Source organism: Ruegeria sp. CF4 (genome assembly GCF_056537345.1).
Genome location: NZ_JBQFRJ010000004.1, coordinates 113,094 through 225,195 on the forward strand (window position 1 = coordinate 113,094; position 112,102 = coordinate 225,195).

Genomic DNA, 112,102 nt, shown 5'->3' on the forward strand with positions numbered 1-112,102 from the left:
ACCGGGCTGGCCTATGACATCGCGCAGCAATTCGGGCTGCAGGTGACCGAAACGCGGGCGGCGCTGGTGCCGTTCACCTTCTCGGACGGGCGTTTCAAGGACCTGTCCGGCGTCTCTCTGGCCGCGCGTCTGTCCAATGCGCGCACCAGCTTTGACGAAGCTCTGTTGTTCACCCATCGCGGGCTGAGCGGACCTTCGGTGCTGCAACTGTCTTCCTATTGGCACGAGGGGGAGGAGGTCAGGGTTAACCTGATCCCCGATCTGCCGCTGTTCGATCTGCTGCGCGATCAGCGGCAGGCCGGTGGGCGCAAAGCGCTGACCACCGAGTTGGCGCGCCACCTGCCCACGCGGCTGGTGGACCATCTCAAGCATCATATACCGATGAAGGGCAATCTTGCGGATCAGTCCGACGCGGCGCTGTCCGATCTGATCGCTGCGCTGTCCGACTGGCGGCTTACGCCGTCAGGCACCGAGGGCTATCGCACGGCCGAGGTGACTCTGGGCGGGATCGACACCGAGGGCCTGTCGTCGAAAACGATGGAGGCCAGGGATGTCCCCGGCCTCTATGCGATTGGTGAAGCGGTGGATGTCACCGGCTGGCTGGGTGGCTACAACTTCCAGTGGGCGTGGTCCTCGGGCCACGCCGCGGGAAGCGCCATCGCAGGTCGTTAGCCGACAACGTTGTAGCCACGTCCGCGCATGCAGTTGCGCACGATGACTTCCTTGTTCTGGTTCTTGTTGATCACATCGGCACCAGCCCCGACCAGAGCACCGGCAACGGCTGCGCGACCCAGATTGTCGCTGCTGTCCTGAACGATGCCGGTGACGGCAGCAGCACCTGCCGCGCCGATGGCCGCGTTCCCTGCGGTCGATCCGTCAACACCGGGCTGCGAGGCGGCCAGTTGCTGGCACTGCGCCAGATCAGAGTTGTAGTTCGGGCCCACCGGACCGTCGATCACCGGCTGATAGCTGGCGCCAGTGTTGGTGCAGGCCGCTACAGCCAGCAGAGCGGGAACGACCAGAAAAAGTTTACGATTTGGCATATTCATGACCTCGTGTTGAGTTTCCTGAAGGCAAAAACCAATGCGCATGGCGCGTCAAGCAGATAGGCCACAGCTTCGCCGAACCGGCAATCTATTGCAAATGCCCCGCTTTCAGAGGCGTTTTTTGACCTCAGCCACGAAATCATCGCCGCGCTGTTCAAAGTTGTCATACTGGTCAAAACTGGCCGCGGCCGGGGCCAGCAGGACCACTTCACCCGATTGCGCGTCAGCCATGGCCTGTTCGACGGCGGCGGCCATGGTGGTGCAAACCTGCGCCTCGGCGGTCAGTTGCATGGCAAAGCCTGCAGCCTCGCGCCCGATGACATAGGCCTTGATCACCTGATCCCCTGCCCCGTTCAGCGCCTCAAGCCCGCCTTCCTTCTCAAGCCCGCCGCAGATCCAACGTATCTTCTTGAACGCGCTCAGCGCTTTCAGCGCGCTGTCCACATTGGTGGCCTTGGAGTCGTTGACATAGGTCACGCCGTCCGCCTCGGCGATGATCTGACTGCGGTGCGGCAGACCCGGGAAGCTGTGCAACGCGTCCTCGATCACACGCGGGGCAAGGCCCAGCGAACGGCAGGCGGCATAGGCGGCGCAGGCGTTCTGGTGGTTATGCGCGCCGGGCAGACCCCGGATACCGCGCAGGTCGATCGAACCCGTCTGGCGGCCCTTGCGGTATTCCGACAGGAACCCCTTGCGGGCAAAGACCTGCCAGCCCGGCCCGGGCAGCTTGCGCGCGACCGAGATGCGGATCACCCGGTCATCCGACGGCCCCTCGGCCAGTTGCCCGGCCAGAAACGCGCCCTCTGCCTCATCGATGCCGATCACGGCGCGGTCCGGGCCGCCTTCGGCGAACAGGCGACGCTTGGCTGCAAAATAACCGCCCATGCCCCCGTGCCGATCCAGATGATCGGGTGAAAGATTGGTGAACACCGCCACATCCGGTGTCAGCGCGCGGGCCAGTTCGGTCTGATAGCTGGAAAGCTCCAGCACCACGACCGATCCATCGCCGCCCGGATCGATATCCAGCACGCCGCGCCCGATATTGCCCGCCAACTGCGAGTCGCGCCCGGCCTCTGTCAGGATATGGTGAATCAAAGCGGCAGTCGTCGATTTGCCGTTCGAGCCCGTCACCGCGATCACCCGAGGCGGGGTGTCATAGTTATGCCATTCCGGCCCCGCGAAAGAGCGGAAGAACAGGCCGATATCATTATCGACGGGCACACCGGCGTCCAAAGCAGCGGCCACGACCGGGTTAGGCGTGGGGTAAAGATGCGGAATGCCCGGCGAGACGATCAGCGAAGTTATGTCATCAAACGCCCCGTGACGGCGCAGATCGGCGCAGGCGAAGCCTTCACCCTCGGCGGCCTCACGCGCAGCGGGGTTATCATCCCAGCAGATCGGCGCGGCCCCGCCCGCGCGCAATGCCCGCGCCGTGGTCAGACCCGACCGGCCCAGTCCCAGAACTGCAACTTTCTGTCCTGAAAATCCTTTGACCGGGATCATGCCGCCCACCTTTGTAGATTAGAAATTTGCGCCACACTGCACCGAAGGATTTCCCAAAGGCAAGGGCGCGTTCAGGCTCGCGCCGTGGCGCGAGCCGGGCCCAACGGGTGGCAGGTGGGCAGCAGGCCCTCCGAACCCGGCGGGAGCGTTACCGGACTTTCAGCGTCGCCAGACCGATCATCGCCAGGATCAGCGAAATGATCCAGAAGCGGATCACGATGGTGGGTTCGGCCCAGCCTTTTTTCTCATAGTGGTGATGGATCGGAGCCATCAGGAACACGCGCTTGCCGGTGCGTTTGAAGTAAAGCACCTGGATGATCACGCTCAGCGCCTCGACCACGAACAGCCCGCCTACGATGGCCAGCACCAGCTCGTGCTTGGTGGCCACGGCAATCGCGCCCAGCGCGCCGCCCAGGGCCAAAGATCCGGTGTCGCCCATGAACACCGCTGCCGGAGGGGCGTTGTACCACAGGAACCCAAGCCCCGCGCCGAAAAGCGCTGAGGTGAAAATGAAGATTTCACCCGTACCGGGCACATAATGCACATCGAGATATTCGGTGAAGTCGACCCGGCCCACCGCATAGGCAATCACGCCGAGGGTCGAGGCGGCGATCATCGCGGGCATGATGGCCAAACCGTCCAGGCCGTCTGTCAGGTTCACCGCATTGGCGGCCCCGACGATCACGATCACCGCGAACGGGATGTACAACAGACCCAGATTGATCAGAGTATCCTTGAACACCGGCAGCGCCAGTTGGTTCTGCAAATCGGCGGGGTGATGCAGCGAGGCCCAGAGCGAGGCCAGCACAGCGATGATAATCCCCAGCGCCAGCCGCATTTTGCTGGAGACACCCTTGGTGTTCTGCTTCGACACCTTGGCATAGTCGTCGGCAAAGCCGATGGCCGCATAGGCCAACGTTACGAACAGCACCATCCAGACATATGGGTTGTCCCAGCGCGCCCAGATCAGGGTCGAGGTCACCAGCGCACCCACGATCAGAAGGCCGCCCATAGTGGGGGTTCCGGCCTTGGACAGATGCGCCTCGGGGCCGTCATCGCGGATCGGTTGGCCTTTGCCCTGCTTGCGGCGCAGCACGTTGATCAGGGGCTTGCCGAACAGGAAGCCAAAGATCAGCGCGGTCAGAAAGGCTCCGCCTGCCCGGAACGTGATATAGCGGAAGAGGTTCCAGAAATCCCCTCCGTCCGACAGGGCGGTCAACCAATAGAGCATTACAAAACCTTTCTCACAAAATGACGGCTCTCTGGCGCGCTGCCATGCCCCATTTGCCGCAGACCGTCAACGATCCGCGCCAATGCCATACTCAGCGACCCCTTGGCCATCACGACGTCGCCGCTTTGGATCAGTTCCGGCAGGTAGGCTGCCATCTCATCGCTGGTTGCCGTCCACAGCCCGCGCTTGCCCTCGGGCAGGGCCTGATGCAGCGCCTGCATCAGCGGGCCGATGCAGTGCACCTGATCGACATGCGCCATCGCAGGCACATCAGCCATGGCGGCGTGCATGGCGCGCTCTTCAGCGCCCAGCTCTTTCATGTCGCCCAGAAAGGCAATCCGGCGGTCGCCCTGAAGGGCTCCCAACACGTCCAGCGCGGCCTCCATCGAGGTGGGGTTGGCGTTGTAGCTTTCGTCCAGCAGTTTGATCGTGCCGCCGTATTGCAGCCTTATGAGTTCGCGCACACCGCGCCCTTTGACCGGCGACCACCCGCGCAGGCCCGCAATCGCCTGATCCAGATCGACGCCCAGTTCGACGCAAGCGGCCAGAGCGCCCAGCGCGTTCATGGCAAAGTGGGTTCCCGCGGATTGGACATCGAAGGTGATGTCGGCGCCGCCAACAAGTCCGTGCCCCTGCACTGAGTCGGGGCCCTGGAGCACGTTGGTCAGGACATAATCCCGCGCCTTGTGGCCGAATTCGACAATCTTCACACCTTGCGCAGCGGCGCAGTCGCGCAGAATGCCCGCGTGTTCGATATCGGCATTGACGATGGCGGTGCCGCCCTCGGTCAGCCCGTCGAAGATCGCGGCCTTCTCATGGGCGATGCCCGCAACCGAGTCGAAGGCTTCCAGATGGACGGCGGCCACGGTGGTCACCAGCCCCACATGCGGCTGCGCCTGCTGGGCCAGAGGGGCGATTTCGCCCGGATGGTTCATACCGATCTCGATAACGGCGAATTCGGTGTCGCGCGGCATCCGTGCCAGCGTCAGCGGCACACCCCAATGGTTGTTGTAGCTGGCGACGCTGGCATGGGTTTTTCCTTGCGTTTCCAGAATGCTGGCCAGCATTTCCTTGGTCGAGGTCTTGCCGACGCTGCCGGTCACCCCCACCACGCGCGCCTTGGTTCGGGCACGGGCCGCCTGCCCCAGCGCCTCAAGACCCGTCTGTACGTCATCGACGATCAACAGCGGCGCATCCTCGGGCACGCCTTCGGGGATATGCGAAACAAGCGCCGCGCCTGCGCCTTTTTCCAGCGCCTGTGCGACGAAATCATGGCCGTCACGGGCAGCTTTGAGCGCGACAAACAGGTCTCCGGGTTGCAGGGTGCGGGTGTCAATCGAGACGCCGTTCACCTGCCAATCGGTGGTGGCGCGGCCCTTGGTGGCTTCGGCGGCCTCGGCTGCGGTCCAGAGCGTCATGCGACCCTCCCGTCCAGAGCGGCTACCGAGATGCTTGCCTGCTCTGCGTCATCGAAGGGCAGGATCTGATCGCCGACAATCTGGCCAGTTTCATGGCCCTTGCCCGCGATCAGCAGCGCATCCCCGGGCTGCAGAGCGTCAACGCCGCGCAGAATGGCTTCGGCCCGGTCGCCCACTTCGGTGGCACCTTTCGCACCCAACAACACGTCGGCGCGTATGGCTGCAGGGTCTTCGCTGCGGGGATTGTCGTCTGTTACAATGACGGCGTCAGCAAATTTTGCGGCCTCGCGCCCCATCAATGCCCGTTTACCTTTGTCACGATCCCCTCCGGCGCCAACAATCGCAATTATCCTTCCCAAGACATGCCGGCGCAGCGCCTTCAAAGCGGTAGCAATGGCCTCTGGTGTATGCGCATAATCCACAAATACCGTGGCGCCATTTTCACGAGTCGCCACCAATTGCATCCGACCGCGCACCGATATCAGGTGCGGCAAAGTATCGAAAACGCGGTTGTGATCTTCGCCGCATGCAATCACGAGACCACAAGCCAGCATCACATTGTGCGCCTGAAAATCGCCAATCAGATTGATAGACCTAACATAAGTTCGTATCTCGGTTGGCGCTTTGTAGGAAAAGCGTAGTTTCTGCCCGGTGTCGCTAAATTGATCGAGATCTCGGATGCCAAAATCCGTATCGCCGTCACCGACGGTATAGACGGTATTGCCACGTTCTTCAGCCCTTTCAACCAATGTTGGCCCTAGAGGATCATCTGTGTTGATCACGGCTGCTGCATTCGCAGGGAGCAGTTCTGAAAAGAGGCGCGCCTTTGCTTCAAAATAGTCTTCGAACGTTTCGTGATAATCCAGATGGTCACGCGATAGGTTCGAGAAAGCCGCCGCCTTCATCCGCACCCCGTCCAACCGACGTTGGTCAAGCCCGTGAGACGAAGCTTCCATCGCCACATGAGTCACTCCATTTTCAGCCGCTTGGGCCAGGCACCGATGTAATGTGATCGGATCGGGTGTTGTGTGAGCCAATGGCGCTGTCCAGGCCCCTTCGACACCCGTGGTGCCGATGTTTATGGCTTTGTAGCCAAGCTCTGTCCAAATCTGCCGCACAAAAGTTGCGACAGAGGTTTTGCCATTGGTGCCGGTGACAGCAACAATGGTTTTCGGCTGCGCGCCGAACCACAGGGCGGCGGCCCCTGCCAATGCCTGACGGGGGTCTTCGGTCACGATCAGGGCAGCGTCGGATGCGGCCAGTTCTTCGGCGGCGATCTCCGCCCCTTCAGCATCCGTCAGAATGGCAGCAGCGCCCATGCGTAGGGCAAACTGGATGAATTCACCGCCATGGATGCGGGTGCCGGGAAGAGCTGCGAAGAGGAAACCGTCTTTGACCTCACGGCTGTCGACGGCCAGACCGGTGATGTCGGGATTGGCCCCGCCCCGTGCGGTCAGGGCCAGTTCGCTGAGTTTCTTTGACTGATTGCCCATGACCCACCTTTCGCCGGACAGCCTAATTTGAGGTCAGCGTTATAGCAGCGCGCGCCTCAGGCTCAAGCCGGGGTCTGAGGCCCAGCAAGGGTGCCACGCGTCCGATCAGTTCGGCGGCAACGGGGACGGCGGTCCAACCCGCCGTGCGACGCTTTTCACCGTAGGCGACGATGGACGGCTCATCGAGCGTAACAATCAGCACATATTTCGGATCGTAGGCCGGGAAAATGGTGGCGAAGGTGGCGATCACCTTGTCCTCATAGTAGCCACCACGCGGCTTCGGTTTGTCGGCGGTGCCGGTCTTGCCTGCCACGTCATAACCTTTGACATCACCAAAGCTGGCGGTACCGTCGGTCACGACTTTGCGCAACATATCCTGCGCCTGCTTGGCGGTGCTTTCGGACATCACGCGAGGCCCGTATTGTGGACCGTTGCGGCGCAGGATGGTGGGGCTGACATAATGCCCGCCATTGGCAATCGCTGCGTAACCGGCGGCCAGATGCATCGGGCTGGTTGAAAGGCCGTGACCATAGGAGATGGTCACAGTGCTCAGCTCACCCCATTTCTTGGGCTTGAGCGGTTGCCCGCCCTTGGCCTCGACAATCTCAAACGGGGTCGGGTCGAACATACCCAGAGCGTTCAGGAAATCCTGCTGCCGCTGCGCACCGATCTGCAATGCCAGCCGCCCGGTGCCCCGGTTCGAGCTGTGCACGATCACATCGGCGACGCTGATCTCGCCATAGTTCTTGCCGTTGAATTCCCCAATCGGGAAACGGCCGATTTTCATCGGGCCCGAGGTGTCGATGATCGTGTTGGAGTTCACCAGCCCCAACTGCACCGCCTGCGCGGCAGTGAAGATTTTGAACACCGAGCCCAGCTCATACACGCCCTGCACATAGCGGTTGAACAGCGGGCTGTCCGAGGGGTCAAAGCCCGAGGTCGGCGGGCGTGGGCGGTCGTTGGGGTCGAAGGATGGCAGCGACGCGGCCGAGACGACCTCGCCCGTATGGGCGTTCATCAGAACTGCCGAAGCGCCCTTGGCGTTCATGATCTTCATGCCGCCATAAAGCACCTGTTCAACAGCCGCCTGAACGGTCAGGTCCAGCGACAGTTGAAGGGGTTTGTTGCCGTTGGCCGGGTCACGCAGGTAGTCGTCGAACTGTTTCTCGACACCTGCCACGCCGATCACCTCGGCAGCACTTACGCCCTCGCGGCCAAAGCCCGAGCCGCCCAGAATATGTGCGCCCAGCTTGCCGTTCGGGTACAGGCGCATCTCACGCGGACCGAACAGGATGCCGGGATCACCGATGTCATGCACGGCCTGCTTCTGCTCGGGCGAGATACGTTTCTTGATCCACAGGAACTTGCGATTGCCGGTGAAGTCTTTGACCAGACGCTCTTTTTCCAGATCGGGAAAGATCGCAACCAGCTGATCAGCCGCTGCGATAGGATCGATCATCAGGGGCGGCTGCGCATAGACCGAATAGGTGTCCAGATTGGTCGCCAGAATGCGCCCCTCGCGGTCGACGATATTGGCGCGCTGCATGGCAATGGAGGCGCCCGGCGCGCTGGCCAGAGGTTCCTGTGCTTCGGACGTCGCCAGAACGCCCATGCGGAAGCCCACGACCGAGAAGGCGCAGAAGAAGAACAGGCCTAGCACCAGCAGGCGGCCTTCGGCGCGCGCGCGGGCGCGGTCTTTCATGTCTTCGTGGCGTTTGCGGATGTTCTCACGCTCAATCGCCTTGGGGTTTTCACCCTTGGCACGGGCGTCGAGAATACGGGCCAGAGGGCGGAGCGGTGTACGGGTCATGGGATCTGCACCTCGATCAACGCCTGAACATCGGTGATGTCCTCGAGTTCAAGCGGGTCGACAATGGGCAGGTCCGGGTCCTCGCCATAGCTGATCTGATCCGCACGGCCAAACTGTTCGGCCCGCAGAGGCAGCAGGCCGAGACGTTCGAAATTCAGGTCTGCCAGTTCGCGCAGGCGGTCAGGACGGTTGAGATAGGCCCATTCAGCGTTCAGCACGGCCAACCGCGCCTGCGCCATCCCGATCTGACGCTGCAGCGATTGCGTTTCTTTCACCACCTGCTGGGTGCGGTAGTTTTCCTGATAGGCCCAGAGCGCCAGCCCGAACACGGAAAGGGCCGTCAACACATACAGAATACTCTTCATCTTGCTCTTCCCCCCAGTTGCGGCATGCCGATGGCGCGGGCCTCAATTTCCCCCGCCGGGGCGTCCGTCCGGACCGCGACGCGCAGCTTGGCCGAACGCGCGCGCGGATTTTCCTGTAGTTCCTGCTCATCCGGCCCCACAGCCTTGCGGGTCTTGAGCGTGAATTGCGGCTGATCCTGCGCCATCTCGGGCGCGTAGCGGTTGGCGCGCCCGGTTTTTCCGGCGCGCGATTGGAAGAAGCGCTTCACCATCCGATCCTCGATGGAATGGAAGGTGACGACCGCCAGTTGCCCGCCGGGTTTCAGAGCGCGTTCGGCGGCCATGAGGCCCTGAAACAGCTCTTCATATTCCGCATTTACCGCGATGCGCAGGCCCTGAAAGCTGCGCGTCGCCGGGTGCGACTGGCCGGGTTTCGGGCGCGGCAGGCAGGATTCGATGATCTCGGCCAGACGCAGAGTCGTGGTGATCGGTTCCTCAGCCCGCGCCTTGACGATGGCCTTTGCGATGCGACGGCTGGCGCGTTCCTCGCCGAAATGGAACAGGATTTCGGCCAGTTGCGCCTCGGTCGCCGTGTTGACAAGATCGGCGGCGCTTTCGCCTTCCTGGCTCATGCGCATGTCCAGCGGGCCGTCTTTCATGAAGGAAAAGCCGCGTTCGGCCTGATCCAACTGCATGGAAGAAACCCCAAGGTCCAGCACCACACCGTCGAGACCCTGCGCATAATCATCCATGCGAGAGAACACGCCCTGCTGCATCACCAGCCGCCCCCCGTATTCCCCGGCCCAATCGGCAGCCATTTCAAAGGCCAGCGGATCACGATCCACGCCAATGACTTTCTCGGCCCCGGCCTCGAGCAGACCACGGGTATAACCGCCTGCGCCGAATGTGCCATCCAGCCAGACACCGGAGACCGGTGCCACGGCAGCCAGCAACGGGCGCAGCAGAACGGGGATGTGAGGTTTGTCCGATGAGGTCTGAGCGCCGGCCATGCCGTCACCCGTCCCCGATGCCGTCGAGATACTGCATCGGATCGAAATCATCCGGCAGATCGTCGAGCCATTCCTCGGTTGTGGCCAGTTCCTCGGCCTCATATGTCTCGGGCTTCCAGATCTGGAAGGTGTCACCGGCGGCGATAAAGAACGCCTCATTCTCAAGATCGATCTTGTTGCGCAGCTTGGCGGGCAAAACCAGCCGCCCGGTCTCGTCCACATTGGTCGGGAAAGACTGACCATGGAACATCCGCTGCAACATCCGGCGCTGCATTGAGCCACGCGGTAACGCATCAATCTTGGCGTCCACCTCGTCGATCGCTTCCATCGTATAGCATTCAAGGTATTTGCGGCGGTGATCGCCATAGACAATCACCAGTTCAGGATTGTCACCGGGCTGCCAGTTGGGATCGGAGGCTTCAAGCACACGGCGAAACGAGGCCGGGATCGAGACCCTGCCCTTCGTGTCCACCTTATGGTGGCTTTCACCTCTAAACCTGCGCGCCAAGACGACTGTCCCTTTCGCTTGCGCCCCACCTCAAAATTCACGTTCCCCCCGGATGAAGAACGGCGGGTTGATCTGCTGCCACTGATCAACCCGCCGCATTGACCCGCTGAGCGGGATGTCCAGCTGCGCGCGCCACCTGGGGGGATGTCTGCTCGCCCGCGCGCCGGATCTGTTAAGTGATGAAAGCGAGATGCCTGTATGAAACCTGTTTTTTGTATTTTTGGTTCGGGGTCGTTTGGTGCCCCTTAACTGTCCTCGCCCTCATCGGGTAAACAAGGGATGCCATGGGAAATCATGGAAATCAACAGGAATTTTGTAAGAAGAGAACCGATTCTGGCTTCAAAATAAGATTAAAGCAATCGAAATCCGGATTAAATACACCACAGATTGTGATTCTGGCACCCATCAACACCACATATGCGCAACTCGGCGTTGAAAAATTTCCTCCCATGATTTCCCAATAATTTTCCTGAATGGCGGTAAATCCGGTGCAAGCACCCATGAAACCCAGCCGACCAGGACGAATCGCGATCGCTTAGGGGGCCAGTCCCATAGGCGACCCATGCTTTCCCATGGCACTGTCACACCACGGGCTGGATCAGAGAAGAACAGCGCTGCCCCCTCTTGATCTGACACAACATGCCCAAACAAACGCCAATCCTGCTTAAGGGATAAGCACCTTTAATCACGGCACCTGAACTGGCAAAAAGCCAACCGCATACGAAAACCTATATTTTAAAGGCAATTATTGGGGCAGCCTGGATTATCCCGACAATCCATGCATTTGCTGCATAGCAGCATTGACGACGCGAGCTATTGTGCAATCGCAGCATTTGCCTATCTTCAGTCTCAAGCAAGCGCCGGACGATGCCGGCAGCAACAAGAATGAACGGATGATGAAGATGGCAGTCGCAAGCACACAAACAGGTCTGAAAGGCGCTCCGGTATTTGGAGTCGCAGCACTGGTTGAAACCGTAAAGACCCGCGTTGCGCGCTACCGCCTGTACCGCCAGACGGTAAACGAACTGTCGGCACTGTCGGACCGCGAGTTGGCCGATCTGGGCCTGCACCGTTCGATGATCCGCCGACTGGCCCAGCAGGCCACCGAAGAGCAAACCGCGCAGTAAGCGCGACACAGATCCTGAGATCAGGCCCATCCTCCTCCCTTTTGGGTCTGTAATCAGCGGCAACGTCTCTCCTCCTCCCTGACGTTGCCGCACCTTATACCGGCCCTGACCGCCGGAACCTGATACATCGGGGCTCTCCTCCTCCCTGCCTCGATGTTGAAAGCGCGCGGCGACGTCACCCTCCTCCCAGACGTCGCCGCGTCTTCCTCATACCGGGATCAGACCCGGGTTCGGATACTTCGGGGCTCTCCTCCTCCCTGCCTCGGAGTTGAAAAGAACGGCGGTTCCCCTTCCTCCTCCCTGGGAACCGCCGTTTTTCTTTCCGACAACAAAAAAGGGGCGCGAACGCCCCCCCCTACTTCACCTGGCTAAAAATATCCCAGAGCGCGAGGCAGAGCCTCGCAAATAGTCAGAACGGCACGTCGTCCTTGGCGGTCAGAAAGCGCGAGACCACTTTCTTCACCCCTGCCTTGTCGAAATCGACCTCGACCTTGTCACCCTCGATACCGATCACCGCGCCATACCCGAATTTCTGGTGAAACACCCGCTCGCCCAGCGTGAAACTGGCGACAGCGGTCGCATCAATCACCGTGTTCCGGCTTTCTTTCGGCTGAGACATCCCGTACTGCCCCTGCCGCGCCTGCAGACGTTTCCAGCCCGGAGAGTTATAGACATTCGCCTCGGCCGCGCGGCTTTCGATCCCAGCCGTTGTCTGACCGCCACCATAGAGCCCCGGCGGCGTCAGCACCTCGACATGATCCTCGGGCAGCTCATCGATGAAACGCGATGGCATCGAGTTCTGCCATTGCCCGAACACCCGCCGGTTGGCCGCGAAGGAAATCGTGCAGACCTCTTCGGCACGGGTGATGCCGACATAGGCCAGCCGCCGTTCCTCTTCGAGGCCCTTAAGGCCCGATTCGTCCATGGAGCGTTGCGAGGGGAACAAGCCATCCTCCCACCCCGGCAGGAACACGGCAGGAAACTCCAACCCTTTGGCCGCGTGCAGGGTCATGATCGAGACCTTAGCCCCGTCGTTATCCTGCTCGTTATCCATCACAAGGCTGACATGTTCCAGAAACCCCTGCAGGTTCTCGAAATTGTCCAGCTGATTGACCAGTTCCTTGAGGTTTTCCAACCGCCCCGGAGCCTCAGGCGTCTTCTCGTTCTGCCAATGCGCGGTATAGCCGGATTCGTCCAAGACGATCTGCGCCAGCTCGATATGCGTATGCTCAGGCGCGCCATAGCGGATCGGCGACACCCCATCATCGATCACCGAATCGTCGTCCATTTCGATCCGCGGGCCGCGCGTCATCGCATTCCACCGCGCCAGCCCGTCGATCAATTCACGCAACGCCTTGCCGCCCTTGCCCTTGATCAGACCATTATCGACCGCAATCCGCGCCCCATCGACCAGAGAGACCCCGTTTTCCCGCGCCACCACCTGAATGGTCTGCTGCGCCTTGTCGCCAAGGCCGCGTTTGGGCGTGTTGACGATGCGCTCGAACGCCAGATCGTCCTCGGGGCTGACCACCAGCCGGAAATAGGCCATGGCATCGCGGATCTCCATCCGCTCGTAGAATCGCGGCCCTCCAATCACCTTGTAAGGCAGGCCAATGGTCAGAAACCGGTCCTCAAAAGCGCGCATCTGGTGCGAGGCGCGCACGAGGATGGCGATTTCATCGAGATAGAATCTTGGGAAAGCCGCTTCCAAAGAACGCCCTTCTTGTTGCCTCATTGTTAATTCCCAAATGAGGCTTTTCCTACTGTCATCAGCCAAAAAGCTTTTGTGCTTTTTCAACTTGTCGAGCACATCCTCTCTTCGATTGAGTCCTTTCAAGGCACCCAATTCATCAAGACGCTCTACTTCCCTCATCATTTGATCGGATCGAGAGTTTTGCCTTCGTTTTGCAACAGGCGAACTACCACTAACATAGTCTTCGATCTGCTCTCCGACCCAACGAGCCTCTTCTTCGCCGTCCCAGTGACCGATTAGACGGACCTCTTCACCGTCTCGCGCTGCCGTCCACAGTTCTTTGCCCAGACGGTTCTCGTTACCACGAATAACATTCGACGCAGCCGCCAGAATATGCGGGGTCGAGCGGTAGTTCTGCTCCAGCCGCACCACGAAGGCTCCGGGGAAATCCTTCTCGAACCGCAGGATGTTGCCCACCTCGGCCCCGCGCCAGCCATAGATCGACTGATCATCGTCACCGACACAGCAGATGTTCTTGTGCCCCCCAGCCAACAGGCGCAGCCAGAGATATTGGGCAACGTTGGTATCCTGATACTCGTCCACGAGGATGTAGCGGAACCAGCGTTGATATTGCTCCAGCACATCCGGATGCGTCTGAAAGATCGTCACCATGTGCAGCAGCAGGTCGCCAAAATCCACTGCGTTCAGCTCGCGCAGGCGGGTCTGGTATTGGGCATAGAGTTCGATGCCCTTGTGGTTATAGGCACCGGCATCCGCAGCAGGCACCTTGTCGGGCGTCAGCGCTCGGTTCTTCCAGTCATCGATGATCCCGGCCAGCATCCGCGCGGGCCAGCGTTTGTCATCGATATTGGCCGCCTGCGTCAGCTGTTTCAGCAGCCGCTTCTGATCGTCCGTATCCAGAATGGTGAAGTTCGATTTCAGATCGACCAATTCCGCATGGCGGCGCAGCAGCTTGACGCAGATCGCATGGAAGGTGCCCAGCCACGGCATCCCCTCGGCGGGTCGGCCCAGCATGCGGCCAACGCGCTCTTTCATCTCACGCGCGGCCTTGTTGGTGAAGGTCACCGCCAGAATCTCATTCTCGCGCACCCGATGGGTTCTGAGCAGATGGGTGATCCGCGCCGTCAGTGCCTTGGTCTTGCCCGTCCCGGCTCCGGCCAGCATCAGCACCGGACCATCCAGCCGCTCAACCGCTTCGCGCTGCGCCGGATTTAGGTCGTTGAGGTACTCTGCCGAGGCCGCAGGCATCGCCCGCGCCGACAGCGATGCGCCTTCGAAGGCGTCCATTTCGTCAAAACTGCTCATGGCTCCAAACTACGCCGGATGGGCGCGAAGGGAAAGGGTTTGTTCACGGCTTGTTCACAGGGAATTTGCCAGCCGATCCGATCAATTCTAAACAAACATCCGGCGTCATTAACCCCTTGTCAAACCTTGCCAAACATCCTGATCCCATTGCTGTGGGAGCGTGGGTTATGAAACAGATGGATCAGACAGGCCGAACCTCGGGCCTGAAAATTGCGGGCATCTCGCTGATGCTGATGGCGCTGACTGCGCTGGCGGGCTGGGGGATTTACGCAATTCCGGCCCCGGTGGTGGACCGAATGCTGGAATCAGATCTGCGACACCGCGCGGCGCAATTGAACCAACAGGTCGCCTCGCACCTGTTCGATGTCGAGGCAACGTTCCAATACGGCGTTCTTGATGAACATGATGAGGAGTTTCTGGAGCTTTTGCCCGAAACCTCGGACATCTATCGCTTCAAGCTGTTCGACAGCGAAGGGCGCGTGTTCTGGTCAACCCGTCCAGGCGATGTCGGAACCGTGAATTCCGATTCCTACTTTCAGGAAATCGTTGCAGCGGGAGGATCCTATTACAAACACGAAGAAAAACCGATCTCTGAGGTCAATTCCCTTGACCATGAAGCGATGGCCGGGTCGGGCAAGAAAACCTGTCATGTGGCCGAAATCTATACGCCCGTGATCAAGGATGGCCAGTTTCTGGGCGCCATTGAGTTCTATTCCGATATCACGCCGCAGCGCGATCTGTTCATCACCCGCGTCCGGTGGTCGTTGGCCGTGCTCTGTAGCGTGGCCCTTCTGGCGCTGACGGCAGTGATTCTGGTGATCTATCGCACGAATCGCAGGCAGGTCCGCGATCTCCGGGTGCGCGCCGCTAAGGAGCGTGAATTGATGGATGACCAGCTGCGCCTGGCGCGCGAAGTGCGCCTGCTGGGCGAGCTGAATGAGTGGCTGCAATCCAGCCGTTCTCTGGACGAGCTTTTTGAAATGGTGTCACGCTTCATGACCCATATCCTGCCCGAGGCTGAAGGCAGCGTGTATGTCTATTCCAATTCACGCGACGTGCTGGATGGATGCGCCAGTTGGAATGGCGGCTCGCACAAGGCGCATATTCATCCCGAAGGCTGTTGGGGGCTGCGGCGTGGGCGAACATATGAATTCGGAGCCTCCGAGATCGATTTCGTCTGCGAACATGCCGAACCGCATGACGGGCGGCCTTATTTCTGCTTCCCCATTCTCGCCCATGGCGAGACGGTGGGTCTGCTGCATCTGCGCGCGCACGAGGGCAGCGGTGAGGAATTTCACGACAGCAAGAAGCTGGCGCAGCTCTGCGCGGAACAGATCAGCATGGCGATTGCCAATGTTCGGATGCGCGATCAGTTGCACGACCAGTCGGTGCGTGACCCTTTGACCGGGCTGTTCAATCGTCGCCATATGACTGAAACCCTGCGCAAGTCGATCAGCCGTAGCCAGCAGACGGGTGCTCCGCTCAGCATGATCGCGGTGGATGTCGATCATTTCAAAAAGTTCAACGACACCCATGGGCATGACGCTGGCGACATGGTGTTGCGCGCGGTTGGCGCGGCGCTCGAACAGGGATGCGACCGTGATGAGATCGCCTGCCGGATCGGGGGCGAGGAGTTCATGCTGATCCTGCCCGACAACACCCCGGATGACGCCATGACCCGCGCCGAACAGGTGCGGCAGGCGGTCGAGGCGGTCTCGGTTCGCTATGGAGAGAAATCGCTTCCCCGCATCACCATCTCGGTCGGAGTTGCGCATTATCCGATGCATGGCGTGATGCCGCAGGATCTGATGCGGGCCGCCGACGATGCGCTTTACGCGGCCAAAGACAAGGGTCGCAATCAAGTACAGGTCGCGCGATCCGGGGCTATCGCCGAGACCTCGGCTGTGGCGGGTGGTGCTACCGCGCGGCCCGCCAAAGGGGCATCCAAGCGTCCAGCAGCCTGATCCCGGCCGGGCAGGACGTATTGCGCAGTCAGCTCGACGTCATTGCGAGGCCCCGAGCTGGCCTTGAGCCCGAAGCTCGCCGATTCGTGTCTCTGCACTTGCGTAGCGCTTGATTCGGCCAGGCCGTATTCGCTCCTTCGGGCGGCTGGAAGGATGGTAGCGCTTAGCACCGCTGAAAACTGGTCATTTTCTTTGCCAATAAAACAATATTTGGTGCTGCGCCGCAGCATGTGTAAAAGAAAAGCGCCAAAAGGCGGCGTTTGCGAGCGATAACATGCCGGTTCTACCCAGAACTACAGATGTACGTGGCCGTATTGTCCGCCTAATCACAAGGCCACACCTATAATGACCGGGACCTGAAATGACAGACTTCAAGAAAATCCTGATCGCCAACCGCGGCGAGATTGCGATCCGCGTGATGCGGGCCGCGAACGAGATGGGCAAACGCACCGTCGCGGTCTTTGCCGAGGAAGACAAGCTGGGCCTGCACCGGTTCAAGGCGGATGAGGCCTATCGCATTGGTGAAGGATTGGGTCCGGTCGCGGCTTATCTGAGCATTGATGAGATCATCCGCGTTGCCAAGGAAAGCGGTGCAGATGCCATCCACCCCGGTTACGGCCTGCTGTCCGAGAACCCGGATTTCGTGGATGCCTGTGTGCAGAACGGCATTACCTTCATCGGCCCCAAGGCCGAGACCATGCGTGCGTTGGGAGACAAGGCCAGCGCCCGCAAAGTCGCCATCGCGGCAGACGTACCGGTCATCCCGGCGACCGAGGTTCTGGGCGACGATATGAAGGCCATCAAGGCCGAAGCGGCCGAGATTGGCTATCCGCTGATGCTGAAAGCCAGCTGGGGCGGCGGCGGGCGCGGGATGCGCCCGATCCTGTCCGAGGATGAGCTGGAAGAGAAAGTGCTGGAAGGCCGTCGCGAGGCCGAAGCAGCCTTCGGCAACGGCGAAGGCTACCTGGAAAAGATGATCACCCGCGCCCGCCATGTCGAGGTGCAGATCCTTGGCGACAAGCATGGTGAGATCTACCACCTGTATGAACGCGATTGCTCTGTCCAGCGGCGCAATCAGAAGGTCGTGGAGCGCGCGCCTGCCCCCTATCTGACCGAAGAGCAGCGCGCCGAGATTTGCGAGCTGGGCCGCCGCATCTGTGCCCATGTGAACTATGAATGCGCGGGCACGGTCGAATTCCTGATGGATATGAACACGGGCAAGTTCTACTTCATCGAGGTCAACCCGCGCGTGCAGGTGGAACACACCGTCACCGAGGAAGTCACCGGCATCGACATCGTGCAGGCTCAGATCCTGATTGCCGAGGGCAAGACTCTGGCCGAGGCCACCGGAAAAGCCAGCCAGGACGAGGTGCGCCTGAACGGCCACGCGCTGCAGACCCGAGTGACCACCGAAGACCCGCTGAACAACTTCATCCCGGACTATGGCCGCATCACCGCCTATCGCTCGGCCACCGGCATGGGCATTCGTCTGGATGGCGGCACCGCGTATGCGGGCGGGGTGATCACGCGGTTCTACGATTCACTGCTGACCAAGGTCACCGCCTGGGCACCGACGCCCGAGAAGGCGATTGCGCGGATGGATCGCGCGCTGAGGGAGTTCCGCGTGCGCGGTGTTTCCACCAACATCGCCTTTGTCGAGAATCTGCTGAAACACCCGACCTTCTTGTCGAATGAATACACCACCAAGTTCATTGACGAGACGCCGGACCTGTTCCTGTTCAAGAAGCGCCGCGACCGGGGCACCAAGGTTCTGAACTATATCGCGGACATCACCGTGAACGGCCATCCGGAAACCAAGGACCGCCCTGAGCCCCGTGCCGATCTGAAAGAAGCCAAAGCGCCCGCGCTGAAGGCTGAGCCGCAAATGGGAACGCGCAACCTGCTGGAGCAGAAAGGCCCGCAGGCGGTTGCCGACTGGATGAAGGCACAGCGTCAGCTGCTGATCACCGACACCACCATGCGCGATGGGCATCAGTCGCTGCTGGCAACCCGGATGCGTTCGATCGACATGATCAAGGTGGCGCCGACCTACGCGGCCAACCTGCCGCAGCTGTTCAGTGTCGAATGCTGGGGCGGTGCGACCTTTGATGTGGCCTATCGCTTCCTGCAGGAATGCCCGTGGCAGCGTCTGCGCGACCTGCGCGAGGCGATGCCGAACCTGATGACCCAGATGCTGCTACGCGGGGCAAACGGGGTTGGCTATACCAACTACCCCGACAACGTGGTGCAGGAATTCGTGCGTCAGGCGTCGACGAATATCGATGTGTTCCGTGTCTTCGACTCGCTGAACTGGGTTGAGAATATGCGGGTCGCCATGGATGCAGTCGTTGAGAATGGCAAGATCTGTGAGGGCACGGTTTGTTACACCGGTGACATTCTGGACCCGGATCGCGCCAAGTATGATCTGAAATACTATGTCGGCATGGCGAAAGAGCTGCGCGACGCAGGCGCGCATGTGCTGGGCTTGAAGGACATGGCGGGGCTGCTGAAACCGGCCTCGGCCCGCATCCTGATCCGCGCGCTCAAGGAAGAGGTCGGCTTGCCGATCCACTTCCACACCCATGACACGGCCGGCATCGCCAGCGCCACCATTCTGGCCGCGTCCGAGGCGGGCGTGGATGCGGTGGACTGCGCGATGGATGCGTTCTCGGGTAACACGTCTCAGGCGACGCTGGGCACTGTGGTCGAGGCGCTGCGCCATACCGAGCGCGACACCGGGCTGGATATCAAGGCGATCCGTGAGATCAGCGATTATTTTGAGGCTGTGCGTGGTCAGTACGCAGCCTTTGAGTCGGGCCTGCAGGCCCCGGCCTCCGAGGTTTATCTGCACGAGATGCCGGGTGGTCAGTTCACCAACCTCAAGGCACAGGCACGCAGCCTCGGTCTAGAGGAGCGCTGGCACGAGGTCGCCCAGATGTATGCGGATGTGAACCAGATGTTCGGCGATATCGTCAAGGTGACGCCGTCATCGAAGGTTGTCGGTGACATGGCGCTGATGATGGTCAGCCAGGGCCTGACCCGCGATGACGTGGAAAACCCCGGAACAGACGTGGCCTTCCCCGACTCGGTCATCGACATGATGCGCGGCAATCTGGGCCAGCCTCCGGGCGGGTTCCCGGATACGATCATCCAGAAGGTTCTTAAGGATGAAGCCCCCAACACCGAACGCCCTGGCAAACATGTCGAAGCGGTCGATCTGGAGGCCACCCGCGCCGATCTGTCCAAACAGCTGGACGGGAAAGAGATCGATGACGAGGACCTGAACGGATACCTGATGTATCCCAAGGTGTTCCTGGATTACATGGGCCGCCACCGCACCTATGGTCCGGTCCGCACACTGCCCACGCGCACGTTCTTCTACGGCATGGAGCCGGGTGAGGAGATCACCGCCGAGATCGATCCGGGCAAGACGCTGGAAATCCGCTGTCAGGCGATTGGCGAAACGGATGAGAATGGTGAGGTCAAAGTGTTCTTCGAACTCAACGGCCAGCCCCGCGTGATCCGGGTACCGAACCGCCTGGTCAAGGCCTCAACCACGCAGCGGCCCAAGGCCGAAGTCGGCAACCCCAGCCATATCGGTGCACCGATGCCGGGCGTCGTTGCCACTGTGGCTGCTATCGCGGGCCAGGAGGTCAAGGAAGGTGATCTGCTGCTGACCATCGAAGCAATGAAGATGGAAACTGGCATCCACGCCGAACGTGACGCGGTGGTCAAAGCCGTCCACGTCCAGCCCGGCGGTCAGATTGACGCAAAGGACCTGCTGGTGGAACTGGAATAACCGGTTTAGCGTTCTAAGCTGACAGGGGCCGTTCGGGGAACCGGGCGGCCCTTTCAACATCAGGAGGCCCCATGCTGACCATCACCCCGATCTACGCCGCGTTGATCGCATTTCTGTACGTCGCGCTCAGCGTGAACGTCATCCGGCAACGTCGGGTGGGCAAAATCTCGGTCGGGGATCATGGCGACAAGGCCATGATCAAGGCGATGCGCACCCATGCGAACTGCGCCGAATACGCCCCCTTTGCTTTGCTGCTCATCGCTATGGTCGAATTGCAGGGTGCTGGCGGCTGGTTTGTGAACCTGCTGGGGCTGTCATTGTTGGCGGGGCGGTTGCTGCACGCTTATGGCTTTGGCAAGACACCACAGATCATCATCTTGCGCCAGATCGGCATGGGTCTGACATTCACCGCAATTCTGATTGCCGCGATCGCGAATCTCGTCTTGGCTGTTTGAGCGCGCGATTTAGCCCGTCAAAACCTGCGTCTCGATCAAAGGAGCATGCGGGAGGTTAGGCTGCAGCTCTGCCAGTGTTTCATCGCTTTGACCGCAGATCAGGGTGGTCAGAACAATCAACGCGGCCAGCGCTGCCATTTTAATGTCTGCAATATCTGTCATTTCCTGTGCCCAACCCCTCGTTTCGTTCATTGCCATAGTTCTTAAACACGCCAGCCTCTGATTTCCGTCGAAAGATTTTTGCTGTATTTTGTGTTTTTCCGCTTGCAGCCTCGTGTGGGAATTTATACATCCCTCCTCACTCAACGGCGCGGGCGTAGCTCAGGGGTAGAGCATAACCTTGCCAAGGTTAGGGTCGGGCGTTCGAATCGCCTCGCCCGCTCCATTGAGAGGTCTTCGGACCACATATGTATCTGATGCGGGCGTAGCTCAGGGGTAGAGCATAACCTTGCCAAGGTTAGGGTCGGGCGTTCGAATCGCCTCGCCCGCTCCAGATACCAAACTCTCCGAACATGCTGGTTCTTTGGCAGGCAATGCGCCATTCTGGCCATGATTTCAATCATGCACGGAATTCGCCTATGTCGGACTATGTCATTCGCCCCCTTACCGCTGATGAAGTCGAACATGCTGTGGATTGGGCCGGTCGCGAGGGTTGGAACCCCGGCGTGCACGATGCGAAGTGCTTTCGCCCGACAGACCCCGACGGGTTTCTGGGCGGGTTTCTGGATGATGAGATGATCTCATCCGTTTCAGCCGTGAATTACGACGACCGGTTTTCCTTTTTGGGATTCTATATCGTGAAGCCCGAGTTCCGGCACCATGGCCATGGGCTTGAAATCGCGCAGCACGCGTTGGCCCATTGCACGGGGCGCAACATGGGGCTGGACGGCGTGGTCGAACAGCAGGACAATTATCGCAAGTCCGGCTTCACCTTTGCTTATAACAACTATCGTTTCGCCGGGACGAAACACCTGATACTGGCCAAGCTAGAAACCGGGCCGAACGATCATATTGTTGATCTGAACCGCGCGTCAGATGAATTGAAGGCATATGATCGCGCGCTGTTCCCCGCACCTCGCGACCTGTTTCTGGAAAGCTGGCTGAGCGCTTACAGCCACGTTTCAAAACTCTATACCGAGAATGGCAGGATCAGGGGCTATGCTACGCTGCGCCCCTGTCTGACGGGTTACAAGGTCGGCCCCCTGTTTGCGGACACGACAGAAATAGCGAGGGCGTTGCTGGCCGCTGTCCTTTCGACGATTCCCGAGGACCACAACGCGCATGAGGTATTCGTCGACATGCCTCAACCCAACCCCTCGGCCTTTGCGCTGGCCGACGAGCTTGGGCTGGACAAGGTCTTTGAAACCGCGCGGATGTACTCCGATCACGAACCGGATATTGATCTGAGCCGAATCTTCGGCGTGACGACGTTTGAGCTGGGTTAGAACGCCTTGAACGTCATCGTGGTCAGCGAGCGTTCGATATTGGGAATCACCAGCAGGTTTTCGTTGATGAAATGGCCTACATCCTCGGTTTCGGGGATGTAGAGCTTCAGCAGCAGGTCATATTCGCCGCTAGTGGAATATAGTTCGGAATGGATTTCACGCAGGGCGATCTCTTCGGCCACCTTGTAGGTGGAGCCGGGTTTACAGCGGATCTGGATGAAGACGCAGGTGGACATGGGCCGGGCCTTGTTGGTTCGTGTTGACCGCAGGCTGGCACGGGCCGCGCCCGGGTGCAATCCCCTGCAACAGTTTGCGATGAAGGCTCAAAGCGGTCTGGATAGGCCGCCCGTCCGCGTCTATAAGCGCCCCTGTAGCAAAAGGAATTCGCCCATGCGCAGCGCTAAGATCAACCGTCAGACCGCCGAGACCGAGATCTCGGTTCAGGTCAATCTGGACGGCACCGGCCAGTATGACAATCAGACCGGCGTTGGGTTTTTCGACCATATGCTGGACCAGTTGGCGCGCCATTCGCTGATCGACATGACGATCCGGGCCAAGGGCGATTATCACATCGATGATCACCACACAGTCGAGGATACCGGAATCGCGCTGGGTCAGGCGCTGACGCAGGCTCTGGGCGACAAGAAGGGCATCCGGCGCTATGGCGAATGCCATCTGCCCATGGATGACGCGCAGGTGCGCTGTGCGCTGGACCTGTCGGGCCGCCCGTTCCTGATCTGGAACGTAGATTTGCCGACGCAAAAGATCGGCACGTTCGACACCGAGCTGGTGCGCGAGTTCTTTCAGGCGCTGAGCACCCATGGCGGTATCACGCTGCATATCGACCAGTTGCACGGCTTCAACAGCCACCACATTGCCGAGGCTGCCTTCAAGGCCGTCGCTCGCGCATTGCGCGATGCGGTCGAGACTGATCCGCGTAAGGCGGATGCGATTCCGTCGACCAAGGGCGCGCTGTAGATGCTGACAGCCATCATTGACTACGAGAGCGGTAATCTGCACTCGGCAGAGAAGGCGTTCCAACGCATGGCGCGTGAGATGGATGCAGGCAACGTCGTCGTGACCTCGGACGCGGATGTTGTCGCGCGGGCGGATCGTCTGGTGTTGCCCGGTGATGGAGCTTTCCCGGCCTGCGCCACCGAACTGCGCGGCCATAAAGGCATCTATGACGCGATGGTTGAAGCCGTCGAGCAGAAGGGCCGCCCGTTTCTGGGCATCTGCGTCGGCATGCAGCTGATGGCGACCACGGGCCATGAGTATTCCGAGACCGACGGTCTGGGCTGGGTGGCCGGAGATGTTGTCAGGATTGAGCCCTCGGACAGCGCCCTGAAGGTGCCGCATATGGGTTGGAACGATCTGGTGCTGGAAAGCGACCACCCGGTCTTTGACGGGGTAAGCTCGGGCGATCACGCCTATTTCGTCCATTCCTACCACTTCCGGGTGACTGATCCGGCAGAGCGGCTGGCTTTCGTAGAGTATGGGCAAGAGGTCACGGCCGTTATTGGCCGCGACACGATGGTTGGGATGCAGTTCCATCCTGAGAAAAGCCAGGATGTCGGCCTGCGCATGATCGGCAACTTCCTGACCTGGGCGCCATAGGCGTTATTCGATGCGGGTCCAGACCTGCCCGCGACAGACCAGACCACCTGCAACGCATCCCTTGACTGTCAGCTTGTTCTGATCGTCCAGCGTCATCTTCGAACTGTAGGTCTTGTCGCGATCCGGAGCCCAGATCTTGCCGTCATCATAGCTGCCGTCCCCTTCGGGGATCATATCCCAGATGATCTGCTTGCCGAGATTCTCGTATTCCAGTTGCTGGTTACCATCCGCGTCGAAGGCGCTGTCGATGGTGCCGCAGATGGCGCTGCCGCATTCGGAAATCGACACATGCAGATAGCCACCCGTATCCCCCGGAGCAGTCTTCCAGAGGCCGTCCACCGGATCGGCGGCAAAGGCGCTTGTCGCCATCGCGGTGAATACTGCCGCAAGAGTATATGTCTTCATGGTTGTCTCCCTGTCTTTCCGGTCAGTCTGACCTGCCGTTCGGCACCGGGCAAGATTGACTTAGCGTCGCGTTGCGCCCCTGCCCTGCCTGTGCGATATCCCGCGCGTGTAACAGAGATATAGGGCCGCCCGACATGATCCTCTACCCCGCTATCGACCTGAAAGACGGCAATGCCGTGCGCCTGCTGCGTGGTGAAATGGATAAGGCAACGGTCTTTAACGAAGACCCTGCCGCGCAGGCCCGCGCCTTTGTCGAGGCGGGGTGTGAATGGCTGCATCTGGTGGACCTGAACGGTGCTTTTGCCGGGGAGCCCGTCAATGCGGCACCCGTTGAGGCCATTCTGAAAGCCTGTGACGTGCCCGCTCAGTTGGGTGGCGGGATCCGCGATATGGCCACGATCGAAACCTGGATCGAAAAAGGTCTGGCGCGGGTGATTCTGGGCACCGTTGCGGTCGAGAACCCCGATCTGGTGCGCGAAGCGGCCAAAGCCTTCCCCGGCAAGGTTGCCGTGGGCATCGACGCGCGCAACGGCATGGTCGCCACCAAGGGCTGGGCCGAAGAGACCGACGTGCAGGTCACTGATCTGGCGCGCAGCTTTGAGGACGCAGGCGTCGCCGCGATCATCTATACCGACATCAACCGCGACGGAGCGATGCAAGGCCCGAATATCGAGGCCACGGCAGCGCTCGCGCAGGCGGTTTCGATTCCGGTGATTGCTTCGGGTGGCGTCAGCTCTCTGGACGATCTGATCGCCCTGCGCGATTGCGGTGTCGAGTTGAACGGTGCGATCTCGGGCCGCGCGCTTTATGATGGCGCGATTGACCTGAAAGAGGCCATTCGCGCCCTGAGCTGAGTTACTGCGCGGCAGCGGCGGTCAGTTTCGCCAGCGCACCACGCATTTTCTCGACAACGGGTGAGTTTTCGACATCATCGAGCTCGTCCATCGTCTCTTTCGGGTCTTCATAGGCCAGCCAGACTTGCCCGTTCGCGTCCTCATAGGCCTGCACCTTCAGCGGCAGGAACAGCCCCGCGCGCGGGTCGATCTGCATGGCGGGGGTGCCTAAAGCTGGGTTGCCAAAGATCAGCACCTGATTGGGTGGGATCGGCGTGCCGACCTTTTCCGCCCCTGCGGCATGGTCCACTCGCGCAAACACAGTCGCGCCCGCGTTGCCAACGGCAGCTTCGAGCGCGTCCAGCGCTTCAGCCACGGATTTGTTGGTCTCTACTTTGATGATGTCTTCAGCCATGGCGGACAGTGCGCCTCCGAATGTGAGTATTGAAGCCAGAATAAGATGTCGCATCTCGATAATCCTTTTCATGAATTTCACCTCTAATTTCCATGGCTTCACGTCAGATCACAATCACAAGTCTGGCATCGGCAGGGCTTTGCCGGTAAGGGTGCCCGCAATAGAGGACACCCCATGCTGAAAACCCGCATCATTCCCTGTCTGGATGTCGCCGATGGCCGCGTGGTCAAAGGTGTGAATTTCGTTGGCCTGCGCGATGCGGGCGACCCGGTGGAATCGGCCAAGGCCTATGACGCTGCCGGAGCGGATGAGATCTGTTTTCTGGACATCCATGCGACGCATGAGAACCGCGGCACCATGTTCGATGTGGTGCAGCGCACGGCAGAGCAGTGCTTTGTGCCCCTGACCGTTGGTGGTGGCGTGCGCACCAAGGACGATGTGCGCGCCCTGCTGTTGGCGGGGGCCGATAAGGTCAGCTTCAACTCGGCCGCCGTGGCCAACCCGGATGTGATCGCCGAGGCGGCGGACCAGTTCGGCAGCCAGTGTATCGTCTGCGCCATCGACGCCAAGACTGTCAGCCTCGGCAAGTGGGAGATTTTCACCCATGGCGGTCGCAAACCCACCGGCATCGACGCGGTCGAGTTCGCCAAAACCGTGGTGGCCAAAGGCGCGGGGGAAATCCTGCTGACCTCGATGGATCGCGATGGCACCAAGGCCGGGTTCAACCTGCCCCTGACCCGCGCGATCAGTAACGCGGTGGATGTGCCGGTGATCGCCAGCGGAGGCGTCGGCAATCTGGATCACCTGGTCGAAGGCGTGACCAAAGGCGGGGCCAGCGCGGTTCTTGCCGCTTCGATCTTCCATTTCGGCGAATACACCATCCGCGAGGCCAAGGAGCACATGGCCGCCGCTGGCATTCCGATGAGGCTGACATGAGTATCCTTCACGATCTGGCCGCCACGATCGAGGCCCGCAAAGGGGCAGACCCTGACAGCAGCTGGACCGCCAAGCTGCTGGCCAAGGGTCCTGAGAAATGCGCCGAGAAGTTCGGCGAAGAAGCGATCGAGGCAATCATCGAAGCGGCCAAGGGGGACAGGGAGAAGCTAACCTCCGAAGCGGCAGATGTGCTCTATCACCTGCTGGTCATGCTGGCCGCGCGCGAAGTGGCGCTGGACGATGTGCTGACAGAACTGGCCCGTCGACAGGGCACCAGCGGCATTGCTGAAAAAGCGGCCCGCCCTCAGAGCTGATCATCCGGGTTCCGTGCGCAAGCTCAGCCCGTTATACTCTGACGTCGGAGTATAGCGAGGCGAAGGGCGCGTGAATGATCAGAATATTGGCGTTTGCAACTGTGCTTGCCACCCTCGCCGCCTGCGCCATGCCTCCGCCGTCGACAGGGGACGAGGTGCAGCGCCTGGCTGCGGAAATCCAAAGCCTCGGCCCCGATATTGACCCGGAAGAGGCCACCCGAGCCGCCCGTATCACCTATGCCTACACCGCTCAGCTGGTGCAGGAATACGAAATCACCGACCCGCCCTTGATCCACAACGCCAAAGTCAACAAGGGCCTGCGCCCGCGTGGCCTGTGCTGGCATTGGGCCGAGGATATTGAGCGCCGGTTGGACCAGGAACAGTTCCGCACGCTGGAAATGCACCGCGCCATCGCCAACGCGGACAACCCGTTCCGCATCGACCACAGCACCGCCATCATCAGCCGCAAGGGTGAGAGCATGTATGATGGCGTCGTACTGGATCCGTGGCGATATGGCGGCGTGTTGTATTGGGGGCCGTTGGTCGAAGACACGCGTTATGACTGGGTCCCGCGTGAAGTGGTGCTGGAGAAGCGGCGTCAGGAACAGGCGGCCCAACTGAGGCCAGCGAACTGAGCCATAGTCTAACGCCCGCGTTCGGAATACGCGTCCATGAGGGATTGCAGCTCGTCGCGGCTTGCAGGGGCCTGCGCATAGCTGTGAACGGCAGGAACCTGCGCCCACGGCATCTTTTCATCGGTCATGACCTCGACAAACGGCTCGAATAGCGCGGCCTGGTTCAGGATCGATGTGCGCAGGTTGATGCGTTCAGGGGCGTGGCCGAGCTGGGAATAGACGATGTTCAGGCAGGACTTGCAGAAATAATGCGCCCGCCCGTCAGAGCGGAGCCCGCCCCGAACCAACGCGCCGGTACAGGAAACCGCGTCGACCGGGAACATGGTGGTCAGGGTATATGCACTTGCGCTGAGTTTCTGGCAGTCGCGGCAATGACAGGCCACGGTCAGAAGGGGCAACGCAGCTACACGGACCTGCACGGACCCACACAGGCAGGCACCCTCGTAGGGAGGTTGGGGAAATGCCATAGATGATCACTCATTTTCTGTTTGTTTCTACGCTTGCGGGGAATTTGTTCGCGGATCGGACCGCGCACCGCGGTCAGGCCAAAGATGCGCAGACCGCCGGATGCCTACAGCTTAGACGAGATCACCCCGGTGGCAAACCCACCCATCCGCAATTCCCCAAACAGGCGCTGATATTCGATCTTGGGGCAGCGATTCATGACCACGTCAACCCCGCGCGCCTGCGCCTTGGCTGCGGCCTCGTCATGCTCAACACCAATCTGCATCCAGATGGTACGCAAGTCGGGAAACGCGGCCAGCGCTTCATCAACGATGGGCGGCACGGCCTCGGAGCGGCGGAAGATATCAACCATATCGACGGGCTCGGTTATCTCGGACAATGAGGCCCGCACCGTCTGGCCAAACAGCAGCTTGCCCGCATGACCCGGATTGACCGGAATCACCGTGTAGCCTTTGAGCGACAGATAACGGGCGACGTAATAGCTGGGCCGCACCGGGTTCATCGATACGCCAACCACGGCCACCACCTTGGTGCGCTTCAGAATATGGGTCAGGAACTCGTCGGAATAGTCAGCCATGACCGCACCATAAGCAGGAGCGCCGAAAGAAAAAAGCGCCCAGGTAAGAACCTGAGCGCCAGTTGTTGGAACGAGGGACAGTGAAATGACCCGCGGCAGTTCCATTCCGCGGTCACTGTGACATTTAAGCACGAGTTCGGTAAAAAAAAGAGGGTGCGCTCATTTTTGTGATGACAGATCACGAAATGCGGAAAACTGCCCGTCACTGGTAAAGCGCTGACGGCCAGTGGACCTCGGCCTTTCTGATATTCTGTGATACGTTTTGCTTCCAGATACGCTCAATCTCTACGGAATGCGTGAGGTAGAGCTTGCCCTGAACAATCTGCCACGCCTTCGGGTCCGTACTGCTGAGCCAGCCCTTGATCATCGCATAGGCACAGTAGCCACCAAACTGCGGTGCAAAGGCGCGCGGGTTTCGTTCAAACCGATCGCGATTGTCTTCGGAGGCGAACTGCCAGCGGGCACCTTTCCAGATCAAGGCTATATCCGGATCGCCCGGCACCGGAGATCCGACCTGAAAGTAAGAGACCGCGTCGTAACCCGAGACCGCCGCGCCTTTGTCGACGTAAAACATAGGATTGTCCTGCGCCAGAGCCATTGGCGCGGCTGCAAGGCAGGTCAAACTGGTTACAAAGGAACGACGGGACAACATCAGGTGATTCATGGGCTTGATCTTCGAAGATTCTAAAATGCATATTTCCTGGTTGCTTCGAAACCCCCATGACGCCGATGTGAACATTCGCTAGTCGAACACATCCTCGATCACATCCCAGGCTTCGTCCAGCACGCGCGAAAACAGGCTTTTCTTCTTCTTTTTCTTATACTTCTGGGGTTTTCGTGCGGGTTTGTATTTTCCATCAGGCCGATCAACCAGCTTGGACTTGGGCACCATCTTGAGGTTGTGTAGCGGCGCACCACAGCTTGAGCAACTCAGCTCATGCTGCTGCTTGCCCCTCAGAACCAGTGCAGCGCGGGTGCCGCAATAGCAGCAGGTGGCGATTTTATGCGAGGTGGAAATTGGGGCCTCCTGTCATCTGTGCTGTGACGCATATAGGGCAATCGCCGCGGCATTTGAGACGTTGAGTGACCCAAATCCACCCGCCGCGTCAATCTTGACCAGTTGATCCACCGTCTCTTTGGTCTTTTGCCGCAGACCCGGCCCCTCGGCCCCCAAAACCAGCGCGACCGGCTGCTTGCGTTTGTCGAGCAGAGCGGTCTCGATGGTTTCCTCCGCCTCGCCGTCGAGCCCGAGCACCAGAAAGCCCATATTCTGCAACTCCACGATTGCATCGGCCAGATTGCGCACCCTCAGATAGGGCTGGCGTTCCAGCGCGCCGCTGGCAGTTTTGGCCAGCGCGCCGGTCTCGGGCGCCGAATGGTGCCGCGTACCGATTACGGCGCTGGCGCCCAGCACCTCGGCCGAGCGCAGAATCGCCCCAACGTTATGCGGATCGGTGACGCGGTCCAGAAGCAGCACGCGCGGGTTTTCCCGCCCGATACAGTTTTCCGCAAGCCCGCCCCAATCCAGCGGTTTCACCTCAAGCGCCGCCCCTTGGTGGACCGAACCGGGATCAATCGGAGCTGTAAATTTGCGCGGATCGACCATTTCGGCCTCGATCCCAGCAAAATCAATGGCTTCCGCCAGTTTATCACGCGCGTTCCGGGTGACGATCAGGCGCAGTTTTTGCCGTTTCGGGTTCATCAATGCATCGCGAACTGCATGCAGGCCGAACAGCCAGACGGTCTCCGAGGCCGCTGCTTTGCGTGCCTGTTCCTTCTCAACGACCCACTTTGGTTTCTTCATGTCACGGGCCTCCGGGCCGGGAATTCGGTTTCCTGCGTCAAAGCGGTATTTTCCTGTTGACGCCCTTTAGACGCGCTAGTAATCACGCCTCCACGTCAGGTGCAACGCCTGACAGTGGGCGACAGGCCGCAAGGTGTGGCAGGGGACTGTAACTCCCTCGCGGAGACGCACGCCTGGTTCGATTCCAGGGTCGCCCACCATCTTCTTCCTCAATAAATTTGCGCACCTTCGGCCCATGGACCGGGTTATTCCGCGACCGGCGCGAAAGACAGCGACATGTCTTCACCATCGTCAAAACGATATGGGGCCGTCACCGTGACAACGCGCGCCGGATCGATATCTTCCGGAGCTTTCCTATCCGCCTCCCACACCCGCAGGACCGGGCCCGACGGCTGCATGCCGCGCTCGCTATAGATCGCTTGCCCGGGGTTTAGATAGGCGATGTTACCCGCCAGCCAATTCTGCGCGACAATGGACGCATCGGGCGGAGATTGCGCGAGTATCTGCGATGTCAGCTCAGCAAAGGGTGCTGCGCGTTTGGCGTCTCCGGCCAGGTTATAGTGCAGAATCGCGAGGCAGATCAGCCCTGCCAGACACGCGATCAACTGAGCGAATTTGCGGGTACCGGGTGCTCCGATCCGCGGCAGGAGCCATAGTGCGATGGCAGGGCCCGCAAAAATCAGAAACGGTTGCAGCCAGCGGTCCTTCACATTGGTACTGCCGCTGAACACCACAATCAGCGCCATGAGGGCCAGCGCCCAGACCAGAGTTCGCACCATCAAGCGCAACAGGTCATCCGCGGGAACCGCCGCACCCTGTTCGCGGTAGATCAGCCAAAGCGCGCCAAGGACGACCAGAAGAAGCGCCACAAAGCTCAGCGCGGCCAGCAGAAGCTCGGCCACGCCTTGCACCGCGATCAGGGCGACAGGCCCGGTGCTGGTCATGTCGAGCTTATGCGAACTTGCAAAAGCAAGCTCCGGGTTGTTGAGAATCCACAGCATCGGTGGTGTCAGCAGCAGACCCGCGATACCAAACGACAGCAGTATGCGGACCGACAGGAACGGTTTACGTGTCTCAGAATGGCTGAGCGCGGCCAGCAGCATGGCCAGCAGCGCGATGGCGTAATTGTATTTCGACAACCCACCCGCCGCGATCACCACGCCCAGCAGAACGTAGCCCTTGGTCGAAGGGTTGCGGATCAGGTGCCAAATCGCCGCAATGCTGAGTACCGAACAGAGATTGGCCAGAACGGTATGTGTCAGCGCGCGCTGCGATTCCCAACTGACCTGATAGAGCATCAGTAATGACAGCACAGCCAGCCCCGCGATCGGTGGCGTTTGCCGGGTGCGGATGGTCAGGTAGAGCGTGGCCACCGTGGCCAGCAATATTCCGTTTTTCAGCAGTGACAGACCAAGAAGGCCGGGGCCGGTGATCTGAAACACCGCCCATTGCAGCCAGGCATAAAGCGGCAGTTGCGGGCCGTAGCCCCAATCCAGCTGACGGGCGTCCAGCAGGATTTCGGCCTCGTCCAACCCAAGCGCACCGCCGGTGGCAAGCCGCAGGACAACGTGCAGAAGAAAGTAGCTGGTGAAAAGCCCGAGCCAGAAGCGATCTGTTGCCCATAATCGCGGCTTCAAACCACCATCGACAGATAGCGGATGATAAGAGCCCGACTGAAAATTGGTCATGGCGCGCCCCGACTTGCCCGGCGCGTCTGCAACTTGCAGGTCACCGGGTGCTTCGCTTGCCGAAGCTAGACCTGAAGCAAGGACACAAGTCCAGTTTTTTCACGCTTCCGTAACCGTGACAGTCAAGCGCAGCGCGGAATTGCACAATCGGTGCGTTCAGGCCGTCCGCTGCGCGCCGGTCTGGGTGATATTGTCGAGCCAGTCGGTCAGGCTGCCCAGATCGGGATCAAGCGCATCCGCCATGCCGCCTGCGAATTCCTGAAACCGTTCGATGTTGAGCTGATTGAGGCCCACCAGCACCGGAATCCCGCGTTCCAACGCGTCGGCAATAAGCGGGCGGAATCCGCGACCGTCCGCCTCGTGCTTGCCGAATTTGTTGATGATCAGAAGCTGCGGTGCGTTGTCCAGCGATTGCGTGACCAGACCGACTGCACGCTCAAGTTCGGCCGGGTCCAGACGGCAGCCGCGCGCGTTCTTGCCCAAGGACTGCGAGATGCGGATGATCTCGCCGGTGGGCAGTACCTTCAGGTCCATATCGCATTTGTAACCTTCGGCGCATTCGGTGTTGGTTTGCACCACTCCGGCCAGCGCAGTGCCCGTATCTGTCAAAGCCTCGGCAAAGGCGCTGAGCAGGCGGTCGGTGGCACCGCGATCGGTGGTTGTGACATAGGCCAGATGCATTTTGGGACCTCAAGACTTCGGATGGTGACAGATCAGATAGCACGCATAAGGTGGTTCGGCCACTCTAAGGCATCAGGGCAGCGGAGAAAGCCCGATCACAGCTTCGTGCAGATACAGGAGGGCCGCATAAGTCGCGAAGGCTGTCAGCCAGACCCAAAGACGTGGCCATGGCCGGGGCGCGCGCAGGGACAGGCGTGCAGTGTTGCGGGACAGGCGAGGCCAGTCTGGCCCCATGTTGCGGGCGGTGCGCCGGTCGATCAGCCCCATGCCCATCGCGGCAAATCCGGCGAACAGGCCAAACAGGATGACATGCGACAGGCTGCCATTGGCCAGCAAGTGCGCAACCGCCCAGAGCATCAGCGCCACAAGGATCGGGTGGCGCGTGGTCCGCAGGATACCGGGGTTTTCGGGATCGAACGGGCGATGCCCCAGCCCGCCGAACGAGAACGGGTTCTGGATCGACAGCCCTACAATGGCCAACCAGCAAACGATGGGCATGGCCAGCAGTGGTATCCAGCGGAGAAGCGGGAATGGCGGGATGACCTCGACATAAGGTGCGTTGGCGGCGGCGATGACCAGCCAGCCCAGAACAGCCAACGAGACCAGTGAATAGGTCGCGAAATACCCGGTACGGCCCAGCGTGCCTATCAGCCAGCCACGTACTGCCGGGCGCGCCGGGATCATGTGGCTGAGAAGAAAGGTGGCAAGCGCTGCGAGGAAAAAGCCCCAACCGGTCATGGTCATCTCCGAACGTGTCGCGCCCAGTTTAGGGGATGGATGCGCGCTGGTCTTTGTCCAAAATCAAGTGAGGCCTGGGGCGGTTGCCCGCCCCTGCCCTATTTTACAGGCCCAGCGCCTTGCGGCGCTCCTCGGCAAAGCCCTGCACCATGCGATCGGCGATCAGGGCCAGAATGGCCATCGCTGCCCCGGCGGAGATGCCGAGCCCCACATCCGCCTGTCCCAGCGCCAGATAGATCGACTGACCCAGACCGGTGGTACCGATCAGTGCCGCGATCACAAGCATCGCAAAGGCGTAAAGGATGGTCTGGTTCAGACCCAGCAGGATGGTCGGCGCAGCATAAGGCGCGCGGACATCACGCATGATCTGCCACTCGGTCGCGCCGCTGGAGATGGCGGCCTCCATCATTTCCTCAGGCGTGTTGACCAGCCCATGCCGCGTGTAGCGGATCATCGGGACGATGGCGTAGGCGCAGATGGCGAGGAAAGCCGAGAACTCTCCGATCTGAAACACCATCAGAACCGGGATCAGGAACACGAACAGCGGGATCGTCTGCAGCATGTCGCAGATCGGGCGCACGATGGTCCAGACCGGCGACCAGACCGCGCTGGCCAGACCGATCAGACCGCCAAGCACGGCACAGAAGAACACCGCAGCGCCGCTGAGGTAGAGCGACAGCAAGGCGCGTTCCCACAGGCCTGAGACAAGGATGGTGCAGAGCAGACCCACCGAAAGCGCCGCCAGACGCCAGCCGCCTGCGACCCAGCCCAGTGCGGCAGCCCCAGTCAGAACAAAGGGCCATGGCAGGTTGGCGATGCCGGTTTCCAGCATGCCGATCAGGATCAGAACCACCAGCCCTCCAGTCAGGTGCCCACGCCATGCCATCAGCAGTGCGATTGCGGCACCAACGGCAAAGAGGCCGTAGCTCATCGAGGGTGTCCATGCGAAGCCCCAGGTGAAGGGCAGCACTGCCTGGTCCAGCCCGATCCGCAGCGGCAGGAGCACATAGAACAGCGAGTTATTCTTGAGCGCATCCAGCCACGGCCCGTTGGCTTGCGTGAACGCGGTCAGGCCGCTGTCGATAGCCCCGGCCATTGGGTCCAGCACGGTAAGCTCGGACGGGTTCGGCAGCCACGCCCAGAAGGCAGCGGTGAACAGCACAGCAAAGCCCAGCATCGCCCAGACGACGCGGCTGTCATAGCGTTTGCGCTCGGTCGCCAGCGTGCCGCTCATCCGGTCGATAACAACAGCGAAGACGACGATAACGAGACCAGCCATCAGGGATTCGCCGAACTGCGCCTTGCGCATGGTCAGCAGAACTTCCCAGCCGATGTCGTTGAAACCGCCGATGACGGCGGCAATGATGACCATCGACAGGGCGGCCATCAGGCATTGGTTTACGCCGACCATGATCTGTGTTGTGGCGGCGGGTATTTCGACCTGAAACAGTTGTTGGATCCGAGTGCCGCCGGACATGATGGCGGCTTCCTTGATCTCGGATTCGACCCGTTCCAACCCTAGCATCACGTTACGCGCCATAGGCGGCGCCGCATAGATGGCCGAGGCGATCAGGCCGACCACCGGACCAAAGCCAAAGAGCAGCAGCAATGGCGTCAGGTAGGCAAAGGTCGGCACGGTTTGCATGATATCCAGTACCGCCTGCACGAACACCTTCACGCGCGGGACTTCGTTGGCGAGGATACCGATCGCGCCGCCCATGATCAGCGCCACGGGCACGGACACGGCGACGAGGGCGAGCGTATTCATGCTCTCGGCCCAATAACCCGAGGCCAGCACGAAGCTGAGACCGACAAAGCCCAGTGCCGCCATCGGCAAACCACCCAGATACCAGCCGAGGGCGGTCACGATACCGATCAGGATCGGCCAAGGGGTGTTGCCCAGCACATAATTGGCAGCATCCATCGGATAGGTCATCAGGTCCGAAAACAGCCGCATGGCCGGTTTGATGCCGTTCAGAAACCAGTCGAGAAACGCCCCAACCCATTGAGTTGCAGGCAGTTCCCACGCGGCGGGCCATTTGACCAGCCACGGGGCCACGCCCTCCAGCGCGAGACAAACCGCGCCAACGATCACGGTGATCAGTGCAGCCTGCGCCCCTGCGGTCAGGCGCGCTTGCTGCGCGGGGATGTCCGTCACGGCGGTCATGCTTCATCCACCTGCAACGCGGCGGCGAGGTCGGACGGATGAACCGTGCCGACAACATTGCCGTCTGCATCACGCACGGGCACGGGCTCATAAAGTTCCATGCAATGCGCAAGTGCCGCATCCAGCGTCATCGAAGTGGTCAGGCCGGGATCATCGGGGCCGCAGCCGGTCTCGTCCCGCATAACCGAGGCAACCTTGGCGTGCTGACCTTTGGCCACGTCCTTCGAGAATTCGCGCACATAGTCGTCCACCGGACGCAGTACGATATCCGTCGGCGTGCCGATCTGAACGATCTTGCCGTCGCGCATAATGGCGATGCGGTCGGCCAGCTTCAGCGCCTCTTGAATGTCGTGGGTGATGAAGACGATGGATTTCTTCAGCGTCGCCTGAATGCGCAGGAATTCATCCTGCAGTTGGCGGCGGATCAGCGGATCGAGGGCCGAGAACGGCTCGTCCAGGAACCAGATGTCCGGGTTCACCGCAAGGCTGCGCGCGATCCCCACGCGCTGGCGCTGGCCGCCTGAAAGCTGCCGGGGGAAGCTGTCTTCGCGGCCTTCCAGACCGACCAGAGAAATCACTTCCTGCGCGCGGGCCAGACGTTCCTTTTTACCTACGCCCTGCACCCGCAGCGGATAGGCCACGTTTTCAGCCACGGTCATATGCGGGAACAAGCCGAAATGCTGGAATACCATGCCCAGCTTCTTGCGCCGCAGATCGGTCAGCACCTTCTTGGACGCGCCGATGACGTTCTCGCCATCCACACGGATTTCACCACCCGTACCGGGCAGCAATTGCGAGATGCATCGGATCAGCGTCGATTTACCTGAACCCGACAGGCCCATGATGACGAAAAGCTCGCCCTCTTTGACTTCGAAATTGGCGTCCTGAACGGCGGGGATGAAACCCTGTTCACGCAGATCGGTGGCGGCTTTGTCGGCGTCATTCCCTGACCGAGACAGCGCGTCGGTCAAGGCTTTGTCAGCACCGGTGCCAAACACCTGCCAGAGGTTCTGGCAGGCGATGGCTGGCGTCGTAGCGTCAGTCACTTAGGCAAGCTCACTGCGTTGCCGCGTCAACGACCGGACGCCACTTGTCTTCGTTTTCGGCCATCCATGCCGCAACGACTTCTTCGACCGCGCCGCCGTCCACGTCAATTGCGCCCATCATCGGTTGCTGATCTTCGACCGACAGCTGATAGTTGGTCAGGATCTCATAGGCGGCGGGCCATTTGTCTGCCATGCCGCTCCAGCCCGCTTTGAAGATGCGCGAAGGCGAGAAGTCGCAATCGTTTACCGCGTTGGGGTTCGGGCCCCATGCGGGATCGTTAAAGCACGCCTCTTCGCCCGCAGGCAGTTCAACGAACTGCACGTCGTAGGCCGACATCGCCCAATGCGGCTGCCAGAAGGTGATGAGCAGCGGCGACTTACGCTCGGTCGACGCACGCAGTTCAGCGATCAGCGCGCCTTCGGAACCGGCAGGAACGGCTTTGAAGGGAAGCTCAAGACCGGTCATACGATCAGCACCCGGTGTACCCCAATCGGCGGGGTAGTCGACCAGACGGCCACCGGGCAGAGTTTCAGCCGTTGCAAAGACCTGAGCACACTCTTTCAGCGCTTCCCAGGCGGGCAGGCCCGGGCACAGTTCAGCCACGTGTGCGGGATAGGCAATACCTTCCTTGGCATTCAGGCCCAGATCACCGATTTCGACAACAGTGCCCTCGTCGATCTTCTTGGCATATTCGTCGGACACGTTGGAGGACCAGATTTCCAGCGTCGCGTCGATGTCACCATCCGCCAGCGCCTGGAACTGATTCATCATACCGGCGGTCACGTACTCCACGTTGTAGCCTGCGGCCTTCAGCATCTCACCCGCCACATGTGTGGTGACATGCTGACCGGTCCACTCGTTGATCGCCAGCTTGATCGGCTCGTCCACCGCGCCCATGTCGGCGGCCTGGGCCGACCCGGCAACGGCGAGGGCCAAAAGGCTTACGCTAAGCTTTTTCATGATTTTACTCCCTGTTTTATTCTACTTGCCCTTCATCGCACCAAAGTACGCTGGGGAATTCAATGGTAATAGCACCTGACGCAACATGCACAAATTCGACCGGAAAAGGAAAGGGAACAGTAAAACCCGCCGCAAGTTTCCGCGCCGGGCTCAAAGTCAGCCCACTTATCCAGTCCCGACCGCTTTCTCATGCATAAGCAAGGTACCGTTCATGTCGCTAGGTTAGGGATATTGATTGACTAGTCAATTATAAAAAGACTCTGCAGCTGCGACGCCACAATCACCCTTGTCACGCGAACTCAAATAAGACCAACTTCGAGCGAAGGGAGATCAGGCAATGCATCATTTTGACGATATCTTTGATATGGCGGCCAACCGTCATGGCGGGCCCGATGCATTGGAGGCCAAGCTGAGCAAACCGAAAACCCCTGCCGAGTTTGCAGCACTGCCTGAGGATCGGTGGCTGTCCATCATCACCAAGACCGTGTTTCAGGCCGGATTCAACTGGAAGGTCATCGAGTCGAAATGGGAGGGCTTTGAGACCGCCTTCGACGGATTCGATGTCGGGCGTTGCGCCTTTATGGATGACGAGAAATTCGACGCCTTGCTGCAGGACACGCGGATTGTGCGCAACGGAACCAAGATTGCCGCCGTGCGCGACAACGCGGCCTTTTTGCTGGAACTGAGAGAAGAAGGCGGTGCTGGGCAGGTGCTGGGCGGGTGGCCTTCAACGGATTTCATCGGCCTGTTGGCAATGCTGGGCAAACGCGGCTCTCGACTGGGCGGTACAACCGCTCAATTCGCGATGCGCTTTGCCGGACGGGACGGTTTCATGCTGTCCCGCGATGTGACTGCGCGGCTGATCGCCGAAGGGGTCATCGATAAACCTGCCACATCGAAAAAGGCCATGGCGGCAGTTCAGGAAGCATTCAACACCTGGATGGACCAATCCGGGCGCTCACTGACCGAAATCAGCCGGGTTCTGGCGATGAGCCTGTGAAAACGGCTTGCAGAGACGGGCGGGCGTATTAGGCTTTGTAATATGGCCCGCCCCCTGCTGATTTTGATCATGTTGCTATTTGCATCCTGCGGTCGCCCCCTGACCGAGCATGAACGCGCATTTGCCGCGAACATTCAGGGCGATACGCTGAACCTTGATCGGGTGCGTCTGGTCGAGGGCGCTCCGGTCGCGGCGATCTCATATAAACGCAAGGCCCGCCCCCGGTTGGCTTGTCGCGAGCGGATTCTGCCGCCGGTGAAAGAGGAAGTCGTCACCGGGAGGCCCGCAGCCGTTGCACTGTTCAATCGGGTGTATTTCACCCGCGACTGGTATCTGGACGATTACATGTCGCAATACCCCGAGCGGGTGAACTTGATCGCCGCGATGTTGCTGGCGCATGAGTTAACCCACGTATGGCAATGGCAGAACCGCGAGGTCACAGGCTATCACCCCTTGCGCGCCGCGGCTGAGCACGGGCGCAACGACGACCCCTACCTGTTCGATCTGGAGACCTCGCCCGACTTCCTGTCCTACGGCTTCGAACAGCAGGGTGCCATTGTCGAGGAATATGTCTGCTGCCGTGCGCTGGACCCGGATGCCCCGCGCACCAAACGGCTGCACGATATGCTGAGCGCGCATTTCGATGTTTCGACCTTGCCCGGCAACAGGCGCGAAAGCGCCGTGGAGTTGCCTTGGGCGGAGGCAGAGGTTGAGGGCATCTGCCGCTGAGGCTCAGCCCTCTTGCAGGGTTTTCAGAAAGGCGACCAGATCGGCGATGGGCTTGCTAGTCAGGATGGGCTGTCCGGCCGGGGTTTTGATCGCGGTGTCATTGCCTTCAAAAAAGGGGCCGTAGACAGGCATGGGGCTGCCGTGGCTGACCAAAGGATCGCGTCCGTCGATCCGCGCCACCACGCGGGCGGTTGGGAAGACACCATCCGCATCGGCCAGAACCTTCAGATTCGTTGGCTGGATTACCAGCACCCCGGCCATCGGCCCGTGTCCTGTTGCGTCCAACCCGTGACAGGTAGCGCAATAGTGCTGATAAAGCTCAGCCCCCGCTTCGACGTCCTGCGCCAATGCGGATTGCGGTATCGTGAAGAGCACAGCCAGCGAAGCTGCGCCAAGTGTCGACCGGATCATGCTTTTCTTCCTTCTGCCTTGCAAATCGAGACTTGCCCGACAGCCTTGCGGGCGCAATGATCCAGATCAACGAAACCGGAGCAGGGATCAAAGGCAATGACACAATACGCAGCCATCATGCTGGCCGCAGGGATCGGCGTTCCCATCCTTGCCGCCCTGAACGCTGCCTTGGGCAGGCTGATCGGATCACCCAATGCGGCGGCGGTGGTCCTGTTTGCCATCGCTTTTGTGGCCTCGGCCCTGGCGCTGCTGGTGCTCGGTGGCGGTGAAGCCTTCGCCAAGATCGCGCAAGCCCCGCGACATCTGCTGTTGGGCGGTGTTCTGATCGCGTTTTACGTGCTGTCGATCACCCATGTCGCTCCGCATTTCGGGGTGGGCAATGCGGTGTTTTTTGTGCTGCTGGGCCAGTTGATCAGCACGGCAGCGATTGACCATTTCGGCCTGTTCGGCGCTCAGGTCACACCGCTGACCCTGATGCGGGCGGGCGGCATTGCGGTCATGGCGATCGGTGTCGCAATCACGCAGCTGGCCTGAGCACGCCCCCCTCCAGCCGCAACACGCGGTCCATCCGCGCCGCCAGATCGAGGTTATGCGTGGCGATCAGCGCCGAGAGCCCCTCGTCCCGCACCAGCGCCATGAGCGCCGCAAACACCTGATCCGAGGTTTCGGGGTCCAGATTGCCGGTTGGCTCATCCGCCAGCAGCACGCGCGGCTGATTGGCCAGCGCCCGGCAGAAAGCCACGCGCTGCTGTTCCCCGCCCGACAAGGCCGCTGGTCGATGATCAGCCCGCGCCGCGACGCCAACACGGTCAAGCAACTGCATCGCCCGCGTCTGTGCCGCTTTTTCTGATGCGCCGTTGGCCAGTTGCGGCAGCACGATATTCTCCAGCGCCGTAAACTCGGGCAGCAGGTGGTGGAACTGGTAGACAAAACCCACATCGCGCCGCCGGATCGCTGTGCGTGTGCGGTCTCCTTTGCCCGTTGCTCCCTGCCCTGCGATCTCGACCTCGCCGGTATCCGGCGTGTCCAGCAGGCCCGCGATATGCAGCAGGGTCGATTTGCCCGCGCCCGATGGCGCAACCAGCGCCACGGCCTCACCCGCGTGAAGCTCCAGATCGGCACCGCGCAGCACCTGAACCTCGCCGGGCGTTCCCGGAAGATAGGTTTTGGTCAGGCTGTTCATCCTCAGCGTCACATCATTCATAGCGCAGCGCCTCAACCGGGTTCAGCCGCGCCGCGCGGCGGGCCGGAAAATAAGTGACAAGGAAGGACAGACCCAGCGACAGGCCGATGGCCTTCAGAACATCGCTCAGATGCAATTCGGCGGGCAAGGCATAGATGCCGCGAATGGACGGGTCCCAGACGCCGCCGCCCATGACGTAGTTCACGAACGAGAAAATCGGGTCGATATAGATCGCGAAGAGACACCCCAGAATAACCCCCATCGCGGTGCCGATGATGCCGGTAAAGGCCCCGCAAATGAAGAACACCCGCAACACCGAGCCTTCGCTGAGTCCGATTGTGCGCAGGATGCCAATGTCGCGGCCCTTGTTCTTCACCAGCATGATCAGGCCCGACACGATGTTCATCGCCGCGATCAGCACGAGGATCGACAGGATGATGAACATCACATTGTCCTCGACCTCCAACGCGCGCAGGAACCCGCCCGAGGCGTCCTGCCAAGTCCAGATCTGGCTGCGCTCTCCAGCGGCTTCGAGGATCGGGATCAGGATCGGGGTCAGCTCTTCGGGGCGTTCGACCATCACCTCGATCTCGTCCGCCACACCTTCTCGGTTGAAGAAACTCTGCGCCTCGGCAAACGGCATGTAGACCCGGGTGCGGTCGATGTCGTAGCGCCCGGCGGAGAAGACATAGACCACCTCATAAGCGTTCACGCGTGGAGACGTCCCAAAAGCGGTTTTCACCCCATTGGGCGAGGTCAGCTTCACCCGATCCCCCACCGTTGCCCCGATGGACCGAGCCACGCCCGAACCGATGGCGATACCTTCGGCGAACCGGGACAGGTCACCATAGGCCTGTTCGCTTTCGGCGATACCCGGCAAGTCGGCCAGATCGTCGGGGCGGATGCCAAAGACCTGCACGCCTGCGCTGCGGTCGGCGTTGGTGATCAATACCTGTCCTTTGACAAGCGGGGCGGCACGCTCGACCCCCGGCACCTGTGCGACCCGATCCGCCATACCGTCGAAATCAGTGATGGTGCGATCCAGCCGACCCTGTGCATTGACCTCACCTGCCGAGAAAACGGTGACATGCGCGTTGGCCCCCAGAATGGTGCCCACGAATTCTGACCGGAACCCGGACCGCACCGCCAGCGTCGCGATCAGCGCAAACACCGCCAGCGTGATCCCGATCAGCGAAATCCACGTCATCACGCTGACGCCGCCCTCGGCGCGGCGGGCACGCAGATAGCGCCAGGCGATTTTCCATTCGAATGGGGCGAAGGGCGGTGGTGTCTTGGCCATGCTGCCTCGGTGATCGGTTTGGCGCGACCCTCTCGGCATTTCGTCCAATGGTCAAGCCGGTTCTCATCTCGTGAACCCGGCTCGGCAAATCTGCGGCCCACTGGGCGCGGCTCGGAACCCGAATCGATATGAGTTCATGTCTGATGGCTCTGTCTTCGCGGGAAAGGTTCGGATTTCAATTATACCGGTGGTTGTGAACACCTTCACAGACAAGCGCTTATTGTTTCAGCTATGAAGTCAATGTGAAACGTTAGCGGGTCAACTGAGTCACAATCGCAACATTGGACGCGCAATTTTATTTCACAAATTGATTATTGTGAGAAACTTTGCACCCTATATTTGGGGGACACATTTTAAAGAGTTAAGAGCGGAGGTACGCTCAATGAGTATTCAGGAACACATAGAAGGATCGGGCCCGTTTATAGCCCGGCCAGCAGCAACGGAATTGGATTGTGAAAGCGCCGCATTGTTACGGGCCGCGATCCGCCCCTTGTTCAGCAGCGCAGCAAGTTGGTCCAGCCTGGCAGATATTCTCAAAGACAAGGGATATCATCTGGCATTTCGTCAGGGACGTCTGTGCATCACGGACCGAAAGACCGGGGATCGCATTTGCGGCCTGCGGTTCCTTGGTTTCGAATTGCGCGATCTGGTCCGACGCATGGGCCGCCCCATCGTCATCGCGCGCGGCAGCGACGCGGATGGGGACATCGTGTCGGTGCGCCCAGCACCCTGAACGCACGCAATCAAATTTACATCGCCTCGATCAGGCGATGCCCTGATAGATTTCCGCGACTTTGGTCACGGCTGCCTCAGGGCTGAGTTCTTCGCTTTCACCCGTGCGGCGGCAGGTCAGTTCAACCACACCATTCTTCAGACCACGCGGACCCACGGTGATCCGCCACGGCAGGCCGATCAGGTCCATGGTGGCAAACTTGCCCCCCGCCCGTTCATTCCGATCATCATAAAGCGGTTCCAAGCCCAGCGCCGTCAGCGCGCCGTAGATTTTCTCGCAAGCCGCATCCGCCTCTTCATCACCTTGCTTCAGGTTCACGATGCCACAATGGAACGGAGTCACGCCTTCGGGCCAGATGATGCCCTTGTCGTCATGGCTGGCCTCGATGATTGCGCCGATCAGGCGGCTGACGCCGATACCGTGGCTGCCCATGTGAACGGGAACCGGCTTGCCATCCGGCCCTTGGACGGTTGCGCCCAAAGGTTCGGAATACTTGGTGCCGAAATAGAAGATCTGACCAACTTCGATCCCGCGTGCCACGCGGCGACGCTCTTCCGGGATCTGGTTGAACAGCGCCTCGTCATGAGTTTCGTCGGTGCGCGCGTATTTCGAGGTGAATTCTTCGAGGATCGCCTGACACTGCTCGCGGCTGTCATAGTCGATCTCGCGGTCGCCAAAGGTCAGATCGGTGACAGCACTGTCATAGAACACCTCAGATTCCCCGGTATCTGCGAGCACGAGGAATTCGTGGGTGTCGTCTCCGCCGATCGGACCAGAGTCAGCACGCATCGGGATGGCCTGCAGACCCATGCGTTCATAGGTGCGCAGATAGCTGACCAGATGGCGGTTATAGGCGTGCAGCGCGTCCTCTTTGGTCAGGTCGAAATTGTAGCCGTCCTTCATATAGAACTCGCGCCCCCGCATCACGCCGAAACGCGGGCGGATTTCGTCGCGGAACTTCCACTGGATCTGGTAGAGCGTCAGCGGCAGGTCTTTGTAGCTGCTTACATGACCGCGGAAGATATCGGTCACCAGTTCTTCAGCCGTGGGCGTATAGAGCATATCGCGGTCATGCCGGTCTTTCATCCGCAGCATTTCCTGACCGTAGTCATCATAGCGTCCGGATTCGCGCCACAGGTCTGCCGATTGCAGGATCGGCATCTGGATCGCAATGTGCCCTGCCCGCGCCTGTTCCTCGTGCACGATGTTTTCCAGCTTGCGCAGGACTTTGAAGCCCAGCGGTAACCAGGAATAAATCCCGGCCGCAGCCTGCTTGATCATTCCTGCGCGCAGCATCAGCCGGTGGCTGACGATCTGAGCCTCGGAGGGGTTTTCCTTGAGAACGGGCAGAAAGTAACGGCTGAGGCGCATTGTTTAACCTTTAAAGGTGAATTTCGACATCAAAAGGTGATTATGCCAAAGCCTCGCCGGGGGCAATCGCGCATTGGCGATTTTGCGACCCAAGGTCAGTCGGTTTTTTGATTGACCCGCCAGTCAGGGTTCTGAATTCTGACAAGACTGCAATTTCATGAGGCGCCCATGCAGACCATCCAGGAACCCGCTCGCCAAATCCCCGTGATCCACCAAACCGACATTCTGGTGGTCGGCTCAGGCCCTGCCGGGTTGGCCGCCGCGCTGGCTGCCGCGCGCGCGGGAGCAGAGGTTACCATCATGGATCGCTTCGGCTGCATGGGCGGCAACATTACCGCGGTCGGTGTCGAGGGATTTGCCTGGTATCGCCATGAGCAAACCGTCGAAGCGGGTGGCATCGGGATGGAGTTCGAGACCCGCGCCAAGGATATGGGCGCTGCCGTGCCCGAGAGCCAGTCGCTGAGTTATGAGTTGGACAGCGAAGGTTTCAAACTGGTCGCAGATCGCCTGATCGAAGAGGCGGGCGTGCATCCCATGCTGCATCGGCAGTTCGTAGCTCCGATTATGGAGGGTGACCGGATTACCGGCGTGATCACCGAATCCAAAGCCGGGCGCGAAGCGATTCTGGCCCGTGTCGTGATTGACGCCACCGGCGATGCCGATGTGGCCCATCGTGCGGGTGCCCCGACACATAAGACCCCGCGTGAAGACATGATGGCCGCATCGGTCATGTTCCATCTGGCGGGCGTGGACAAACGCGCCTTTATGGAAGGCATCAAGGCCGATCCGCAAACCTACAAGGACTGGGGTGGTGGCGGTGAGTGGAATATCGAAACCTCGGGCAAAGAGGACGACATGTTCTCTCCGTTTGTAAAAAAACCTTTCCAGCAGGCCATCGAAGAGGGCCTGATCCCAGCGCATCTGAACACCATCGCGGGCACCTGGGGGGCGATGCACGACACCGGAGAGCTGACCTATATGAACCTGATCCATCTGGATCAGGTCGACGGTACCAACCCCGACAGCCTGACACGGGGCGAGATCGAGGGGCGCCGTCAAACGATGCTGGCCATCGACGCACTGCGCCGCTTCATGCCCGGTTGCGAAAACGCCCGTTTGCGGAATTTCGGAATGACCATCGGCATTCGCGATACCCGCAAGATCGACGCGGTTTACAACATGACCGAGGATGATGCCCGCCATCAGGGTCGGTTCGAGGATACAATCGGAATCTATCCGGAATTCATCGACGGCTATGGCATTCTGATCCTGCCGACGACGGGGCGCTACATGCAGGTCCCTTATCGCTCGATGCTGCCGAAAGGCATCAAGGGCCTTCTGGTCGCCGGGCGGTCGCATGGGGCGGATCGCGTCGCCCACGCAGCGACGCGCAATATGGCCTGCTGCGCGGTCATGGGTCAGGGCGCGGGTATTGCCGCGGCTATATCTTTGAAAAGCAATCAGGAACTCGACAATATGAACCTGACCCCCGTGCATCGGGAACTGGAGCGGCAAGGCGTGAGGATCACCTGATGGACCATATCCCAACCATCGACATCGCTCCGCTCGCCAATCCTGCTGATCCGCAGTTTCAGGCCACAGTCGCGCAGATCATGGACGCGTGCACAAGCATCGGGTTTCTGTCGATCACCGGAACAGGCATTGAACCTGAAAGCATTGATCAGGTACGCGACTGCGTGCGGGCGATCTTTGATATCGAAGAGACCAGCAAATGGGATCAGGCCATCACCCGCGAAAATTATCGTGGGTATATCCCGATGGGATTCTTTACGCCCAATGATGGTTCGGGCGCGGCAGACAAGTACGAAGGGTACAAGCTGCATTTCGAAGCGGCTGAGAATGCTCCGATCCGAGCGGATTGCCCGCTTTACGGCCCCAACATCTGGCCTCGCGAAGTGCCGCAGGCTTGCGATGTGATCCTGAGTTACTGGCGACAGTTGGATGGCGTGACCGATCTGCTGCTGGGCGCGTTGGAGGTGGGGCTTGCGGTACCGCCAGATACCCTGCGCGCGGCATTTCGCGATCCGATGACCAACATGACCCTGCTGCATTATCCGCCGCAGGCCCCGGATGAAGGCGGCTATGGCATCCACCCGCACAAGGATACCGACGCGCTGACGATCATCGCACCCGATCCGGTCGGTGGACTTGAAGTGCAAACCCGCACCGGAGGCTGGATTACGCCAGACTGTCCACCCGGCGGTTTCGTGGTCAATATCGGCGACATGCTGGAGCTGTGGTCAGGCGGGCGGTTGAAATCGACCCCGCACCGGGTCGTCAATCGATCCGGGCGTGAACGCTATTCCTTCCCCTATTTCGCTGTTCCACGCCACGATGTGGTGGTCGCACCGCTGCTATCCGCCCTGCCAGGCTTTGACCGGCCTTCGGTACATTGCGGACATTGGTCGGCGGAAATCTGGCGCACCAACTGGCCTGACGAAACGGCCACGGGGGATACTCCGGAACTGGGCACTCTGACCGACTGACGCACGAAAACCGCGCCCGATGAACCGCTTGCATCATGGGGCGTCATGGGCCAAGAACACGGCAACGCTGTGCAACGAGGGAATGCGCCATGGCCTTGCCGGTGAAGGATCAGCTCAGATACTGGGGCTTCGCCACCGCGATCTTTGTGGTGATTCTATACCTTCTGGGTGACGTGCTGCTGCCTTTCGTGATCGGCGGAGCAATTGCCTATTTCCTCGACCCCGTGGCCGACCGGCTGGAAAAGCTGGGTCTGTCACGGATGGCCGCGACAGGCATCATTACAGTTGTCGGCGTGCTTGGCTTTGTCCTGATGATCCTGATGGTGGTTCCTGCGCTGATCACCCAGTTGCTGGATCTTGTCGATACGTTACCAAGTCTTTTCAAACAGCTGCGCGCCTTTATCGAGAAACAGTTCCCGGCCCTGCTGGACCGCGAATCTAACACGCACCAGATGCTGGTCTCGTTCGGTGAGACGTTGAAATCCAAGACCGGGGATGTGCTGCAGACCGTCCTTACCTCGCTGGGATCCGCGATCAACGTTGTTGTACTGCTGGTTATCGTCCCCGTCGTGGCCGTCTATCTGCTGATGGATTGGGATCGCATGATCGCCCGGATCGGAGAGCTGCTGCCCCGCGATCACGCGCCCACGATCAAGCGTTTGGCGGGTGAAATCGATGCGGTTCTGGCCTCGTTCGTGCGCGGAATGGGAACCGTCTGCCTGATCCTTGGCACCTACTATGCGGTGGCGCTGATGTTGGTCGGCCTGCAGTTTGGCCTGATCGTTGGTTTCATCGCCGGTCTGGTGACGTTCATTCCCTATCTGGGCGCATTGATCGGAGGCACCCTGGCCATCGGTCTGGCGTTGTTTCAGTTCTGGGGTGACTGGGCACATGTCGGCATGGTCGCGGGTATCTTTGCCATCGGGCAGGTGACCGAAGGCAACTTTCTGACCCCGAAATTGGTTGGCAGTTCGGTCGGCCTGCATCCCGTCTGGTTGCTGCTGGCGTTGTCTGTCTTCGGCGCCCTGTTTGGCTTTGTGGGCATGCTGGTTGCGGTGCCAGTCGCTGCGGCCCTAGGCGTGCTGGCGCGGTTCGCGACCCAGCAATATATGGGCAGCCGCCTCTATACCGGGCTTGAAGGGCTGCCGCAGGAAGACGAATAATGGCCACCCAGCTGAGCTTTGATCTGCCGTCCAAGACCGCCTTGGGCCGCGAGGATTTTTTTGTCTCGCCTGCCAATGCGCTGGCGGTTGCGATGATCTCGGCCACGTCCTGGCCCGGCAACAAGCTGGTGCTAAGCGGCCCTGCTGGATCTGGCAAAACCCATCTGGCCCATGTCTGGGCAGCCGAGACCGGCGGGCGGATCGTGCAGGCAGCCGCCCTGCGCTATGACGACGTACCCGATCTGGCCCGCGCGCCCGTTGCGGTTGAGGATGTTCCGGTGATCGCGGCTGATGCAGAGCAACAGAAAACCCTGTTTCACCTGCACAACCTGGTGCTCGCAGAAGGGCACGCCCTGCTGATGACCGGACGCGCCGCCCCGAAGCATTGGCAATTGCCCCTGGCCGATCTGCAAAGCCGGGTCGAGGGCGCGCATCACGTCGCGCTTGAGGCGCCCGACGATGCGCTGTTGGGCGCGGTGCTGGCCAAGCTTTTTACCGACCGACAGCTCAATCCCGGGCCGGATGTGATCGCCTATCTCGTCAAACACATGGATCGCAGTTTTGAAGCCGCCGCGCGGATGGTCGAGCAACTCGATGACATTGCGCTGACTGAAAAGCGTGACATCACCCGTACGCTGGCGGTGCGTCTATTGAACACAGAAGCCGAACAATCGGATGTCGACAATTGACCGGTGCGGGGTGATCTCGCATCCTGTCGCGCAAAAGACCTGGGGACACCATGACCAAGACCGCCGAGACTGATTTCCCGGATCACGGGCTTTTCGGAAAGCCTCTGTTCGAAGACCCGGGTGCCCGCGCGCTGTCTCGGGTCGGGGTCGTCGATATCGGGTCGAACTCGGTCCGGATGGTGATCTTTGACGGTGCAGCACGTTCGCCCGCCTATTTCTACAACGAAAAGGTGATGTGCGAACTTGGTGCGGGCCTGTCTGAAACGGGCCGGCTGAACCCGGCAGGCCGCAAACGGGCATTGGCCGCCTTGCGGAGATTTCAGTTTCTCGCCAACGATCTGGGTTTGCCTGCCCTGCATGCGGTTGCGACGGCCGCGGTGCGCGAGGCCAGCGACGGGCCGGAATTCTGCGCCCAAGTCGAAGCTGAAACCGGTCTGATCATCAACGTAGTCGATGGCGAGGAAGAGGCCCGGCTGTCAGCGCAGGGCGTGTTGTTGGGTTGGCCGGGCGCTTATGGGCTTATCTGTGATATCGGCGGATCTTCGGTCGAGCTGGCCGAGATTGGCGGCGGCAAGGTCGGGCGGCGCATGACATCCCCTCTGGGGCCGCTGAAGCTGCGCGATATCAAGGGCGGACGACGTGCGCGCAAGGCCTATATCAAGAAAACTCTGGAAGAGATGCGCGACCGGATGGGCCCCCAGCGCGACCGTCTGTTTCTGGTCGGCGGCAGCTGGCGCGCCTTTGCCCGGCTGGACATGCTGCGCCGGGGTTATCCGCTAAACGTTCTGCACGAATACCGCATGACTCAAGGTCAAGTGCGTGAAACCATAAAGTTCATCGAAAATAACGACCCGGATACGCTGCGCGCGCAGGCCGGCGTTTCGGGATCACGTATGGCGTTGATCCCGTATGCGATGGATGTGCTGACACGGTTGATTCGCACGTTCAAACCCAAGGATATCGCGATCTCAAGCTATGGGATTCGCGAGGGTTTGCTGTATGAGCAGATGCCTCAACGTCTGCGCGACCGTGATCCGCTGATCGAAGCCTGCCGTTTTGCCGAGGCCAAGGATGCGCGCCTGCCCGGCTTTGGGAAACACCTGTTCGATTTTGTCACGCCTCTGTTCCGTTCGGCCCCCGATCAAAAGATACGGCTGATCAAGGCCGCCTGTCTTTTGCATGACGTAAGCTGGCGTGCCCACCCGGATTACCGGGCCGAAGCCTGTTTCGAATACGTCACCCGCGCCAACATGAGCGGGATCAAGCACTCCGAGCGGGTGTTCATCGGGCTGGCACTACAACACAGATATCGCAACAAGCGCGAGGGTAGCCGCTTCATCGACCTCTATGAACTGCTCGACGAGCGCGGGCAGGAGCAGGCCGAGATTCTGGGTAAGGCGCTCCGCTTTGGAGCAATGTTGTGGATGCAGAGTGACGCGACCATGGGCAAACTACGCTTTTACCCTAAGAAACAAGTGCTTGAGCTGCGCCTGCCCAAAGCAGCTGGCCCGTTGTTCAACGAGGTGGCCGAGGCACGATTTAGCTCTCTGGCATCGGCGCTGAAATCCGAACCGCGTGTGATTGTGCGCGGATGATCAGATATCGGTGAAGCCGTCCGAAGGTTCTTCTTGCGGAGCGCGCTCCTCAGGTTTTTCTTCGGATTTCTTGCGGATGATAATATCACCATTCGGCAGCATCTCGGGCGCTTCATAAGCGCTCCAATCCCGCACCTGAGCGGCCAGCTCAGCCAGTGCCGGGCCCATTTCCTGCATAAATGACTGCAAGGCCGGGCCGAACTGATCTGCAAGCCCCCACAGGTCTTCGAGCGTGGGTTCCATTTCCTGGCGCAGGCCTTCCAAGAACAACTCCGCACCCCGCTCCATAAGGGATTTGTCCGAATCTTCCTGCGCCTGAGCAGGCAGGGCCAGTGCGGTGCATACCGCAGAGATCAGCATAAGATGTCTCATATCGTGAATATAAGCAGCTGCGGCGAAGGTTGAAAGGTCAGAGCTTGATATCCAGCGTCACCGGGAAGTGGTCGGACGCGGCGAGCAAGGCTTCGCGCAGCTCGGGATTGGCCCAACAGGCAGCGTCACGAAACGGATGCCAGATGCGCCAGTCCGGCTCATAGGCGCGCAGGTCATCGCTGATCATGATGTAATCCAGAAGTGCTTCGAGATACCGCCCTTCTTTCGGGCGGGCAAAGCGCGCTGTTGCCGGAACCGAACCGGGGCGCAGTTCCAGTGCTTGCGCAGCATGGGGGTCGTACAATCCCGCTTGCAGCAGAATCTCGACCGATGAGCGGCCAAAGAGATGTTCAAACTCGTCCAACCCCGGCCCGTCATTCAGATCCCCCAACAGGATAACCGGTTCCTGCTCTGCCAAATGGTGCTTGACCCGCCGGGCCAGCCAAACCGCCTGGGCCAGCTGCTTGCGACGGTTGGCAATCGAGATACGGATCATCTCGTCGCGCGACCCGGCCCCATGCGGGGCTTTGGATTTCAGATGCGCCCCGATCAGACGGAACACCTGCCCCGAGGTTGTCTCAATCGCCATCTCCATCGGCGGTTTCGAGAACTGTACCTGATCCTCGGTCGCATCCACATCCAGATCGATGCGAAACTCTTGGTCAAACCGTGGGGCATCGTCGGTCTCCATCGGGTCGTGACGGGCCTTCAGCACTTCCGGGTCATAGAGCAATGCCAGTTCCTGATGGGTGTTGTTGGCAAATCCCATGATCGCATGGTTTGTGCGCAGATCGAAGGCCGCAGCAAAACCCTGCAGGGCGCGCACCGTATTCCGGGTTTTACCTGTATTCGGGGCCTCGACGATCAGCACGGCATCGGCGTCAATCGCCGTCAGAACCTTGGCAATTGCTTCGATCTGCTGGGCCTTGGTCACATCGTGGCGACCCGACCAGCTGTCGTCGACCACGAGATTATCCTTACGATCAAACAGGTTGGCGAACCATTCGATATTGTAGGTCGCCAGACGCACGGCTCAGACCCGGGCGCCGTTGATCTCATCCCAGGCGCGGTTGATGTCGATCATCTTTTTCTCGGCCAAACGCACGGCCTCTTCCGGAACGCCACGGGCTATCATTGCATCGGGATGCGTTTCCCGCACGAGCTGTCGCCAGACCTTGCGAATTTCCGACAGTGGAGCATCGCGCGCCACGCCCAGAACGGTATAAGGGTCCTTCGGGGCATCCGGCACGAAACGCGCCCGCAACGCCATAAACTGCGCGTCGGTCTGGCCGAAGATGCGGCTGACATCCTCCAGAAACTGGTTTTCGTTGGGGTGATAAAACCCATCCGCCATGGCGATGTGAAACAGCCCCTCCATCAAATCGCAGAGCGTCGTGCTGTCTTCGGCAAACATGCCGGCAATCTTGCGGGCATAGTCCTCGTAGCCCGCAACGTCGGTTCGGGCCATGTCAAAGACCTTGGCCGCGCCGTCTTCATCCTCGGGCGCGATCTGAAACACTTCGCGGAATGCCGTCACCTCATCCCGTGTCACCTGACCATCGGCCTTTGCCATCTTGGCCCCAAGTGCCACGACGGCAATTGCAAAGGCCACCGAGCGCTCGGGCGGCGTGCGCAGTTTTTCGAAAACTGCGGTCAGGCTTTCGCCTTGGGCCAGCGCGTTCAGCGCGTCGGCTATTCTGCTCCAGATTGACATGGGCGCACCCTAGCGTGACTTGACGCGACTGTCAGGTGCGACAGATGACTGCGGGCCGAGTATTTTTTGCATTAGAACAAGATCCAACCGTTGCCCCCATTTGAACCCCACTTCGGGCATACGGCCCACCTGTTCGAAGCCAATCGCCGAATGGAAGGCGATCGCTGCAGGGTTAGCCGATGAAATACCCGCGACAAGAACATGTACTTTGCTTACGGCTGCGATGTCCTCCAATGCCTGCATTAACGCCCGGCCCATACCCTGCCCTCTGGCTTGCTGCACCAACTGGATCGAATGTTCGCAGCATTGCGCGTATCCGGGACCCGCGCGGAAGGTCCCGTAGGTCGCAAAACCCTGAACCTCGCCATTGCGCTCGGCCACCAGAAAGGCAGGGCCTCGGGTTTCGATCTCTGCGGCCACACTTTCGACGCTACGCTCATCGGTGGTGAAGGTTATCAGCGTGTCACGGATGATCGCATTCGCAATCGCCGCAATTTCGGGTGCGTCTTCGGCTACCGCTTGACGGATATTCATTCCAGCACGCGCAGCCCGTGGGGTGTCTCAATTTCGGCGCACAATGCAGCGGGGCCGCTGTCAAACACGACATGATCCAGCGCACCCAAGCTCTTGGCCAGATCCAGAGCATCCGGGTGGCACACGATCAGGCGGCGCAACCGGCAGCCGCTGTCTTGCAGCATTTGCGCCGGATGCAGATCACCCTCCCATTGGATGAGCGCGGGAAAGAGATTGTCGAACGGCAGACGTCCGTTTGGTGGGACCGCCATCCGCCAGCGTAGAGCCCCCCGGGCCAGATCGATAGGCTGGCCGACACCATCGGGAAAGACGGTCAGCGATGCCTCAATATCCGGAACCCGACAAATCCAGTTTGTCAGGCGGGGTGATCCGGCGAACCGATCCAGATCGAACCAACGGGTCCTTTGAGGGTTGGGGGCTTCGGGGTCGATTGCAATAGCTTCCAGATAAAGCCCGTCGCGAAGACCCAGTAGCCGGTTATACGTTCCGAATTTTTCGTGCTTGCCGCCCGCCTGCAACCGCACGCCCAGCGCCTGTTCGATATGGGCAGAGGCCTCTTCCAGCGTTTCGCCTGCAACGGCCAGATGATCCAGTAACATGAAGACGCCTCCCAAAGACAAACGACCAGACCGCATGGGTCTGGTCGCATGTTTTCCGCAAAGGCGCAGGATCACAAGATTTTTCGTACGAAAAATCTTGGCCCGCGTCAGGTTTTGGCTTCGCCGATCAAACGCAGGATATCTTGCGCAGCATCGGGGATATTGGTTCCGGGACCGAAGATTGCCTTGACGCCGTGGTCATAAAGGAACTGGTAGTCCTGCTGCGGGATGACACCACCACAGATGACGATGATATCCTCGGCCCCGGCCTTTTTCAGCTCCTCGACCAGCTGTGGCGCCAATGTCTTGTGCCCGGCAGCCTGTGATGAGATCCCAACCACGTGCACATCGTTGTCCACCGCGTCCTGTGCCGCTTCTGCAGGGGTCTGGAACAGAGGGCCAACGTCCACGTCAAACCCGATATCCGCGAACGCCGTCGCGATCACCTTGGCACCGCGGTCGTGACCATCCTGCCCCATCTTGACCACCAGCAGACGCGGACGACGACCCTCGGCCTCGGCAAAATCTTCAATGGATTTCTGGATCGCGGCAAAACCTTCGTCACCTTCGTAAGCGGCACCATAGACACCGGCCAGGGTTTTCACTTCGGCGCGGTGGCGGCCAAATTCCTTTTCCATTGCCATGCTGATCTCTCCTACGGATGCGCGGGCACGGGCGGCCTCGACGGCGGCGGCCAGCAGGTTGCCGCCTTCTTTGGCGGTGTTGGTCAGGGCGTCCAGCGCCGCTTGGCAGGCGGGCTCGTCTCGAGTGGCGCGGATGCGTTCCAGACGGGCGACCTGTGCTTCGCGCACGGCCACGTTGTCGACGTCCAGAATGTCGATCGGGTCTTCCTGTTCCTTGCGGTATTTGTTGACGCCGACGATGACTTCTTCACCCCGGTCGATCATGGCCTGACGGCGCGCCGCGCTTTCCTCGATCCGCAGCTTGGGCATGCCGCTGGCGACGGCCTTGGTCATACCGCCCATTTCCTCGACCTCTTCCATCAGGGCCCAGGCTTTTTCGACCAGCTCGTTGGTCAGGCTTTCGACATAATAGGAACCCGCCAGAGGATCGACCACATCGGTCACGCCGGTCTCTTCCTGCAGCACCAGCTGCGTGTTCCGCGCGATGCGGGCCGAGAAATCAGTGGGCAGCGCAATAGCCTCGTCCAGAGCGTTGGTGTGCAGCGACTGCGTGCCGCCCAGAACCGCGCTCATGGCCTCATAAGCAGTACGGATCACGTTGTTATAGGGGTCCTGTTCCTGCAACGACACGCCCGAAGTCTGGCAGTGGGTGCGCAGCATCTTCGAGCGTTCGGATTTCGCACCAAACTCGGTCATCACGCGATGCCACAGGGTCCGCGCGGCGCGCAGTTTGGCGATCTCCATGAAGAAGTTCATGCCGATGGCAAAGAAGAAGGACAGACGGCCTGCGAACTTGTCCACGTCCATCCCGGCCTCGGTTGCGGCGCGGACATATTCGCGCCCGTCCGCCAGCGTATAGGCCAGTTCCTGCACCAGGTTCGCCCCGGCTTCCTGCATGTGATAGCCCGAGATCGAGATCGAGTTGAATTTGGGCATCTCGTTCGAGGTGTAGTCGATGATGTCCGAGATGATCTTCATCGACGGCTCAGGCGGATAGATATAGGTGTTGCGCACCATGAACTCTTTCAGAATGTCGTTCTGAATGGTGCCCGACAGCACGGATTTGTCATGCCCTTGCTCTTCACCCGCAACAATGAAGCTGGCCAGAACCGGGATCACCGCGCCGTTCATCGTCATCGAGACTGAGACCTTGTCCAGCGGGATACCGTCGAACAGGATTTTCATGTCCTCGACACTGTCGATGGCCACACCTGCCTTGCCGACATCGCCCACCACGCGCGGGTGGTCGCTGTCATAGCCGCGGTGCGTCGCTAGGTCGAAGGCGACGGAAACACCTTGCTGACCCGCGGCCAGATTGCGCCGGTAAAAGGCGTTCGATTCCTCGGCGGTCGAGAAACCGGCATATTGGCGAATGGTCCACGGGCGGCCCGTATACATCGTCGCCTTCACGCCCCGTGTAAACGGACCAAAACCGGGCAAAGAATCCATATGCGGCAGATCAGCGGTATCTGCCTGCGTATAGAGCGGTTTGACGTCGATGCCTTCCAATGTTTCCTTGGTCAGATCGTTCAACGGGCGTCCGCGCAGCTCTTTCTCGGCCAGCGCCTGCCAGTCTTTCGTGTCGGTCATGTCGGTTTCCTCTGTTCAATTCCGGTTTCGGCGGGGGTGGCCCCGCACATATTTTCATCTGTCCGGCAGATCAGTTCGGCCCGCCCATCAGCACCTGAGGCCAGCCATTCCAAATCATCGGCGTAGTCGGCCCAAAGCTTCATCGCCTGTTCAGCGCTCAGTCCATAGGGCGCGGGCATGGGTGCAGCATTCAGCGCAAGGCCGTCGCTGAATGCGGGCGCGGGGCCAGTCATCAGCGCCGCAAGCTGCGCCTGCTGACAGCCCGCGAAATCCTCGAAAGGCAGAACGAGCAATGGGACGTTCGGGAAGGCGTGATTTAAGTCGGTGATGACATCGCGCCAGCTCCGCTTGCTTTGCACGATGCGTTTCCATTTTGCCGGCTCGATAGGGTCACCGCCACGTTTGAACTTGTAGGTGGCCACGGAAGACCAATACATGTCCAACGCTCGGATATTCAGAGCGATTTTGGTCTCTCTGCCACCAAAGGCCTGCGCCAAGAGACGCCCGCGCTTCTGCAGTCCGGGATAAAGTGACGCGAAGGCAATATTGCGCGACATCGAGCCCACAAAGTTTTCTTGGCTGACCAAAAGCTGCATCGCACCATCTTGCTGACATGCATCCAACTCGCGACGTATCCTGTCACAGACCTCGGGCGTTAGCTTGTTCAGGCTGTTGAGGCCATTGGAACGTGTTCGTTCCGGCCCCCAATATGCCAATCCTTGATTGGCGAGTATCTGAGTATTCCGGCTTAGATAGTTCTGGAAACTGGTGCTTGCACACCGATGTGCGCCGCAATGCAGTATAATTTCCATCCGCTTACACTCCTGTCCGAAAGATCGAAGGAATGGCGGGTTTTCTGTACCCTCTGGTGGCTACTTGATGGATAGAACCGCGTCTGATGAACATATTTTTGATGCTTATGGACATTTCGCCAGTCGCATTCGCCCAAGCAGAGGCTATATTCATCACAACAGGAGGCCACATGACACGCACGCTTGCTCTTGTTTTCTCGGCACTATTCCCGCTGGCCGCCATGGCAGCCGACGGGTCCGCACCTGCGGATGACGCTTTTGTCCGGCCCGCCGGCGATAGCACGCTGGATGAGTTCCTCTGGGTCAATCGCCCAATCGTCGTCTTCGCCGACACGCCCGCTGACCCGCGTTTCCAACAGCAGATCGACATGCTGCTGGAGGGAGAAGAGGCGATGCGGGATCGCGACGTGATCGTATTGACCGATACCGATCCAAAGGCGCGGTCACCAATCCGCTCGCAGCTGCGACCGCGCGGGTTCCAGATGGTGTTTGTCGACAAGGACGGCGTGGTCAAGCTGCGCAAGCCCAGCCCCTGGAGCGTGCGCGAGATCGGTCGGTCCATCGACAAAACCCCTCTGCGCGAACGCGAAATCCGCGAACGGCGCGAGGGCGGCTGAGCGCTTTCGCCACGCCCGAAGACCCCGGCGCGGAACGCCGGAGACCCGGTGTGATATTGCGAAAGCGCGAACATGATCATTCGAACTCGATGATCACATCGTCGACGGCCAGGCTGTCGCCGGGGCCTGCGTTGATCTTGGCAACCACACCCTTCTTCTCGGCGCGCAGGATGTTTTCCATCTTCATCGCCTCGACAGTGCAGAGCGCCTGCCCCTCCTGTACTTCCTGTCCCAATTCGACATCGATCTTCACGATCAGACCGGGCATCGGGCAGAGCAGCATCTTGGACGTATCTGGCGGCAGCTTTTCGGGCATAAGGTGAGCCAGTTCGGCCTGACGCGGAGTACGCACATGCACCTTGAGGTCCGCGCCGCGATTGCGGATGCGGAAACCGCCCGAAACCTTGCCAACCTTCAGAACCAGCGGGCTGCCGTCCACGTCCAGCACGGCCAGTTGGTCGCCAGGCGTCCAGTCCGATGCAACACGTGAAGTGGTGCCATCTGCGAAAGTCACGGTCGAGCCATCCTTGTCTGCATCGATGGCAACGGCAAATTCCTGACCCTGCAGGGTGACAACCCAATCGGAACCAACTTTGCGTTCATGGTTGTCCATCCTGCCCGACACGCGAGTGCGGCGAATCTCGGCCACCCGATGCATTGCAGCACAAGAGGCTGCGATCCGGCGCAGATCGGCCTCGGGCAGTTCTACGCCCTCGAAACCTTCCGGATATTCTTCGGCGATAAAGGCCGTGGTCATGTCGCCGCTGATGAATTTCGGATGATCCATCACCGCCGACAGGAACGGCAGGTTGTGGCCGATGCCTTCGACCTCAAAACTATCCAGCGCCACGCGCATGGCCTCGATCGCCTGCTCACGAGTCGGTGCCCATGTGCAGAGCTTTGCGATCATCGGGTCATAATACATGCTGATCTCGCCGCCCTCATAGACGCCGGTATCGTTGCGCACAGCTGACGGTCCTTCGAGGGCATCACCCTGCCATTTGCCATTCACCAGCATCGGACCAGCCGCAGTTTCCTGTGGCGGGCGATAACGGGTCAGACGACCGATCGAGGGCAGGAAGCCGCGATAGGGGTCTTCAGCATAGAGGCGGTTTTCGATGGCCCAGCCGGTAAGCGTAACGTCATCCTGGGTGATCGACAGTTCCTCACCAGCGGCCACACGGATCATCTGCTCCACCAAGTCCACGCCGGTGATCAGTTCGGTCACTGGGTGTTCCACCTGCAGGCGGGTGTTCATTTCGAGGAAGTAGAAATTCTTCTCGCCATCCACGATGAACTCAACGGTACCGGCACTGGCATAGTTCACAGCCTTGGCAAGGGCCACCGCCTGCTCGCCCATCGCCTTGCGAGTTTCCGGGTCAAGGAAGGGCGATGGTGCCTCTTCCACCACTTTCTGGTTGCGGCGCTGGATCGAGCATTCGCGTTCGCCCAAATAGATGCCGTTGCCGTGGCTGTCGCACAGAACCTGAATTTCGATGTGGCGCGGTTGGGTCACGAACTTCTCGATGAAAATACGGTCATCACCGAACGAGTTCGCAGCCTCGTTCTTGGACGACTGGAAACCTTCGCGCGCTTCCTCATCGTTCCAGGCGATCCGCATGCCTTTACCGCCGCCACCGGCGCTGGCCTTGATCATAACCGGATAGCCAATGTCGTTGGAGATCTTGACAGCCTCGTCCGCATCCTCAATCAGGCCCATATAGCCGGGCACCGTCGAAACGCCCGCGTCCTGCGCAATCTTCTTCGATGTGATCTTATCGCCCATGCTTTCGATGGCACCCACCGGAGGGCCGACAAAAGCCACGCCCGCAGCGTCCAGCGCCTCGGCGAATTTCGAGTTCTCGGACAGGAAGCCATAACCGGGATGCACTGCCTGCGCGCCACTTTGGCGGATCGCATCCATGACCTTGTCGATCACGATATAAGACTGGTTGGCAGGTGGTGGGCCGATATGCACCGACTCATCCGCCATCGACACATGCAGCGCGTTCTTGTCCGCGTCCGAGTAAATGGCAACGGTGCCGATTCCCATCTTACGAGCGGTCTTGATGACCCGGCAGGCGATCTCGCCCCGGTTGGCGATCAGGATCTTGTTGAACATGGAACGTCCTTTGTCTTGGTGTTCTGGAAACGCAAAACGCCGCCGTGGGGCATGAACCCCACGACGGCGTGATGCGCGATGACGGACGGGGCTTGGACCGCCCCGATCAATTCAGAGTTAGTTACAGTTGTTCTGCGTCTTGCAATACAGCACGTTGCCCGCGGCACCGACCGCAGCGCCGAACAGCGGGTCCGCACTGAGGACCGCCGCACCGACCGCCCCGGCGCCGCCGCCAAGGATGGCCTGTTCGCCCACTGTGTCACCACAGGCCGCAAGGCCCGCACAGGTCGCGAGTACAAGGAAAATTCGTGAGGTTCGCATGGATACTGCCCTTTCAGGTTTCTTGACGTCTTTGTCGCCAGATGCCGAAACCCAGCATTGTTATGCAATATCAAAGCCGACAAATCGGCGTTATGCGCAGCTTTTTGCCGTTCTTTTCGTGTCTGTGCAGAAAAGAAAAACGCGGGCAGGACCATGTGGGGAACACAAGCCTGCCCGCGGAAGGAAGGGGTACGGAATAGTAGGTGCTTGTGCGACGCAGGCAAAGTAGAGCCGCACGGCCCGTTCAGCTTGCACTGTACAATCCGGGGCGCAACAGACTCATTGTTTCCAATGGAAAATCCGGCTGAAATCTGCCCATCCGGCGAAATCCCGCGCAGATTTGCGCCTATGCGTGGTTTGGGGCGCACAGATGATTTACCCGCCGCCGTTGTCACGTTCCCGTTACAAATCACACTCGGGCGGATGAATGCTGCGCCTCGCACTTCACGTCGAATATCCAGGCTGTGAGTAGAATTCACCCATAGAAACAGCGATTTACAAATTGGTCTCACTGAGCTGTGAAACGATGAACATTCGTTAACACTTTTGTTTGAGAATTCGCGCTGATTCTCTCTCAATTTGGTGATTTCCCTCACACACACTTGCGTGAAACGGTGTCGATGCACACTCGCACACAAGGAAGTATCCCCATGATATTTAAGGGTAAAACCGCAAGCCTGCTTGCTGCCAGCGCGCTTTCCATGACCGGAATGCAAGCCTTGGCGCAAGATGCACAAACTCAGGCCGAACTGGACGCGCTGCGCGCCCGGGTTGAAGCACTTGAAGCTGGCAAAGCCGGATCGGGCACCGGCGATCTGCAGATCGGAAACACCACGCTGGACGTTTATGGTTACGTCAAGGCTGACTTCTTCTATGACTTCGATTTCGATCAGGGCGACACCGCCTTCGTGAACGTGGTCGGAGAGCCCTCGGCTGCCACCAGCGGTACCTTTGGTGCCACGGTCCGTCAATCGCGGATCGGACTGCGCACCAACACCCCATCGGGAATCGGTGACATTCAGGGCCAGATCGAAGTTGATGCGTTTGGCTCGGGCGGCACCGCAGAATTCCGGATCCGTCACGCCAACATCCGGATTGGCGACCAATGGCTGATCGGTCAATATTGGACCAACTTCCAGCCACTGGACACTTATCCGACTTCGGTCGAATTCAATGGCCCTGTTGGTATTGCTTTCGCGCGGGTTCCGCAGGTGCGTTACACCAACACATCGGTGAAAAACACCAGCTTCGCCGTCTCGATCGAAGAGAATGTTGGAGGCTCGAACTCGGATGATCCGGTCTTCACTGCTTCGGCCGAATATAATGACGGCAAGTACATTGCCCGCGGTGCCCTTCTTTACGGTAAAGCCGAAGATGGCGGCACTGAGGTTGACCAGACAGGTCTGACTCTGTCCGCCTCGGCGCGTCTTTGGGAAGGTGGTCTGATCCAGGCCAACTATGTCACCGGTGAAGCCCTTGGCCCCTGGTTGATTGGCCTGGGTGATCCCATCGTTGGTGGTGAAGCCAACGATGTTGACGGTTTCACTGTCGAACTCCGACAGCAGTTGACCCCCAAATGGAATGTGGGTGTCTCGTATGGCTACGAGGACTATGACCTGCCGACTTCGACTGGGACATTGTCGTTCACCGAACTCGAAACTATCCACGTCAACGCCTTCTATCAGGCAACTGACAACCTGACGCTCAGCGCCGAGTACATCTATGGTGAGCGGAACGATACGATTTCTGGCGACGACTTCGATGCCAGCCGCGTTCAGTTTGCCGCGCAGTTGAACTTCTGATCCAAACAGCGCACCCTGCCCGTTCGCGGGCAGGGTCACACCGTCATGACCCGAGTTCAGGTTATGCGCGACGCCCCTATACACGATCAGTTTGCCCCTTCGAAAATTTCGGGAAACGACTGACGTGCAACGTCCAGATCGATCACCAGCGATGCTTCGTAACTGGCTGGGTCGAACGGGTCTTCCGCCGCCACTACTTCGCGTCCGAACAGCCAGCTGAGGCGTCCGGCGTCCAGATTTCCGCGCTCAAACGGCTGATCGCCGAAATGCGCCCAAAGCGCCTCGATGAAAGCTGCATCAGCGCGTTTGTCGGCGGGTTTGCGATCCCGAAACCGCTCACGTCGGGTCAACGGCGTTACACCCTTGGGGTTGGCACGCCGAATGGTGAACTGAAAGTCTGTGCCGGTAAGCCGGCCGGGGAATCCACGATGTTTCAACATGTCGACACCATCGGGGTTAGAACTTTGAAAAGGCAGGAAAACCCGCCTTGTTGCAGGGATAGAGCGATCATGCGCACCTCCGAAGCCGCAGTATTGGAATGAGCTGCCCTGAGTGTATGATTGTCACTGATCATGCTCAGAGCCCCTCCCAGATACACTTGGATTGCTCCAGCCGGTAGGCCTCAAAGAACTGAGTTGCATCCGGTTCTGAGGTACCGAATTCAACAGGTCGATCCGAGAATGAGATCACCACGCGGGCGGGCTCTAGCCCATGTTTGGCGACATATGGAACGGCCAGCGTCTGACACAGGTGCTCCATGTCGATCACGGCGATATCATAGGTGATGTGCCCTGCCGTTGACCCGATCTTGGGCGCAATGAACCGGAACCGCACCCAGAGCTCGCCGGGATTGTTATCCAACAGAACATTGTTGAGTTCGACCGGCTGGCCCGAAGGCACCGGCAGGGTGTTACCCGCATGTGCCAGGCTGACCAGATGCGCCATCAAGGCTGCAAAGACCAAACCCCGGACCCGCCGATGGCGGGCTCCTCCCTCCGGGGTCAGCCGCACTGACCTGGGGGGCGGTGCGGTCTTATGTCTGGCAAAGTGTGTCATGCAACAACGGCTCAGGATTGCTCAGTTCACTTACAGCGGAATATTGTCGTGCTTCTTCCACGGGTTCTTCAGCTGCTTGCCGCGCAGGCTTGCAAACGCGCGCGACACGCGGCGGCGGGTGGATTGCGGCATGATCACCTCATCGATGAAGCCCCGCTCGGCGGCGACGAAGGGATTAGCGAACCTGTCTTCATAGTCCTGCGTGTGCTGCGCGATCTTCTCCGCATCGCCCAGATCGGCGCGATGGATGATCTCGGTCGCGCCTTTGGCCCCCATCACCGCAATCTCAGCGGTGGGCCAGGCATAGTTGAAATCGCCGCGCAGGTGTTTCGAGGCCATCACGTCATAAGCCCCGCCGTAAGCTTTGCGAGTGATGACGGTGACCTTCGGCACGGTTGCCTCACCATAAGCAAACAGCAGCTTGGCGCCGTGCTTGATCACTCCGCCATATTCCTGGCTGGTCCCCGGCAGGAAGCCCGGTACATCCACGAGGGTCAGGATCGGGATTTCAAAACAATCACAGAAGCGTACAAACCGCGCCGCCTTGCGCGAACTGTCGATGTCCAGACAGCCTGCCAAAACCATCGGCTGGTTTGCTACGATGCCAACGGTCTGCCCTTCCAGCCGGATGAAACCGGTGATGATGTTCTTGGCGTAGTCTTCCTGAATCTCGTAGAAATCACCCTCATCCGCGATCTTGGTGATGAGCTCTTTCATGTCATAGGGCGTATTCGGATTGTCCGGGATCAATGTATCCAGCGAGGTTTCGACCCGGTCAGGCTCATCAAAGAACGGGCGCACAGGAGGCTTTTCCCGGTTGTTGAGCGGCAGGAAATCGACCAAGCGGCGCACTTCGGCCAAGGCTTCGACATCGTTTTCAAACGCGCCGTCCGCAACCGAGGATTTCTTGGTATGGGTCGAGGCCCCGCCCAGCTCTTCGGCGGTGACGACCTCGTTTGTGACCGTCTTCACGACGTCGGGGCCGGTGACGAACATATAAGATGTGTCTTTGACCATGAAGATAAAGTCGGTCATGGCAGGGCTATAAACTGCGCCACCGGCGCAGGGGCCCATGATCACGCTGATCTGCGGCACCACGCCCGAGGCCATGATGTTGCGCTGGAACACCTCGGCGTAACCGGCAAGCGAAGCGACACCTTCCTGAATCCGCGCCCCACCCGAGTCGTTGATCCCGATCACCGGCGCGCCGTTCTGCACCGCCATATCCATGATCTTGCAAATCTTCTGTGCGTGGGTTTCCGACAGCGAGCCACCAAACACGGTGAAATCCTGACTGAACACATAAACCATACGGCCATTGATCGTGCCCCACCCGGTTACGACCCCATCCCCCGCAGGTTTTTGTTTTTCCATCCCGAAATCGGTGCAGCGATGGCTGACGAACATGTCAAACTCTTCAAAGCTGCCCTCATCGACCAGCAATTCGATCCGCTCGCGTGCGGTCAGCTTGCCGCGCGCATGCTGCGCGTCGATCCGTTTCTGCCCACCGCCAAGCCGGGCGTTGGTGCGGCGATCTTCAAGCTCGGAAAGGATGTCTTTCATGACGGTAGTCCCCTGTGAAATTTTGCGGGACCATAACGGGCCTGATCTGAACCCCAAAGACATTTTCGGCAAATTTGCAAATCTATAGCAATATCTCGTGAAGTAAATGCAAATTTGCTAATTAACACATCAAGCCACAACTGCCGATGGTAATTCATACGCGCAGGCACTAAAGGTGAACCATGCAGTTCAGCTCACCCTCAGTCAGCCGTACGCCACCTTCGCTTGCAACGCTCGTCTTGTTGTCAGGCCTGTCCGCGCTGAGCATGAATCTGTACCTGCCCAGCCTGCCCTTTATGGCGACCTATTTCCAGACCGATTACAAGACGATGCAGCTGTCGATCGCACTCTATCTGCTTGTCAATGCTGTTCTGCAAATCCTGATTGGCCCGTTGGCTGACAAGGCCGGGCGCAGGCCGGTTCTGCTTTGGGGGCTCGCGCTGTTTCTGCTGGCCACGCTAGGTTGCATCTACGCACCGACGATCGAAATATTCTTGGCCTTCCGGATGAGCCAGGCCGTGATCGTTGTGGGCATCGTCCTCAGCCGTGCCGCGGTACGGGACATGTATGCTCAGGACAAGGCCGCATCGATGCTCGGCTATGTCACGATGGGGATGGCCGTAGTCCCGATGATCGGCCCTGCGGTTGGCGGCCTGCTTGAGGAAGCGTTCGGGTGGAAAGCCAATTTCTGGCTACCTTTCGGATTGGCCGCCCTCACCCTTTGGCTGACCTTTCAGGATTTCGGAGAAACGGCCGCATCAAGCGGTAAAACATTGGTGCAGCAGTTCCGCGAATACCCCGAGTTGCTAACCTCTCCGCGCTTCTGGGGCTATTCGCTGTCTTCGGCGCTGTCGTCTGGGGCCTTCTTCGCCTATTTGGGCGGGGCGCCATTCATCGGAACCGAAGTCTTCGGTATGACTGCGGCTGAGGTCGGTGTGTATTTCGGCGCCCCGGCACTGGGCTATTTCTTCGGGAATTTCATCAGCGGGCGCTACTCCGTGCGTTTCGGAGTCAACCGCATGGTGCTTTGGGGCTGCTGGCTAAACGCCACCGGCGTCATGATTTCAGCCACCCTGTTCCTGATGGATATGGGCACCGCAATCAGCTTCTTCGGGCTGATGACCTTTGTCGGTTTGGGCAACGGTATGTCGATCCCCAATGCCACCGCAGGGGCCTTGTCCGTACGCCCGCATCTGGCCGCTACCGCCTCGGGCCTCAGCGGGGCGATCATGTTGGGCGGCGGCGCTGGCCTCAGCGCCTGGGCAGGTGCGTTGCTGACGCGCGAAACCGGTGCCATGCCTTTGCTGTGGCTGATGCTGGCAACTTCGATCCTTGCAATCTTCGCGATCAGCAGCGTCATCTGGCGTGAGAAGCAATTGGGCCTATAGACGCTTGCGCGCAAGGGTTTGCAAAGTTAGCTTGCAGTTTCAGGAAAGCTGCAAAGAACCACTATGGCCACCCAGAAACTCTATGCCGGCGCAAAACTGCGCGAAATGCGCACGCGCCTGACTCTGACGCAAAAAGAATTCGCTACAAAACTGGGCGTTTCTCTGCCGTACCTCAACCAGATGGAGAACAACAACCGCCCGATCTCGACGACGGTTGTTCTGGCTCTGGCGCAGGAGTTCGGCATGGACGTCACCGAACTCAGCACCGGTGACAGCGAGCGCCTTGTTTCAGACATGCGCGAAGCTCTGGCCGATCCGGTCTTTGCCGACACCATGCCGCCTTTGGCCGACCTGCGCCTGACCGCATCCAATGCCCCTGCTCTGGCGCGGGCGTTTATCGAACTGCATCGCACGTATCGGCAAACGCATGAACGCCTCGCCTCTCTGGACGAGGCATTGGGACGCGAAGACGCCCGCATTCAGGCCAGCCCATGGGAAGAGGTCCGCGACTTCTTCCATTATTGCGACAACTATATCGACGCCGTGGATCGCGCAGCTGAACGGTTTGCCGCCCGCGCAGAGGAGGCCGGAGGTATTCGACAAGCCGCCCTGAACAGCTTGTCCGAACGCGGCATACACGTCACATTTACCGATACCGAAACCTTGCGCAGCTACAGCGCCGAAGACAAAACCCTGCGCCTGTCCTCACGCGCGGCCCCTCAGACGCAGGTGTTCCAGTTGTTGCTGCAGGTGGCTTTGATCAGTCAGGACAAACTGCTTGAGGCGACGCTGGACTTCGCCCGCTTCCAGAGCGAAGAGGCCCGCGCGATTGCCAAGATTGGTCTGGCCAATTATTTCGCCGGTGCCTCGCAGATGCCCTACAGCGCCTTTCTCGCGGCAGCGCAGGATTACCGGCATGATTTGGAGTTGCTGAGCAATCGGTTCGGGGCATCCATCGAACAGGTCGCCCATCGCCTATCCACCTTGCAGCGACCCGGCGCCAAGGGCATTCCGTTCTTCTTTGTCCGCGTCGATCAGGCCGGAACGATCACCAAACGCCACTCGGCCACGCGGCTGCAATTTGCGCGCTTCGGCGGGGCCTGCCCGTTGTGGAATGTCCATCGCGCTTTCGAAACGCCCGGCCATTTCCTGCAGCAGCTGGCAGAAACACCTGATGGCGTCCGGTATATTTCGCTCGCCCGCGATGTCTCGAAATCCGGCGGTTCCTTCGGTGCGCCGGTGCGCCGCTATGCTATTGCTCTGGGTTGTGAAATCCGTCACGCCGAGGCGCTGGTCTATGCCGATAATCTCGACATCAACAATGCCAGCGCGTTCGAGCCCATCGGCATTTCCTGTCGCATCTGCGAACGCCAAACCTGCCACCAGCGCTCGGTCCCACCGTTGGAGCGCCGCCTGACGATCGACGCTCATACCCGCGGTACCCTGCCCTACGAGGTCACCTGATTTTCTTGTGTTGGAAGTAACTCAAACAAGACGGGGGCAGAGCCCCCGACTTGCGTTCAGCTTTTCGACAAAATCGCCCAGATTTCATCCTTGAGCGCCGCGCGCTTCTTGCGCAGGTCAACCTCGGCCAACTCGTCCATCGGCTCGACGTTAGTTTCGGCACGATGCACAACGCGATTGACCTCGTGATATTCATCCGCAAGGCGCGCAAAATGCGCGTCCGTTTGCTTGAGCTGGCTCATCAATTCGACCTTTTCGGGGAATTCCTCGGCCAGTTCATGCGGGGTGTGGGACATTCTGTGCGCTCCTATATCTGCGTTACGTCCCAAGGCTAAAGATACCCGGCAAGTGTTGCTTTGACGCGGATCAAATCCGCGCCAAAGAATACCGGGATTTATCGCTGCGCAACCGTCCATTCCGGATGGATCCACGGCCTGTCGTTGGCCTTCGGCAGCGCGTCCTTGCCAAGCAGATGGTCCGAGACCTTTTCCCCCACCATGATCGAGGGAGCATTGAGGTTGCCGTTGGTGATCTGCGGAAAGATCGAACTATCGGCCACGCGCAGCCCATCGACCCCAATCACCCGACCCTGCGGATCGACGACTGCGTTTTTGTCATCCGCGCGCCCCATACGGCAGGTGCCGCAGGGGTGATACGCACTTTCGGCATGTTCGGCGATAAAGGCATTCAGTTCGTCATCGGCCTGAACATCAGCGCCGGGCTGGATTTCTTTACCGGCAAAGGGCTTGAACGCGTCTTGCCCGAATATCTCGCGGGTCAGGCGAATGCAGGTGCGGAAATCCTCCCAGTCTTCCTCATGGCTCATGTAGTTGAACCGTATCACCGGCGCATCTTCGGCCTTCGCCGAACGCAAAGTCACCGCCCCGCGCGACGGGGATCGCATCGGCCCGACATGCGCCTGAAAACCGTGCCCTTCGGCAGCAGCCTGACCATCATAGCGCACCGCCATGGGCAGGAAGTGATACTGAATATCCGGATATTCGACGCCAGGTTTGGAGCGGATGAAGGCTGCACTTTCGAACTGGTTCGACGCCCCCAGACCTGTTTTGGTAAACAACCACTGCGCCCCGATCACCCCCTTGCTGATCAGATTCCAGTGCTTATAGAGCGTGATGGGCTGCAATGAGGCCTGCTGGATGTAAAGCTCCAGATGGTCCTGCAGGTTGGCACCCACACCGGGCCGATCCGCGACCACCTCGATACCATGTTCAGCCAGATGCGCTGCCGGGCCAATGCCCGATAACATCAGCAACTTGGGCGAGTTGATCGACGAGGCCGCCAGCACCACCTCGCGCCGCGCACGGACGACCTCAGGCTTGCCGCCACGGATCAGCTCAACGCCTGTGGCACGCCCGTTTTCCATCACGATTCGAGACGCCAACCCGCGCACAACCTCGCAATTGTCCCGCTTGAGGGCGGGCCTCAGATAGGCATTGGCCGCCGACCAGCGCCGTCCTTTCCAGACGGTTTGCTCCATCGGGCCGAAGCCTTCCTGTTTTTCGCCGTTATAGTCGCCGGTCACCTCATATCCGGCCTGCTGTCCGGCATCGACGAAGGCCTTGAACAACGGGTTCTGACGAGGGCCGCGCGATACATGCAGCGGCCCGTCGGTTCCGCGCCACGTGGCGTCGCCACCATGGCCACCGTCATGCCATGTCTCCATCCGTTTGTAATAGGGCAGCACGTCAGCGTACGACCAGCCATCTGCGCCCATCTCAGCCCAGGTGTCGAAATCGCGTGCATGACCGCGCACATAGACCATCCCGTTGATCGATGAAGAGCCGCCGATCACCTTACCGCGCGGACACGCCAGGCGGCGGTTGTTCAGATGCGGCTCGGGTTCGGACCTGTAACCCCAATCATAGCGCGACATATTCATTGGATAGCTGAGCGCCGCCGGCATCTGAATGAACGGACCCGCATCGGTGCCGCCATGTTCGATCACCAGAACCGAAGCTCCGGCTTCACTCAGCCGATAGGCCATTGCGCATCCGGCGGATCCGGCGCCTACGATGACAAAATCTGCTTCCATTTAAGTCCCCTGGGCCCTTGACCCTGCAGTGGGCGGCACTGGGCACGCCCGGAATTCGTATTACGCGCCCTTGGTGTCAGAAAGGCGCTTCCAGATCGCCCATCCGGACGTATACCGACTTGAGCTGCGAATAGTGCTCGATCGCCGCCGCTGAATTCTCGCGCCCGACGCCCGACTGTTTTGAGCCGCCGAAGGGCACTTCGACCGGGGCGTCGTTGTAGCTGTTGATAAAGCATGTTCCTGCCTCGAACCCGGCTGCGACGCGATGCGCACGGGTCAGATCACGGGTGAACACACCCGCAGCCAGTCCGAATTCCGTATCGTTGGCACGGGCCAACACCTCATCTTCGTCCGCGAAATCCAGAACCGCCATGACGGGGCCAAAAATCTCTTCGCGGGCGATGGTCATCTCGTCGGTGACATCGGCAAAGACCGTGGGCTGCAGATAGAAGCCGTCGCGATCCACACGCGCGCCTCCGTTGACCAGACGTGCGCCTTCCTCGACGCCCTTTGCGATGTAGCCCTGTACGATCTCCATTTGCCGTTGGCTGACCATTGGGCCGAAACTGGTGTCCGTATCCATCGGGTCACCGATTTTCGCCTGCTGCAGCCGTTCGCTGAGCCGCGTAAGAAACGCCTCTTTGATACCGTTCTGCACAAACACGCGGGTCCCGTTCGAGCAGACCTGACCGGAGGAATAGAAGTTCCCCAGTATAGCGCCCGATACCGCATTTTCCAGATCGGCATCGTCGAACACGATCATCGGGGATTTGCCGCCCAACTCCATCGTGACATGCTTCAACCCGGCGGCCGCAGCCGCATAAACCTTTTTGCCGGTCGGTACTGAGCCGGTCAGCGACACCTTATCGACGCGCGGATCGTTCACCAGAGTTGCACCAACCTCACCCAGACCCTGCACCACATTGTAAAGCCCGGCTGGCAGCCCGGCCTCATGCAGGATTTCCGCCACCTTCAACGCGCAAAGCGGTGTGGTCTCGGACGGTTTGAAAATCATCGCATTGCCGCAGGCCAGCGCAGGTGCGCCCTTCCAGCAGGCGATTTGAGTGGGATAGTTCCACGCGCCAATCCCGACACATACGCCCAGCGGTTCACGCCGTGTGTACGCCCAGTCACCATCGGCAAGCGGGATATGTGAGCCGGTCAGTGTCGCGGCCATGCCGCCGAAATACTCCAGCGCATCGGCACCGCTGGTCGCGTCGGCGACCGAGGTTTCCTGATAGGGTTTACCGGTGTCGAAGGTTTCCAGCACGCTCAGGTCATGATTGCGTTCGCGTATCATGTCGGCGGCCCGACGCAGGATACGGCCACGCTCGGTTCCGCTGGTGGCTGCCCATTGTTTCTGGGCCGCACGGGCGCTTTCGATGGCACGTTCGACAATTGCCGGCGTGGCCGAATGCACGGTCGCGATCACCTCGCCCGTCGCCGGATAGATCACCTCAATCGCTGTGCCAGAAGTGTCTTCAACATATTCACCACCGATGAAGTGGCTGGCGGTGGGTTGGGTTGGGTAGGTCATTTGTTGGTATTCCGGTCTTCGGGGTCAGGTCATTCGCCACGCGGGAAACGCTGGCTTTCCTCGACAATGTTCAGGTCCATGTGGTTGCGCATGTAGCGTTCGGACGCTTTCTGCAGCGGCTGGTAGTCCCACGGGTAATAGCCACCCTGCCGCAAAGCCTCGTAAACGACCCAGCGGCGGGCCTGGCTGGCGCGGACATCGGCATCGAAACGATCCAAGTCCCAGCGGGTTTCGGACTTGGCGCGCAGGGTTTGCAGCGTACCCGCATGCTCGGGGTTATCCGCCAGATTGGTGAGCTCATGCGGGTCGGCCTCAAGGTCGAACAGCTGATCAGGGTCCAGCGCGCAACGGTTGTATTTCCACTTGCCATAGCGCAGCGAAACCAGCGGCGCGTAAGACGCCTCGGCCGCGTATTCCATCGCCACCGGCGCGGTGCGTTCGACACCCTGCGCCAACGGCACGAGGTCCTCACCATCTGTCCAGGGCGCTATCTCGGCCATGTCCACGCCGGCCAACGACCCGAGCGTGGGGGTCACATCAATCGTGGACACTGGCGCATCAATGCAGCCCGCAGGCAGGTCCGGCGCCGAGATCATCAGAGGCACCCGCGCTGAGCCTTCGTAGAAGTTCATTTTGAACCACAATCCGCGCTCACCCAGCATGTCGCCGTGATCGGAAACAAAGAGGATGATCGCCTCTTGCCGTGTGGTTTCCAGCACTTCCAGGATCTCTCCGATCTTATCGTCGAGATAGGAGATGTTGGCAAAATACGCGCGCCGGGATTTCCGAACGTCTTCTTCCGTGATGTCAAAGCTGCGCCAGTCATTGGCGTCGAAGATGCGTTTGGAATGCGGGTCCTGATTGTCGTAGCCGATATCCGCAACCTCGGGCAGCAGGTGCTCGCAATCCTCATAGAGATCCCAGTATTTGCGACGTGCCACATAGGGATCATGTGGATGGGTAAAGCTGACGGTCACACACCACGGACGGTCATCCTTGCCACGCGCCAGATCATAGAGCTTGGCCGTGGCGTTGTAGGCGACCTCGTCATCATACTCCATCTGGTTCGAGATTTCGGCGACACCTGCGCCAGTGACCGAGCCCATGTTGTGATACCACCAATCGATCCGTTCACCGGGTTTGCGGTAATCGGGCGTCCAGCCAAAATCGGCGGGGTAGATATCGGTGGTCAGGCGGTCTTCGAACCCGTGCAGCTGATCGGGGCCAACAAAATGCATCTTACCTGACAGACAGGTGTAATAACCCGCGCGACGCAGGTGATGCGCGTATGTCGGGATATCGCTGCGGAACTCGGCGGCGTTGTCATAAACCCCGGTGCGCGAGGGCAACTGACCGGACATGAAGCTAGCCCGCCCGGGCGCGCACAAAGGCGACGCAGTGTATGCATTGGAAAACCGGGTTGAGCGCTCGGCCAGTTTCTTCAGGTTCGGTGCATGAAGCCAGTCAGCGGGACCGTCGGGAAAGAGGGTTCCGTTGAGCTGATCCACCATCAGGATCAGAATGTTCGGTTTTGTCATTTTTCGGCCTCGAGAAAGATCTCTAGAACACGCAGGGCGTGATTTACCGCGAGCTGCGGTTTTTGCGGTGCATTGAGGGCGGCGTGGATATACAGCCCGTCGATCAACGCGATCATATCTTCCGCTGCTTCAATCGGGTCTCGCATCAGTGGGCGCAGCGCATGGATCAGGTTCGACCGGATGCGAGCCTGATAGATTTGCCAAAGACGCAGCGCATCGTCATTGGTTTGTGCAAGCACATAGAACGTCATCCACGCTGCAATCACATCAGGGGTGAAACAGGATGGTGCAAAGCAGGCACGAATAATGGCTTGTGCGCGCTCATCAGGGGCGGCAGCGTCAAGCTGGGTTCGCGCTTCGGCGCCAAAATCTGACAGAATACGGCGCATGGCGGCCAGAAAGATCTGTTCCTTGCCGCCGAAATAGTGATGGGCGAGCGCGCTGGACATGCCAGCCCGTTTGGCGATTTGACTAACCGTAACATCAAGGGATTTCTGCACGCCAAGCTCGGCAATCGTCGCCTTGACGATCGCTTCCCGCCGGATCGGCTCCATTCCGAGTTTCGGCATCTCCGCCCCTCTGCACCATCTGCTGATGAGTGGAGGCTAAGGCGTTTTTATTGACTCGTCAATCAATAACCATTTTTCTGCCTTCCGCCGGGTTCTCTGACCCTTGCGCGGGTGTTGGTGGCGTGGACCCTCTCCGCGCGATCTTGGCTTCGCGCCAGGTGATGAAGCTGACGGCGGTCAGGATCAGCGTGCCTCCGGCGATGACCCAAAAATCGATGCGTTCATGAAAGACCAATGTGCCCAGTAATGTCGCCCAAATCAACTGCAGGAAAGTAACGGGCTGCGTGACCGCAACGGGCGCGGCTTGCAGTGCAAGTGTCATGAAATAGTGCCCGGCGGTTGCGAAACTGGCGATGACGAACAAGATCCCCAAATCGCGCAGGCTGGGCGTCTCCCACACTGCCAAGGCAAAGGGGATCAGGGCAATGGTGACCCAGATCGACAGATGCGCAACCACGACCGAGGGCCGGACATCGCGCACCAGCAGCTTGGCCAGCAGATAAGACCCTCCGAGCGCAAGCGTGGTGCCCAGCATGGCCAGGTGACCCGGCAGCACTTCCCGGAAACCGGGGCGCAGGATGATCACGACGCCGATCAGTGCCACGGCGATAGCGGCAATGCGACGGAAGGCCAGCTTTTCCCCCAGGAACAGTGCCGCACCCAAGGTCACGTAAACCGGCGTGAGGTAGTTCATCGCCGTTACCTCGGCCAGCGGGATGCGGGTCATCGCGAAGAACCACAACATGACCGCAATCGCATGGACCACGCCGCGCACTCCGAACAAGGTTAGATTTCTGCGCGTCAAAGGGGTGCCAAAGATCGCTCGCAAGGCCGGCAGCAGAAAAACCAGCCCCAATACATATCGCAGGAACGCCGCCTGAATCGGGTTCATGCTGGTACCAAGGATTTTCACCAGTGCATTCATGCCAACGAAAGACAACCCGGCGGCAAGCATCCAGAACATGCCAATCAGCGGGCGGTAGGTGTCAGGGCGAGAGGTCATGCAAACGGTTGAACACCGGAATCTCGCCGGGGACAACCCTTCACATGATAACAAGTTTCAGAGCGATCATCATCATGACCACGCCGATCCCCACATCCAGCACCTGCCAGGCACGTGGGCGGGTAAAGACGGGCGTCAGAATGCGCGCGCCATATCCCAGCGTGAAGAAGAACACGAAGCTTGAGGTCATAGCACCCAGCGCAAATCCCAAACGATCATCATATTGGGCCGAGATCGACCCGATCAGCACGACCGTATCCAGGTACACATGCGGGTTCAGCCAGGTGAAGGCCAAGACGGTCAGCAGCGTGACGCGCAGGCTGGAACGTCGCGTCTCGTCCAATTCGATCGCGGCGCCCCCCTTCAGTGCAGACTGGAAACTGCGCAGCGCGTACCAGATCAGAAACGCGGCACCCCCGTACCGCATCACGGTTTCAAACCACGGTACAGCCTGCGCCAGCGAACCAAACCCGGCGACCCCTGCCGCAATCAGAATCGCGTCAGACACCGCGCAGGTCAGGCACAGCACAAAGACATGCTCACGCCGCAGACCCTGCCGCAGGACAAAGGCGTTCTGCGCACCGATGGCGAGTATGAGGCTGAAACCCAGGGCGAACCCGGCGATTGGTGCTGAGAACATGCGACCTCCTAGTATCTGAGCCGTTGACTATCGGTTACCCATCCGCCTATCAAATTAAAGATGTTTAACTAAATTAAGTTTGACTAATGCTGCTCGATCCCCATCACCTGTCCGCCCTCTCGGCGATCCTGCGCCATGGCAGCTTTGATGCAGCCGCGGCAGAGCTGGCGGTCACCCCCTCGGCCATCTCGCAACGGATCAAGGCGCTGGAGGATCGGGTGGGTGCAGCTTTGATCAATCGCGGCACGCCTTGCACCGGAACGCCGACGGGTTTGCGCATTGCCCGGCACGCCGAAGATATCGGGCTGCTGGAGGCGCAGCTTGCGCGCGAAATCACGCTGGATCAACGCGATGGCCCGGCCCGCGTGCGGGTTGCTGTTCCTGCCGATATCCTTGCCACCTGGTTCATTGAGGCGATGGCGCAGGCAGACGATTTGCTGTTCGATCTGGTTATTGATGATCAGGATCATTCAGCTGACTGGTTGCGACGGGGTGAAGTCAGCGCCGCGATTACCGTGGGCGGTCAGCACGTTCCGGGATGCGAGGCACTGTCACTGGGAACGCTGCGCTATTTGCCGACCGCAAGCCCGGCCTTCATGCACAAATGGTTTGCCGATGGTGTTTCGGACAAATCCTTGTCCCGCGCGCCCTGCCTGATTTTCAATCGCAAGGACAATTTGCAAAAAACCTGGCTCGCTGCGCACACCAGCAGCCGGATTTCACCGCCATCGCATTTTCTGCCTTCCTCACAGGGATTTGTCGAAGCTGCCATCGCCGGGCTGGGATGGGGCATGAACCCCGAAGGGCTGGTGCGCGCGGCGATATCGGATGGGCGACTGGTAGAAGTCCTGCCCAACGCCCCGCTGGATATCGCGCTGACTTGGCAGATCGGACGGGTTCTGGCCCCCGCCCTGACCCCGCTGACCCAAGCGGTCCGACGCGCGGCGGCTCAGGCACTGATCCCACAGAATTAGACCTGCGGCGCCTCGGCCTTTTGCGGCTGCACGATACGGTAACAGGCAAACGCCGCCCAAAGACTGACCAGCACGATGAAGACAATCGCCGAGGCGACCTCATGCATATGTGCCACGCCCGCCATTGCCGAGGACAGGATCACACCAGCCAGCCGACAGATCGCCTTGATTGCCGCGGCCCCCTGCACACGCTGATCCTTCGGGGCCACATCCAGAAAATAAAGCTTGCGCGCACTGGCAATCCCCGTGGCCGCGATCGAAACGATGAACAGCGCGACCGCATGCAGATGAACCGCATGATCGATATGCAGATAGTGAAACGCCAGAAGCACGATTCCGGTCACCGAAACCATCAGATTTCCGGTCACCATAACCGCGCGGTGCGATTTCATGTTCACCAGTTGCCACAAAGGGGCAGAGACCAGATAGCCGGACGCGGACGAGATGATCATTGCGGTCAGGCCTTTGGCCGACGAATGATGCGCCTCAGCCGCGATCAGAGCGAAGAACGGAACAGACAACGTAACGACCACCAGCGGCAGGCGCATGGTCATATAGCGGCGGAACCATTCCTGTTCGAACATGCGCACGATGCCAAAGATGATATCGCTCAGCGATTGATGCTGTCCTTTGGACGATTGGTCAGATTCGTCATCAGGCGCAGATTCGGCCATCCCCAGAATGCACAGCGCCGAAAACAGAAAGAACACTACTGATGCGATGATCACGGCAGAGTGTCGCAAGAAGGGCGGGTTCTCTTTGGTGATCTCATGCAGCAACAGCGCCAGGCCGATCGCGCCGAGGCCGCCCGCCCCCAGCTGCAAATAATGGATGATCATCCGTGATTTCGATTTCAGATGATCCCCCAACAGATCTGATAGCATCAGCGACTGACTTTCTTCGATCATCCCGATCAGGAAGAACGCCATGATAAAAGCAATCGCAGTCAGAGAGACGCTGCCCGTTGCTGCAATCAACAGGGCCATGAGAAGGCAACCGCCGATGCCGATCTCGGTCAGGGCAATCCCGCGCTTCTTGCGGGCCTGCGCCGCAATTGGCCGGGCAAAAAATACATCCGAGATCATGTTGCCAGCCATGCGGATCGACACCAAAGCTCCGGCCAGAAACATGGGCAGTTCAAGCGATACCGCCAGAAACGGCAGAACTACGGACGGGCTGCCCAGCGTCCATGCCACCTGCGACAGGATGCTTTGCCCAGCCAGAACCGGCAGATTTCGCCGCCCCGGATCAGTGGTTTTTGCTGCCATTTGCGCTTGCCTTACGTCGCGCCTTTCGCGGTGTTCTTACTTCTCCGGAATGACTGTATAAGGGCAGGCCTTATGGGCCAAGGCCCCTCAAAACGCAAAAACCCGGCACATGGCCGGGTTCTGTGTTCGATTGCCGCGATGCATCAAAGCTGCGCCATAACCTCATCGGTTGCTTCGAAATTGGTGGTCACGCGCTGAACGTCATCGTCATCTTCCAATGCATCCACCAGCTTCATCAGCTTTTGCATGTCTTCCAGACCCAGCTCGGTCGTGGTGGTGGGCTTCCACACCAACTTGGTGGATTCGGATTCGCCCAACGCCTCTTCCAGCGCGTTCGACACATCGTTCAGATCGGTATCGGCACACCAGATAATGTGACCGTCTTCCGAGCTTTCGACATCCTCGGCGCCGGCCTCAATCGCAGCTTCGAAAATGGTATCCGCGTCGCCTGCATCCGCCTGATAGACCACCTCACCCTTCCGGTCGAACATGAACCCGACTGAGCCGGTTTCGCCCAGGTTCCCACCATTCTTCGAGAAGGTCGAACGCACGGTCGAGGCGGTCCGGTTGCGATTATCCGTCATCGTCTCGACGATCACGGCCACGCCATTGGGGCCATAGCCCTCGTACCGGATTTCTTCGTAATCGTCGCCTTCACCGGCCACCGATTTCTTGATCGCGCGGTCGATCACGTCCTTGGGGACCGAGTTCGACTTGGCCTCTTTCACCGCCAGACGCAGGCGCGGGTTCTTGTCGGGATCAGGATCGCCCATCTTCGCCGCGACGGTGATCTCTTTCGACAGTTTGGAAAACAGTTTGGACCGCGCGGCGTCCTGACGTCCCTTGCGGTGCTGGATGTTGGCCCATTTGGAATGGCCTGCCATGGTGCGTCCTCGTTATTCGTGATTGCGTGTTCGGCGCTCATATAGACGTTTGCGGGGGGCAGGATCAAGGGATCGGCTTGCCCCAACATCCTGTGCGGCTATGGTGGCGGTATGACGACAGATCAGATCATTCTTTTTTCCCTTTTCATCGCCGTGTTCGGAATGCTGCTGTGGGGGAGGTTCCGCTATGACCTTGTGGCCTTCACCGCCTTGATGATTGCAGTCACATTGGGAGTTGTCCCTGTCGACAATGCCTTCGCCGGGTTTGGACATCCCGCCACGATCATTGTCGCTTTGGTGCTCGTGGTTTCTGCCGGTCTGGTGCGGTCGGGTGCTGTGTTCATGATAACGCGAACATTGGTCGATGCCTCGCGCGGGCTTGGCGCGCATATCGCCCTGATGGGCGGGATCGGGGCGGTTCTGTCGGCCTTCATGAACAACGTCGCAGCGCTGGCACTGTTGATGCCGGTCGACATTCAGACGGCCCGCAAGGCGGCGCGCCCGGTGGGCCTGTCACTGATGCCGCTCAGCTTTGCCACCATCCTCGGCGGTATGGCCACGCTGATCGGGACGCCCCCGAACATCATCATCGCTTCGATCCGGGCCGAAACGCTGGGCGAGCCGTTTCATATGTTCGATTTCGCCCCGGTCGGCGGGATCGCCGCAATTGCCGGACTGGCCTTCGTCGCATTGATCGGCTGGCGTCTGATCCCAAATCGGGGCGTGCAGCAGGAAAGCACCGAAGCGTTGGCCGAATACATCGCCGAGCTGACGATCCCGCCCGAGTCACCGCATATCGGCAAGCGGGTCAGTGAACTGTATGAGGCCGCCGAGAAATCCGATGTGGCCATTATCGGCCTGATCCGAGACGGAAAGCGCCGCTATGGCCGCTCGACCCATGCCACGCTGCACGAAGGCGATGCGCTGGTGCTTGAGGCGCGGCCCGAGGCGTTGGATGAATTCCGCGCCGCGCTCAATCTGGATTTCTCGGATACGCGGCGGCAAGAGGTGCTGACCGCCGAGGGTGACGGGCTGGAAGTGATCGAGGTCGTCGTCCCCGAAAGCGCCCGCATCACCGGGCGCACCGCGCAGGCACTGGGGTTGGCGTGGCGGCAAAGTACGGTGCTGATGGGGATTTCGCGTCAAGGGCGTCGGATCACCAAACAGGTGCGCAAGACCGAGGTTGAGGCCGGTGACATCCTGTTGCTGCTGTGCCCCCGTGACCGCAGCGCGGATGTGACGGAATGGCTGGGCTGTCTCCCATTGGCTGAACGCGGACTGAATGTGACAGCCAATGACAAGGCGTGGCTGGCCATTGGCCTGTTTGCGGCCGCCGTGCTGGCCGCCAGCATCGGGTTGATCTATCTGCCCATCGCACTGGGTCTCGTCGTGGTCGCCTATGTGCTGACCAAGATCATGCCGATTGCGGATATCTATAATCACATCGAATGGCCTGTGGTTGTCCTACTGGGCTCGATGATCCCGCTGGGCAGCGCGCTGGAAACCTCGGGCGGGACCGAGTTAATCGCCAACGCCCTGATCCAGCTAACCAATGGCCTGCCCGCTTGGGCGATCCTCACAGTGCTGATGGTTGTTACGATGACCTTATCGGATGTGCTGAACAACACCGCTACGGCCATTGTCGCGGCGCCTGTCGGGATACAGATGGCGCGCACGCTTGATGTCTCACCCGATCCGTTCCTGATGACAGTCGCCGTAGCCGCTTCGGCTGCGTTCCTGACCCCGATCGGGCACAAGAACAACACGCTGGTTTTGGGCCCCGGAGGCTATCACTTCGGAGACTACTGGCGCATGGGTCTGCCGTTGGAGATTCTGATCATAGCCGTTTCAATCCCCGCGATCCTTGTGTTCTGGCCGCTTTGATGGCTAAAGGCTGCGTATGAAACGCTTTCTGATCCTGCAACTGCGCCCGGAAACCGATGCGTCGGATGCCGAATATGCCTCGATTCTGGACAAAACTGGCCTTCAGCCCGCGCAAACCCACCGCATCCGGCTGGATTGCGAAGATCTGCCCGAGGGGTTGGATGTCACCGACTACGCCGGTGTTATCGTGGGCGGTGGTCCGGGCTGTGTCAGCGACGATCCGGCCAGCAAATCCGCACTGGATGCAAAGATCGAGGGTGCGATCATGGGGTTAATGCCGCAGATCACCACGCAGGATCATCCGTTCATGGGCTGCTGTTATGGTCTGGGCATCCTCGCTGCGCATCTGGGAGGCGATGTCAGCAAACGGCAATATGGCGAACCGGTCGGACCATCGGATTGCCGCCTGACCGACGATGGTGCGCAGGACCCCCTGACCGCAGGCCTGCAGTCGGAATTCGAAGCATTTGTTGGTCATAAAGAGGCGGTGCAATCCCTGCCGGACGGTTGCGTGCATCTTGTGGCCTCGGACCCTTGCCCGATTCAGATGATCCGATGGGGTCAGAATGTCTATGCCACCCAGTTCCACCCCGAAGCGGATGCCAGGGATTTTGAACAGCGCATCCATATCTACAAAGATCATGGCTATTTCCCGCCTGAAGATGCGCAGGGTCTGATCGATATGTGCCATGCCGCTGACGTGACTCAGCCGGGTGAAATCCTGCGCCGGTTCGCTCAACGCTACGGGTGACTTAACGGCGTGGTTGCCTGATTCATGCCCCCTCGCATAGGCTGGCCCGAACGGCTTTGGGAGGAGTTGTTCTTGGACTTGCTAATAAATGTTGGCCTGCCGCTTTCGCTGGCCATTATCATGTTGTCGCTGGGGATCGGGCTTGAGGCCGCCGATTTCCGACGCGTTCTCACCCGCGGATACCCATTCGCCATCGGTGCGATCAGTCAGGTTGTATTGATACCACTGGCTGCCTTCACAACTGTCACGATGTTCGGGCTACCCGCTGAGATCGCCGTGGGCGTGATGCTTCTAAGCTTTTGCCCCGGCGGCGTAACCAGTAACATCCTCGCAAAGTTTGCCAAAGGCGACGTTGCGCTATCAGTCAGCCTGACAGCTGTGATCAGCCTGTTGTCGATCCTGACAGTTCCTATCCTGGCCGCATGGTCCATCGATTACTTCATGGGTGAGACAGCCCCGGAAGTATCCATTGGCGCACTTGCTACCGCATTGTTCCTGATCACAACGTTGCCTGTCGCGATAGGCGTCAGCATTCGCCACTTTGCCAGAGCGTTCGCAGTTCGGATCGACAACCCTCTTTCGACACTTGCCTCGATCCTGTTCGTGCTGATCGTTTTGGCTGCGCTGGCCGGGAATTGGCAGTTCTTCATTGAGAACCTCAGCTCTATCGGGGCTGCGTTGATCGCGCTGAATATCACGCTGTTGCTTATCGGACTTGGGCTGGCGCGGATCGCCAAGCTGACATGGGATGAGGCGAAAACTATCTCGGTCGAAACAGGCATTCAGAATTCGGCTATGGGGATTACTTTGGCGGCACTGATCACAGGCACCACAACGGGATTCAGCCCTCTGGCCGTGCCTGCGGCCGTCTACGGAATCACCATGTACGTGGTGGTAACCCCCTTCATCCTCTGGTTCCGCAACCGCTGAAAGGAGATCCGATGACCAACAACACAGCAGACGCGATTGTGGTCGGAGCCGGCCTTGCCGGTCTGGCAGCCGCGGCGGAACTGGGGGATCGTGGCAAGCGCGTGATCATCGTGGATCAGGAGCCCGAACATTTCCTCGGCGGGCAAGCGTTCTGGAGCCTCGGTGGCCTGTTCATGGTCGACACCCCTGAACAACGTCGTATGGGCATCCGCGACAGCCACGATCTGGCTCTGCGTGACTGGATGGGCAGCGCGCAATTTGACCGGAATGAGGACGCATGGCCGCGTAAATGGGCGCAGGCCTATGTCGAATTTTCTGCCGGAGAGATGCGCCCGTGGCTGCATGAGATGGGCTTGCGCTGGTTTCCTGTCGTTGGCTGGGCCGAACGCGGCGGGTCTTATGCCGACGGGCATGGCAACTCGGTTCCGCGCTTTCACATCACTTGGGGTACCGGGCCGGGCGTGCTGGAGCATTTCATACGTCGTGTGCAGGAGCATGTCAGCGCCGGGCTGATCCAGATGAAATTCCGCCATCAGGTCAGCCACATCATCATGCAGAACGGCTGTGCCAAAGGCGTGTCCGGAGAGGTTCTGGCCACCGACTCCGCCCAGCGCGGCGGTAAAACCAACCGCGATGAAGTGGGCGAGTTCGAGGTCTATGCCCCCTCGGTCATCGTCACCTCGGGCGGCATTGGCGGTAACTTTGAGATGGTGCGCAAGAACTGGCCGCGCGACCGGCTGGGGGAACCACCGAAGGATATGGTGGCGGGCGTTCCGTTCCACGTGGATGGTCGGATGATCCCGATCACCGAAAAGGCTGGCGGGCACGTCATCAACGGCGACCGGATGTGGCACTATACCGAAGGCGTGCGCAATTGGGATCCGATCTGGCCCGCACATGGCATTCGCATCCTGCCTGGCCCAAGCTCCATGTGGTTCGATGCGCGCGGCAATCGCCTGCAACCGCCCTGTCTGCCGGGGTTCGATACGCTCGGGACGCTGCGTGAGATCCTGAAAACTGGTTATGAATACAGCTGGTTTATCCTGACGCAGAAGGTCATCAAGAAGGAATTCGCACTGTCAGGGTCCGAGCAGAACCCCGATTTCACTTCGGGCAGTTGGAAAGAGGTAATCCGTCAGCGCATCCTGTCTGGTTCAAAGGCCACAGCTCCGGTCGAGGCGTTCAAGGAAAAAGGCGAGGATTTCATCGTTGCCAACACGCTGACCGAGTTGGTCACCGGCATGAACCAGCTTGGCGGAGGTCTGATTGACGAGACCCATCTGCGGGCCCAGATCGAGGCGCGGGATTCTCAGGTCGACAACCCGTTCTCGAAGGACGCTCAGATGATGGCGATCCTCGCGGCGCGGAACTATCGAGGCGACAAGCTGATCCGAACAGCCAAACCGCACAAGTTCCTTGATCCGTCAAACGGCCCATTGATCGCGGTCAAACTGCACGTGCTGACCCGCAAAACGCTCGGTGGGTTGCAGACCAACCTCGACAGCCAGATGATCGGTGCAGACGGTCAAGTGGTCCCCGGCCTGTTCGCAGCCGGAGAAGTCGCAGGCTTCGGCGGCGGAGGCTATCACGGATACAACGCGCTGGAGGGCACGTTCCTTGGTGGCTGCATCTTCTCGGGCCGCAACGCGGGACGATCCCGCGCCGTTGCCTGATTACGGTGTGTGGAAGAACTTCAAAACCGGCTCACCCGCGGAATCGAGCAGGACAAGGCTGTTGCCCGCAACGGCATAGGTCGTGACACCCTGCAACGCGGCAAAAAACTGATCCTCGACCTCTTCCAGCGCGGGCGGGCAAGCCATCAGGGTTGCCGCAATGTTATCTGGAAACTCCAGACGCTCACCGGATATCTCAGCTTGCCCCGTAAACCGATTGCAACCTCCGAAACCGCTGAATGAGCCACCTTGCCCGAATGACAGCTGCGGCGGCCGCTCGACATCAATGGTGGCACCGTTGATGCCGATTGCGGTCCAGCTCGTATCTTCCAAAGTTGCCGCGCCCAGACCGCCGACCTGCACCAATACAAGATCGGTTTCGTCCCCGGCCCCGTTGGTCAACACCGGGTGGACCGTATCCGTGATAAACAACAACTCATCGCCCCGATAAATCGACCCGCTTACCGCATAGGTCATGCCATCCCGGATCAGCGCGTCATCGAAACTCAGCTCGAACTCGGTCGGCACCCCGGTCAAAGCATAACGTTGTGCCGCCAGAGTGACCGCCGGCGCATCCGCCAACGAGATATCCTGCAACTCCACGTACAGAGTCGCATCCTCCGGCACGGCGATCCGTTCGCGATATGTAGCGGAACCGGTCACCGTTCCGGCATGGCTTTGACTGCCCAGCAGGGCCAATAGGACTGCACCAACCACGATGGCCTGTCCGAGTTTTGGAAAAGGCATGATCCCATCCTTTCGCGTAGGTCGTTATCGAAAAGATTGTGACCGGATCGTCATTTACAAGACCCGGCGCATTCAGGTCGGCGATTCCGCGCCGGTCTTACAGCGGCCAGATGAACGGAATCAGCAGCGAAGCCAGCAGGCCCACCGTCAGGTTCAGCGGTACACCAACCTTGAGGAAGTCGGTAAACCGATACCCGCCGGGACCATACACCATCATGTTGGTCTGGTAGCCGATGGGCGTCGCGAACGAGGCCGAAGCCGCGACCATCACCGCCACAACAAGCGGGCGTGGATCGATCCCCACGGCCTGCGCTAGAGAGATCGCGATGGGGGTGACGACCACAGCGACCGCGTTGTTCGACACCAGCTCGGTCAGGACCGAAGTCAGCAAATACACCGCCCAGATAATCAGGAAGGGCGGCAGCATGCCCAAGGCCGGGGCGATGGCTTCGACAATCAGCGACACCGCGCCCGACTTATCCAGCGCAGCGCCAATGGCCAGCATCGCAAAGATCAGCGCCAGCAGGCGGCCTTCGACAAATGAAAACGCCTCGTCGGCATCGATACACCGGGTCAGCAGAACAACGGCAACCGCGATTATTGACAGGGCCAGGATCGGCGCAATCCCCAGCCCAGCCAGCGCGACGATCCCGACAAGGGCTCCGATGGCAATCGGGGCATGGCTGCGCCGGAACGCTCGCGCCGACGGTTGGGTGACGTCGACCATATCCATATCGGCGGCCAGTTTCTGGATATCGGCGGGCGAGCCTTCAAGCAAAAGCGTATCGCCGACGCGCACGGTCAGATCATCCAACTGACGCCCGATATTCTGGTTCCTGCGATGCACCGCCAGCACATAGACGCCATAACGACGACGCAGCCGCATGGCACCCAGCGTGCGCCCAACCATCCGGCATCCGGGCGTGATCAGCACCTCAACCGTCTTGGTTTCAACCGCCGAAACCTGATCGACCCGTTTGAGTTCCTTATTGGTCTGCAAGCTCAGAAGCTCGGTCATTTCGGTGCGCAGAACCACCCGGTCGCCCACCCGCAGCTCAACCCCCTTGAGGTTACGCCGCAGCGACTCGTCGCCTCGGATCACGTCGATCAGGCGCACGCCGGGGCGCTTGAACAATTGCACCCCGGTAACCTCGCGTCCGATCAGGTTGCTTTCGGGGGGGATCACGGCCTCGGTGAAAAACTTCATCTTGGATCGGTCGCTCAGCATCTCGGCCATGCTGTCGCGGTCGGGCAGCAGTCGCGGCGCGATGAAACGCAGATAGACCATGCCATAGATGACGAGGGCAATGCCCAGCGGCGTCACCTCGAAGATGGTGAAGGCGGTCATGCCCTGCGCGCGGGCCACACCATCGACCAGTAGATTGGTCGAGGTACCGATCAGCGTCAGTGTGCCGCCAAGAATCGCCGCATAGCTGAGCGGGATCAGCAGCTTGGACGCCGGAACATCCAAGGTCCGTGCGATCTGAATGAAGACCGGAATCATCACCACAACAACAGGCGTGTTCGACACCACAGCCGAAGCGACGACGACAAAGCCCATCAGCAAACCGATGGCGATACGCGGATTGACCTGTGCCTGCTTCTGGGCGACCGAAGTGAAAGCATCGAGGGCACCGGTACGCACCAAGGCACCCATGATGATGAACATCGCCGCAATCGTCCACGGCGCAGGGTTGGACAGCACCGCCAAGGCACTTTGATAGGGCAGAATGCCGGTGGCCAGCATTAACGCAGCTCCGCCGATAGCGACGACTTCGGTCGGATAGATCTCGCGCAGGAACATGACGAACATGCCCGCAACGATTATCAGCGCCAAGACCGCGCTGCCTGTTTCTGTCAGTTGAAGGAATTGCATTCTTGGTATTCTGTCCGAACCCTGGCCTGGCATACGCGCCTGACAGCCAGTTTCACGCATTGCGTGCGTCAGAGCAAGCCTGACATGGTTCTCAGAGGCCCGCCTGCTGCAACCGCCCGCCCACGCGGACCATCTGCACAGATTTTGCGCGCCCGTCGCGATCGTCGGTTTCGACAAATACACCGCTCAGCGTCGCCTCGCCATTCGCAGGCGTGAACCGGGCTTTGGGCATTCCGGTGATGAAACGGCGCATCGGTTCTTGCTTGTCCATTCCGATCACCGAGTCATAATCCCCACACATCCCCGCGTCGGTGAGATACGCGGTGCCGCCCGGCAGGATCTGAGCGTCCGCTGTGGGCACATGTGTATGCGTCCCCACCACCAGGCTGACCCGCCCGTCGCAATAATGGCCCATCGCCATCTTCTCGGATGTCGCCTCGCAATGCATATCCACGATGATGGCATCGGCCTGCCCGCCGCGCGGGTGCGACTTCAGGATCGGCTCAACCCCCGAAAACGGATCGTCAAAGGGTCGTTTCATGAAAACCTGACCCAGCACCTGAACCACCAACACCTTGCGTCCGCCCGGTGCCGTATACAACCGATGCCCCCGCCCCGGTGCACCTTTGGCAAAATTCACCGGCCGCACGATGCGCGATTCTTTCTCGATGAACTGCAGCATATCTTTCTGATCAAACGCGTGATCGCCCAGCGTAATACAGTCTGCCCCCGCATCCAGCAACAATTTGGCGTGATCGCCGGTCAGCCCCATCCCGTTCGAGGCGTTCTCGCCATTGACCACAACGAAATCCAACCGCCATTCGTCTCGCAGACGTGGCAGATGCTGCTGTATGGCGGCGCGTCCCGCGCGCCCCATCACGTCGCCCAAAAAGAGTATCTTCATGCAGACTGTCCTAAGTCCGGCATCCTGCAAGCGCAAGCGGTTCCCACACGACCCCGAGCCTGAGGCACTTAGTTCCGGCACCCATCAAAATCCGAGCGAACAATGGCGCCTTGGAAGCTGGAATTGTTCACTATTATCCGCTGACCACTGGTTGGAACAGTTCGACGCAGCTGAAACGGTTGACACTCGACTTGTGTCGACGGCAAAATTCGCGGAGAAAGCGGTGTTTTAATTTATTGTTAGGTCTCGTGTTATGTCTTCTCCTGTCCTTGCCCTTGATCCTGAAACCCTCCTGCTGCCCACTAAAGACGCACGGGCTGCAGCGCAGAGTATCTCTGAAGATTATCAGTCGAAGACGCCGTTTCCCTATGGCGGTTACGACAATTTCCTCGACCCTGCCATTCTGGAGCGTGTGCTTGAGGATCTTGAGCAATTGCCCGAGGCCGAAACCAGCTTTGACCGCGCGCAGGAGAAACTGAAAACCAGCTATCAGCCCAACCGCTTGCCGCCCTATACGCGGCAGCTGTTCTATGCGTTGAACTCACGCCCCGTTCTTGCGTTCCTTGAAGAGTTGACTGGCATCAAAGGGCTGATCCCGGACCCCTATTTTGCAGGCGGCGGTATCCACGTCGTGTCGAATGGCGGGCACCTCGATATTCACGCGGATTTCAACCACCATGCCGGACTGAACCTTGAGCGCCGTGTGAACATGCTGATCTATCTGAACAAGGATTGGCGCGAGGAATATGGCGGCTCGTTCGAGGTCTGGAACGAGGACATGTCAGCGAAAGTCGCGGGGTTTGTGCCGCAGTTCAACCGTATGTGCATTTTCAACACCAGTTCGACCAGCTGGCACGGCAACCCTGAAACCGTGAACCACCCGGATGGCGAGCCCCGCAAGTCCATCGCGCTGTACTACTACACTGCGACCTGGGACAGTTCTCGCAAGTCTCATACGACGCTGTTCAAGCCGCGCCCCGGCACCGCCGACAAGCCAGACCGGCAAGTCGCGCGGCGTGCTCTGCTAGAAGATATTCTGCCACCGGTCATTCACCGGAAAGTAGCCGGGCGACTTTATAAACTTGGGTTCTAAGAGCGAAAGCTCAGCACACGACTTTCCGTGATCACCATGTCAAGCGGCTGATCTGTCGGCTCCAGCGGCAGACCGTCGTCTTCCTGCGCGTCGAAGGCGAACCCGATGGCCAGCGTCGGGCGTATAGCGCGCAGGCCTTCCAGTGTACGATCATAGAACCCTCCGCCATAGCCCAGTCGACCACCCTTTGCGTCGAAGGCCACCAGCGGCACGATCAGGATCTCGGGGTCGAAATAATCGTCGATCTCGGGCACCTTGGCGCCGAACGGTCCGTCTTTCAAAGCCCCTTCAGGCGTCCAGCGCGAAAAACGCAGCGGTTGGCCTGCGGCCTGAATAACCGGCACACCAACCGGGCCATAAGCAGCGGCTTCGGCCATGGCGGGTAGCGGATCAATCTCGGTGCGGATGGGCATGTAGCCGGAAATGGGAACGCCACGGTGCCCGGCCAGAACCTCGGACAGGCGGCCCGCTGCGCCGGGAGGCCGCGCGTTAAAAGCAGCCTTGCGGCGGGCAAAGGCCGCTTTCCGGGCGGCAGCTTTGATTTCGGTCAGATCGGTCGTTTCGGTCACAGTAGCACCATGCTGGCCAGCCCCAGGAAGATGAAGAACCCCATGACATCCGTTGTGGTGGTCACAAAGGTCCCGGACGCCAGCGCCGGGTCAACGCCCAGACGATCCAGCACCACCGGTACTACCGTACCCGCGAAGCCTGCGATGATCATGTTCACGACCAAGGCCGACCCGATCACGACACCCAGCAATGGAGAATCGAACCACATCATCCCTACCGTGCCCAGTACAATGGCAAAGCACAGCCCGTTCAGCATTCCGACCAGCAGTTCCCTCCGGATAACCCGGCCCACGTTCGAGCCCGTCAGGTCGCGTGTTGCCAGCGCGCGCACCGCGACCGTCAGCGATTGCGTGCCCGCGTTCCCGCCCATCGACGCCACGATGGGCATCAGAATCGCCAGCGCCACCAACTGGTCAATCGCCGCCTCGAACTGTGAAATCACCAGAGATCCGCAGATCGCAGTGACCAGATTGACACCCAGCCATGGCAACCGCCGCCTACTGGTTGCGGCAACACTATCCGAGATCGAGCTTTCGTCAGACACACCGGCGAGGCGCAACATGTCTTCTTCGTATTCCTCATCCAGAACCACCATCGCGTCATCGATGGTGATCACCCCGACCAAACGCCCGTCGGCATCCACCACCGGGGCCGAGATCAGGTGGTATTGATTAAAGGCATAGGCGACATCTTCTTCATCCTGATCGACAGGGATCGTATGCAGTTCCTCGTCGGCGATATCATGCAGAGGAATTTCGCGCCGGGTTGCCATCAGTTTGCCAAGAGACACCTGCGCAACGGGTTTGAGGCGCGGGTCGACCAGGATCACGTAATAGAACTGCTCAGGCAGATCGTCGTTTGCACGCATGAAATCGATCGCCTGCCCCACCGTCCAATGTTCGGGGGCCATGACGACCTCGCGCTGCATGAGGCGGCCCGCCGAGTTTTCCGGGTAAGAGAGTGCCTGCTCGGCCGCGATCCGCTCGGAATCCTCCAGCGCATCCAGAATGGTTTCCTGCTGCGGCTCTTCGAGATCCTCCAGCAGATCGACGACATCGTCGCTTTCCATGTCCCGCACGGCTTCGGCCAGCACGTCCGGCTTTAGAACGGCAATGACCTCCTCCCGAACAGATTCATCCAGTTCTGACAGGATATCGCCGTCGAATTCCTTATCATAAAGACGGATTAGCCGGGTCCGGTCATAGGGGTTGATCTGCTCAAGAAGGTCAGCAATGTCAGCCGGGTGCAGCGGCTCCATCAGCTCGATCAGCTTGTCGCGATCCTCGACATCCACGGCATAAAGAATGGCCGCGACAGTTCGCCTGTCCAGCGCATAGGCATCCTCATCCCGCGGCTGATCTTGTCCGGCTTCGTCAATGCCTGTGGTCATGCTCTGCCCCTCATTCCGCGCGATTGCTTCTAGATAGAAGAAGCAGCTACCGGAAAACAATGACAATGCTTGGATTTACCCACATCTTTTGCACCCCTATGCTGCCGAGCGATCCCAAACGGGCGGAGAACAGGGAAAATGGCGCAAAAGACGCTTTTGAAAGGGCGCGTACTCAGCTTCAATGGATCGCCATTCGAAGGCGAGCCTACCGAGGCGGCGGTAATACACGAGGCCTTGGTGATCGAAGACGGGCGCATCGCAGCGCTTGGCACGGCGTCGGACCTGACGCGAGCGCATCCTGAGGCGGCGATCAAGGACTATGGCCGCCATCTGATCATGGCAGGATTCGTCGATCCGCATGTGCATTACCCTCAGACCGCGATGATCGCCAGTTGGGGTAAGCGCCTGATCGATTGGCTGAACAGCTATACCTTCCCCGAGGAGATGAAGTTTGGTGACCTGGCCTATGCATCGGAGATTGCCAACCGATATCTGGACCTGACAACCGCGCATGGCACAACGACGATGTGCAGCTTCTGCACGATTCACCCTGAAAGCGTCGATGCGTTCTTCACGGCAGCTCAGGCGCGCGGTCAGCGGGTTGTGGCAGGCAAGACCTGCATGGACCGCAATGCCCCCGAGCGTCTGCGCGACACGGCCCAGACAGCCTATGATCAGTCGCAAGCCTTGTTGGAGAAATGGCACGGGATCGATCGGCTTTCTTACGCCATCACGCCGCGCTTTTCACCCACGTCGACACCGGAACAGCTTGAGGCCATGGGGGCGCTGTGGGGTGAATATCCGCATTGTCTGATGCAGACCCATTTGTGTGAACAGACAGATGAGATCGAGTGGGTCCGATCCCTCTTCCCCGACGCGCGGGATTATCTGGATACCTATGAGCAGTTTGGTCTGCTGCGGAAAAATGGCCTTTATGGCCATGTCATCCACCTGGAACAACGAGAGCGGGATCGGCTGCACGAAATGGAAGCGGCGCTAATTCATTGCCCGACCTCGAACACGTTTATTGGCTCCGGGCTGTTCGATATGGAGGGCCTGATGCGTGAAGGACATCGTGTGGGACTGGCCACGGATACCGGTGGCGGGTCCAGCTTTTCGATGTTGCGGACCATGGCAGCCGCCTACGAGATCGGACAGCTGCGGGGCGCTCCGCTGCATCCGGCGCAACTGTTGTGGTTGGGAACCGTGGGGTCGGCGCGGACATTGCATATGGACGATTGTATCGGCAACGTTGCAACCGGAATGGAGGCGGATCTGGTTATCCTCGACCTTGCCTCGACCCCGGCGATTGCGCAGCGTGAAGCACACGCAGATGATCTGTGGGAGGCGGTGTTTCCCACGATCATGATGGGCGATGATCGGGCGGTGGCGGATGTCTGGATCGGTGGCTCAAAGGTGCAAGCGTGAGAGGGATGCGCCTGTGGCGCATGCCTCCGGCGGGGATATTTTTTGGCCAGATGTAGGGCGGATCCGCTAGTCGATCAGAGCGCGGGCGAGGCGGTTTTGGGTTTCAATGGCTTTGGGCAGATCGATGGTGATGATCTGACTGTCCCGGACAATCTGCCGGCCTTCGACGAAGAGGTGTTTGACGCGCGTTGGTCCTGCAAGCAGCAAGGCAGCAGGATCCCAGTTGCCGGCGCTTTCGATGCCGGAGACATCCCAGATGGCGATATCGGCCCGTTTGCCCTGCATAAGGCGACCGCAATCCGTACGATTCAGCACATCCGCCCCACCACGCGTGGCAATCTCAAGCGCTTCGCGCGCAGACATTGCATCAGCCCCATTCGCGACCCGTTGCAGCAACATGGCCAGACGCGCCTCAGAAACCAGATTACTGCTGTCATTGCTGGCTGATCCATCGACCCCGAGGCCGACCGGAACGCCACGATCACGCATAGCACGAACCGGGGCAATGCCTGAACCAAGGCGGCAGTTTGAACACGGGCAGTGAGCGATCCCAGTTCTGGTGCGGGCGAAGAGATCGATCTCGGCCTTGTCCAATTTGACGCAATGGGCATGCCACACGTCCGAACCCGTCCAGCCGAGGTCTTCGGCATACTGGCCGGGGCGGCAGCCAAATTGGGCTTGCGAATAGGCAATATCTTCGTCGTTTTCGGCCAGATGCGTGTGCAACATCACGCCCTTGTCTCGGGCCAGCAGAGCCGCATCGCGCATCAGTTCGCGACTGACTGAGAATGGAGAGCATGGGGCGAGGCCGACACGGCACATTGATCCCTCGGAAGGGTCATGAAAGGCATCCACGACACGGGTCATGTCGTCGAGGATGGCTGTTTCCGCCTCGACCAGGGCATCGGGCGGCAGGCCCCCATCGCTTTCACCGATACTCATCGCGCCACGCGTCGGGTGGAAGCGCAGGCCCAGTTCAGCTGCGGCGTGAATCGTGTCTTCAAGCCGCGCGCCGTTCGGATAGAGGTAGAGGTGGTCAGAGCTGAGCGTGCAGCCCGACAACGCGAGCTCTGCGAGGCCGATCTGGGTGGAGACGAACATCTCTTCCGGGCCAAACCGAGACCAGATCGGGTAGAGCGTTTGCAGCCAGCCGAACAACAGCGCATCCTGCCCGCCCGGCACCGCGCGCGTGAGAGTTTGATAGAGATGGTGGTGAGTGTTCACCAAGCCGGGTGTCACCACGCAGCCGGACCCATCGTGGATCTCTCCGCTGGTGGTCAACCCATGGCCGATGTCGGCAATCTGCCCGTCTCGGACCAACAGATCGGCGTTCGCGAGCTCTTGCCGCGTATCATCCATCGTCACGATGACATCGGCGTTTCGGATCAGGAATTCGGTCATTTTTTGCACTCCCGCATAAGCCCGTCTCATGCGTGAAGTGCCGGGCTGGTGGAAAACGGGCGCAAGAACCAGCCGTGTTTAGCATACGGTCGCCGCGATCATGCGGCAACCCGTTTCAGTGGTTGCGCAAGATATCCAGAGCAACGGCATGGAGTTCGGGGGTGGCCGCAGCCAGCGCACGCCCACCTTCATGGGCCGGATTACCTTGCCAGTCGGTGACGACACCTCCTGCCGCCTCGATCACCGCGATCGGTGCCTGAATGTCATAGGCGTTCAATCCGGCCTCGATCACCAGATCAATCTGCCCGGCCGCCAGAAGCGCATAAGCATAACAATCCATGCCATAGCGCGTCAGTTTTGACTGCGAGGCGACTGCGTGAAAACCAGCGCCCTCGGCCTCAGTACCGACTTCGGGGAAGGTGGTGAAAACGATCGCCTGATCCAGTGAACGCGTCGGGCGCGTGCCAAGTTTGGTCTGGCCAAGGGGGCCTTTGACAAAGGCATGTCCGTTGCCGCCGACAAAACGCTCGCCGATATAGGGTTGATCAATCACACCCATGACCGGGCCGGTATCCGTGCTCAGCGCGATCAATACCCCCCACGTCGGTGTACCGCTGATGAAACCACGCGTGCCGTCGATTGGGTCCAGAACCCAGACGCGCCCGCTTGTTCCGGCGCTCTGGCCAAACTCTTCTCCGAATATACCGTCGTCCGGGCAATGCCGCGCCAATACGGCGCGCATGGCTTTCTCGGCCTCACGATCGGCGATCGTGACCGGATCAAACCCGTCTGCGAGTTTGTTGTCGGTTTCCAGATTTGTCTGGCGGAAATAAGGAAGGATGGCCGTCCGCGCCGCGTCGGCCATTTCTTCTGCAATATCAAGATCACTCAGTAGGGTGTGTTGCATGGTTTACCCGTGCGACCGAAGCCCCCCGAAGTCAAGTCGATTGTGTCAGGCGACGTCGCTTAGCACACGGGCCAATTCAAACAGGCGGCGGCGCTGGTTTTCCGGAATGGCGTAGTATGAACGCACCAGATCGAGCGCTTCCTTATCGCCCATCAGGTCAGCCGGGACAGATTTCTTGTCAGCGTCCGATTTTTGAGTCTCTTCCAGTCCTTCAAAGAAGAAGGCGACAGGTACATCCAATGCCTCAGCGATATCCCAAAGGCGAGACGCGCTAATCCGGTTGGCACCTGTTTCATATTTTTGGATCTGCTGAAACTTAATACCAACTTGCTGCGCCAACTGCTGCTGGGTCATGCCAATCAGCCAGCGGCGATGCCGGACGCGTTTGCCCACATGGACATCGACGTGATGGGTCATTGGTAGTCTCCTTTACACAAACACCTGTCCGGGAAAACGCGACAGCAGCCGTCTCCGCTAAGTTAGCGGGTCGCTGCTTAAGAACTCCCTAATCCGGATCGTGCCCCCCGAACAGCACCATAGGGTAATATTGCCGCAATAGAATATTTTTTCAAGCGGGTTGAGTCGCGGAATGCACACAGTGGTTTGTGGTTGTAGGGTTTTTTGAGATCAATGCGTTTCCAATTAAGAAACAGTGCCTTCCGATCTCCGCAGCTTTTCGGATAGGAATTGACAAAACGCCCCGACCCCACGCCTATAGCGGTCAAAACCCGGAGAGCGTTGATGCTGGCATACCATATCAAGACCCAGGGAGCCCCTGCACAGTTGTGCAAGGTCGAACTGCCCTCACCCTCCGAGGGTCATATTCGCGTTTCGATCCGTGCTTGCGCGTTGAACTTTGCGGACCTGCTGATGCAAAAGGGAACATATCAGGACACGCCGGATGCGCCGTTTACGCTTGGCATGGAAATCGCCGGGATTGTCGACGAAATCGGAAACAATGTGACGAATCTGAAGCCCGGAGATCGCGTTGCGGTCTATTCCGGCCAGGGCGGTCTTGCCGAATCAGGTATATTCGAGGCCGCGAGAGCGGTCCCCATCCCCGATTCCATGAGTTTCGAAGACGCCGCAGCGATACAGATCGCTTATGGCACAAGCCACATTGCCCTCGATCATCGGGCACGCCTGCAACCGGGCGAAACGCTGTTGGTGACGGGCGCTGCGGGCGGTGTCGGGCTGACCGCTGTCGAGATCGGCAAGCTGATGGGGGCAACAGTGATTGCGCAGGCACGTGGCGCAGACAAGCTGGCCGTGGCACAGCGGGCTGGAGCAGACCATCTGATCGACGCGGGTGAAGATTTGCGTGAAAGGGTTCTGGCGCTTGGCGGCGCGGATGTCGTCTACGACGCGATCGGAGGAGATGTGTTCAAGTCCGCCTTTCGCGCCACAAACCCCGAGGGTCGTCTGCTGCCGATCGGGTTTGCCGGGGGTGATGTTCCGCAAATTCCCGCCAACCATCTGCTGGTCAAGAACCTCAGCGTGATCGGTGTCTATATCGGAGGGTATCTGACCTTCCGGCCCGAGGTTGTCCATAACAGCTTCAACACGCTGTTCCGCTGGCATTCAGAGGGTAGGATCAAACCTCATATCAGCCATGTGCTGCCCCTGCAGGAGGCAGCACAGGGCCTTGAGTTGCTGCGCGCGCGCAAATCCACTGGAAAAGTGGTGATCCGGATCAACTAACCGCCTTGAGTGGATGTGCACTCGGGCGTGTGAAGTTCTGGCGCAGCAGGTTGGCAAGCTCGGCCACATATTCCTCACGCACCCGCTCGGCCCCGTAGAGGTTGATGAACTGTACCGGCAGGTCCGGCAGTGCGCCGCCATGGTCGATCAGTTCCTGATGGTTGGGTTGCGTGCCTTCCAGCAGCACACCGACGGCCAGATCGGCGCTGACAGTGGCCTCAACCGTACGGTCCGAATCGCTGTCGATGCTCATATCCCAGTTGATCCCGGCATCATCCAGTGCCGAGGTCGCGACAGGACGGAAAATGCAGTTCCGGCAGAACCCCAATCGCAGCGGCTTTTGCCGCCAGGCCGATCCGTTCAATGCTCCGACCCAACGCAACGGCATGTGGTGCAGCGTTTCAGCCCCCTCACCTGCCCCGGATTCGGTCGTGACAATCAGATCGAAGGCCCCACGCGCGAACTCATCCTTCAATTGGCGCGTATTCGACGTGACGAGATTTACGCTGACCCGCGGAAAACTCGCGTTGAAGCGCTGCAGCACCCTTGGAATGAATGGATGCACGACGTCATGCGGCACGCCCAAGGTGACCTCTCCTTCAAAGGCCTGATCCGTCAGGCGTCCAATCACCTCATCATTCAATGCGATCATGCGTCGGGCATAGGCCAGCAACTGCTCACCCGAGGCTGTCAGGGCAATGGTTCGGCCTGAACGGTCCAGAAGCTCTAATCCCAGCAGCTCTTCCAGACGCTTGAGCTGCATCGAAACGGCGGATTGCGTCAGATGAAGAAAACCGGCGGCCCGCGTCACGCCGCCGTAGTCAGCAACGGCCACGAAAGAGCGCAAGGTGGTGATGTCCAGATTTCGCATCTTCACGATTCCTTATGTGACAGTTCATAAACATTCATTTTCAAAATATGTCAGATTGATCCATATAGATCAAGGAAATTGATTGAAGCGCAGTGTTTCATCAAGCAACCACGAAAGGGCAAAGATCATGACCCATATAGCTATCTCAACCCGTCGCCCCGTTCGGAATGCGGCGTTTGGTACGCGGATACTGAGCCTGCTCAGCCTCGCCCGACAGCGGAGAGCGCTTGCACAGCTGGATGATCGTGCACTCGAGGATATCGGTGTCACCCGGTCCCAGGCCGAGGTTGAAGCGAAACGCCCTGTCTGGGATGCCCCGGACAATTGGCACAAGCACCTGTATTAATACGGAAATGCCAGGTATTTGGCGGCGTTTTTAACACTGCCGCCAAATTTGCTGACAGTTTTGCTGAGTTTTAGGCCTAAAACCCTTGAAACGCGGGCCACACTCTCCGATATTTGCTGGGAAACCGGCCTGCAATCGCAGGCTGAGAGCAGAATATCAGAGGGAGACCCTTTATGGCACAATTCGACACGATCCGGACGGCGTCCGGCGCGCGCGCTGCCGAGATCGATGAGGGCCTGCGCGCCCATATGAACAAAGTCTACGGCACCATGTCCGTAGGCATGCTGATCACATTTGCAGTGGCCTGGGCCGTCGGCACCAGCCCGCAATTGCTGTCGGTATTCCGCGATCCGGTAACGTTGAGCCCGAACATCCTGGGCTGGATCGTGATGTTTGCGCCCTTGGGCATGGTGTTTGCGTTTGGCGCTGCCATCAACCGCCTGTCCGCAGCCGGCGCACAGCTGTTCTTCTACGCTTTCGCGGCCGTCATGGGCCTGTCGATGAGCTGGATCTTCGTTGCCTTCACCGGCATTTCGATAGCACAGGTCTTCCTGGTGACTTCGATCGCCTTCGCAGGCCTGTCACTCTACGGCTATGTCACCAAGAAAGACCTGTCCGGCATGGGTACATTCTTGATGATGGGCGTGATTGGTCTGGTGGTCGCAATGATCATCAACCTGTTCCTGCAATCGCCGGCCATCATGTTTGCCGTGTCGATCCTGGGTGTTCTGATCTTCGCCGGTCTGACCGCCTATGACACGCAGAACATCAAGAACACCTACCTGCAGATGGCCCATGCGGGCGATCAGGAATGGCTGGGCAAAGCTGCCATCATGGGAGCGCTGAACCTGTATCTGGACTTCATCAACATGTTCATGTTCCTGCTGCAGCTTTTGGGGAACAGAGAGTAAAGCTCTCTCACGCCCATTCAGGACTGGCGGAGCCTGCCGAGACCCAGTCTCGGCAGGCTCTTTCGTTCCGGAAACACTTTCTGCTGAGCACACGAATCCCAGAAGATGGGCTCGATATCTTCAAGCCTGAGCTAAATAATTTCATCTTTCTGAGAAATGGCCAATCTTCTCAGGAGCATTAGAATGAAAAACTGCTAGAAAGAAATTTGCAAGCTCACAATCTGTCTCTCTACAATTCTAGACCGGGTCCTGCAAGTCAGGCCGATGCCCGCGGTACCTCCTCATAGATCGGGCGATACTCATCCAGTCTGATAAGAGGCCTATACGAATTCCTGTCACCACTCGTTGTCCTACGCCCCAAGCTGCGCCCCAAGGGCTCCCTTTTTTTACCGATAGAATTCGGGCCCTAAGAGACTTCCGTAGTTGCTGACTCAATAGACTTGGCACTCTCTGGTTACGCACAAGATGAAGAGCAATCGTGCGTCTGCTGTCATCAAATGTGCGGCTACTATATCCATCTGCAACGAAAATTTGCCCCTAACCCCTAACAATCTTCCGAAGCACATTGAGACAGATTGGAAACGTGATGCAAATCGTTTTCAGCGCTCTTACAAATAGAGCGTGTCACCTTGATACAAATCTTAAAAGATCTCTTTAAAAATCCGCAAAAGTTTATCCGTATACTTCTCGATGCTGCAGTCATGACGTATCTGTCGTGCTGCTTCGAATGCAGTATTGGCGTGATCCGGGTACGATTCAATCACTTGCGCCAACGCCGCTGCAAGTAAATCTGGCGCAAGCGCCTTTGGTTCTGCGATTGATCGACTTGATGGAAAATAGACGTATTTCGGCATTTTCGCGTTTGTCGATCCGAGTTGAGCATATTCACTGAGCGACAATGTTGGCTCTACAAGCGTTGCCGCACCGTCAAAAGGCAAAATCTCCGGATGACCATCAATGTTCGATAGAACCGTCGGGATGCCCGAGGCCAACGCCTCAAGAGGAGAAAGGCCAAAAGGCTCACGGAGCGACGGTGCGACGAAAATATCGGTCTCATCGAGCAATGCGCCCATATCCTTCACCAGACCAAGAAATATTACCTTGTCATCTGGCAACAATCTTTGCGCCGTTTTCTTGAGTATTGAAGTTTCGGGCCCATCACCAGCGATCGTGAGTTTAACAGGATAACCTTGATCTAACAGATCGGCCGTCGCGTGGACCAAGCTCGCGAACCCTTTGAAAGAGACCAGACGCGCTGCGCATGTAATTCGAATATCATTTATTGGCGTCTTCTTTTTGTTCAGGATGCGATCGGCGATCGCCTGACGCACAGGGTTACAAACCACATGAATCCTGCCTTCATACTGCCATAAATTTTCGAGTAGATACTTATTGGCTTCAGAAACGCTGATGATTCCATTCATTCTAGCCAGCTGTTGCTGTCGCCATGTGTTCACTATTCTTATCGAAGAGAAGCCGTGATCATAAAAAGCGAACTTTCGGTTTCTCGACCTCATATATGGATCGGGCGGGGCGTTCCAACACACTACGTGATCGAGATTTGAGCGACCGATCAGTTTATTCAACAGCGTCCGCTGAACGCGATTACGTGTCCTTGGCATCGAGGTTGGCAGAATGTTAGCAACGCGATAGGTTTGCGGAGACTGCACTTCTACGCCAATCTGCTCCAGCGATGTGGCGAAATGAGCAAGGGGTCGCGTTTTTGCTCTGTTGACGGTGCATATTTGATGCCCTCTAGCAGCGACCGCTTCTGCAAAACCTGCGTATAGGGTCTGCAATCCTCCAAAATCATCAAGTGCAATATAGTGCGCAGGTAAATCCAAGGTTTTCATTTTATAGTTTTCAGTTCTATTTGCAGGATCTTGTTGTTCGCCAGCTATCAACTTTGAAGTGTGATCAGCCATGTGTCATTTTGCCTATCCGGTCTATCGCCATCATGTTTGGGCGGATCGAAGTTCATGAGCATTTTGAGTTGCATTTTCTAATACTCCGAAGCGTACCCCAAGAACAGGTGGCTGTCGTCGTACCTGCCTATCAGCGCGATCTAACCCTCTCGAAGAGTTTGTTCGTATCCCGTCTACTGCTTCCACACCACGTACTGCAGGTTCATTTTGATCGACTACACTGGCGCTCGGTGCTTAGGGGCCGTCAAACATGGAATTTCCAATAAATCAAGCCTACCATACGAAGGCATAGCGAAACGTGCGGATATCAACCTGTGCAATTTCCCATCAGACAGAATCCCAACGGAACAAACCAAATCGCACCAATACACTACTAATTCCGCTAAATGATACTAATAGGGTTCATCTACTGAGATTGAGTGCGAACAGGTTGCAGAGAAATAAGGACAAACGACCGCTCAGCATGCAACAACAAAACACAGGTGTTTTGTATTAGCCTCGGAAAAAGGGCACCTAAACTGACGCCTGTCCCCTGATGCCCCCTCATTCATAACGAGTAGAGGTTCTGATGGAGTTCATTCCCATTGCGAACAGTTGCACTACCCATTTGGGCGCCGGTCGCTTCGAACCTTTCAGCTTGGCGTTCTCAGGCGTCAACGTCTTCTGCCGACTAACGTCGGACACCTCTAAAGCACCTTCAACACTGCATTTGCAGCGCTCATGACCAGCGCAGGTTTGCGCACGGTCATGACCTTTGCTGAATGGCGGAACAGTGGTGTATAACGAAAAACCCCCGCCGTACTGGCGGGGGTTTAGCTTGATTGGGGTCTTTCTGATTTAGCTGCAATTCAGCGGCACCGCAAAGCCCGAACTACGCTCGGAAGAGCCTTTGCGGAAAACGTCGCCAGCGGGCAAGCAGCCGGTAAAGCGTTCGGTTTGTTCGCCGAATGCTGCACCAATAGAATTGTCGACCCGCGTGTCGCCTTGGGTCGTGCGCAATACGGCATAGAGGGTGCTGTTCACTTCGACGGTGCTGAGCAACAGATTGGTGCTTTGACCCGAAAGCGGAACTGCGGTCGTGTCAGTCCGGCCACCGTTGTCGATCGCGACACGCGCCAGTTTGTTCGGGTCTGTTTCATTCGAGGCCACGCGAACGGTCGGCAGTTCGGCCAGTTCCGCGGGGATATTGGTCGCTTGAGGCACAAAAGCCGCCGCGCCTTCGACCTCAGAGATCGTGCGCGGCTCGCCATCAATACCGGTGAACCCTACGCCTTCACGGTTGAATGGGTCTTCGCAGGCTGACAGGGTCAGAACGGCAAGGGCGGGCAACAAGATTTTTTTCATGGCGGTCAACATTTTGGAAAGGGTTGCTAAAGCCTAGTGGCAGCGAGTGCGAAAAAGCAAGCCGCTGCGGATCAGAACACTGAAAATGCTGATGCGCCCCTGCAACGCCCTTTCTGAGCGCCTACAACAAAAAAAGGACCCTGCCAGACAGGGTCCTTTTCAGAAATTCACGTCAGAGGGCAGATTACTTGATCTTGCCTTCTTTATACTCGACATGCTTCCGAGCGACCGGGTCGTACTTACGAATGGTCATTTTCTCGGTCATGGTGCGCGCGTTTTTCTTGGTCACGTAGAAGTGGCCCGTGCCCGCGGTCGAGTTCAGACGGATCTTGATTGTCGTCGGCTTCGCCATGGTTATCTCCTGCGTCCGAAAAGGCAGGGGCCTTTCGGTTGAAATCCTTATGAGCGTGCGCTTTTACCTGCTCGCGCGCCCGAGTCAACCGGATTCGGCGGGTTTGGGGAACAATTCATCAGAGGTGACCTGGTGCCCCGGTTTGGCGTGTTCACGAGTTTGTGATAGGGTGCGCCATACCCTGCGCCAAATCTGCTCCCAACCACCGGAGCGGGGCGCGGACCACCCGCACCACTCACGCAATTGCTTTGGCTTGGTCGCCTTTTCGACCGGGCCAGTTCGGTTTCGCGCGCTGGTGCGTGCGAGAGGCCACGGAACCGGTCAGCATAAAGGTTCCACAAAACTCAAGTCCAAAGGAGAGACCCATGCCTGTTTTCATTACTTACGCATCCTATTCGTCCGAGGCCGTCAAGGCGATGGTGGCAAAGCCTCAGGATCGTACCGGCCCGGTCAGAGCGCTGCTTGAGAAGGCGGGCGGAAGGCTGATCTCCTTCTACTTCACCACAGGCGGCAACGATGTTGTTGTCATCAGTGAAGTTCCTGACGGCACAGATGCGGTTGCAATCGGGATGGCGGTTGCCAGCACCGGTGCGGTCTCGAGGATCGAAACCGTACGCGCATGGCCTGCCGAAGATTTTGTCGCGGTGGCCCAAAAGGCTGCGACACTGACCGGAGCTTACACCCCACCAACAGGCTGAGAAGATACGCGCGGAGGGCCTGTAAGCCGGATCCTGTTCCGGGGTTGCCCCCTTCGATGACCATTCCTCTAGGCCGTGCATTGCTACGCGGCTCGAGCTGCCAACCCGGTCCCTCTCGGCCAAGGCGAGCCTAGCGGCGGTATCGGTTTGCACCGACCGGCCCGCGCGGGGACCCTATTCGGCATTGCTCCCGGTGGGGCTTGCCGTGCCGCCGCTGTTGCCAGCGGCGCGGTGGGCTCTTACCCCACCGTTTCACCCTTGCCACACGTGTGTGGCGGTCTGATTTCTGTGGCGCTTTCCGTCGGGTTTCCCCGCCCGGGCGTTACCCGGCACCGTTGCCTTGTGGAGTCCGGACTTTCCTCTCGGGCTTTGCGGCCCCAGCGGCCATCCGGCCCTCCGCGCAGTGGGTTGGGTATGCTTTGGGATCGGGGACGTCAAGAGGAGAAGGGGCCAGCCCCTTCTTGGCCTGCGGCCAATTCATCCCCGGGATATTTTTGGCCAGATGAAGGGCGGATCAGGTTATCACCCGGGATGAGCCGAGAGCCTTGAGATCGTCGGATTGTGCGGGGCCAGTGGCCCAGGGACGAAAGCGCAAGCGGGTGGCGGCGAGGAGCGTGGCGTCGTCGATCGGGGCAGTATAACCACGGGTTTGGGCAAGGGCACGGAGTGTGGTGCCCTCCGGAGCGGTGCTGCCGCGTTGGGCGGCCAGGCTCTGGCGCTCCAGTCGTTGCCAGTCAAATCGGGGGCCGGGGTCGGTTTTGCGTCCCGGTGCCATGTCCGAATGGCCGATCACGCCCTCTGAGGAAATGGCCCAGCGTTGCATAATCTGCGGCAGAAGCTGTTCGAGCACTCGCATTTGGGGATCGGCAAATGGATGGTCGCCTCGGTTATCCAGTTCGATACCAATAGAGCGGGAGTTTATGTCTGTCTGCCCGTGCCACTCCCCTGCCCCGGCGTGCCAGGCGCGATCTTCCTCGCGGACAAGCTGCCAGAGTGTGCCATCGCCGCCGATCAGGTAGTGCGCAGAGACTTCCGGACCGGGATCGCAGAGGCGTTCGAGTGCGGCCGCGGCGCTCTCCATAGCAGTATAGTGCAGTACGATCAGCGTGGGCTTCAGCCCATCCCTTCGAGGGCCGAAATTAGGCGATGGCTGCCAGATGGGAGAGAGTTCAGTTGTTGACAGCACTGCGGAACGGGCTGGGATCCCAGCCGCAGGCATAGCCGTCACCGTCCGGATCCAGCCCTTTACGATCACGCTGAGGACCGCCGTTAGACAGGAACTCGATCTGGGCCTGATCGGGCGAAGCGAATTGTGCGCAATTGCGTTCTGCCTTGGCCTGCAGGTTGAATCCGGCACGGCTGTAGAGCTGGGTGCCGACAGGGTTTGAGGTGCTCAGCGCATATTGTACGATATTGGGCTGACCGTCAGAGCCGCGCTGGGGCACAACGGTGGGCGCGACGACCTCGTAGGTCTGTCGGTTCTGTTCGATCCGGGCGGCGTCATCGTCGATGGTTCGCCGGTTCGAGACGGCCTCGAAATCCTGTTCGTCGGAGATACTGTTGTTGTTTGTTGCAGTCAGAGGCGCGGCGTTCGCTTCCTGACCGGATGTATTCGCCAGGGCAATGGCCGTTTGGTTTGCAATATCTGACGCGTCACCCACCGGGGCATCAGATCCAACCGTCCCCTGCGCCGAAAGCGGTTGTTCCGAGATCGCCTCGGGCGGTGCAAGAGGGTTGCCCCCCAGGCCCTGCCCGGCCAATTCAGCCTCGCGTTGCGCCTGATATTCCGGCGTATTGAAACCCGTACCCGAGACCGGTGCCACGGTGTTACAAGCCGCAATCAGCCCCAAGGCCGGGATCAGAAGCAATTGGCGCATTTGGCTGCTCCGGTTGTGTAGTGCCGTATCTGGCTTGAGGATTACCACCATTTTCCAGGCTTGGCCACAAACCCGGCAGCATTCTCAAGCGCGTAGGCGGTGTTGAGCAGATCGCCCTCGTCCCATGGACGACCGATCAGCTGAAGACCCAGTGGCAACCCCTGTTTGTCCAGACCTGCAGGCACCGAAATACCGGGGAGACCAGCGAGGTTCACGGTCACGGTGAACACGTCGTTCAGGTACATCTGCACTGGATCCGCCTCAGTCATCTCACCCAGTCCGAACGACGCCGATGGTGTCGCCGGGGTCAGGATCGCATCGACGCCTGCGGCAAAGACATCTTCGAAATCTTTCTTGATCAGGGTGCGAACTTTGCGCGCCCGGTTATAGTAGGCATCGTAGAAACCTGCCGAGAGCACGTAGGTGCCAATCATCACACGGCGCTGAACCTCGTGGCCGAACCCTTCCGCGCGAGTCTTTTCGTACATCTCGGTGATGCCATCGCCCTGCGCCAGCTGCGCGCGGCGGCCATAGCGGACACCGTCGTAACGGGCGAGGTTCGAGGACGCCTCGGCCGGGGCGATCACATAGTAGGCAGGCAAAGCGTACTTTGTGTGCGGCAGCGAGATATCGACGATCTCGGCACCTGCGTCTTTCAGCATAGCGGCGCCATCGGCCCACAGTTTTTCAATCTCAGCGGGCATTCCGTCCATGCGGTATTCTTTCGGGATACCGATCTTCTTGCCCTTGATGTCGCCGGTCAGCATCGCCTCGAAATTCGGGACGGCCAGTTCAGCACTGGTCGAATCCTTGGGGTCGTGGCCGCACATGGTTTCCAGCATGATCGCCGCATCGCGCACGTTCTTGGTCATCGGCCCAGCCTGATCCAGCGAAGACGCAAAGGCCACGATGCCCCAGCGAGAGCAACGGCCATAAGTCGGTTTGATGCCGGTGATGCCCGTGAACGCAGCAGGCTGACGGATCGAGCCACCAGTATCGGTACCGGTTGCAGCCAGGCACAAATCGGCGGACACTGCCGAGGCCGAGCCGCCCGATGAACCGCCGGGTGTCAGCTGAGCATCGTCATTGCCGCGTCGCCAAGGGCTGACGACGTTGCCATAGACCGAGGTCTCGTTGGAAGAGCCCATGGCGAATTCGTCCATGTTCAGCTTGCCCAGCATCACGGCACCGGTATCGGCCAGTTGCTGAGACACGGTGGATTCGTATTCGGGCTTGAAGCCTTCGAGAATTTTCGAAGCCGCCTGCGAGGGCACGCCCTTGGTACAGAACAGATCCTTGATACCGATGGGCAGACCACACATCGACGGCGCATCGCCCGCCTTGATCCGCTCATCCGCTGCTTTAGCGCGCTCCAGAGCGATCTCGGGGGTTTTGTGGACAAACGCGTTCAGCGCATCGGCCTCGTCAATCGCCTTGAGGCAGGATTCGGTCAGCTCAACCGAGGTCACATCACCCTTGCGAAGCGCGTCGCGGGCCTCGGCCAGGCCCAGTTTGTTCAGATCGCTCATGACTTACTCCACAACTTTGGGAACAGCGAAGAACCCTTCGCGCGCATCGGGGGCATTGGACAGGACCTTGTCCTGCTGGTTTCCGTCGGTGACTACATCCTGACGACGCTTCAGGCGCATCGGCTCGACCGAAACCATCGGCTCGACACCTTCGACATCCACTTCGTTCAGTTGCTCGATAAACCCAAGGATATTGTTGAACTCGGACGCCAGCGCAGGCAGCGCGTCATCCTCGACCTTGATCCTGGCCAGTTTGGCCACCTTGGCGGCTGTGCTTTGGTCAATCGACATCGGAAACCCTCATATACGCTTAAGGAGGGCGTTTACCTGTCTGCCGCAGCACCCGCAAGACCGCTGCTGGCCCACTTGGCGTAAATCGCCCCATGCATTTTTGAATGACCCATATGCACAAAAGTAAACCGAATAGTTCATTTTGCATCTTGAAAAAGTGAACTGAACGGTTCACCTCAGGGATGTGACAAACGCAAATCGGAGAAACCCCATGAAAACCTTCGTCACCGCCCTTGTCCTGTCTGCATCTGTCCTGAGCGCTCCGGCCATGGCACTCGGGATCGACATGAACAACCTGACCCGAAACCTCAGCTTCCCCGAGCCGGTGTCAGAACCCGTAACCAAGGGCCAGTCCGAGGCGGGTAAATAGCCCTGCCTGAAGCGCCGGATCAGTCCTCCCCCTCCTGATCCGGCGCACGTGTATTTGTCCGCTGTACACGCGGCGATAAGCCGTTAGCATGGTGTAGAAAACCCAGCCTCCCGCCTCGATGGGCGATGTGCAGGCAAGCTAACGGAGCGGAAGATGAGCACTCGCAAGCAAGCAGTTCTGAATGCAATCGATGCGGCCAACGCAGAGGATCCCAACCTTGAGGATGGCCAGCCCGAAGCGCTGCTTTATGGCCAACGCATGAGCGCCGAACTGGATCGCTTATTCCCCGACTCATCAGATGCCCTGCGGATTGCAGCGCGCGGACAGCATGTCGAGCGCTGGAAGCTGAAGCGCACCGAGTATCCCGAAGGCCGCGCGGGCTATCTGGCCTGGCGCAAAGCGCAGGGCGTGTACCACGCCGATGTCGTGCGCGGCCTGATGGAGCAGGCCGAATACGGCGTGGATCAGATCGAGGCCGCCGAGAAGATGCTGCGCAAACAGGGAATCAAGCGTGATACCGAAGTTCAGGCCCTTGAGGACGTAATCTGCTTTGTGTTCCTGAAATGGTATTTCGCGCCGTTCGCAGCCAAGCATTCAGCCGAGAAAATCCAGCGTATCGTTGAGAAAACGGCTCTCAAGATGTCTGCCGAAGGCCGCGCGCGGGTTTTGAAAGAGTTCGATCTGCCTGACGCGCTAGCCGCCGCGTTTCGAGACTGACGCAAAGCGTTTTGCGACAACGGCTCTGCGATAGACTTCGATCATCCAGCCCAGCATCGTCGCATTCAGGATGTGCCACATGAAATGCGTTCCCATCGGCAGGCGCAAACAAATGGGCTCATCCAACGCTCGGAACGTGATTGAGGCGATCAGGATCACCGCCCCTATTGCCAGACCACGTGCGGTTTCCGGCTCTCTCTGACGCAATAGAAAAGCATAGACGAGAATCAACAGAGGAACTGGTGCATAGACCGCCGAGCCCCCAAGCCCGGGCAACAGCTGAAAGATGGGAACGGTCAGGGCTGCATATGGAAAGAACAATGCCGTTAGCCCAAGCGCATAGAGCGTCCGTATTCCACAGACATCACGGTTAATAGCGAATATGTAGATAAGGATGTACAGCAGGATCGGAGTGACATCGGTCAGCGCGGCCCAGACCTGCGCATGAGTGTGAAACAGGTAGCTTCCAATTCCGATCAGCGCCAGCACCGCTACCAAAGCCATCGCCAGCGGCATCCCCTGCCCGCGCACGCGCCGCCACATGATGAATGCTGCGATCAGGAATGCGGCATTGGTCACGGCGTTAACTGGCTCGGCCCAATAAGCGGGCGAAAGCCGCTCACAATAACCATCGATTTCCTGCGTCCAATCCATGGATTTTTACATAGCCGATGCTAGGCTGGCTCCAAGCACAAAGTGGGAGGAATCTTTATGAATATCATCTGGCTGGGGCATGGCAGCTTTCGCATTGAAACCGCAGGACAGGTTCTGCTGATCGATCCGTGGCTGACGGGCAACCCAGTGCTGTCTGAGGATCAGCATGACGCCGCGGTCGCTGGCGCGACCCACATACTGCTGACCCATACTCATTTCGACCACGTTGTTGATGTATTGCCGCTTGCAAAGCACCTGAAAGTTCCCGTTGTCGGGCAATATGATCTGATGGGCTATTGGGCCGAAGCCGAAGGGATCGAGACCGTTGGCTTCAATAAAGGCGGCACGGTGGATCTGAACGGCGTGAAGGTCTCGATGGTTCCGGCGTCTCACAGCTCGACCTTTTCTACACCCGACGGACTGCGCACAGGTGGGACCGAGGTTGGATACATGATCGCCGCCGAAGGTCACATGGTCTATGTCTCAGGCGATACCGACATCATGGCGGATATGGACTGGATGGGGGATTACTATAAACCCGATATCGGCATTCTGTCGGCAGGCGGCCATTTCACCATGGACATGAAAGGCACGGCCTATGCGGCCAAGCGCTATTTCAACTTCAAGACGGTGATACCCTGCCACTACAAAACCTTCCCGATCCTTGAGCAGTCGGCTGAGGCTTTGAAAGAAGGTCTGCCGGGGGTCGATGTGATCGAACCTGAAATCATGCAGGCGATCACACTCTGATGCCAGCTTCTGATTTCAGCGCGCAGGAATACGCGACTCGCATCAGCAAAACCCGCACAGCTATGGCGCAACGCGGGATTGAGACCCTGCTGATCAACGATCCCTCTAACATGGCCTGGCTCACAGGCTATGACGGGTGGAGTTTCTATGTCCCGCAGATGGTGATCCTGCCCGCGCAAGGCTCACCGCTCTGGTGGGGCCGGACGCAGGATAAGGCCGGTGCGGCGCAGACCACATGGCTGGAACCATCGGACCTGCTGGACTGGCCCGAAGAGCATGTGCAGCACCCTGATCACCACCCGGTCGATGCTCTTGTCCTCGCATTGCGCGAACGCGGTTGGACCACAGGGTTGGGGGTTGAGATGGACAACTATTACTACTCAGCCGCCAGCCACCGCATTCTTGAAACCGCTTTCGGGACACTGGTTGACGCCACCGGCCTCGTGAACTGGCAGCGCGCCGTCAAAAGCGACGCCGAGATCGGGATGATGCGCAAAGCGGGCCAACTGACAGCGCATATGCACGGCGTTCTGCGCGACGCGTTTCGGGAAGGTCTGCCCAAAAACCAACTGGTTGCCGAAGTGCAGGCCGCTGGTATCGCCGGACTGCCCGGTCTTGCGGGGGATTACCCAGCAATCGTACCGATAGCCCCTTCGGGCCGTGAAGCTTCCGCCTCGCACATTACCTGGAACGACCGGCCTCTGGCGCGTGGAGAGGCAACCTATTTCGAGATTTCAGGCTGCTATCGCCGGTATCACTGCCCGGCCAGTCGCAGCCTCTATCTCGGGGATCCCCCCAGCAATATCCACCGGGCCGAAGCTGCGGTTCTGGCGGCCATCGACGATGCCTTGGCGGCTGCCCGCTCGGGTACGACGTGCGAAGAGGTGGCGGCCTGCGTCTATGATAGCTTCGCCCGCGCCGGATATGTCAAAGCTAACAGAACCGGCTATCCCATCGGGCTCAGCTATCCACCCGATTGGGGCGAACGCACCATGAGCCTGCGGCCCGGAGATACGACAGAACTTCAGGAAAACATGACATTTCACCTGATGCCCGGCCTCTGGACCCCGGATTGGGGGTTGGCAATTACCGAGAGTTTTGTGGTGACAGGCGATGGCGGCCAGCCTCTGGCTGATATCCCACGCGAAATGGTGGTGAAAGGGGTATGAACCAGCCAATCCGCCCTTCGCCAGAATTGATCGCGGTGGTGCGGCGGTGGAACCAAGCGGTTCGTGACAAGGACGGTGCGGCACTGTTCAATATGCTTTCGACTTCAGAACATCTGAGATATCAGGGCTCAGCTCACGGCGAGTTCTGGTCTGGCTCCTTGTTTCGCAAAGGCTTTCCCGATCACGTGGCCGAAATTCCGGATTACGACTGGCAGGAACACAGTCTGGAGGCGTTTGAATGCGGCCCGGTTGGCTGGGCCAACTGCGTGGCCACGTTGCGCTTTGCCAGCAACCAGAGGGCGATGGTGCACCGCTTTACCTTTATCCTGCATCTGGAAGACGGTGTGTGGAAGATGGTGCACTGCCACGTGTCAAACCCGATCCCGAACATGGAGAAACTCGGTATCGAGCACAAAGCGTTGGACGCGTTGGTTGCAGCCGCGCGTGACGGGTTTCGTCAGGCTCAGCGCGAGGGAATGGCATCGGTCATGTTCACTGACATCGTCAATTCCTCTGCTATCGCCGAAAAGCTCGGAGACCGGGTGTGGACCGACGCAATTCAAAAACACTTTGAATTGGCTCGTGAAGTCATCGAAGCGCAAAGTGGAACGCTGGTGAAATCGCTGGGGGATGGAACTATGTCCAGCTTCTCCTCGGCGCGGGCGGCGTTGATGGCCGCCGCCGACCTGCAACGACGCAACGCGACAGAGAAGGGCGAGCCGCCCCTGCAGATTCGCGTAGGTGTACATACGGGGGATGTAATCCAGACCGATGACGATTTCTTTGGAACGGTGGTGAACAAAGCCGCCCGAGTTGCGGCCTCTGCCGCACCGGGAGAGGTCTGTTTGTCTGACGCAACCCAGCTTTTGGTGGACGGGCATGAGGCGCTGACCTTTGGTGCACCTAGATCGGTTTCCCTGAAAGGTCTGCCGGGTAATCACACGGTTTACAGCCTGAGATGGTAGCGTGCTAACGTCGCCTTGCGAAGAAATCCTTGAGCAATAGCTCAGCCTCTTCGGCACCGATCCCATCATAGATTTCAGGTGTATGATGTGACTGCGGATGCGAAAATACCCGCGCGCCATGGGCGACGCCGCCCGATTTCGGATCGGATGCACCGTAATACACACGCCGGATACGCGCCGCAGCCAGTGCCGCCGCACACATGGCGCAAGGTTCCAGCGTCACGTATAGATCGTGATCTGGCAGCCGTTCTGACTCGGCCGCAGCGCAGGCGGCACGCAGCGCCAATATCTCGGCATGGGCAGTGGGATCGTTCAATTCGCGGGTTCGGTTGCCATCTACCGCAACGACCTGCCCATCTGGCCCAATGATGGCCGCACCCACAGGCACTTCACCGCGATCCGCTGCAGCTTGCGCCTGCTCTAGCGCCAGTTTCATGTGCGATCTGAACTCCATACCTCTGACTGCCTCAGAAACCTGCCTTTCGCAAGCCGCCGGGATAGGCTATGGCCGGGGGATGACCAACACCCCTCCTCCCGGCGACCGGATCGCCAAAGTGCTGGCCCGCGCCGGCGTCGCCTCGCGCCGCGAGGCTGAGCGCATGATCGAAGCCGGTCGTGTGACGGTGAACGGCAAGGCGATTAGCAGCCCTGCCCTTAACGTCACCTCAAAGGACAAAATTACTGTCGATGGTAGGCCGGTATCGGAACCCGAACCCTCGCGCCTGTGGCTGTATCACAAGCCGCCGGGTCTGGTGACCACAGCGCGCGATGAAAAGGGCCGCAAGACAATCTTTGACGACCTGCCCGAGGATATGCCGCGGGTCATGAGCGTTGGGCGACTCGATCTGAACTCAGAAGGGTTGCTGCTGCTGACCAATGATGGCGGCATCAAGCGCAAGCTGGAACTGCCCTCGACCGGATGGCTGCGCAAATACCGGGTGCGGGTGAACGGGCGGCCCAAGGATGAAGACTTCGCACCGCTGCGCAAGGGTCTGGTGATTGACGGAGAGCGGTTTCAACCCATGACAGTCACACTGGACCGTCAGCAAGGTGCGAACGCCTGGCTGACCATCGGGTTGCGCGAAGGCAAGAACCGCGAGATCCGTCGCGCCATCGAAGATATCGGCTATGTGGTGAACCGACTTTTGCGGGTTTCTTACGGCCCATTCCAGCTGGGCGATCTGAAATCCGGCGAGGTTGAGGAAATCCGCCGCCGTGTCATGCGCGACCAACTGGGGCTCGGCGCTGAGGATGGCGGTAAAGCTCCGGCAAAGCGACCCGCACGACCACAACGCAAAAGACCGGCGGTCGGCAAGAAACCTCGCAAGTGACGCGGGTTATTCAACCTTCCCCCTAGCGCCAAGCCCGCGTATCGCCTAACTTTTCTGTGACAGCCATAGTTGGGGGGCACCATGTCCGGCACCGGAGTACAAAAATTGGCCTATGCGGCCCTGTTGGTGCTGCTGTTCGGCGTTTGCACCGGTCTGCTGGGGGGCCTGTAAGGATATGGCCAAACGATACGGCGGCAAATTCAGCCCGCAAGGCGATGCTTCTGCACAGGATCAGTCTGGACGCGGTCAGTTTGATGGCGCCCGTGTCGAACCCGCAGGCGCGCGCGCGAATGTGCTGTTTGTTCCCGCCATTCCGCTGGTATTCCTGTCGCTGAACGACGGCGCCATCGGCATGACCATCGGCTTGGTCGCGGCGGGGCTGCTGACTGCGGCCGCCTTCCTGCTGCGCGAAGGATTGCGGGCCGAGGCCGCGTACAACGCACGCCGCACCGCACGCAGACCTGCCTTTCCGCGCAAGATTTTCTCCAGCGTTCTGACTGGCTTGGGCGCTGCTTTGGCCTCGTACAGAACCGAGTTTCTGGGCGCTGAAACAGCCTCACAAGTGAGCTTGCTGGCCCCAGTGTTGTTTGGCGTCTCTGCAACTGTTTTGCATTCGGTCGCATTCGGCCTCGACCCGATGAAAGACAAAGGGATGGAGGGGATCGATACCTTCCAGCAAGACCGCGTGGCGCGCGTGGTTGAAGATGCCGAGACCCACCTGACCGAGATGACCGATGCAATCAAACGCGCCGGCGACCGCCGTATCGAAGCGCGTGTCGAACGCTTTCAGGACACCGCCCGCGATCTGTTTCGCACGGTCGAGGAAGATCCGCGTGATCTGGCGGGTGCTAGGAGGTATCTGACGGTCTACTTGCAGGGTGCGCGCGATGCGACCGTGAAGTTCTCGGACGTCTACGCCCGCACCCGCGATGCGCAAGCGCTTGAGGATTACTCTGCACTTCTGGACGATCTGGAACAGAATTTCGCGGCACGGACGCGAAAAATGCTATTGGATGACCGCAGTGATCTGACGGTTGAAATTGATGTGCTGCGCGATCGGTTGCAGCGCGAAGGCGTCCGGTTGGATTGACCGGCCACTATTTGAACGAGGATTATCCCCATGTCCGATGATATCAAGAATAAAGCGGTCGAAGCGGAAACGCTGGTGCAGGAAGTGACTGCAGTCACGCTGCCCGAACCGCGGACCGACATTATCCCGCTGGAAGAGGCGGACGAGCCCGTGAGCGCCGAGATCCGCAAACGGATGGGAGAGATCGACATGGACGACACCAATTCGATCGTGTCATTCGGCTCCTCTGCTCAGGCAGAACTGCAAGAGATCAGCCAGGCGATGCTGGCCGATGTACGAAACAAGGATGTGGGGCCAGCGGGCGACAGCCTGCGCAACATCGTCACCACGATACGCGGCTTTTCGGTCAGCGAGCTGGACGTTCGGCGTGAACGCAGCTGGTGGGAAAAACTGCTGGGCAAGGCCGCGCCCTTCGCCAAATTCACCGCGAAGTACGAAGAGGTTCAGAGCCAGATCGA

The 112,102-nt window shown here is 59.4% G+C and carries 112 protein-coding genes, 3 tRNA genes and 1 other RNA gene (2 of these 116 only partly in view); 47 read left to right on the forward strand and 69 right to left on the reverse strand.

Features of this window, described 5'->3' with window-relative positions; translation table 11 throughout:
• A protein-coding gene (locus tag ACR0NF_RS11170) for a BaiN/RdsA family NAD(P)/FAD-dependent oxidoreductase (protein ID WP_480778256.1) crosses the window boundary here: on the forward strand, positions 1-672 show its 3' portion. 507 nt of this gene lie to the left of the window's left edge; only the last 672 of its 1,179 coding nucleotides appear in the window; its start codon lies beyond the left edge, outside the window; its stop codon occupies positions 670-672.
• On the opposite strand, the gene ACR0NF_RS11175 is transcribed toward ACR0NF_RS11170, so the two are convergent.
• The 9 genes from ACR0NF_RS11175 to mraZ all read right to left on the reverse strand — a co-directional run bounded on the left by ACR0NF_RS11175 (position 669) and on the right by mraZ (position 10,327).
• Complete coding sequence (locus tag ACR0NF_RS11175; protein WP_480470372.1) at positions 669-1,043, reverse strand: glycine zipper family protein; 375 nt, start codon at positions 1,041-1,043, stop codon at positions 669-671. The two genes, ACR0NF_RS11170 and ACR0NF_RS11175, sit on opposite strands and share 4 nt — an antisense overlap.
• A 111-nt stretch (positions 1,044-1,154) precedes the next feature.
• Positions 1,155-2,549, reverse strand: a complete 1,395-nt coding sequence (murD, locus tag ACR0NF_RS11180; RefSeq protein ID WP_480778257.1) for a UDP-N-acetylmuramoyl-L-alanine--D-glutamate ligase — start codon at positions 2,547-2,549, stop codon at positions 1,155-1,157.
• Between the two features lie 148 nt (positions 2,550-2,697).
• Positions 2,698-3,780 (reverse strand): phospho-N-acetylmuramoyl-pentapeptide-transferase, encoded by a 1,083-nt coding sequence (mraY, locus tag ACR0NF_RS11185; RefSeq protein ID WP_480658297.1) that lies wholly within the window; start codon positions 3,778-3,780, stop codon positions 2,698-2,700.
• Positions 3,780-5,198 carry a UDP-N-acetylmuramoyl-tripeptide--D-alanyl-D-alanine ligase gene (locus ACR0NF_RS11190; RefSeq protein ID WP_480778258.1) on the reverse strand — a complete coding sequence of 473 codons (1,419 nt, stop codon included), beginning with the start codon at positions 5,196-5,198 and terminating at the stop codon, positions 3,780-3,782. The genes mraY and ACR0NF_RS11190 overlap by 1 nt, the downstream gene beginning before the upstream one ends.
• Positions 5,195-6,691: a UDP-N-acetylmuramoyl-L-alanyl-D-glutamate--2,6-diaminopimelate ligase gene (locus ACR0NF_RS11195; RefSeq protein WP_480667529.1), complete on the reverse strand. Its 1,497-nt coding sequence runs from the start codon at positions 6,689-6,691 to the stop codon at positions 5,195-5,197. The genes ACR0NF_RS11190 and ACR0NF_RS11195 overlap by 4 nt, the downstream gene beginning before the upstream one ends.
• Before the next feature lie 22 nt (positions 6,692-6,713).
• Positions 6,714-8,501 (reverse strand): peptidoglycan D,D-transpeptidase FtsI family protein, encoded by a 1,788-nt coding sequence (locus ACR0NF_RS11200; protein ID WP_480778259.1) that lies wholly within the window; start codon positions 8,499-8,501, stop codon positions 6,714-6,716.
• Positions 8,498-8,866, reverse strand: a complete 369-nt coding sequence (gene ftsL, locus ACR0NF_RS11205) for a cell division protein FtsL (RefSeq protein ID WP_480470379.1) — start codon at positions 8,864-8,866, stop codon at positions 8,498-8,500. The genes ACR0NF_RS11200 and ftsL overlap by 4 nt, the downstream gene beginning before the upstream one ends.
• Positions 8,863-9,855, reverse strand: coding sequence for a 16S rRNA (cytosine(1402)-N(4))-methyltransferase RsmH (gene rsmH, locus ACR0NF_RS11210; protein WP_480778327.1), 993 nt, complete (start codon positions 9,853-9,855; stop codon positions 8,863-8,865). The genes ftsL and rsmH overlap by 4 nt, the downstream gene beginning before the upstream one ends.
• A 4-nt stretch (positions 9,856-9,859) precedes the next feature.
• Positions 9,860-10,327 carry a division/cell wall cluster transcriptional repressor MraZ gene (gene mraZ / locus ACR0NF_RS11215; RefSeq protein ID WP_480537011.1) on the reverse strand — a complete coding sequence of 156 codons (468 nt, stop codon included), beginning with the start codon at positions 10,325-10,327 and terminating at the stop codon, positions 9,860-9,862.
• Between the two features lie 938 nt (positions 10,328-11,265).
• On the opposite strand from mraZ, the gene ACR0NF_RS11220 reads away from it, so the two are divergent.
• Positions 11,266-11,490, forward strand: a complete 225-nt coding sequence (locus ACR0NF_RS11220; RefSeq protein ID WP_480470381.1) for a DUF1127 domain-containing protein — start codon at positions 11,266-11,268, stop codon at positions 11,488-11,490.
• 409 nt (positions 11,491-11,899) lie between these two features.
• Here the strand turns inward: ACR0NF_RS11220 and ACR0NF_RS11225 are convergent, their stop codons facing one another.
• Positions 11,900-14,509 carry an ATP-dependent helicase gene (locus tag ACR0NF_RS11225; RefSeq protein WP_480658301.1) on the reverse strand — a complete coding sequence of 870 codons (2,610 nt, stop codon included), beginning with the start codon at positions 14,507-14,509 and terminating at the stop codon, positions 11,900-11,902.
• 176 nt (positions 14,510-14,685) lie between these two features.
• Here ACR0NF_RS11225 and ACR0NF_RS11230 point away from each other — a divergent pair, with 176 nt between their 5' ends.
• From ACR0NF_RS11230 to ACR0NF_RS11240, 3 genes are all read left to right on the forward strand, one after another.
• On the forward strand, positions 14,686-16,473 hold the full coding sequence (locus tag ACR0NF_RS11230) for a sensor domain-containing diguanylate cyclase (protein ID WP_480778328.1): 1,788 nt from the start codon (positions 14,686-14,688) through the stop codon (positions 16,471-16,473).
• 361 nt (positions 16,474-16,834) lie between these two features.
• A complete protein-coding gene (locus ACR0NF_RS11235) occupies positions 16,835-20,272 on the forward strand; it encodes a pyruvate carboxylase (protein WP_480778260.1) in 3,438 nt (1,145 codons plus the stop codon).
• Between the two features lie 71 nt (positions 20,273-20,343).
• Complete coding sequence (locus tag ACR0NF_RS11240) at positions 20,344-20,727, forward strand: MAPEG family protein (protein ID WP_480778261.1); 384 nt, start codon at positions 20,344-20,346, stop codon at positions 20,725-20,727.
• 9 nt (positions 20,728-20,736) lie between these two features.
• Here the strand turns inward: ACR0NF_RS11240 and ACR0NF_RS11245 are convergent, their stop codons facing one another.
• Positions 20,737-20,889 carry a hypothetical protein gene (locus tag ACR0NF_RS11245; RefSeq protein ID WP_480667534.1) on the reverse strand — a complete coding sequence of 51 codons (153 nt, stop codon included), beginning with the start codon at positions 20,887-20,889 and terminating at the stop codon, positions 20,737-20,739.
• 148 nt (positions 20,890-21,037) lie between these two features.
• Between ACR0NF_RS11245 and ACR0NF_RS11250 the strand changes: the two genes are divergently transcribed.
• From ACR0NF_RS11250 to ACR0NF_RS11260, 3 genes are all read left to right on the forward strand, one after another.
• Positions 21,038-21,112, forward strand: a tRNA-Gly gene (locus ACR0NF_RS11250).
• 33 nt (positions 21,113-21,145) lie between these two features.
• A tRNA-Gly gene (locus tag ACR0NF_RS11255) sits at positions 21,146-21,220 on the forward strand.
• A gap of 85 nt (positions 21,221-21,305) precedes the next feature.
• Positions 21,306-22,172: a GNAT family N-acetyltransferase gene (locus tag ACR0NF_RS11260; protein WP_480470386.1), complete on the forward strand. Its 867-nt coding sequence runs from the start codon at positions 21,306-21,308 to the stop codon at positions 22,170-22,172.
• Here the strand turns inward: ACR0NF_RS11260 and ACR0NF_RS11265 are convergent.
• Positions 22,169-22,408, reverse strand: coding sequence for an Lrp/AsnC ligand binding domain-containing protein (locus tag ACR0NF_RS11265; RefSeq protein WP_170615187.1), 240 nt, complete (start codon positions 22,406-22,408; stop codon positions 22,169-22,171). The two genes, ACR0NF_RS11260 and ACR0NF_RS11265, sit on opposite strands and share 4 nt — an antisense overlap.
• Positions 22,409-22,562: 154 nt before the next feature.
• Here ACR0NF_RS11265 and hisB point away from each other — a divergent pair, with 154 nt between their 5' ends.
• Together hisB and hisH are read left to right on the forward strand one after the other, a co-directional pair.
• Positions 22,563-23,150: an imidazoleglycerol-phosphate dehydratase HisB gene (gene hisB, locus ACR0NF_RS11270; RefSeq protein WP_480778262.1), complete on the forward strand. Its 588-nt coding sequence runs from the start codon at positions 22,563-22,565 to the stop codon at positions 23,148-23,150.
• Positions 23,151-23,789 carry an imidazole glycerol phosphate synthase subunit HisH gene (gene hisH / locus ACR0NF_RS11275; protein WP_480778263.1) on the forward strand — a complete coding sequence of 213 codons (639 nt, stop codon included), beginning with the start codon at positions 23,151-23,153 and terminating at the stop codon, positions 23,787-23,789.
• Between the two features lie 3 nt (positions 23,790-23,792).
• On the opposite strand, the gene ACR0NF_RS11280 is transcribed toward hisH, so the two are convergent.
• On the reverse strand, positions 23,793-24,194 hold the full coding sequence (locus ACR0NF_RS11280; RefSeq protein WP_480778264.1) for a DUF2147 domain-containing protein: 402 nt from the start codon (positions 24,192-24,194) through the stop codon (positions 23,793-23,795).
• A gap of 134 nt (positions 24,195-24,328) precedes the next feature.
• Between ACR0NF_RS11280 and hisA the strand changes: the two genes are divergently transcribed.
• Positions 24,329-25,048, forward strand: a complete 720-nt coding sequence (gene hisA, locus ACR0NF_RS11285; RefSeq protein ID WP_480470390.1) for a 1-(5-phosphoribosyl)-5-[(5-phosphoribosylamino)methylideneamino]imidazole-4-carboxamide isomerase — start codon at positions 24,329-24,331, stop codon at positions 25,046-25,048.
• 1 nt (position 25,049) lies between these two features.
• Here the strand turns inward: hisA and ACR0NF_RS11290 are convergent, their stop codons facing one another.
• The gene (locus ACR0NF_RS11290; RefSeq protein WP_480471914.1) at positions 25,050-25,442 is read right to left on the reverse strand and encodes a DUF302 domain-containing protein; all 393 of its coding nucleotides are present in this window, start codon (positions 25,440-25,442) and stop codon (positions 25,050-25,052) included.
• A gap of 174 nt (positions 25,443-25,616) precedes the next feature.
• Between ACR0NF_RS11290 and hisF the strand changes: the two genes are divergently transcribed.
• The 3 genes from hisF (at position 25,617) to ACR0NF_RS11305 (ending at position 27,327) form a co-directional block, all read left to right on the forward strand.
• Positions 25,617-26,378: an imidazole glycerol phosphate synthase subunit HisF gene (gene hisF / locus ACR0NF_RS11295; RefSeq protein ID WP_480778265.1), complete on the forward strand. Its 762-nt coding sequence runs from the start codon at positions 25,617-25,619 to the stop codon at positions 26,376-26,378.
• Positions 26,375-26,692 carry a phosphoribosyl-ATP diphosphatase gene (locus tag ACR0NF_RS11300; RefSeq protein ID WP_480470391.1) on the forward strand — a complete coding sequence of 106 codons (318 nt, stop codon included), beginning with the start codon at positions 26,375-26,377 and terminating at the stop codon, positions 26,690-26,692. The genes hisF and ACR0NF_RS11300 overlap by 4 nt, the downstream gene beginning before the upstream one ends.
• 74 nt (positions 26,693-26,766) lie before the next feature.
• On the forward strand, positions 26,767-27,327 hold the full coding sequence (locus ACR0NF_RS11305) for a hypothetical protein (RefSeq protein WP_480778266.1): 561 nt from the start codon (positions 26,767-26,769) through the stop codon (positions 27,325-27,327).
• 8 nt (positions 27,328-27,335) lie between these two features.
• Here ACR0NF_RS11305 and ACR0NF_RS11310 read toward each other — a convergent pair whose 3' ends face one another.
• From ACR0NF_RS11310 to rlmB, 5 genes are all read right to left on the reverse strand, one after another.
• Positions 27,336-27,794, reverse strand: coding sequence for a GFA family protein (locus ACR0NF_RS11310; protein ID WP_480778267.1), 459 nt, complete (start codon positions 27,792-27,794; stop codon positions 27,336-27,338).
• A 104-nt stretch (positions 27,795-27,898) separates the two neighbouring features.
• Positions 27,899-28,369 carry a CoA-binding protein gene (locus ACR0NF_RS11315; protein ID WP_480778268.1) on the reverse strand — a complete coding sequence of 157 codons (471 nt, stop codon included), beginning with the start codon at positions 28,367-28,369 and terminating at the stop codon, positions 27,899-27,901.
• Positions 28,370-28,571: 202 nt separating this feature from the next.
• Positions 28,572-29,033 (reverse strand): YHS domain-containing (seleno)protein, encoded by a 462-nt coding sequence (locus ACR0NF_RS11320; protein WP_480658312.1) that lies wholly within the window; start codon positions 29,031-29,033, stop codon positions 28,572-28,574.
• A 78-nt stretch (positions 29,034-29,111) separates the two neighbouring features.
• Positions 29,112-29,261, reverse strand: a complete 150-nt coding sequence (locus ACR0NF_RS11325) for a hypothetical protein (protein ID WP_480658313.1) — start codon at positions 29,259-29,261, stop codon at positions 29,112-29,114.
• 138 nt (positions 29,262-29,399) lie between these two features.
• Positions 29,400-30,173 carry a 23S rRNA (guanosine(2251)-2'-O)-methyltransferase RlmB gene (rlmB, locus tag ACR0NF_RS11330; protein WP_480667540.1) on the reverse strand — a complete coding sequence of 258 codons (774 nt, stop codon included), beginning with the start codon at positions 30,171-30,173 and terminating at the stop codon, positions 29,400-29,402.
• 116 nt (positions 30,174-30,289) lie between these two features.
• Between rlmB and ACR0NF_RS11335 the strand changes: the two genes are divergently transcribed.
• Positions 30,290-30,373, forward strand: a tRNA-Tyr gene (locus ACR0NF_RS11335).
• Positions 30,374-30,418: 45 nt separating this feature from the next.
• On the opposite strand, the gene ACR0NF_RS11340 is transcribed toward ACR0NF_RS11335, so the two are convergent.
• From ACR0NF_RS11340 to ACR0NF_RS11365, 6 genes are all read right to left on the reverse strand, one after another.
• Entirely contained in the window at positions 30,419-31,861 is a 1,443-nt protein-coding gene (locus tag ACR0NF_RS11340; protein WP_480470398.1) for an ArnT family glycosyltransferase, read from the reverse strand.
• Positions 31,862-32,017: 156 nt separating this feature from the next.
• The gene (locus tag ACR0NF_RS11345; protein ID WP_480470399.1) at positions 32,018-32,542 is read right to left on the reverse strand and encodes a DUF2478 domain-containing protein; all 525 of its coding nucleotides are present in this window, start codon (positions 32,540-32,542) and stop codon (positions 32,018-32,020) included.
• 72 nt (positions 32,543-32,614) lie between these two features.
• Positions 32,615-33,280, reverse strand: a complete 666-nt coding sequence (locus ACR0NF_RS11350) for an NnrU family protein (protein WP_480470400.1) — start codon at positions 33,278-33,280, stop codon at positions 32,615-32,617.
• A gap of 103 nt (positions 33,281-33,383) precedes the next feature.
• A complete protein-coding gene (locus ACR0NF_RS11355; protein WP_480778269.1) occupies positions 33,384-35,447 on the reverse strand; it encodes an ABC transporter permease in 2,064 nt (687 codons plus the stop codon).
• A complete protein-coding gene (locus ACR0NF_RS11360) occupies positions 35,444-36,493 on the reverse strand; it encodes a quaternary amine ABC transporter ATP-binding protein (RefSeq protein ID WP_480470402.1) in 1,050 nt (349 codons plus the stop codon). The genes ACR0NF_RS11355 and ACR0NF_RS11360 overlap by 4 nt, the downstream gene beginning before the upstream one ends.
• 10 nt (positions 36,494-36,503) lie before the next feature.
• On the reverse strand, positions 36,504-37,454 hold the full coding sequence (locus tag ACR0NF_RS11365) for an ABC transporter substrate-binding protein (protein ID WP_480470403.1): 951 nt from the start codon (positions 37,452-37,454) through the stop codon (positions 36,504-36,506).
• A gap of 337 nt (positions 37,455-37,791) precedes the next feature.
• Here ACR0NF_RS11365 and ACR0NF_RS11370 point away from each other — a divergent pair, with 337 nt between their 5' ends.
• Together ACR0NF_RS11370 and ACR0NF_RS11375 are read left to right on the forward strand one after the other, a co-directional pair.
• A complete protein-coding gene (locus ACR0NF_RS11370) occupies positions 37,792-38,454 on the forward strand; it encodes a DNA-3-methyladenine glycosylase I (RefSeq protein WP_480470404.1) in 663 nt (220 codons plus the stop codon).
• Between the two features lie 42 nt (positions 38,455-38,496).
• Positions 38,497-39,183, forward strand: a complete 687-nt coding sequence (locus tag ACR0NF_RS11375) for a hypothetical protein (RefSeq protein WP_480470405.1) — start codon at positions 38,497-38,499, stop codon at positions 39,181-39,183.
• A 3-nt stretch (positions 39,184-39,186) separates the two neighbouring features.
• Here the strand turns inward: ACR0NF_RS11375 and ACR0NF_RS11380 are convergent, their stop codons facing one another.
• On the reverse strand, positions 39,187-39,594 hold the full coding sequence (locus ACR0NF_RS11380; RefSeq protein WP_480470406.1) for a c-type cytochrome: 408 nt from the start codon (positions 39,592-39,594) through the stop codon (positions 39,187-39,189).
• A gap of 96 nt (positions 39,595-39,690) precedes the next feature.
• Here ACR0NF_RS11380 and ACR0NF_RS11385 point away from each other — a divergent pair, with 96 nt between their 5' ends.
• Entirely contained in the window at positions 39,691-40,128 is a 438-nt protein-coding gene (locus ACR0NF_RS11385; protein WP_480470407.1) for a DMT family transporter, read from the forward strand.
• On the opposite strand, the gene ACR0NF_RS11390 is transcribed toward ACR0NF_RS11385, so the two are convergent.
• Both ACR0NF_RS11390 and ACR0NF_RS11395 read right to left on the reverse strand, forming a co-directional pair.
• Entirely contained in the window at positions 40,112-40,798 is a 687-nt protein-coding gene (locus tag ACR0NF_RS11390) for an ABC transporter ATP-binding protein (RefSeq protein WP_480778270.1), read from the reverse strand. The genes ACR0NF_RS11385 and ACR0NF_RS11390 overlap by 17 nt on opposite strands.
• Positions 40,791-42,077, reverse strand: a complete 1,287-nt coding sequence (locus ACR0NF_RS11395) for a lipoprotein-releasing ABC transporter permease subunit (RefSeq protein WP_480778271.1) — start codon at positions 42,075-42,077, stop codon at positions 40,791-40,793. Before ACR0NF_RS11395 ends, ACR0NF_RS11390 begins: the two co-directional genes overlap by 8 nt.
• A gap of 382 nt (positions 42,078-42,459) precedes the next feature.
• On the opposite strand from ACR0NF_RS11395, the gene ACR0NF_RS11400 reads away from it, so the two are divergent.
• Positions 42,460-42,810, forward strand: coding sequence for a hypothetical protein (locus ACR0NF_RS11400; protein WP_480470410.1), 351 nt, complete (start codon positions 42,460-42,462; stop codon positions 42,808-42,810).
• 30 nt (positions 42,811-42,840) lie between these two features.
• On the opposite strand, the gene proS is transcribed toward ACR0NF_RS11400, so the two are convergent.
• Positions 42,841-44,181, reverse strand: a complete 1,341-nt coding sequence (proS, locus tag ACR0NF_RS11405; RefSeq protein ID WP_480470411.1) for a proline--tRNA ligase — start codon at positions 44,179-44,181, stop codon at positions 42,841-42,843.
• A gap of 168 nt (positions 44,182-44,349) precedes the next feature.
• Between proS and ACR0NF_RS11410 the strand changes: the two genes are divergently transcribed.
• The 5 genes from ACR0NF_RS11410 to ACR0NF_RS11430 all read left to right on the forward strand — a co-directional run bounded on the left by ACR0NF_RS11410 (position 44,350) and on the right by ACR0NF_RS11430 (position 50,135).
• Positions 44,350-45,714 (forward strand): FAD-dependent oxidoreductase, encoded by a 1,365-nt coding sequence (locus ACR0NF_RS11410; protein ID WP_480778272.1) that lies wholly within the window; start codon positions 44,350-44,352, stop codon positions 45,712-45,714.
• Complete coding sequence (locus tag ACR0NF_RS11415; RefSeq protein ID WP_480778273.1) at positions 45,714-46,688, forward strand: isopenicillin N synthase family dioxygenase; 975 nt, start codon at positions 45,714-45,716, stop codon at positions 46,686-46,688. The genes ACR0NF_RS11410 and ACR0NF_RS11415 overlap by 1 nt, the downstream gene beginning before the upstream one ends.
• An 89-nt stretch (positions 46,689-46,777) precedes the next feature.
• Entirely contained in the window at positions 46,778-47,851 is a 1,074-nt protein-coding gene (locus tag ACR0NF_RS11420; RefSeq protein WP_480470414.1) for an AI-2E family transporter, read from the forward strand.
• On the forward strand, positions 47,851-48,540 hold the full coding sequence (locus ACR0NF_RS11425; RefSeq protein ID WP_480470415.1) for a P-loop NTPase family protein: 690 nt from the start codon (positions 47,851-47,853) through the stop codon (positions 48,538-48,540). Before ACR0NF_RS11420 ends, ACR0NF_RS11425 begins: the two co-directional genes overlap by 1 nt.
• A gap of 50 nt (positions 48,541-48,590) precedes the next feature.
• Positions 48,591-50,135 (forward strand): Ppx/GppA family phosphatase, encoded by a 1,545-nt coding sequence (locus ACR0NF_RS11430; protein ID WP_480778274.1) that lies wholly within the window; start codon positions 48,591-48,593, stop codon positions 50,133-50,135.
• Here ACR0NF_RS11430 and ACR0NF_RS11435 read toward each other — a convergent pair whose 3' ends face one another.
• From ACR0NF_RS11435 to ACR0NF_RS11465, 7 genes are all read right to left on the reverse strand, one after another.
• Complete coding sequence (locus ACR0NF_RS11435; RefSeq protein ID WP_480658334.1) at positions 50,136-50,507, reverse strand: hypothetical protein; 372 nt, start codon at positions 50,505-50,507, stop codon at positions 50,136-50,138.
• 37 nt (positions 50,508-50,544) lie between these two features.
• Positions 50,545-51,537, reverse strand: a complete 993-nt coding sequence (locus ACR0NF_RS11440; protein ID WP_480778275.1) for an endonuclease/exonuclease/phosphatase family protein — start codon at positions 51,535-51,537, stop codon at positions 50,545-50,547.
• Between the two features lie 3 nt (positions 51,538-51,540).
• Positions 51,541-52,221 (reverse strand): TerB family tellurite resistance protein, encoded by a 681-nt coding sequence (locus tag ACR0NF_RS11445; RefSeq protein ID WP_480470419.1) that lies wholly within the window; start codon positions 52,219-52,221, stop codon positions 51,541-51,543.
• A 9-nt stretch (positions 52,222-52,230) separates the two neighbouring features.
• Positions 52,231-52,755, reverse strand: a complete 525-nt coding sequence (locus ACR0NF_RS11450; protein ID WP_480470420.1) for an N-acetyltransferase family protein — start codon at positions 52,753-52,755, stop codon at positions 52,231-52,233.
• A complete protein-coding gene (locus tag ACR0NF_RS11455) occupies positions 52,752-53,354 on the reverse strand; it encodes a VOC family protein (protein WP_480470421.1) in 603 nt (200 codons plus the stop codon). The genes ACR0NF_RS11450 and ACR0NF_RS11455 overlap by 4 nt, the downstream gene beginning before the upstream one ends.
• A 107-nt stretch (positions 53,355-53,461) precedes the next feature.
• Complete coding sequence (gene scpA / locus ACR0NF_RS11460; protein ID WP_480470422.1) at positions 53,462-55,588, reverse strand: methylmalonyl-CoA mutase; 2,127 nt, start codon at positions 55,586-55,588, stop codon at positions 53,462-53,464.
• Positions 55,585-56,400 (reverse strand): hypothetical protein, encoded by an 816-nt coding sequence (locus ACR0NF_RS11465; protein WP_480778276.1) that lies wholly within the window; start codon positions 56,398-56,400, stop codon positions 55,585-55,587. The genes scpA and ACR0NF_RS11465 overlap by 4 nt, the downstream gene beginning before the upstream one ends.
• Positions 56,401-56,570: 170 nt before the next feature.
• On the opposite strand from ACR0NF_RS11465, the gene ACR0NF_RS11470 reads away from it, so the two are divergent.
• Entirely contained in the window at positions 56,571-57,017 is a 447-nt protein-coding gene (locus ACR0NF_RS11470) for a DUF4174 domain-containing protein (protein ID WP_480470424.1), read from the forward strand.
• Positions 57,018-57,093: 76 nt separating this feature from the next.
• Here ACR0NF_RS11470 and ACR0NF_RS11475 read toward each other — a convergent pair whose 3' ends face one another.
• Together ACR0NF_RS11475 and ACR0NF_RS11480 are read right to left on the reverse strand one after the other, a co-directional pair.
• Positions 57,094-59,139, reverse strand: a complete 2,046-nt coding sequence (locus tag ACR0NF_RS11475) for an acetyl-CoA carboxylase biotin carboxylase subunit (RefSeq protein WP_480778277.1) — start codon at positions 59,137-59,139, stop codon at positions 57,094-57,096.
• 117 nt (positions 59,140-59,256) lie between these two features.
• Complete coding sequence (locus ACR0NF_RS11480; protein ID WP_480470426.1) at positions 59,257-59,460, reverse strand: hypothetical protein; 204 nt, start codon at positions 59,458-59,460, stop codon at positions 59,257-59,259.
• 650 nt (positions 59,461-60,110) lie between these two features.
• On the opposite strand from ACR0NF_RS11480, the gene ACR0NF_RS11485 reads away from it, so the two are divergent.
• On the forward strand, positions 60,111-61,262 hold the full coding sequence (locus tag ACR0NF_RS11485) for a DcaP family trimeric outer membrane transporter (RefSeq protein ID WP_480470427.1): 1,152 nt from the start codon (positions 60,111-60,113) through the stop codon (positions 61,260-61,262).
• An 86-nt stretch (positions 61,263-61,348) separates the two neighbouring features.
• Here the strand turns inward: ACR0NF_RS11485 and ACR0NF_RS11490 are convergent, their stop codons facing one another.
• The 3 genes from ACR0NF_RS11490 to ACR0NF_RS11500 form a co-directional block, all read right to left on the reverse strand.
• Positions 61,349-61,702 (reverse strand): hypothetical protein, encoded by a 354-nt coding sequence (locus ACR0NF_RS11490; protein ID WP_480778278.1) that lies wholly within the window; start codon positions 61,700-61,702, stop codon positions 61,349-61,351.
• 136 nt (positions 61,703-61,838) lie between these two features.
• Entirely contained in the window at positions 61,839-62,273 is a 435-nt protein-coding gene (locus ACR0NF_RS11495) for a DUF6497 family protein (protein WP_480470429.1), read from the reverse strand.
• Positions 62,274-62,348: 75 nt separating this feature from the next.
• Complete coding sequence (locus ACR0NF_RS11500; protein WP_480470430.1) at positions 62,349-63,881, reverse strand: acyl-CoA carboxylase subunit beta; 1,533 nt, start codon at positions 63,879-63,881, stop codon at positions 62,349-62,351.
• A 182-nt stretch (positions 63,882-64,063) separates the two neighbouring features.
• Between ACR0NF_RS11500 and ACR0NF_RS11505 the strand changes: the two genes are divergently transcribed.
• Complete coding sequence (locus ACR0NF_RS11505; RefSeq protein ID WP_480470431.1) at positions 64,064-65,269, forward strand: multidrug effflux MFS transporter; 1,206 nt, start codon at positions 64,064-64,066, stop codon at positions 65,267-65,269.
• A 63-nt stretch (positions 65,270-65,332) separates the two neighbouring features.
• The gene (locus tag ACR0NF_RS11510) at positions 65,333-66,733 is read left to right on the forward strand and encodes a helix-turn-helix domain-containing protein (protein WP_480470432.1); all 1,401 of its coding nucleotides are present in this window, start codon (positions 65,333-65,335) and stop codon (positions 66,731-66,733) included.
• Between the two features lie 56 nt (positions 66,734-66,789).
• Here ACR0NF_RS11510 and ACR0NF_RS11515 read toward each other — a convergent pair whose 3' ends face one another.
• From ACR0NF_RS11515 to ACR0NF_RS11545, 7 genes are all read right to left on the reverse strand, one after another.
• Positions 66,790-67,029 (reverse strand): HP1242/YdcH family protein, encoded by a 240-nt coding sequence (locus ACR0NF_RS11515; protein ID WP_480778279.1) that lies wholly within the window; start codon positions 67,027-67,029, stop codon positions 66,790-66,792.
• 98 nt (positions 67,030-67,127) lie between these two features.
• Positions 67,128-68,786 (reverse strand): choline dehydrogenase, encoded by a 1,659-nt coding sequence (gene betA / locus ACR0NF_RS11520; protein ID WP_480778280.1) that lies wholly within the window; start codon positions 68,784-68,786, stop codon positions 67,128-67,130.
• Positions 68,787-68,862: 76 nt separating this feature from the next.
• Positions 68,863-70,323, reverse strand: coding sequence for a betaine-aldehyde dehydrogenase (betB, locus tag ACR0NF_RS11525; RefSeq protein ID WP_480667550.1), 1,461 nt, complete (start codon positions 70,321-70,323; stop codon positions 68,863-68,865).
• Between the two features lie 29 nt (positions 70,324-70,352).
• Positions 70,353-71,861 carry a choline-sulfatase gene (gene betC, locus ACR0NF_RS11530; RefSeq protein ID WP_480658355.1) on the reverse strand — a complete coding sequence of 503 codons (1,509 nt, stop codon included), beginning with the start codon at positions 71,859-71,861 and terminating at the stop codon, positions 70,353-70,355.
• Complete coding sequence (gene betI, locus ACR0NF_RS11535; RefSeq protein WP_480658356.1) at positions 71,858-72,430, reverse strand: choline-binding transcriptional repressor BetI; 573 nt, start codon at positions 72,428-72,430, stop codon at positions 71,858-71,860. The genes betC and betI overlap by 4 nt, the downstream gene beginning before the upstream one ends.
• A gap of 58 nt (positions 72,431-72,488) precedes the next feature.
• On the reverse strand, positions 72,489-73,433 hold the full coding sequence (locus tag ACR0NF_RS11540) for a DMT family transporter (protein ID WP_480658357.1): 945 nt from the start codon (positions 73,431-73,433) through the stop codon (positions 72,489-72,491).
• Positions 73,434-73,473: 40 nt separating this feature from the next.
• Positions 73,474-74,073, reverse strand: coding sequence for a LysE/ArgO family amino acid transporter (locus ACR0NF_RS11545; RefSeq protein WP_480658358.1), 600 nt, complete (start codon positions 74,071-74,073; stop codon positions 73,474-73,476).
• A gap of 86 nt (positions 74,074-74,159) precedes the next feature.
• Between ACR0NF_RS11545 and ACR0NF_RS11550 the strand changes: the two genes are divergently transcribed.
• The gene (locus ACR0NF_RS11550; RefSeq protein ID WP_480658360.1) at positions 74,160-75,047 is read left to right on the forward strand and encodes a LysR family transcriptional regulator ArgP; all 888 of its coding nucleotides are present in this window, start codon (positions 74,160-74,162) and stop codon (positions 75,045-75,047) included.
• Here ACR0NF_RS11550 and ACR0NF_RS11555 read toward each other — a convergent pair.
• Together ACR0NF_RS11555 and ACR0NF_RS11560 are read right to left on the reverse strand one after the other, a co-directional pair.
• Positions 75,044-76,315 carry a permease gene (locus tag ACR0NF_RS11555; protein WP_480667553.1) on the reverse strand — a complete coding sequence of 424 codons (1,272 nt, stop codon included), beginning with the start codon at positions 76,313-76,315 and terminating at the stop codon, positions 75,044-75,046. The two genes, ACR0NF_RS11550 and ACR0NF_RS11555, sit on opposite strands and share 4 nt — an antisense overlap.
• 143 nt (positions 76,316-76,458) lie before the next feature.
• Positions 76,459-77,199, reverse strand: coding sequence for a YebC/PmpR family DNA-binding transcriptional regulator (locus ACR0NF_RS11560; RefSeq protein ID WP_170519960.1), 741 nt, complete (start codon positions 77,197-77,199; stop codon positions 76,459-76,461).
• A gap of 111 nt (positions 77,200-77,310) precedes the next feature.
• Between ACR0NF_RS11560 and ACR0NF_RS11565 the strand changes: the two genes are divergently transcribed.
• The 4 genes from ACR0NF_RS11565 (at position 77,311) to ACR0NF_RS11580 (ending at position 82,437) form a co-directional block, all read left to right on the forward strand.
• Positions 77,311-79,083 carry an SLC13 family permease gene (locus tag ACR0NF_RS11565; protein ID WP_480778281.1) on the forward strand — a complete coding sequence of 591 codons (1,773 nt, stop codon included), beginning with the start codon at positions 77,311-77,313 and terminating at the stop codon, positions 79,081-79,083.
• A 16-nt stretch (positions 79,084-79,099) separates the two neighbouring features.
• A complete protein-coding gene (locus tag ACR0NF_RS11570) occupies positions 79,100-79,834 on the forward strand; it encodes a glutamine amidotransferase (protein ID WP_480470444.1) in 735 nt (244 codons plus the stop codon).
• 72 nt (positions 79,835-79,906) lie between these two features.
• Positions 79,907-80,764 carry a bile acid:sodium symporter family protein gene (locus tag ACR0NF_RS11575; RefSeq protein ID WP_480658366.1) on the forward strand — a complete coding sequence of 286 codons (858 nt, stop codon included), beginning with the start codon at positions 79,907-79,909 and terminating at the stop codon, positions 80,762-80,764.
• 11 nt (positions 80,765-80,775) lie between these two features.
• Entirely contained in the window at positions 80,776-82,437 is a 1,662-nt protein-coding gene (locus tag ACR0NF_RS11580; RefSeq protein WP_480778282.1) for an FAD-binding dehydrogenase, read from the forward strand.
• Here the strand turns inward: ACR0NF_RS11580 and ACR0NF_RS11585 are convergent, their stop codons facing one another.
• The 3 genes from ACR0NF_RS11585 to ACR0NF_RS11595 form a co-directional block, all read right to left on the reverse strand.
• Entirely contained in the window at positions 82,438-83,184 is a 747-nt protein-coding gene (locus tag ACR0NF_RS11585; RefSeq protein ID WP_480778283.1) for a YbaY family lipoprotein, read from the reverse strand.
• Positions 83,185-83,281: 97 nt separating this feature from the next.
• On the reverse strand, positions 83,282-85,060 hold the full coding sequence (locus ACR0NF_RS11590) for an SLC13 family permease (RefSeq protein WP_480778284.1): 1,779 nt from the start codon (positions 85,058-85,060) through the stop codon (positions 83,282-83,284).
• Between the two features lie 91 nt (positions 85,061-85,151).
• The gene (locus tag ACR0NF_RS11595) at positions 85,152-85,964 is read right to left on the reverse strand and encodes a TIGR00282 family metallophosphoesterase (RefSeq protein WP_480470449.1); all 813 of its coding nucleotides are present in this window, start codon (positions 85,962-85,964) and stop codon (positions 85,152-85,154) included.
• A gap of 253 nt (positions 85,965-86,217) precedes the next feature.
• Between ACR0NF_RS11595 and ACR0NF_RS11600 the strand changes: the two genes are divergently transcribed.
• On the forward strand, positions 86,218-87,057 hold the full coding sequence (locus ACR0NF_RS11600) for a 2OG-Fe(II) oxygenase (RefSeq protein ID WP_480470450.1): 840 nt from the start codon (positions 86,218-86,220) through the stop codon (positions 87,055-87,057).
• Here the strand turns inward: ACR0NF_RS11600 and ACR0NF_RS11605 are convergent.
• A complete protein-coding gene (locus ACR0NF_RS11605; RefSeq protein WP_480470451.1) occupies positions 87,054-87,626 on the reverse strand; it encodes a 5-formyltetrahydrofolate cyclo-ligase in 573 nt (190 codons plus the stop codon). The genes ACR0NF_RS11600 and ACR0NF_RS11605 overlap by 4 nt on opposite strands.
• The gene (gene mgtE / locus ACR0NF_RS11610) at positions 87,623-89,017 is read right to left on the reverse strand and encodes a magnesium transporter (RefSeq protein WP_480778285.1); all 1,395 of its coding nucleotides are present in this window, start codon (positions 89,015-89,017) and stop codon (positions 87,623-87,625) included. Before mgtE ends, ACR0NF_RS11605 begins: the two co-directional genes overlap by 4 nt.
• Before the next feature lie 138 nt (positions 89,018-89,155).
• On the opposite strand from mgtE, the gene guaD reads away from it, so the two are divergent.
• Positions 89,156-90,445, forward strand: a complete 1,290-nt coding sequence (guaD, locus tag ACR0NF_RS11615) for a guanine deaminase (protein ID WP_480470453.1) — start codon at positions 89,156-89,158, stop codon at positions 90,443-90,445.
• Positions 90,446-90,511: 66 nt separating this feature from the next.
• Here guaD and ACR0NF_RS11620 read toward each other — a convergent pair whose 3' ends face one another.
• The 3 genes from ACR0NF_RS11620 to ACR0NF_RS11630 all read right to left on the reverse strand — a co-directional run bounded on the left by ACR0NF_RS11620 (position 90,512) and on the right by ACR0NF_RS11630 (position 93,170).
• Positions 90,512-91,846 carry an 8-oxoguanine deaminase gene (locus ACR0NF_RS11620; protein WP_480778286.1) on the reverse strand — a complete coding sequence of 445 codons (1,335 nt, stop codon included), beginning with the start codon at positions 91,844-91,846 and terminating at the stop codon, positions 90,512-90,514.
• A gap of 115 nt (positions 91,847-91,961) precedes the next feature.
• Positions 91,962-92,753: a histidinol-phosphatase gene (hisN, locus tag ACR0NF_RS11625; protein ID WP_480470455.1), complete on the reverse strand. Its 792-nt coding sequence runs from the start codon at positions 92,751-92,753 to the stop codon at positions 91,962-91,964.
• 45 nt (positions 92,754-92,798) lie between these two features.
• Entirely contained in the window at positions 92,799-93,170 is a 372-nt protein-coding gene (locus tag ACR0NF_RS11630) for a helix-turn-helix domain-containing protein (protein WP_480470456.1), read from the reverse strand.
• A 324-nt stretch (positions 93,171-93,494) separates the two neighbouring features.
• On the opposite strand from ACR0NF_RS11630, the gene ACR0NF_RS11635 reads away from it, so the two are divergent.
• On the forward strand, positions 93,495-94,454 hold the full coding sequence (locus ACR0NF_RS11635) for an NADPH:quinone oxidoreductase family protein (protein WP_480470457.1): 960 nt from the start codon (positions 93,495-93,497) through the stop codon (positions 94,452-94,454).
• Here the strand turns inward: ACR0NF_RS11635 and ACR0NF_RS11640 are convergent.
• Complete coding sequence (locus ACR0NF_RS11640) at positions 94,447-95,325, reverse strand: LysR family transcriptional regulator (protein WP_480470458.1); 879 nt, start codon at positions 95,323-95,325, stop codon at positions 94,447-94,449. The two genes, ACR0NF_RS11635 and ACR0NF_RS11640, sit on opposite strands and share 8 nt — an antisense overlap.
• Before the next feature lie 127 nt (positions 95,326-95,452).
• Between ACR0NF_RS11640 and ACR0NF_RS11645 the strand changes: the two genes are divergently transcribed.
• Positions 95,453-95,671: a DUF1127 domain-containing protein gene (locus ACR0NF_RS11645; RefSeq protein ID WP_480470459.1), complete on the forward strand. Its 219-nt coding sequence runs from the start codon at positions 95,453-95,455 to the stop codon at positions 95,669-95,671.
• 173 nt (positions 95,672-95,844) lie between these two features.
• Positions 95,845-96,582, forward strand: a complete 738-nt coding sequence (locus tag ACR0NF_RS11650) for a Bax inhibitor-1/YccA family protein (protein ID WP_480470460.1) — start codon at positions 95,845-95,847, stop codon at positions 96,580-96,582.
• 641 nt (positions 96,583-97,223) lie between these two features.
• On the opposite strand, the gene ACR0NF_RS11655 is transcribed toward ACR0NF_RS11650, so the two are convergent.
• The 3 genes from ACR0NF_RS11655 to rpmG form a co-directional block, all read right to left on the reverse strand.
• Complete coding sequence (locus tag ACR0NF_RS11655; protein ID WP_480470461.1) at positions 97,224-98,507, reverse strand: glycosyltransferase family 4 protein; 1,284 nt, start codon at positions 98,505-98,507, stop codon at positions 97,224-97,226.
• A gap of 837 nt (positions 98,508-99,344) precedes the next feature.
• A complete protein-coding gene (locus ACR0NF_RS11660; RefSeq protein WP_480470462.1) occupies positions 99,345-99,851 on the reverse strand; it encodes a membrane lipoprotein lipid attachment site-containing protein in 507 nt (168 codons plus the stop codon).
• 184 nt (positions 99,852-100,035) lie between these two features.
• The gene (rpmG, locus tag ACR0NF_RS11665) at positions 100,036-100,203 is read right to left on the reverse strand and encodes a 50S ribosomal protein L33 (protein WP_010441901.1); all 168 of its coding nucleotides are present in this window, start codon (positions 100,201-100,203) and stop codon (positions 100,036-100,038) included.
• A gap of 365 nt (positions 100,204-100,568) precedes the next feature.
• Between rpmG and ACR0NF_RS11670 the strand changes: the two genes are divergently transcribed.
• Positions 100,569-100,901, forward strand: coding sequence for a GYD domain-containing protein (locus ACR0NF_RS11670; RefSeq protein WP_480470463.1), 333 nt, complete (start codon positions 100,569-100,571; stop codon positions 100,899-100,901).
• Between the two features lie 6 nt (positions 100,902-100,907).
• Here the strand turns inward: ACR0NF_RS11670 and rnpB are convergent.
• From rnpB to gatC, 5 genes are all read right to left on the reverse strand, one after another.
• Positions 100,908-101,301, reverse strand: an RNA gene (gene rnpB / locus ACR0NF_RS11675) — RNase P RNA component class A.
• Between the two features lie 114 nt (positions 101,302-101,415).
• On the reverse strand, positions 101,416-102,120 hold the full coding sequence (locus ACR0NF_RS11680) for an N-acetylmuramoyl-L-alanine amidase (protein ID WP_480778287.1): 705 nt from the start codon (positions 102,118-102,120) through the stop codon (positions 101,416-101,418).
• Positions 102,071-102,778, reverse strand: coding sequence for a hypothetical protein (locus ACR0NF_RS11685; RefSeq protein WP_480470465.1), 708 nt, complete (start codon positions 102,776-102,778; stop codon positions 102,071-102,073). Before ACR0NF_RS11685 ends, ACR0NF_RS11680 begins: the two co-directional genes overlap by 50 nt.
• Before the next feature lie 41 nt (positions 102,779-102,819).
• Positions 102,820-104,307, reverse strand: a complete 1,488-nt coding sequence (gene gatA, locus ACR0NF_RS11690; protein ID WP_480470466.1) for an Asp-tRNA(Asn)/Glu-tRNA(Gln) amidotransferase subunit GatA — start codon at positions 104,305-104,307, stop codon at positions 102,820-102,822.
• Between the two features lie 3 nt (positions 104,308-104,310).
• Positions 104,311-104,598 (reverse strand): Asp-tRNA(Asn)/Glu-tRNA(Gln) amidotransferase subunit GatC, encoded by a 288-nt coding sequence (gene gatC / locus ACR0NF_RS11695; RefSeq protein ID WP_170392224.1) that lies wholly within the window; start codon positions 104,596-104,598, stop codon positions 104,311-104,313.
• 211 nt (positions 104,599-104,809) lie between these two features.
• On the opposite strand from gatC, the gene ACR0NF_RS11700 reads away from it, so the two are divergent.
• Both ACR0NF_RS11700 and ACR0NF_RS11705 read left to right on the forward strand, forming a co-directional pair.
• Entirely contained in the window at positions 104,810-104,968 is a 159-nt protein-coding gene (locus ACR0NF_RS11700; RefSeq protein WP_480470467.1) for a hypothetical protein, read from the forward strand.
• A 153-nt stretch (positions 104,969-105,121) separates the two neighbouring features.
• Complete coding sequence (locus ACR0NF_RS11705; protein WP_480667560.1) at positions 105,122-105,685, forward strand: DUF4202 domain-containing protein; 564 nt, start codon at positions 105,122-105,124, stop codon at positions 105,683-105,685.
• Here ACR0NF_RS11705 and ACR0NF_RS11710 read toward each other — a convergent pair.
• Positions 105,662-106,339 carry a ceramidase domain-containing protein gene (locus ACR0NF_RS11710; protein ID WP_480778288.1) on the reverse strand — a complete coding sequence of 226 codons (678 nt, stop codon included), beginning with the start codon at positions 106,337-106,339 and terminating at the stop codon, positions 105,662-105,664. The two genes, ACR0NF_RS11705 and ACR0NF_RS11710, sit on opposite strands and share 24 nt — an antisense overlap.
• Before the next feature lie 57 nt (positions 106,340-106,396).
• On the opposite strand from ACR0NF_RS11710, the gene ACR0NF_RS11715 reads away from it, so the two are divergent.
• From ACR0NF_RS11715 to ACR0NF_RS11725, 3 genes are read left to right on the forward strand one after another with little or no spacing between them, the layout of a single operon-like run.
• Positions 106,397-107,089, forward strand: a complete 693-nt coding sequence (locus tag ACR0NF_RS11715; RefSeq protein WP_480470470.1) for a metal-dependent hydrolase — start codon at positions 106,397-106,399, stop codon at positions 107,087-107,089.
• Positions 107,089-108,258 carry a M24 family metallopeptidase gene (locus ACR0NF_RS11720; protein WP_480778289.1) on the forward strand — a complete coding sequence of 390 codons (1,170 nt, stop codon included), beginning with the start codon at positions 107,089-107,091 and terminating at the stop codon, positions 108,256-108,258. The genes ACR0NF_RS11715 and ACR0NF_RS11720 overlap by 1 nt, the downstream gene beginning before the upstream one ends.
• Positions 108,255-109,223, forward strand: coding sequence for an adenylate/guanylate cyclase domain-containing protein (locus ACR0NF_RS11725; RefSeq protein WP_480667563.1), 969 nt, complete (start codon positions 108,255-108,257; stop codon positions 109,221-109,223). Before ACR0NF_RS11720 ends, ACR0NF_RS11725 begins: the two co-directional genes overlap by 4 nt.
• Positions 109,224-109,227: 4 nt before the next feature.
• On the opposite strand, the gene ACR0NF_RS11730 is transcribed toward ACR0NF_RS11725, so the two are convergent.
• On the reverse strand, positions 109,228-109,677 hold the full coding sequence (locus ACR0NF_RS11730) for a nucleoside deaminase (protein ID WP_480470473.1): 450 nt from the start codon (positions 109,675-109,677) through the stop codon (positions 109,228-109,230).
• Between ACR0NF_RS11730 and ACR0NF_RS11735 the strand changes: the two genes are divergently transcribed.
• From ACR0NF_RS11735 to ACR0NF_RS11745, 3 genes are all read left to right on the forward strand, one after another.
• The gene (locus tag ACR0NF_RS11735) at positions 109,658-110,554 is read left to right on the forward strand and encodes a pseudouridine synthase (protein ID WP_480470474.1); all 897 of its coding nucleotides are present in this window, start codon (positions 109,658-109,660) and stop codon (positions 110,552-110,554) included. The genes ACR0NF_RS11730 and ACR0NF_RS11735 overlap by 20 nt on opposite strands.
• A gap of 175 nt (positions 110,555-110,729) precedes the next feature.
• Positions 110,730-111,644, forward strand: coding sequence for a 5-bromo-4-chloroindolyl phosphate hydrolysis family protein (locus ACR0NF_RS11740; protein WP_480778290.1), 915 nt, complete (start codon positions 110,730-110,732; stop codon positions 111,642-111,644).
• Positions 111,645-111,674: 30 nt separating this feature from the next.
• A protein-coding gene (locus tag ACR0NF_RS11745) for a toxic anion resistance protein (protein WP_480470476.1) crosses the window boundary here: on the forward strand, positions 111,675-112,102 show its 5' end (the start). The gene runs 763 nt beyond the window's last position; 428 of the gene's 1,191 nt are visible here — the first part of the coding sequence; its start codon is at positions 111,675-111,677; its stop codon lies off the right edge, out of view.

Coding starts and splice junctions, on each gene's coding strand:
- ACR0NF_RS11175 (WP_480470372.1), bottom strand. CDS start 1,043: ATGCCAAATCGTAAACTTTTTCTGGTCGTTCCCGCTCTGCTGGCTGTA.
- murD (WP_480778257.1), bottom strand. CDS start 2,549: ATGATCCCGGTCAAAGGATTTTCAGGACAGAAAGTTGCAGTTCTGGGA.
- mraY (WP_480658297.1), bottom strand. CDS start 3,780: ATGCTCTATTGGTTGACCGCCCTGTCGGACGGAGGGGATTTCTGGAAC.
- ACR0NF_RS11190 (WP_480778258.1), bottom strand. CDS start 5,198: ATGACGCTCTGGACCGCAGCCGAGGCCGCCGAAGCCACCAAGGGCCGC.
- ACR0NF_RS11195 (WP_480667529.1), bottom strand. CDS start 6,691: ATGGGCAATCAGTCAAAGAAACTCAGCGAACTGGCCCTGACCGCACGG.
- ACR0NF_RS11200 (WP_480778259.1), bottom strand. CDS start 8,501: ATGACCCGTACACCGCTCCGCCCTCTGGCCCGTATTCTCGACGCCCGT.
- ftsL (WP_480470379.1), bottom strand. CDS start 8,866: ATGAAGAGTATTCTGTATGTGTTGACGGCCCTTTCCGTGTTCGGGCTG.
- rsmH (WP_480778327.1), bottom strand. CDS start 9,855: ATGGCCGGCGCTCAGACCTCATCGGACAAACCTCACATCCCCGTTCTG.
- ACR0NF_RS11220 (WP_480470381.1), top strand. CDS start 11,266: ATGGCAGTCGCAAGCACACAAACAGGTCTGAAAGGCGCTCCGGTATTT.
- ACR0NF_RS11225 (WP_480658301.1), bottom strand. CDS start 14,509: ATGAGCAGTTTTGACGAAATGGACGCCTTCGAAGGCGCATCGCTGTCG.
- ACR0NF_RS11230 (WP_480778328.1), top strand. CDS start 14,686: ATGGATCAGACAGGCCGAACCTCGGGCCTGAAAATTGCGGGCATCTCG.
- ACR0NF_RS11235 (WP_480778260.1), top strand. CDS start 16,835: ATGACAGACTTCAAGAAAATCCTGATCGCCAACCGCGGCGAGATTGCG.
- ACR0NF_RS11240 (WP_480778261.1), top strand. CDS start 20,344: ATGCTGACCATCACCCCGATCTACGCCGCGTTGATCGCATTTCTGTAC.
- ACR0NF_RS11245 (WP_480667534.1), bottom strand. CDS start 20,889: ATGACAGATATTGCAGACATTAAAATGGCAGCGCTGGCCGCGTTGATT.
- ACR0NF_RS11260 (WP_480470386.1), top strand. CDS start 21,306: ATGTCGGACTATGTCATTCGCCCCCTTACCGCTGATGAAGTCGAACAT.
- ACR0NF_RS11265 (WP_170615187.1), bottom strand. CDS start 22,408: ATGTCCACCTGCGTCTTCATCCAGATCCGCTGTAAACCCGGCTCCACC.
- hisB (WP_480778262.1), top strand. CDS start 22,563: ATGCGCAGCGCTAAGATCAACCGTCAGACCGCCGAGACCGAGATCTCG.
- hisH (WP_480778263.1), top strand. CDS start 23,151: ATGCTGACAGCCATCATTGACTACGAGAGCGGTAATCTGCACTCGGCA.
- ACR0NF_RS11280 (WP_480778264.1), bottom strand. CDS start 24,194: ATGAAGACATATACTCTTGCGGCAGTATTCACCGCGATGGCGACAAGC.
- hisA (WP_480470390.1), top strand. CDS start 24,329: ATGATCCTCTACCCCGCTATCGACCTGAAAGACGGCAATGCCGTGCGC.
- ACR0NF_RS11290 (WP_480471914.1), bottom strand. CDS start 25,442: ATGGCTGAAGACATCATCAAAGTAGAGACCAACAAATCCGTGGCTGAA.
- hisF (WP_480778265.1), top strand. CDS start 25,617: ATGCTGAAAACCCGCATCATTCCCTGTCTGGATGTCGCCGATGGCCGC.
- ACR0NF_RS11300 (WP_480470391.1), top strand. CDS start 26,375: ATGAGTATCCTTCACGATCTGGCCGCCACGATCGAGGCCCGCAAAGGG.
- ACR0NF_RS11305 (WP_480778266.1), top strand. CDS start 26,767: ATGATCAGAATATTGGCGTTTGCAACTGTGCTTGCCACCCTCGCCGCC.
- ACR0NF_RS11310 (WP_480778267.1), bottom strand. CDS start 27,794: ATGGCATTTCCCCAACCTCCCTACGAGGGTGCCTGCCTGTGTGGGTCC.
- ACR0NF_RS11315 (WP_480778268.1), bottom strand. CDS start 28,369: ATGGCTGACTATTCCGACGAGTTCCTGACCCATATTCTGAAGCGCACC.
- ACR0NF_RS11320 (WP_480658312.1), bottom strand. CDS start 29,033: ATGAATCACCTGATGTTGTCCCGTCGTTCCTTTGTAACCAGTTTGACC.
- ACR0NF_RS11325 (WP_480658313.1), bottom strand. CDS start 29,261: ATGGTGCCCAAGTCCAAGCTGGTTGATCGGCCTGATGGAAAATACAAA.
- rlmB (WP_480667540.1), bottom strand. CDS start 30,173: ATGAAGAAACCAAAGTGGGTCGTTGAGAAGGAACAGGCACGCAAAGCA.
- ACR0NF_RS11340 (WP_480470398.1), bottom strand. CDS start 31,861: ATGACCAATTTTCAGTCGGGCTCTTATCATCCGCTATCTGTCGATGGT.
- ACR0NF_RS11345 (WP_480470399.1), bottom strand. CDS start 32,542: ATGCATCTGGCCTATGTCACAACCACCGATCGCGGTGCCACCGACCGC.
- ACR0NF_RS11350 (WP_480470400.1), bottom strand. CDS start 33,280: ATGACCGGTTGGGGCTTTTTCCTCGCAGCGCTTGCCACCTTTCTTCTC.
- ACR0NF_RS11355 (WP_480778269.1), bottom strand. CDS start 35,447: ATGACCGCCGTGACGGACATCCCCGCGCAGCAAGCGCGCCTGACCGCA.
- ACR0NF_RS11365 (WP_480470403.1), bottom strand. CDS start 37,454: ATGAAAAAGCTTAGCGTAAGCCTTTTGGCCCTCGCCGTTGCCGGGTCG.
- ACR0NF_RS11370 (WP_480470404.1), top strand. CDS start 37,792: ATGCATCATTTTGACGATATCTTTGATATGGCGGCCAACCGTCATGGC.
- ACR0NF_RS11375 (WP_480470405.1), top strand. CDS start 38,497: ATGGCCCGCCCCCTGCTGATTTTGATCATGTTGCTATTTGCATCCTGC.
- ACR0NF_RS11380 (WP_480470406.1), bottom strand. CDS start 39,594: ATGATCCGGTCGACACTTGGCGCAGCTTCGCTGGCTGTGCTCTTCACG.
- ACR0NF_RS11385 (WP_480470407.1), top strand. CDS start 39,691: ATGACACAATACGCAGCCATCATGCTGGCCGCAGGGATCGGCGTTCCC.
- ACR0NF_RS11390 (WP_480778270.1), bottom strand. CDS start 40,798: ATGAATGATGTGACGCTGAGGATGAACAGCCTGACCAAAACCTATCTT.
- ACR0NF_RS11395 (WP_480778271.1), bottom strand. CDS start 42,077: ATGGCCAAGACACCACCGCCCTTCGCCCCATTCGAATGGAAAATCGCC.
- ACR0NF_RS11400 (WP_480470410.1), top strand. CDS start 42,460: ATGAGTATTCAGGAACACATAGAAGGATCGGGCCCGTTTATAGCCCGG.
- proS (WP_480470411.1), bottom strand. CDS start 44,181: ATGCGCCTCAGCCGTTACTTTCTGCCCGTTCTCAAGGAAAACCCCTCC.
- ACR0NF_RS11410 (WP_480778272.1), top strand. CDS start 44,350: ATGCAGACCATCCAGGAACCCGCTCGCCAAATCCCCGTGATCCACCAA.
- ACR0NF_RS11415 (WP_480778273.1), top strand. CDS start 45,714: ATGGACCATATCCCAACCATCGACATCGCTCCGCTCGCCAATCCTGCT.
- ACR0NF_RS11420 (WP_480470414.1), top strand. CDS start 46,778: ATGGCCTTGCCGGTGAAGGATCAGCTCAGATACTGGGGCTTCGCCACC.
- ACR0NF_RS11425 (WP_480470415.1), top strand. CDS start 47,851: ATGGCCACCCAGCTGAGCTTTGATCTGCCGTCCAAGACCGCCTTGGGC.
- ACR0NF_RS11430 (WP_480778274.1), top strand. CDS start 48,591: ATGACCAAGACCGCCGAGACTGATTTCCCGGATCACGGGCTTTTCGGA.
- ACR0NF_RS11435 (WP_480658334.1), bottom strand. CDS start 50,507: ATGAGACATCTTATGCTGATCTCTGCGGTATGCACCGCACTGGCCCTG.
- ACR0NF_RS11445 (WP_480470419.1), bottom strand. CDS start 52,221: ATGTCAATCTGGAGCAGAATAGCCGACGCGCTGAACGCGCTGGCCCAA.
- ACR0NF_RS11450 (WP_480470420.1), bottom strand. CDS start 52,755: ATGAATATCCGTCAAGCGGTAGCCGAAGACGCACCCGAAATTGCGGCG.
- ACR0NF_RS11455 (WP_480470421.1), bottom strand. CDS start 53,354: ATGTTACTGGATCATCTGGCCGTTGCAGGCGAAACGCTGGAAGAGGCC.
- scpA (WP_480470422.1), bottom strand. CDS start 55,588: ATGACCGACACGAAAGACTGGCAGGCGCTGGCCGAGAAAGAGCTGCGC.
- ACR0NF_RS11465 (WP_480778276.1), bottom strand. CDS start 56,400: ATGGAAATTATACTGCATTGCGGCGCACATCGGTGTGCAAGCACCAGT.
- ACR0NF_RS11470 (WP_480470424.1), top strand. CDS start 56,571: ATGACACGCACGCTTGCTCTTGTTTTCTCGGCACTATTCCCGCTGGCC.
- ACR0NF_RS11475 (WP_480778277.1), bottom strand. CDS start 59,139: ATGTTCAACAAGATCCTGATCGCCAACCGGGGCGAGATCGCCTGCCGG.
- ACR0NF_RS11480 (WP_480470426.1), bottom strand. CDS start 59,460: ATGCGAACCTCACGAATTTTCCTTGTACTCGCGACCTGTGCGGGCCTT.
- ACR0NF_RS11485 (WP_480470427.1), top strand. CDS start 60,111: ATGATATTTAAGGGTAAAACCGCAAGCCTGCTTGCTGCCAGCGCGCTT.
- ACR0NF_RS11490 (WP_480778278.1), bottom strand. CDS start 61,702: ATGTTGAAACATCGTGGATTCCCCGGCCGGCTTACCGGCACAGACTTT.
- ACR0NF_RS11500 (WP_480470430.1), bottom strand. CDS start 63,881: ATGAAAGACATCCTTTCCGAGCTTGAAGATCGCCGCACCAACGCCCGG.
- ACR0NF_RS11505 (WP_480470431.1), top strand. CDS start 64,064: ATGCAGTTCAGCTCACCCTCAGTCAGCCGTACGCCACCTTCGCTTGCA.
- ACR0NF_RS11510 (WP_480470432.1), top strand. CDS start 65,333: ATGGCCACCCAGAAACTCTATGCCGGCGCAAAACTGCGCGAAATGCGC.
- ACR0NF_RS11515 (WP_480778279.1), bottom strand. CDS start 67,029: ATGTCCCACACCCCGCATGAACTGGCCGAGGAATTCCCCGAAAAGGTC.
- betA (WP_480778280.1), bottom strand. CDS start 68,786: ATGGAAGCAGATTTTGTCATCGTAGGCGCCGGATCCGCCGGATGCGCA.
- betB (WP_480667550.1), bottom strand. CDS start 70,323: ATGACCTACCCAACCCAACCCACCGCCAGCCACTTCATCGGTGGTGAA.
- betC (WP_480658355.1), bottom strand. CDS start 71,861: ATGACAAAACCGAACATTCTGATCCTGATGGTGGATCAGCTCAACGGA.
- betI (WP_480658356.1), bottom strand. CDS start 72,430: ATGCCGAAACTCGGAATGGAGCCGATCCGGCGGGAAGCGATCGTCAAG.
- ACR0NF_RS11540 (WP_480658357.1), bottom strand. CDS start 73,433: ATGACCTCTCGCCCTGACACCTACCGCCCGCTGATTGGCATGTTCTGG.
- ACR0NF_RS11545 (WP_480658358.1), bottom strand. CDS start 74,073: ATGTTCTCAGCACCAATCGCCGGGTTCGCCCTGGGTTTCAGCCTCATA.
- ACR0NF_RS11550 (WP_480658360.1), top strand. CDS start 74,160: ATGCTGCTCGATCCCCATCACCTGTCCGCCCTCTCGGCGATCCTGCGC.
- ACR0NF_RS11555 (WP_480667553.1), bottom strand. CDS start 76,315: ATGGCAGCAAAAACCACTGATCCGGGGCGGCGAAATCTGCCGGTTCTG.
- ACR0NF_RS11560 (WP_170519960.1), bottom strand. CDS start 77,199: ATGGCAGGCCATTCCAAATGGGCCAACATCCAGCACCGCAAGGGACGT.
- ACR0NF_RS11565 (WP_480778281.1), top strand. CDS start 77,311: ATGACGACAGATCAGATCATTCTTTTTTCCCTTTTCATCGCCGTGTTC.
- ACR0NF_RS11570 (WP_480470444.1), top strand. CDS start 79,100: ATGAAACGCTTTCTGATCCTGCAACTGCGCCCGGAAACCGATGCGTCG.
- ACR0NF_RS11580 (WP_480778282.1), top strand. CDS start 80,776: ATGACCAACAACACAGCAGACGCGATTGTGGTCGGAGCCGGCCTTGCC.
- ACR0NF_RS11585 (WP_480778283.1), bottom strand. CDS start 83,184: ATGCCTTTTCCAAAACTCGGACAGGCCATCGTGGTTGGTGCAGTCCTA.
- ACR0NF_RS11590 (WP_480778284.1), bottom strand. CDS start 85,060: ATGCAATTCCTTCAACTGACAGAAACAGGCAGCGCGGTCTTGGCGCTG.
- ACR0NF_RS11595 (WP_480470449.1), bottom strand. CDS start 85,964: ATGAAGATACTCTTTTTGGGCGACGTGATGGGGCGCGCGGGACGCGCC.
- ACR0NF_RS11600 (WP_480470450.1), top strand. CDS start 86,218: ATGTCTTCTCCTGTCCTTGCCCTTGATCCTGAAACCCTCCTGCTGCCC.
- mgtE (WP_480778285.1), bottom strand. CDS start 89,017: ATGACCACAGGCATTGACGAAGCCGGACAAGATCAGCCGCGGGATGAG.
- guaD (WP_480470453.1), top strand. CDS start 89,156: ATGGCGCAAAAGACGCTTTTGAAAGGGCGCGTACTCAGCTTCAATGGA.
- ACR0NF_RS11620 (WP_480778286.1), bottom strand. CDS start 91,846: ATGACCGAATTCCTGATCCGAAACGCCGATGTCATCGTGACGATGGAT.
- hisN (WP_480470455.1), bottom strand. CDS start 92,753: ATGCAACACACCCTACTGAGTGATCTTGATATTGCAGAAGAAATGGCC.
- ACR0NF_RS11630 (WP_480470456.1), bottom strand. CDS start 93,170: ATGACCCATCACGTCGATGTCCATGTGGGCAAACGCGTCCGGCATCGC.
- ACR0NF_RS11635 (WP_480470457.1), top strand. CDS start 93,495: ATGCTGGCATACCATATCAAGACCCAGGGAGCCCCTGCACAGTTGTGC.
- ACR0NF_RS11640 (WP_480470458.1), bottom strand. CDS start 95,325: ATGCGAAATCTGGACATCACCACCTTGCGCTCTTTCGTGGCCGTTGCT.
- ACR0NF_RS11645 (WP_480470459.1), top strand. CDS start 95,453: ATGACCCATATAGCTATCTCAACCCGTCGCCCCGTTCGGAATGCGGCG.
- ACR0NF_RS11650 (WP_480470460.1), top strand. CDS start 95,845: ATGGCACAATTCGACACGATCCGGACGGCGTCCGGCGCGCGCGCTGCC.
- ACR0NF_RS11655 (WP_480470461.1), bottom strand. CDS start 98,507: ATGGCTGATCACACTTCAAAGTTGATAGCTGGCGAACAACAAGATCCT.
- ACR0NF_RS11660 (WP_480470462.1), bottom strand. CDS start 99,851: ATGAAAAAAATCTTGTTGCCCGCCCTTGCCGTTCTGACCCTGTCAGCC.
- rpmG (WP_010441901.1), bottom strand. CDS start 100,203: ATGGCGAAGCCGACGACAATCAAGATCCGTCTGAACTCGACCGCGGGC.
- ACR0NF_RS11670 (WP_480470463.1), top strand. CDS start 100,569: ATGCCTGTTTTCATTACTTACGCATCCTATTCGTCCGAGGCCGTCAAG.
- ACR0NF_RS11680 (WP_480778287.1), bottom strand. CDS start 102,120: ATGCCTGCGGCTGGGATCCCAGCCCGTTCCGCAGTGCTGTCAACAACT.
- ACR0NF_RS11685 (WP_480470465.1), bottom strand. CDS start 102,778: ATGCGCCAATTGCTTCTGATCCCGGCCTTGGGGCTGATTGCGGCTTGT.
- gatA (WP_480470466.1), bottom strand. CDS start 104,307: ATGAGCGATCTGAACAAACTGGGCCTGGCCGAGGCCCGCGACGCGCTT.
- gatC (WP_170392224.1), bottom strand. CDS start 104,598: ATGTCGATTGACCAAAGCACAGCCGCCAAGGTGGCCAAACTGGCCAGG.
- ACR0NF_RS11700 (WP_480470467.1), top strand. CDS start 104,810: ATGAAAACCTTCGTCACCGCCCTTGTCCTGTCTGCATCTGTCCTGAGC.
- ACR0NF_RS11705 (WP_480667560.1), top strand. CDS start 105,122: ATGAGCACTCGCAAGCAAGCAGTTCTGAATGCAATCGATGCGGCCAAC.
- ACR0NF_RS11710 (WP_480778288.1), bottom strand. CDS start 106,339: ATGGATTGGACGCAGGAAATCGATGGTTATTGTGAGCGGCTTTCGCCC.
- ACR0NF_RS11715 (WP_480470470.1), top strand. CDS start 106,397: ATGAATATCATCTGGCTGGGGCATGGCAGCTTTCGCATTGAAACCGCA.
- ACR0NF_RS11720 (WP_480778289.1), top strand. CDS start 107,089: ATGCCAGCTTCTGATTTCAGCGCGCAGGAATACGCGACTCGCATCAGC.
- ACR0NF_RS11725 (WP_480667563.1), top strand. CDS start 108,255: ATGAACCAGCCAATCCGCCCTTCGCCAGAATTGATCGCGGTGGTGCGG.
- ACR0NF_RS11735 (WP_480470474.1), top strand. CDS start 109,658: ATGTGCGATCTGAACTCCATACCTCTGACTGCCTCAGAAACCTGCCTT.
- ACR0NF_RS11730 (WP_480470473.1), bottom strand. CDS start 109,677: ATGGAGTTCAGATCGCACATGAAACTGGCGCTAGAGCAGGCGCAAGCT.
- ACR0NF_RS11740 (WP_480778290.1), top strand. CDS start 110,730: ATGGCCAAACGATACGGCGGCAAATTCAGCCCGCAAGGCGATGCTTCT.